Annotated in this window: 105 protein-coding genes and 3 pseudogenes (2 of these 108 running past the window's edge); 42 read left to right on the top strand and 66 right to left on the bottom strand. The window is 69.9% G+C overall.

The genetic code is table 11. The features are described from left to right. Together ACH49X_RS15095 and ACH49X_RS15090 are read left to right on the top strand one after the other, a co-directional pair. A protein-coding gene (locus tag ACH49X_RS15095; RefSeq protein ID WP_357205197.1) for an amidase crosses the window boundary here: on the top strand, nt 1–1,022 show its 3' portion. The gene continues 406 nt to the left of window position 1, outside the view; only the last 1,022 of its 1,428 coding nucleotides appear in the window; its start codon lies off the left edge, out of view; its stop codon occupies nt 1,020–1,022. Between the two features lie 87 nt (nt 1,023–1,109). After that, the gene (locus tag ACH49X_RS15090) at nt 1,110–1,652 is read left to right on the top strand and encodes an NUDIX domain-containing protein (protein WP_357205194.1); all 543 of its coding nucleotides are present in this window, start codon (nt 1,110–1,112) and stop codon (nt 1,650–1,652) included. Here ACH49X_RS15090 and ACH49X_RS15085 read toward each other — a convergent pair. The 10 genes and pseudogenes from ACH49X_RS15085 to ACH49X_RS15040 form a co-directional block, all read right to left on the bottom strand. Next, nucleotides 1,649–1,855, bottom strand: coding sequence for a hypothetical protein (locus tag ACH49X_RS15085; protein ID WP_357205191.1), 207 nt, complete (start codon nt 1,853–1,855; stop codon nt 1,649–1,651). The two genes, ACH49X_RS15090 and ACH49X_RS15085, sit on opposite strands and share 4 nt — an antisense overlap. A gap of 101 nt (nt 1,856–1,956) precedes the next feature. After that, entirely contained in the window at nt 1,957–2,973 is a 1,017-nt protein-coding gene (locus tag ACH49X_RS15080) for a B12-binding domain-containing radical SAM protein (RefSeq protein WP_357205421.1), read from the bottom strand. 62 nt (nt 2,974–3,035) lie between these two features. Then, a pseudogene (locus tag ACH49X_RS15075) lies at nt 3,036–3,446 on the bottom strand (GNAT family N-acetyltransferase); the annotation flags it as partial. A gap of 156 nt (nt 3,447–3,602) precedes the next feature. After that, nucleotides 3,603–5,159 (bottom strand): serine hydrolase domain-containing protein, encoded by a 1,557-nt coding sequence (locus ACH49X_RS15070; RefSeq protein ID WP_357205188.1) that lies wholly within the window; start codon nt 5,157–5,159, stop codon nt 3,603–3,605. Between the two features lie 98 nt (nt 5,160–5,257). Continuing rightward, nucleotides 5,258–6,175 carry a GTPase Era gene (gene era, locus ACH49X_RS15065; RefSeq protein WP_357205186.1) on the bottom strand — a complete coding sequence of 306 codons (918 nt, stop codon included), beginning with the start codon at nt 6,173–6,175 and terminating at the stop codon, nt 5,258–5,260. After that, on the bottom strand, nt 6,168–6,554 hold the full coding sequence (locus tag ACH49X_RS15060; protein WP_195043399.1) for a cytidine deaminase: 387 nt from the start codon (nt 6,552–6,554) through the stop codon (nt 6,168–6,170). The genes era and ACH49X_RS15060 overlap by 8 nt, the downstream gene beginning before the upstream one ends. Continuing rightward, nucleotides 6,551–7,915 (bottom strand): hemolysin family protein, encoded by a 1,365-nt coding sequence (locus ACH49X_RS15055; RefSeq protein ID WP_357205183.1) that lies wholly within the window; start codon nt 7,913–7,915, stop codon nt 6,551–6,553. Before ACH49X_RS15055 ends, ACH49X_RS15060 begins: the two co-directional genes overlap by 4 nt. Then, nucleotides 7,912–8,466 (bottom strand): rRNA maturation RNase YbeY, encoded by a 555-nt coding sequence (ybeY, locus tag ACH49X_RS15050; protein WP_357205180.1) that lies wholly within the window; start codon nt 8,464–8,466, stop codon nt 7,912–7,914. The genes ACH49X_RS15055 and ybeY overlap by 4 nt, the downstream gene beginning before the upstream one ends. Before the next feature lie 62 nt (nt 8,467–8,528). Then, nucleotides 8,529–9,590: a PhoH family protein gene (locus tag ACH49X_RS15045; protein WP_195077925.1), complete on the bottom strand. Its 1,062-nt coding sequence runs from the start codon at nt 9,588–9,590 to the stop codon at nt 8,529–8,531. A gap of 151 nt (nt 9,591–9,741) precedes the next feature. Further along, the gene (locus ACH49X_RS15040) at nt 9,742–10,644 is read right to left on the bottom strand and encodes a LysR family transcriptional regulator (RefSeq protein ID WP_357104622.1); all 903 of its coding nucleotides are present in this window, start codon (nt 10,642–10,644) and stop codon (nt 9,742–9,744) included. Nucleotides 10,645–10,743: 99 nt separating this feature from the next. On the opposite strand from ACH49X_RS15040, the gene ACH49X_RS15035 reads away from it, so the two are divergent. Further along, entirely contained in the window at nt 10,744–11,997 is a 1,254-nt protein-coding gene (locus tag ACH49X_RS15035) for an MFS transporter (protein ID WP_357205177.1), read from the top strand. A 36-nt stretch (nt 11,998–12,033) separates the two neighbouring features. On the opposite strand, the gene ACH49X_RS15030 is transcribed toward ACH49X_RS15035, so the two are convergent. From ACH49X_RS15030 to ACH49X_RS15010, 5 genes are all read right to left on the bottom strand, one after another. Then, complete coding sequence (locus ACH49X_RS15030; protein WP_357205174.1) at nt 12,034–12,774, bottom strand: 16S rRNA (uracil(1498)-N(3))-methyltransferase; 741 nt, start codon at nt 12,772–12,774, stop codon at nt 12,034–12,036. Further along, on the bottom strand, nt 12,775–13,926 hold the full coding sequence (gene dnaJ / locus ACH49X_RS15025; RefSeq protein WP_195077612.1) for a molecular chaperone DnaJ: 1,152 nt from the start codon (nt 13,924–13,926) through the stop codon (nt 12,775–12,777). It abuts the gene before it with no gap. Between the two features lie 139 nt (nt 13,927–14,065). Further along, entirely contained in the window at nt 14,066–15,097 is a 1,032-nt protein-coding gene (hrcA, locus tag ACH49X_RS15020; RefSeq protein WP_195077611.1) for a heat-inducible transcriptional repressor HrcA, read from the bottom strand. Nucleotides 15,098–15,266: 169 nt separating this feature from the next. Continuing rightward, nucleotides 15,267–16,070, bottom strand: coding sequence for an alpha/beta fold hydrolase (locus tag ACH49X_RS15015; RefSeq protein ID WP_195077610.1), 804 nt, complete (start codon nt 16,068–16,070; stop codon nt 15,267–15,269). Between the two features lie 14 nt (nt 16,071–16,084). Further along, on the bottom strand, nt 16,085–16,906 hold the full coding sequence (locus ACH49X_RS15010; protein ID WP_195077609.1) for an alpha/beta fold hydrolase: 822 nt from the start codon (nt 16,904–16,906) through the stop codon (nt 16,085–16,087). A gap of 197 nt (nt 16,907–17,103) precedes the next feature. On the opposite strand from ACH49X_RS15010, the gene ACH49X_RS15005 reads away from it, so the two are divergent. Further along, a complete protein-coding gene (locus tag ACH49X_RS15005) occupies nt 17,104–18,069 on the top strand; it encodes a helix-turn-helix domain-containing protein (RefSeq protein WP_357205171.1) in 966 nt (321 codons plus the stop codon). 3 nt (nt 18,070–18,072) lie between these two features. On the opposite strand, the gene ACH49X_RS15000 is transcribed toward ACH49X_RS15005, so the two are convergent. From ACH49X_RS15000 to ACH49X_RS14990, 3 genes are all read right to left on the bottom strand, one after another. Further along, on the bottom strand, nt 18,073–18,282 hold the full coding sequence (locus tag ACH49X_RS15000) for a hypothetical protein (protein ID WP_195077607.1): 210 nt from the start codon (nt 18,280–18,282) through the stop codon (nt 18,073–18,075). Between the two features lie 152 nt (nt 18,283–18,434). Beyond that, entirely contained in the window at nt 18,435–19,598 is a 1,164-nt protein-coding gene (gene hemW, locus ACH49X_RS14995) for a radical SAM family heme chaperone HemW (protein ID WP_323123956.1), read from the bottom strand. A gap of 185 nt (nt 19,599–19,783) precedes the next feature. Next, entirely contained in the window at nt 19,784–20,191 is a 408-nt protein-coding gene (locus ACH49X_RS14990) for an SgcJ/EcaC family oxidoreductase (RefSeq protein ID WP_357205168.1), read from the bottom strand. A gap of 213 nt (nt 20,192–20,404) precedes the next feature. Between ACH49X_RS14990 and ACH49X_RS14985 the strand changes: the two genes are divergently transcribed. The 7 genes from ACH49X_RS14985 to ACH49X_RS14955 all read left to right on the top strand — a co-directional run bounded on the left by ACH49X_RS14985 (nt 20,405) and on the right by ACH49X_RS14955 (nt 27,023). After that, nucleotides 20,405–20,497: an Ms4527A family Cys-rich leader peptide gene (locus ACH49X_RS14985; RefSeq protein ID WP_350356343.1), complete on the top strand. Its 93-nt coding sequence runs from the start codon at nt 20,405–20,407 to the stop codon at nt 20,495–20,497. A gap of 123 nt (nt 20,498–20,620) precedes the next feature. Beyond that, nucleotides 20,621–22,426 carry a nitrite/sulfite reductase gene (locus ACH49X_RS14980; RefSeq protein ID WP_357104612.1) on the top strand — a complete coding sequence of 602 codons (1,806 nt, stop codon included), beginning with the start codon at nt 20,621–20,623 and terminating at the stop codon, nt 22,424–22,426. After that, nucleotides 22,423–23,163, top strand: a complete 741-nt coding sequence (locus ACH49X_RS14975) for a phosphoadenylyl-sulfate reductase (RefSeq protein WP_195077604.1) — start codon at nt 22,423–22,425, stop codon at nt 23,161–23,163. The genes ACH49X_RS14980 and ACH49X_RS14975 overlap by 4 nt, the downstream gene beginning before the upstream one ends. Beyond that, nucleotides 23,160–24,092 (top strand): sulfate adenylyltransferase subunit CysD, encoded by a 933-nt coding sequence (gene cysD / locus ACH49X_RS14970; RefSeq protein WP_357205165.1) that lies wholly within the window; start codon nt 23,160–23,162, stop codon nt 24,090–24,092. Before ACH49X_RS14975 ends, cysD begins: the two co-directional genes overlap by 4 nt. 1 nt (nt 24,093) lies before the next feature. Beyond that, on the top strand, nt 24,094–25,389 hold the full coding sequence (locus ACH49X_RS14965; protein ID WP_195077602.1) for a sulfate adenylyltransferase subunit 1: 1,296 nt from the start codon (nt 24,094–24,096) through the stop codon (nt 25,387–25,389). Between the two features lies 1 nt (nt 25,390). Continuing rightward, nucleotides 25,391–26,245, top strand: coding sequence for a sirohydrochlorin chelatase (locus ACH49X_RS14960; protein WP_195077601.1), 855 nt, complete (start codon nt 25,391–25,393; stop codon nt 26,243–26,245). A 91-nt stretch (nt 26,246–26,336) separates the two neighbouring features. Then, nucleotides 26,337–27,023: a hypothetical protein gene (locus ACH49X_RS14955; protein ID WP_195077600.1), complete on the top strand. Its 687-nt coding sequence runs from the start codon at nt 26,337–26,339 to the stop codon at nt 27,021–27,023. 350 nt (nt 27,024–27,373) lie between these two features. Here ACH49X_RS14955 and ACH49X_RS14950 read toward each other — a convergent pair whose 3' ends face one another. After that, the gene (locus ACH49X_RS14950) at nt 27,374–27,997 is read right to left on the bottom strand and encodes a TetR/AcrR family transcriptional regulator (protein WP_195077599.1); all 624 of its coding nucleotides are present in this window, start codon (nt 27,995–27,997) and stop codon (nt 27,374–27,376) included. A gap of 103 nt (nt 27,998–28,100) precedes the next feature. On the opposite strand from ACH49X_RS14950, the gene ACH49X_RS14945 reads away from it, so the two are divergent. Then, on the top strand, nt 28,101–29,513 hold the full coding sequence (locus ACH49X_RS14945) for an MFS transporter (protein WP_357205162.1): 1,413 nt from the start codon (nt 28,101–28,103) through the stop codon (nt 29,511–29,513). Nucleotides 29,514–29,521: 8 nt separating this feature from the next. After that, the gene (locus ACH49X_RS14940; protein ID WP_195077597.1) at nt 29,522–30,205 is read left to right on the top strand and encodes an SGNH/GDSL hydrolase family protein; all 684 of its coding nucleotides are present in this window, start codon (nt 29,522–29,524) and stop codon (nt 30,203–30,205) included. 112 nt (nt 30,206–30,317) lie between these two features. Here ACH49X_RS14940 and ACH49X_RS14935 read toward each other — a convergent pair whose 3' ends face one another. Then, nucleotides 30,318–31,280: a YafY family protein gene (locus ACH49X_RS14935; RefSeq protein WP_357205158.1), complete on the bottom strand. Its 963-nt coding sequence runs from the start codon at nt 31,278–31,280 to the stop codon at nt 30,318–30,320. A 92-nt stretch (nt 31,281–31,372) separates the two neighbouring features. Here ACH49X_RS14935 and ACH49X_RS14930 point away from each other — a divergent pair, with 92 nt between their 5' ends. Then, nucleotides 31,373–31,777, top strand: a complete 405-nt coding sequence (locus tag ACH49X_RS14930; protein ID WP_357104597.1) for a VOC family protein — start codon at nt 31,373–31,375, stop codon at nt 31,775–31,777. Nucleotides 31,778–32,003: 226 nt separating this feature from the next. Here ACH49X_RS14930 and ACH49X_RS14925 read toward each other — a convergent pair whose 3' ends face one another. Both ACH49X_RS14925 and ACH49X_RS14920 read right to left on the bottom strand, forming a co-directional pair. Beyond that, a complete protein-coding gene (locus ACH49X_RS14925; RefSeq protein ID WP_357104594.1) occupies nt 32,004–32,798 on the bottom strand; it encodes an HAD family hydrolase in 795 nt (264 codons plus the stop codon). 97 nt (nt 32,799–32,895) lie between these two features. After that, nucleotides 32,896–35,070: an Hsp70 family protein gene (locus ACH49X_RS14920; protein WP_357205155.1), complete on the bottom strand. Its 2,175-nt coding sequence runs from the start codon at nt 35,068–35,070 to the stop codon at nt 32,896–32,898. A 505-nt stretch (nt 35,071–35,575) separates the two neighbouring features. Between ACH49X_RS14920 and ACH49X_RS14915 the strand changes: the two genes are divergently transcribed. Then, entirely contained in the window at nt 35,576–36,337 is a 762-nt protein-coding gene (locus tag ACH49X_RS14915) for a glucose 1-dehydrogenase (protein WP_357104588.1), read from the top strand. Nucleotides 36,338–36,391: 54 nt separating this feature from the next. Here ACH49X_RS14915 and ACH49X_RS14910 read toward each other — a convergent pair whose 3' ends face one another. The 8 genes from ACH49X_RS14910 to ACH49X_RS14875 all read right to left on the bottom strand — a co-directional run bounded on the left by ACH49X_RS14910 (nt 36,392) and on the right by ACH49X_RS14875 (nt 45,043). Next, nucleotides 36,392–37,978 (bottom strand): FAD-dependent oxidoreductase, encoded by a 1,587-nt coding sequence (locus ACH49X_RS14910; RefSeq protein ID WP_357205152.1) that lies wholly within the window; start codon nt 37,976–37,978, stop codon nt 36,392–36,394. Between the two features lie 5 nt (nt 37,979–37,983). Further along, on the bottom strand, nt 37,984–38,991 hold the full coding sequence (locus ACH49X_RS14905) for a diiron oxygenase (protein ID WP_357104734.1): 1,008 nt from the start codon (nt 38,989–38,991) through the stop codon (nt 37,984–37,986). Between the two features lie 163 nt (nt 38,992–39,154). Then, the gene (locus ACH49X_RS14900) at nt 39,155–40,261 is read right to left on the bottom strand and encodes an Hsp70 family protein (protein WP_357205149.1); all 1,107 of its coding nucleotides are present in this window, start codon (nt 40,259–40,261) and stop codon (nt 39,155–39,157) included. A 575-nt stretch (nt 40,262–40,836) separates the two neighbouring features. Beyond that, nucleotides 40,837–41,832: a sulfate/molybdate ABC transporter ATP-binding protein gene (locus ACH49X_RS14895; protein WP_195077589.1), complete on the bottom strand. Its 996-nt coding sequence runs from the start codon at nt 41,830–41,832 to the stop codon at nt 40,837–40,839. Beyond that, the gene (cysW, locus tag ACH49X_RS14890) at nt 41,829–42,635 is read right to left on the bottom strand and encodes a sulfate ABC transporter permease subunit CysW (protein WP_195077588.1); all 807 of its coding nucleotides are present in this window, start codon (nt 42,633–42,635) and stop codon (nt 41,829–41,831) included. The genes ACH49X_RS14895 and cysW overlap by 4 nt, the downstream gene beginning before the upstream one ends. A 67-nt stretch (nt 42,636–42,702) precedes the next feature. Next, complete coding sequence (gene cysT / locus ACH49X_RS14885; RefSeq protein WP_195077922.1) at nt 42,703–43,503, bottom strand: sulfate ABC transporter permease subunit CysT; 801 nt, start codon at nt 43,501–43,503, stop codon at nt 42,703–42,705. A 129-nt stretch (nt 43,504–43,632) separates the two neighbouring features. Next, nucleotides 43,633–44,679 (bottom strand): sulfate ABC transporter substrate-binding protein, encoded by a 1,047-nt coding sequence (locus ACH49X_RS14880; RefSeq protein WP_195077587.1) that lies wholly within the window; start codon nt 44,677–44,679, stop codon nt 43,633–43,635. 208 nt (nt 44,680–44,887) lie between these two features. Continuing rightward, the gene (locus ACH49X_RS14875) at nt 44,888–45,043 is read right to left on the bottom strand and encodes an Ms4533A family Cys-rich leader peptide (RefSeq protein ID WP_353963123.1); all 156 of its coding nucleotides are present in this window, start codon (nt 45,041–45,043) and stop codon (nt 44,888–44,890) included. Nucleotides 45,044–45,046: 3 nt separating this feature from the next. Here ACH49X_RS14875 and ACH49X_RS14870 point away from each other — a divergent pair. Continuing rightward, nucleotides 45,047–45,173, top strand: a pseudogene (locus ACH49X_RS14870) (Zn-dependent protease); the annotation flags it as partial. A gap of 378 nt (nt 45,174–45,551) precedes the next feature. Here the strand turns inward: ACH49X_RS14870 and ACH49X_RS14865 are convergent. Then, entirely contained in the window at nt 45,552–45,827 is a 276-nt protein-coding gene (locus ACH49X_RS14865) for a hypothetical protein (RefSeq protein WP_195077586.1), read from the bottom strand. A 110-nt stretch (nt 45,828–45,937) separates the two neighbouring features. Between ACH49X_RS14865 and ACH49X_RS14860 the strand changes: the two genes are divergently transcribed. After that, complete coding sequence (locus ACH49X_RS14860) at nt 45,938–47,920, top strand: glycoside hydrolase family 15 protein (protein ID WP_195077585.1); 1,983 nt, start codon at nt 45,938–45,940, stop codon at nt 47,918–47,920. Nucleotides 47,921–47,933: 13 nt separating this feature from the next. Here the strand turns inward: ACH49X_RS14860 and ACH49X_RS14855 are convergent, their stop codons facing one another. After that, nucleotides 47,934–49,739 (bottom strand): dynamin family protein, encoded by a 1,806-nt coding sequence (locus ACH49X_RS14855; protein ID WP_357205146.1) that lies wholly within the window; start codon nt 49,737–49,739, stop codon nt 47,934–47,936. 81 nt (nt 49,740–49,820) lie between these two features. Continuing rightward, the gene (locus tag ACH49X_RS14850) at nt 49,821–52,007 is read right to left on the bottom strand and encodes a hypothetical protein (RefSeq protein ID WP_357205144.1); all 2,187 of its coding nucleotides are present in this window, start codon (nt 52,005–52,007) and stop codon (nt 49,821–49,823) included. Nucleotides 52,008–52,666: 659 nt separating this feature from the next. Here ACH49X_RS14850 and ACH49X_RS14845 point away from each other — a divergent pair. Then, entirely contained in the window at nt 52,667–53,359 is a 693-nt protein-coding gene (locus ACH49X_RS14845) for a response regulator transcription factor (protein ID WP_357205141.1), read from the top strand. Then, a complete protein-coding gene (locus tag ACH49X_RS14840; protein WP_195077581.1) occupies nt 53,356–54,603 on the top strand; it encodes a HAMP domain-containing sensor histidine kinase in 1,248 nt (415 codons plus the stop codon). The genes ACH49X_RS14845 and ACH49X_RS14840 overlap by 4 nt, the downstream gene beginning before the upstream one ends. A gap of 3 nt (nt 54,604–54,606) precedes the next feature. Here ACH49X_RS14840 and lepA read toward each other — a convergent pair whose 3' ends face one another. Next, nucleotides 54,607–56,484 carry a translation elongation factor 4 gene (gene lepA, locus ACH49X_RS14835; RefSeq protein WP_067811521.1) on the bottom strand — a complete coding sequence of 626 codons (1,878 nt, stop codon included), beginning with the start codon at nt 56,482–56,484 and terminating at the stop codon, nt 54,607–54,609. Nucleotides 56,485–56,913: 429 nt separating this feature from the next. Here lepA and ACH49X_RS14830 point away from each other — a divergent pair, with 429 nt between their 5' ends. Next, complete coding sequence (locus ACH49X_RS14830; RefSeq protein ID WP_195077580.1) at nt 56,914–57,468, top strand: type II toxin-antitoxin system PemK/MazF family toxin; 555 nt, start codon at nt 56,914–56,916, stop codon at nt 57,466–57,468. Between the two features lie 6 nt (nt 57,469–57,474). Further along, nucleotides 57,475–57,879 carry a DUF5360 family protein gene (locus ACH49X_RS14825; RefSeq protein ID WP_357205137.1) on the top strand — a complete coding sequence of 135 codons (405 nt, stop codon included), beginning with the start codon at nt 57,475–57,477 and terminating at the stop codon, nt 57,877–57,879. Between the two features lie 20 nt (nt 57,880–57,899). Here ACH49X_RS14825 and ACH49X_RS14820 read toward each other — a convergent pair whose 3' ends face one another. Continuing rightward, complete coding sequence (locus tag ACH49X_RS14820; RefSeq protein ID WP_195077578.1) at nt 57,900–58,688, bottom strand: aquaporin; 789 nt, start codon at nt 58,686–58,688, stop codon at nt 57,900–57,902. 439 nt (nt 58,689–59,127) lie between these two features. Here ACH49X_RS14820 and rpsT point away from each other — a divergent pair, with 439 nt between their 5' ends. Then, entirely contained in the window at nt 59,128–59,388 is a 261-nt protein-coding gene (gene rpsT / locus ACH49X_RS14815) for a 30S ribosomal protein S20 (RefSeq protein ID WP_067810479.1), read from the top strand. A 176-nt stretch (nt 59,389–59,564) separates the two neighbouring features. Next, nucleotides 59,565–59,813 carry a hypothetical protein gene (locus ACH49X_RS14810; RefSeq protein ID WP_067810480.1) on the top strand — a complete coding sequence of 83 codons (249 nt, stop codon included), beginning with the start codon at nt 59,565–59,567 and terminating at the stop codon, nt 59,811–59,813. 7 nt (nt 59,814–59,820) lie between these two features. On the opposite strand, the gene ACH49X_RS14805 is transcribed toward ACH49X_RS14810, so the two are convergent. Then, nucleotides 59,821–60,888, bottom strand: coding sequence for a helix-turn-helix transcriptional regulator (locus ACH49X_RS14805; RefSeq protein WP_357205134.1), 1,068 nt, complete (start codon nt 60,886–60,888; stop codon nt 59,821–59,823). Between the two features lie 125 nt (nt 60,889–61,013). Here ACH49X_RS14805 and ACH49X_RS14800 point away from each other — a divergent pair, with 125 nt between their 5' ends. After that, nucleotides 61,014–62,084 carry an aldo/keto reductase gene (locus ACH49X_RS14800; RefSeq protein ID WP_195077577.1) on the top strand — a complete coding sequence of 357 codons (1,071 nt, stop codon included), beginning with the start codon at nt 61,014–61,016 and terminating at the stop codon, nt 62,082–62,084. Nucleotides 62,085–62,154: 70 nt separating this feature from the next. On the opposite strand, the gene ACH49X_RS14795 is transcribed toward ACH49X_RS14800, so the two are convergent. The 16 genes from ACH49X_RS14795 to ACH49X_RS14720 all read right to left on the bottom strand — a co-directional run bounded on the left by ACH49X_RS14795 (nt 62,155) and on the right by ACH49X_RS14720 (nt 78,990). Next, on the bottom strand, nt 62,155–62,529 hold the full coding sequence (locus tag ACH49X_RS14795) for a hypothetical protein (RefSeq protein ID WP_357205131.1): 375 nt from the start codon (nt 62,527–62,529) through the stop codon (nt 62,155–62,157). Between the two features lie 33 nt (nt 62,530–62,562). Beyond that, nucleotides 62,563–63,534, bottom strand: a complete 972-nt coding sequence (gene holA / locus ACH49X_RS14790) for a DNA polymerase III subunit delta (protein ID WP_323123910.1) — start codon at nt 63,532–63,534, stop codon at nt 62,563–62,565. A 405-nt stretch (nt 63,535–63,939) separates the two neighbouring features. Then, entirely contained in the window at nt 63,940–66,543 is a 2,604-nt protein-coding gene (locus ACH49X_RS14785; protein WP_357205128.1) for a ComEC/Rec2 family competence protein, read from the bottom strand. A gap of 149 nt (nt 66,544–66,692) precedes the next feature. Continuing rightward, complete coding sequence (locus ACH49X_RS14780) at nt 66,693–67,334, bottom strand: ComEA family DNA-binding protein (RefSeq protein WP_397069938.1); 642 nt, start codon at nt 67,332–67,334, stop codon at nt 66,693–66,695. 917 nt (nt 67,335–68,251) lie between these two features. After that, the gene (locus tag ACH49X_RS14775; RefSeq protein WP_195077574.1) at nt 68,252–68,737 is read right to left on the bottom strand and encodes a GNAT family N-acetyltransferase; all 486 of its coding nucleotides are present in this window, start codon (nt 68,735–68,737) and stop codon (nt 68,252–68,254) included. 81 nt (nt 68,738–68,818) lie between these two features. Continuing rightward, nucleotides 68,819–69,661 carry a DegV family protein gene (locus ACH49X_RS14770; protein WP_195077573.1) on the bottom strand — a complete coding sequence of 281 codons (843 nt, stop codon included), beginning with the start codon at nt 69,659–69,661 and terminating at the stop codon, nt 68,819–68,821. A gap of 3 nt (nt 69,662–69,664) precedes the next feature. Continuing rightward, nucleotides 69,665–70,360 carry a diglucosylglycerate octanoyltransferase gene (gene octT, locus ACH49X_RS14765; RefSeq protein ID WP_195077919.1) on the bottom strand — a complete coding sequence of 232 codons (696 nt, stop codon included), beginning with the start codon at nt 70,358–70,360 and terminating at the stop codon, nt 69,665–69,667. Between the two features lie 766 nt (nt 70,361–71,126). Beyond that, nucleotides 71,127–71,789, bottom strand: coding sequence for a histidine phosphatase family protein (locus ACH49X_RS14760; protein ID WP_067810516.1), 663 nt, complete (start codon nt 71,787–71,789; stop codon nt 71,127–71,129). Further along, entirely contained in the window at nt 71,783–72,196 is a 414-nt protein-coding gene (rsfS, locus tag ACH49X_RS14755; protein ID WP_195077572.1) for a ribosome silencing factor, read from the bottom strand. The genes ACH49X_RS14760 and rsfS overlap by 7 nt, the downstream gene beginning before the upstream one ends. 94 nt (nt 72,197–72,290) lie before the next feature. Further along, on the bottom strand, nt 72,291–72,932 hold the full coding sequence (gene nadD / locus ACH49X_RS14750; protein WP_084823829.1) for a nicotinate-nucleotide adenylyltransferase: 642 nt from the start codon (nt 72,930–72,932) through the stop codon (nt 72,291–72,293). A gap of 105 nt (nt 72,933–73,037) precedes the next feature. Then, nucleotides 73,038–74,792, bottom strand: coding sequence for a hypothetical protein (locus ACH49X_RS14745; protein ID WP_357205125.1), 1,755 nt, complete (start codon nt 74,790–74,792; stop codon nt 73,038–73,040). Between the two features lie 2 nt (nt 74,793–74,794). Continuing rightward, nucleotides 74,795–74,923, bottom strand: a complete 129-nt coding sequence (locus ACH49X_RS14740) for a hypothetical protein (RefSeq protein ID WP_323123913.1) — start codon at nt 74,921–74,923, stop codon at nt 74,795–74,797. Between the two features lie 50 nt (nt 74,924–74,973). Further along, nucleotides 74,974–75,315 carry an MmcQ/YjbR family DNA-binding protein gene (locus ACH49X_RS14735; protein WP_195077570.1) on the bottom strand — a complete coding sequence of 114 codons (342 nt, stop codon included), beginning with the start codon at nt 75,313–75,315 and terminating at the stop codon, nt 74,974–74,976. Between the two features lie 9 nt (nt 75,316–75,324). Next, entirely contained in the window at nt 75,325–76,752 is a 1,428-nt protein-coding gene (locus ACH49X_RS14730) for a VWA domain-containing protein (RefSeq protein WP_195077569.1), read from the bottom strand. 3 nt (nt 76,753–76,755) lie between these two features. Further along, complete coding sequence (locus tag ACH49X_RS14725) at nt 76,756–77,637, bottom strand: MoxR family ATPase (protein ID WP_157112116.1); 882 nt, start codon at nt 77,635–77,637, stop codon at nt 76,756–76,758. 87 nt (nt 77,638–77,724) lie between these two features. Further along, nucleotides 77,725–78,990, bottom strand: coding sequence for a glutamate-5-semialdehyde dehydrogenase (locus ACH49X_RS14720; RefSeq protein WP_195077568.1), 1,266 nt, complete (start codon nt 78,988–78,990; stop codon nt 77,725–77,727). 87 nt (nt 78,991–79,077) lie between these two features. Between ACH49X_RS14720 and ACH49X_RS14715 the strand changes: the two genes are divergently transcribed. The 7 genes from ACH49X_RS14715 (at nt 79,078) to ACH49X_RS14685 (ending at nt 88,764) form a co-directional block, all read left to right on the top strand. Beyond that, entirely contained in the window at nt 79,078–79,956 is an 879-nt protein-coding gene (locus ACH49X_RS14715) for a ribokinase (protein ID WP_357205122.1), read from the top strand. 45 nt (nt 79,957–80,001) lie between these two features. Beyond that, nucleotides 80,002–81,372 (top strand): glutamine synthetase family protein, encoded by a 1,371-nt coding sequence (locus ACH49X_RS14710; RefSeq protein WP_195077566.1) that lies wholly within the window; start codon nt 80,002–80,004, stop codon nt 81,370–81,372. 1 nt (nt 81,373) lies between these two features. After that, the gene (locus tag ACH49X_RS14705) at nt 81,374–82,453 is read left to right on the top strand and encodes an amidohydrolase family protein (RefSeq protein WP_357205119.1); all 1,080 of its coding nucleotides are present in this window, start codon (nt 81,374–81,376) and stop codon (nt 82,451–82,453) included. 90 nt (nt 82,454–82,543) lie between these two features. After that, nucleotides 82,544–83,767, top strand: coding sequence for an RtcB family protein (locus tag ACH49X_RS14700; RefSeq protein WP_195077918.1), 1,224 nt, complete (start codon nt 82,544–82,546; stop codon nt 83,765–83,767). Nucleotides 83,768–84,069: 302 nt separating this feature from the next. Continuing rightward, a complete protein-coding gene (locus ACH49X_RS14695) occupies nt 84,070–84,999 on the top strand; it encodes an alpha/beta hydrolase (RefSeq protein ID WP_357104729.1) in 930 nt (309 codons plus the stop codon). Nucleotides 85,000–85,118: 119 nt separating this feature from the next. Further along, the gene (locus tag ACH49X_RS14690) at nt 85,119–87,233 is read left to right on the top strand and encodes a DEAD/DEAH box helicase (protein WP_357104537.1); all 2,115 of its coding nucleotides are present in this window, start codon (nt 85,119–85,121) and stop codon (nt 87,231–87,233) included. A 307-nt stretch (nt 87,234–87,540) separates the two neighbouring features. Beyond that, nucleotides 87,541–88,764: an FAD-dependent monooxygenase gene (locus ACH49X_RS14685; RefSeq protein WP_357104534.1), complete on the top strand. Its 1,224-nt coding sequence runs from the start codon at nt 87,541–87,543 to the stop codon at nt 88,762–88,764. Nucleotides 88,765–88,898: 134 nt separating this feature from the next. Here ACH49X_RS14685 and ACH49X_RS14680 read toward each other — a convergent pair whose 3' ends face one another. Next, complete coding sequence (locus tag ACH49X_RS14680) at nt 88,899–89,207, bottom strand: hypothetical protein (protein WP_323123914.1); 309 nt, start codon at nt 89,205–89,207, stop codon at nt 88,899–88,901. Continuing rightward, nucleotides 89,204–89,446, bottom strand: coding sequence for a hypothetical protein (locus tag ACH49X_RS14675; RefSeq protein ID WP_195077561.1), 243 nt, complete (start codon nt 89,444–89,446; stop codon nt 89,204–89,206). The genes ACH49X_RS14680 and ACH49X_RS14675 overlap by 4 nt, the downstream gene beginning before the upstream one ends. Before the next feature lie 111 nt (nt 89,447–89,557). Between ACH49X_RS14675 and ligD the strand changes: the two genes are divergently transcribed. Next, nucleotides 89,558–90,526 carry a non-homologous end-joining DNA ligase gene (gene ligD, locus ACH49X_RS14670; protein WP_195077560.1) on the top strand — a complete coding sequence of 323 codons (969 nt, stop codon included), beginning with the start codon at nt 89,558–89,560 and terminating at the stop codon, nt 90,524–90,526. Between the two features lie 79 nt (nt 90,527–90,605). Beyond that, the gene (locus tag ACH49X_RS14665; RefSeq protein WP_357104529.1) at nt 90,606–91,556 is read left to right on the top strand and encodes a D-isomer specific 2-hydroxyacid dehydrogenase family protein; all 951 of its coding nucleotides are present in this window, start codon (nt 90,606–90,608) and stop codon (nt 91,554–91,556) included. Between the two features lie 35 nt (nt 91,557–91,591). Here ACH49X_RS14665 and ACH49X_RS14660 read toward each other — a convergent pair whose 3' ends face one another. Beyond that, nucleotides 91,592–91,876 (bottom strand): GrpB family protein, encoded by a 285-nt coding sequence (locus ACH49X_RS14660; protein WP_357205116.1) that lies wholly within the window; start codon nt 91,874–91,876, stop codon nt 91,592–91,594. A 37-nt stretch (nt 91,877–91,913) separates the two neighbouring features. Then, a pseudogene (locus tag ACH49X_RS14655) lies at nt 91,914–92,162 on the bottom strand (GrpB family protein); the annotation flags it as partial. Between the two features lie 84 nt (nt 92,163–92,246). Between ACH49X_RS14655 and ACH49X_RS14650 the strand changes: the two are divergent. The 6 genes from ACH49X_RS14650 (at nt 92,247) to ACH49X_RS14625 (ending at nt 98,596) form a co-directional block, all read left to right on the top strand. Continuing rightward, nucleotides 92,247–93,233: an alpha/beta hydrolase gene (locus ACH49X_RS14650; protein ID WP_195077558.1), complete on the top strand. Its 987-nt coding sequence runs from the start codon at nt 92,247–92,249 to the stop codon at nt 93,231–93,233. A 1-nt stretch (nt 93,234) separates the two neighbouring features. Further along, nucleotides 93,235–94,137, top strand: coding sequence for an SDR family NAD(P)-dependent oxidoreductase (locus ACH49X_RS14645; RefSeq protein WP_195077557.1), 903 nt, complete (start codon nt 93,235–93,237; stop codon nt 94,135–94,137). A gap of 1 nt (nt 94,138) precedes the next feature. Then, nucleotides 94,139–95,068: a ferritin-like domain-containing protein gene (locus ACH49X_RS14640; RefSeq protein ID WP_397069926.1), complete on the top strand. Its 930-nt coding sequence runs from the start codon at nt 94,139–94,141 to the stop codon at nt 95,066–95,068. A gap of 11 nt (nt 95,069–95,079) precedes the next feature. Then, complete coding sequence (locus ACH49X_RS14635) at nt 95,080–96,585, top strand: NAD(P)/FAD-dependent oxidoreductase (protein ID WP_357104519.1); 1,506 nt, start codon at nt 95,080–95,082, stop codon at nt 96,583–96,585. A 93-nt stretch (nt 96,586–96,678) separates the two neighbouring features. Beyond that, nucleotides 96,679–97,461 (top strand): MerR family transcriptional regulator, encoded by a 783-nt coding sequence (locus tag ACH49X_RS14630; RefSeq protein WP_195077555.1) that lies wholly within the window; start codon nt 96,679–96,681, stop codon nt 97,459–97,461. 40 nt (nt 97,462–97,501) lie between these two features. Then, nucleotides 97,502–98,596, top strand: a complete 1,095-nt coding sequence (locus tag ACH49X_RS14625) for a methyltransferase (RefSeq protein ID WP_323123916.1) — start codon at nt 97,502–97,504, stop codon at nt 98,594–98,596. 34 nt (nt 98,597–98,630) lie between these two features. Here the strand turns inward: ACH49X_RS14625 and ACH49X_RS14620 are convergent, their stop codons facing one another. Continuing rightward, nucleotides 98,631–98,981: a hypothetical protein gene (locus ACH49X_RS14620; RefSeq protein ID WP_195077554.1), complete on the bottom strand. Its 351-nt coding sequence runs from the start codon at nt 98,979–98,981 to the stop codon at nt 98,631–98,633. A gap of 239 nt (nt 98,982–99,220) precedes the next feature. On the opposite strand from ACH49X_RS14620, the gene ACH49X_RS14615 reads away from it, so the two are divergent. The 3 genes from ACH49X_RS14615 to ACH49X_RS14605 all read left to right on the top strand — a co-directional run bounded on the left by ACH49X_RS14615 (nt 99,221) and on the right by ACH49X_RS14605 (nt 101,709). Next, nucleotides 99,221–99,925: an ESX secretion-associated protein EspG gene (locus tag ACH49X_RS14615; RefSeq protein WP_357104513.1), complete on the top strand. Its 705-nt coding sequence runs from the start codon at nt 99,221–99,223 to the stop codon at nt 99,923–99,925. 93 nt (nt 99,926–100,018) lie between these two features. After that, nucleotides 100,019–100,393: a hypothetical protein gene (locus ACH49X_RS14610; RefSeq protein ID WP_195077552.1), complete on the top strand. Its 375-nt coding sequence runs from the start codon at nt 100,019–100,021 to the stop codon at nt 100,391–100,393. Then, nucleotides 100,390–101,709 (top strand): hypothetical protein, encoded by a 1,320-nt coding sequence (locus tag ACH49X_RS14605; protein ID WP_357205112.1) that lies wholly within the window; start codon nt 100,390–100,392, stop codon nt 101,707–101,709. Before ACH49X_RS14610 ends, ACH49X_RS14605 begins: the two co-directional genes overlap by 4 nt. An 838-nt stretch (nt 101,710–102,547) precedes the next feature. Here ACH49X_RS14605 and proB read toward each other — a convergent pair. The 9 genes from proB to ACH49X_RS14560 all read right to left on the bottom strand — a co-directional run. Further along, the gene (proB, locus tag ACH49X_RS14600; RefSeq protein WP_397069921.1) at nt 102,548–103,690 is read right to left on the bottom strand and encodes a glutamate 5-kinase; all 1,143 of its coding nucleotides are present in this window, start codon (nt 103,688–103,690) and stop codon (nt 102,548–102,550) included. 131 nt (nt 103,691–103,821) lie between these two features. Further along, a complete protein-coding gene (gene obgE, locus ACH49X_RS14595; RefSeq protein WP_195077550.1) occupies nt 103,822–105,276 on the bottom strand; it encodes a GTPase ObgE in 1,455 nt (484 codons plus the stop codon). A gap of 121 nt (nt 105,277–105,397) precedes the next feature. After that, nucleotides 105,398–105,664 (bottom strand): 50S ribosomal protein L27, encoded by a 267-nt coding sequence (rpmA, locus tag ACH49X_RS14590; RefSeq protein ID WP_195077549.1) that lies wholly within the window; start codon nt 105,662–105,664, stop codon nt 105,398–105,400. 22 nt (nt 105,665–105,686) lie between these two features. Then, nucleotides 105,687–105,998, bottom strand: coding sequence for a 50S ribosomal protein L21 (gene rplU / locus ACH49X_RS14585; RefSeq protein ID WP_039796660.1), 312 nt, complete (start codon nt 105,996–105,998; stop codon nt 105,687–105,689). Nucleotides 105,999–106,328: 330 nt separating this feature from the next. Next, nucleotides 106,329–109,589, bottom strand: a complete 3,261-nt coding sequence (locus ACH49X_RS14580; protein WP_357104505.1) for a translation initiation factor IF-2 N-terminal domain-containing protein — start codon at nt 109,587–109,589, stop codon at nt 106,329–106,331. Nucleotides 109,590–110,058: 469 nt separating this feature from the next. Continuing rightward, nucleotides 110,059–110,475 carry a nucleoside-diphosphate kinase gene (ndk, locus tag ACH49X_RS14575; protein WP_039796656.1) on the bottom strand — a complete coding sequence of 139 codons (417 nt, stop codon included), beginning with the start codon at nt 110,473–110,475 and terminating at the stop codon, nt 110,059–110,061. A gap of 86 nt (nt 110,476–110,561) precedes the next feature. Next, a complete protein-coding gene (locus ACH49X_RS14570) occupies nt 110,562–110,978 on the bottom strand; it encodes a DUF4233 domain-containing protein (protein WP_195077548.1) in 417 nt (138 codons plus the stop codon). Between the two features lie 106 nt (nt 110,979–111,084). Further along, the gene (locus tag ACH49X_RS14565; protein WP_357104724.1) at nt 111,085–112,455 is read right to left on the bottom strand and encodes a folylpolyglutamate synthase/dihydrofolate synthase family protein; all 1,371 of its coding nucleotides are present in this window, start codon (nt 112,453–112,455) and stop codon (nt 111,085–111,087) included. Nucleotides 112,456–112,547: 92 nt separating this feature from the next. Continuing rightward, nucleotides 112,548–114,609, bottom strand: the 3' portion of a protein-coding gene (locus tag ACH49X_RS14560) for a valine--tRNA ligase (RefSeq protein WP_195077547.1). The gene runs 617 nt beyond the window's last position; the window shows 2,062 of its 2,679 coding nt (coding positions 618–2,679); the start codon falls outside the window, past its right edge; its stop codon occupies nt 112,548–112,550.

The following is a 114,609-nucleotide window of genomic DNA, read 5'->3' as shown; positions in this document are numbered from 1 at the left end:
AGTGGCCGTTCACCAGCGCCGCGTGGTTCGGGCACACCCGCAACCCCTGGGACCGCACGAGGACTCCGGGCGGATCCTCCGGCGGAGCTTCGGCGGCCGTCGCCGCCGGATTGGTCCCCGCCGCCCTCGGCTCCGACGGCGCGGGCTCGGTTCGCATCCCCGCCGCGTGGACGAACCTGGTCGGCATCAAGCCGCAGCGCGGACGCATCTCCACCTGGCCGGAAGCCGAGGCGTTCTACGGGCTCACCGTGAACGGGCCGCTGGCGCGCACCGTCGCGGACGCGGCGCTGCTGCTGGACGCGGCGGCCGGTCCGCACCAAGGGGACCTGCACACCCCGGAACCGATCACGGCATCGGACGCCGTCGGCCGCGACCCGGGAAAACTGCGGATCGCGCTGTCGCTGCGAATACCCTTCACCGCGACCAGGACCGCGCTCGATCCCCAGATCGAGCAGGCGGTGCGCCGCACCGCCACCACGCTGCGGGCGCTGGGCCACACCGTGACCGTGGCCGACCTGCACTACGGCATCTTGATCGGCGCCTCGTTCCTGCCTCGTTCGCTCGCTGGTATCCGGCGGGTCTACCACCGCATGCCCGGCCTGGAAGTAGATCCGCGCACCACCGCGAACGCTCGAATCGGCCGGGTGCTCGACGGCCCCGCTCTCTACGCGGCCCGTCGACTGGAACCTCTGCTGCACAAGCGGATCGGCACCTTCTTCCGCGACTACGACGTAGTCCTCACCCCCACCACCGCCACGCCACCACCCCGCGTCGAGGAGATCGACGGCATCGGCGTCAACGCCACCAACAACCTCATCACCGCCGCCTGCCCATACACCTGGCCGTGGAACGTCCTCGGCTGGCCCAGCATCAACATTCCCGCCGGCTTCACCGACACCGGCCTCCCCATCGGCGCCCAACTGATGGGCACCGCGAACACCGAACCCATCCTGATCTCCTTGGCCGCCCAACTCGAATCCGAACTGAACTGGCAGAACCACCGGCCAACACCTTGGTGGTGAGCCCGCACCACAACGCTGTGCCCCCGTCATTCTCGGTGCGCTCAACCCGCTTCCGCCCACCAACTACTCGCGTGATCAGCCGCGTCGATGCCAAGCAAGTCCGCTGGTGTGCCGATTGCCGATGCAGTATGGTCTCGGCCGTCCGTGGAACGCGAGGAGATGCCGATGGCCGATCGTCACCTGGTAGACGTTCATATACTGCTCGTGCGCGACGACAAGCTACTGCTGACTCAGCGTCGAGGAGACATGTTCGCAGGCCAGTGGCATCTGCCATCGGGCAAATTGGACGCGGGCGAGCCGATTACGACGGCCGCCGCCCGAGAAGCCCGTGAGGAAATCGGCGTGCTCATCGACCCGGCCGACCTCGGATTCGTTCACGCGGTGCACGCCGCCGGTTCAGGCCCGGAACCACGGCTGGGTCTGTTCCTACAAGCACGGCGTTGGATCGGGGAACCGGTGAATCGAGAACCGGACAAGTGCGCGGCTGTGCGATGGTTCCCGATCGACGACCTCCCCGACAACTTGATCGAATACCCCGCCGTCGGAATCCGCGCATTCCTCGACGGGCGAGCGCCGTTCAGCGAGCATGGCTGGGATATACCGCACGCAGTCGCCGACATCGGCGTCTAACCGGCGGCAGCGCGCACGTGCTGGGCATGCGCCAAGTCGACCAGTTTGGCACGGATGTAGCTGGTGGGTGCCTCCGCGAGCTGGAGATCGACCGAAAAGTTGAACTCGTCGCGGGCGAGCATCGACTCGTCGACACCCCCGCTGGTCAGGTCCACCGGCGAATAGTTCAGAAGTTGTTCCGCCTGGTAGCGACCTGTCGCCATGAGTCGATGCCATTCCGGCGTTCCGGGATAGGGGCGAAACTCGAACACCGATGCGCGGAATCGTCCGGGCAGCTGATCGGTAGCTTCCCATAGCCGGTGGATCAGCCGCTCGGTGGCGTCGATCTCTCGGCGGGTCTCACCGGGAAATCCGAGAATGAAATATCCCTCACGCCGATGCCGCGTTCGGCCAGTCGGGTCACCACGCCGACCGCCATTTCAGGTGTAATGCGCTTGTCGATGTACTCGAGCATCCGGGTGCTGCCGGACTCGATACCGAGCGCGACTTCACGCAGACCGTTCGACGCCAATAGATCGAGCGTCGCATCGTCAGCTCGATGCAACACGTTGATCCGGCCGGTGGCATCCCAGCGCGCCCAATCGCCGACCTGTTCGGCCGCGAAGGCACGCATCATGGTGTCGATTACGCGGCGTGCCCCGAGAAACAAGTCGTCGACGAACCGGAACGCGGTGACGCTGCGCTGTTCGCGAAGCCCAACCATTTCATCGATGATGTTGTGCGGGTGGCGAGTTCGGATGGTGACATCCGGGTTGGCGCTGACCGCCGCTCCGCAAAAGGAGCAGTTGTATGGGCAGCCCCGAGCACCGACCATGTTCGCTTCCCACCACGCATGCTCGTAATGCGGGTCCTGACACAGATAGGTCCGGTCGACGAACGGCAAGGTATCAATGTCGGGTGCGAGATGATGCGTTGCGCCCGGCACTCCACCGGTGACCGGAACTCGCATGATCGGGTCCAGCCACATTACGCCTGGTAAGCGAGATCGGTTGCGGTGATCATCGAGCAGCTCGGAGACCCGGGTCTCGGCTTCGCCGAGTACCAGCGCGGCGCACCGCGTCATGCGTGGATCGGTCAGTATTCGGCGCGGCATGGCTTTGGCGTGATGTCCGCCGAGCATGACCTCGATGTCCTGGTCGAGCCCGGCGGCGATGCGGGCGCTGATCTCGTATGTGGGGGCGAGCAGGTTGAACCCCGCCCACCGTGGCTTGGTGGCATTGATGAGGTCAATCGTCTGGTCGATGCCCAAGCCATGGGCTTCGGCGTCGAGGACACCGACGTTGAATCCCTGCTGTGCGGCGTAGGTGGCGACAGGTGCCAGCCACCGATCGCCCGATAGAACGCATGTGCATCTGCTGCCTGCGGCTGGACTGCCAGCGTCGCCCGTTGCTCGGGGCGGCTATCCAGCAGGATGTCGAGCAATCGGCGGCCGAGGCCGTGTCGACGTGCCGACTCATGAACGGCCAGATCGATCACGGCGAAGGTCCTACCGGGCCATTCCTGTGTGATTTCCGGCGGTACCTGCTGCTGGAACCCTTCCCACCACCCGGTGTCGGTGGTCAGGGTGGTTCCGTACACGAATCCGACTAGGGCGTCATCGGATGTCGCGAGAGCCACGCCGAACCCCGGCCTGGTGATCATGTCGGTGAGCATCTGTCGATGGCGCTGCGACTCGGTGTCCGGCCAAACGTACGGTGCCGCCGAGAATACTTCGTCGTACAGCTCGCAGATCGCATCGAAATGCTGCCGTGCGTCATCGGTGGTTCCGAGCCGGACCGCAATAGCGTCGTTCATCTACCCGACCATAGATTCGGGATGCCACCATGAGTTGAAAACTTCGGCCGAGCATGCGAATCGAGCTATCTCCAACTCACTGAGTTCGAGATAGCCCGATTCGCGTTCCGCCCGGTACACACCGGAGTGACGCTCGAGTTGTGCGCTGACGAGTGTTCAGTCTGTCGGCTGAGCCGGATCGGACGATCCGCCGCGAAACACTTCGTCGACGAGCTTTTGGGTCGCCTGTTGGAACGGCACGGCCAAGGACAGGGCGGCGTCGTCCACGTAGTTCAGTGTGGCGGTCATGGTCTTGCTGCCGTCGGGTGTGCTGTACATCAGCGCCGCGTGGCCCGCCGCGCCGCCGTTGTGGGTGACGACGGTGCCGCCCAGGCCGGTGTCTTGCACGAAGACACCGAGGCCGTAGCCCATGTTCGGGATGGGTGTCGGGTGCGGCGTGCGCATCTCGGCCAGCAGCTGCGCGGGGAGCAGCTTGCCGCTCATCAGCGCGGAGATGAAGGTGTGCAGGTCCTGGGTGGTGGAGATCATGTCACCGCCGCTGGAGATCCAGGACGGGTTCTGGCTGGTGACATCGACGGTCTTCTCCTGCCCGTCGTCCTCGTACCGGTAGTAGGCGTGGGTGTGCGGCTCGGGCACCTCGGTCTGGGTGGTCGGCGCCACGGTGCCCGACAGCCCCAGCGGCCCCAGGATCAGCCGCTGCATCACTTGGGCGACAGAGCGGCCGGTGACCCTCTCGATCAGCAGCCTGGCCAGCACGTAATTGGTATTGGAGTAGCTCCAGTCCGTGCCGGGTTCGAACCGCGGCGGCTTGGACAGCGCGAGTCGCACCAGCTCCTCCGGCTGGTAGGTCGCGAACCGGTTGTCCACCCACTCTCTGCCCGCGGTGGTGGCGGCGATTCCCGGCACAACGGTTCCGTCTTGGTAATACTCACCGGTGAAGTTGAATACGCCGCTGGTGTGCTGCAACAGCATCCGCACCGTGATCCGCGGGTCGAGTCCGAACTCCGGCAGGTAGTCGGCCACCGCGTTGTCCAGCGCGATCCGGCCCTCGGCCACCAGTAGCAGAACCAGGGTCGCGGTGAAGGTCTTGGTGTTGCTGCCGATCCGGACGTGCCCGTCGGTCGGCGGCTTCGCGGTCTCCCCCAGCTCGCGCACGCCTGCGCTGCCGACCCACTCGCCGCGCTCGTCGTGCACGCGCAGAGTGATTCCGGCGATACCGGACGCGACGATCTCCTCGATGGCCTTCTGCAGCTCCGGCCGATCCGGCCCGGCGGCAGCCGTCGGCACCGTGGCGGCGTCGAGCGCCGCGGTGATCTTGCGGGCCATCTCGGCCGCGGCGGGGCCGGGTTCGCCGCCGCGTGGCCTGGCGGCTGCGTCGACGGCGGCGAGGACGGTGCCGCGGAAGTTGTCGGCCTCGGCCGGATCGTGCTTTCCGAGCAGGTTCATGGCCGCGGTGAGGGCGGGCAGCACTCGGTCGGCGAGTTCGGCGACGGTCCTGCCCTTCAGTTCGATGTCCTTGGACCTCGCGGCGAGCACGTGCCCGACCAGGCCGGTCGCCGACGTCAAGGCGATGGAGCCGTTCGTAGCGGCCGCGTGGGGCGTACCGGTGGCGGCCATCAGCGACAGGGCACCGTACGCGGCGGTCCGCAGTGTGCTCTTGTCCTGGTCGGAAAGGGTGACGGTGGTGGGAGTCGCGATTGCTGTGCTGTTCACACGACTACTGTCGCCGCCCCGGCTGACACCGGCCTGACGCGAATCTGACACCACCGCTGACACGGTATCCGCCCGATCACAGCCGAACTCCGATCAGGTCAGAAACCGAGTTTGCCCAGCTGTTTCGGGTCCCGCTGCCAGTCCTTGGCCACCTTCACGTGCAGATTCAGGTAGATCCGGGTGCCGAGGATGTGTTCGATCTGTTTGCGGGCGTTGGTGCCGACCTCTTTCAGCCGGGAGCCGCCCTTGCCGATGACGATGGCCTTCTGGCTGGGCCGCTCGACGTAGAGCAAGGCGTGGACGTCGAGCATGTCCTCGCGGTCCTCGTAGGGCAGGACCTCCTCGATGACCACGGCCAGCGAGTGGGGCAGCTCGTCGCGCACGCCCTCCAGCGCGGCCTCGCGGATGAGCTCGGCCATCAGCGTTTCCTCTGGCTCGTCGGTGAGCTCGCCGTCGGGGTAGAACGCCGGGCCCTCCGGCATCTTCGACGCGATGACGTCGACGAGCACCTCGACCTGCTCGCCCCGCACCGCCGACACCGGAACCACGTCGGCCTCCGGGCCGAGCAGCTGGGAGACGGCGAGCAGTTGCTCGGCGATCTGGTCCCGGCTCACCTTGTCGATCTTGGTGACCACGCCGAGCAGCGTCGTCTTCGGCGCCATCTGCTTGACCTGCTGCACGATCCAGCGGTCACCGGGGCCGATCTTCTCGTCGGCCGGGATGCACAGCGCGATCACGTCCACTTCCGAATACGTATCGCGCACAAGGTCGTTGAGGCGCTGACCGAGCAAGGTGCGCGGACGGTGCAAACCGGGGGTGTCGACGAGGATCAACTGCGTGTGCTCGCGATGCACGATGCCGCGAATCGTGTGCCTGGTGGTCTGCGGACGCGAGGAGGTGATCGCGATCTTCGCGCCGACCAGCGCGTTGGTCAGAGTCGACTTGCCGGTGTTCGGACGACCGACGAAACAGACGAAGCCGGAACGGAATTCGCCCTTCTCCCGCGCGTCAGCCACCGCGGACCTCACCGGAATCGGCGCTCACCGCGTCGGCCGCGTCGGCGGAGTCGTCGACGATCTCGAACACCGCGCCGTCGCGATCGGTGAAGATGATCCGCGCCTCCGCCGAAACCTCACGCACCGCGGTCACGCCGAAGTCCGACAGCCGCCCGCCGACCACGACGGCCGCCTCGAAACCCTCCGCGCCGCTGGACAACGCCGCGGCCACGGCGGCTTGCAGCGCCGTCAACCGCAGCGCGCTCAGCGTGACCTCGCCCGCGGCGTAGGTGCGGCCGTCGGTGTCGCGGATAGCGGCTCCGCTCGCCCCGCCGGTGCGGCCGAGCGCGCCACGGGCCAGGACGACCAGCTTGGTGTCCTCGGCGTCCAGTTCGGTCATTCGGTGTCTCCGTCCTCGTCGCGATCGGCAGCGGTCTCCCGCTCCGATCCGTTCGCCTTGCGCTTGCCATTGGCATTGTCCCCGTTGGTTTTCCCCGCGGGGACCTTCTCGCGCGCTTTGCGTACCACCACGGTGTTCACCCGCATCCGGCCCCGCGCGTCCGGACCGCCTTCGCCGCGCAGCACCAGCCCGTGCACCTCGATCTTCGAGCCGGGCAGCGGCACCCGGCCCAGTTCGTGCGCCAGCAGGCCGCCGACGGTGTCGACGTCCTCCTCCTCGATCTCCAACCCGAACAGCTCGCCGAGATCCTCCACCGGCAGCCGGGTCGAGACGCGGTAGCGGCCGTCGCCGAGATCTTCGACGGGCGGGGTCTCGTCGACGTCGTACTCGTCGGCGATCTCTCCGACGATCTCCTCCAGCACGTCCTCGATGGTCACCAGACCCGCGATGCCGCCGTACTCGTCCACCAGCAACGCCATGTGGTTGCGCCTGCGCTGCATCTCGTCGAGCAGGCTGTCGAGCGGTTTCGAGTCGGGCATGAACACCGCGGGACGCATCACCTCGCGCACCCGCACCTTACGGCTGCGCTCGGCGAAGGGCACGAGGTCTTTCAAATACACCACGCCGCGGATGTCGTCGACGTTCTCGCCGATCACCGGGATCCGCGAATGCCCGGAACGCACCGCCAGCGACATCGCCTGCGCGGCGGTCTTGTCCGCTTCGATCCAGACCATCTCCGTGCGCGGCACCATCACCGCGCGCGCCGCCGTGTCGCCGAGTTCGAAGACGGACTGGATCATTCGTCGTTCGTCGTCGGCCACCACCCCGCGCTCACCGGCCATCTCGACCACCTCGCGCAGCTCGATCTCGGAAGCGAAAGGCCCGTTGCGGAAGCCTTTACCGGGGGTGATCGCGTTGCCGATCAGAATCAGCAGTCGGCTGATCGGCCCGAGCAGCGCGCCGATGAACTGCAAAGGCAAGGCCGCGGCCAGCGAGATGGAGTAGGCGTGCTGCCTGCCCAGCGTGCGCGGGCCGACACCGATCACCACGTACGACACCAGCACCATCACCACAGCGGTGATCAGCAGCGCCCAATTCTCGCCCCAGAGCGTCATCAGACCCGCCGCCAGCAGCACCGTCGCGCCGATCTCGCACAGGATGCGCAGCAGCACCATGAGATTCACGTAACGGGCCCGGTCGTCCACGATCCGGCCCAGCCGCACCGCGCCGGGCCGGTCGGCGCGCACCAGGTCCTCGACCCGGGCGGGCGAGATCGTGTTCAGGGCGGAATCGACCCCGGCGAAGATCCCGCCCACGAGGATGAGCAGGACCGCGAGCAGAACGAGGGTCAGGGAATTCACGCGGGACCCAGCGACTCACCCGGTGTGGTGAAGCCCGCCTTACCCAGCAATCGCGCGTCGCGTTCGGCCAGTTCGGCGCGCCGCTGAGCCTCCCGCAGACTCTCGTACCACTCCTCGAGCAGCCGCGCCTGCAGGGCGAACATCTCCTTCTCCTCGTCCGGCTCGGCGTGGTCGTAGCCGAGCAGGTGCAGCACGCCGTGCACGGTGAGCAAGGCGAGTTCGTGCTCGAGGGAGTGCCCCGCCTTGCGCGCCTGTCCGGCGGCGAACTCCGGGCACAGCACGATGTCGCCGAGCATGGACGGGCCGGGCTCGGGGCTGTCGGGCCGCCCGCCGGGCTCGAGTTCGTCCATCGGGAAGGACATGACGTCGGTGGGGCCGGGCAGGTCCATCCAGCGCATGTGCAGGTCGGCCATGGTGTCGAGATCGACGAGCACCATGGACAGCTCCGCGGCGGGGTGCACGTCCATCCGGGCGATCACGAACCGTCCGACGCTGACCAGCTCTTCTTCGGGTACGTCGATACCCGACTCGTTGGCGATCTCGATGCTCACCCGAACAGCCTACGATCCCGTCGATCGCGTCGGCGGAGCGGAGCCCCGCCCGGCGAGACGAGTCAGCGCCGGTCGGCCCGGCTCGCCGCGCGGCGCTGTGCGCGGTTGCCGCCGTAATGCGGGGCGACCTGCGGACGGGACTGGGCCTCGAAGCGGTCGTAGGCGTCGACGATGTCGGAGACCAGCCGGTGGCGGACCACGTCGCTGCTGGTCAGCTCCGCGAAGTGGATGTCTTCGATCTCGGTGAGGATCTCGCTGGCCGCGCGCAGACCGGACCGGGCGCCGGTCGGCAGATCGACCTGGGTCACGTCGCCGGTCACCACGATCTTCGAGCCGAATCCGAGACGGGTGAGGAACATCTTCATCTGCTCGGCGGTGGTGTTCTGCGCCTCGTCGAGGATGATGAACGAGTCGTTCAGGGTGCGTCCGCGCATGTAGGCCAGCGGCGCGACCTCGATGACACCGGCCGCCATCAGCTTGGGAATGGCCTCCGGGTCCATCATGTCGTGCAGCGCGTCGTAGAGCGGGCGCAGGTACGGATCGATCTTCTCGTTCAGCGTGCCGGGCAGGAAGCCGAGCCGCTCCCCCGCCTCGACCGCGGGACGGGTGAGGATGATCCGGTTGACCTGCTTGGTCTGCAACGCCTGGACCGCTTTGGCCATCGCCAGATAGGTCTTGCCGGTACCGGCGGGTCCGATGCCGAACACGATGGTGTTGGCGTCGATCGCGTCGACGTAGCGTTTCTGGTTCAGCGTCTTGGGCCGGATGGTCTTGCCGCGCCGGGACAGGATGTCCAGGCTGAGCACCTCCGCGGGGGACTCGCTGGACCCCTCGGTGAGCATCGACACGGTGTGGCGCACCGCCTCGGGGGTCACCACGCGGTTGCGGCCGGTGAGCGCGACCAACTGCTCGATGACCCGCTCGGCGAGCGCGACGTCGGCCGCCTTGCCGGTGAGGGTGACGGAGTTTCCGCGGACGTGGATGTCCGCGTCGAGCAGCGTTTCCAGTTCACGAAGGTTCTGGTCGGCCGAACCGAGGAAGGGGAACACGGATTCGGGAGCGAGTTCGATACTCGAGCGCACGGTGCGCGCTGCGGGACCCGAACCGTTGTCGCCGGCGCCGATGCCTGCCGCTGGGGTGGTGGGGTCGCCGATCTCGCCTTGTGTTCTCAAAAGTGGCTATAGCCTGCTTTCCGGTCTCGACTGCGGTATGGAGCAAGTTTAACCCGCACCACCGACACCGCCCAGTGAATAAGCCGCGAGCGGAATCGGCCGCTCACGGGATTCCCCCACGTCGGCGCGCCCAATCCTCGGTGAAATCACGAAAGCGTCGCACCGCGTCGGGTGGCGTGGTCGCCGCGGGCCAGATCAGCCCGACCGCCCGAGCCGCGCCCGCGTCCGCCAGCGGCACCGTCACCGGTCCCGACAGCGGCCCGGCGGACAGCGGGTCCTCTCGGGGCAGGATCGCCACCCCCAGCCCCGCCGAGACCAGTCCCGCCACCGTGACCAGATCGCTGGATTCGAACGCGATCCGGGGCCGGATGTCCGCGGCGGCGCACAGTTCGTCGAAGATGCGCCGCATCCCGAAGCCGTGGTGCATGGTGACGAACTCCGCGTCGGCCACCTCGGCGAGGCGAACCTGCCGTCGTCCGGCCAACCGGTGTTCCTGCGGCACCGCCAGGACCAGCGGCTGACGCAGCACGGCGCGCCAGCCGACGCCCGCGACGGCGGGACGGGGCGAGACGATGCCCAGATCGGCGTCACCGGCGAGGACCCGCTCGGTCACCGCCTCGGCCGCTCCCTGCCACAGCGTGATCGTGATCCGGCCGGACACGCGCCGGAAGCCGCTGATCAGCTGCGGCACCAGCGAGCCGCCGAAGGAGTGCTGGAACGACAGCCGCACGACGCCCCTGGACGGGTTGACCCGATCGGCGAGGGCCTGTGTCGCCGCGTCCAGCTCGGATTGCGCGCGGCGGGCGTGCTCGTAGTAGATGCGGCCGTACTCGTTGAGGACGATCCGCTTTCCGTGCCGGTCGAACAGTTGGGCGCCCACCCGGCGCTCCAAGCGGGCCAGCATGCGCGACAGCGTCGGCTGCGCCAGGTGCAGTCGCTCGGCGGCGGCGCCGACCCGCTCGAGTTCGGCGAGTGTCGTGAACCACTCCAGATCCTCACCCAGCACAGTCCGACCTCGCTATATGCATTCAGGGAATCAACTTGCCTTTCATTATTCATTTCCTTCCGGAAAACGGGCTGGTGATGCTGGATGAAAGGAGGAGCCATGACCACCAGACGAATCGAAGCGGCCAGGGACATCGCCCACGAACGCAGGATCACGATCGCGTTGTTCGCCGCCGGTCTGACCACCTTCGCCTCCATGTACAGCGCCCAGGCACTGCTGCCGAGCCTGTCGGCGGCGTTCGGCGCGACGCCCGCACGCGCGGCGCTGGCGGTGTCGCTCACGACCGGCTTCCTCGCGCTGGCGATCATTCCGGTGAGCGCGCTGTCGTCGCGGATCGGCCGGACCAAGGTGATGATCGGTTCCGCCGTCACCGCGGCGGTGATCGGACTGCTGCTGCCGCTGAGTCCCTCGCTGGAGGTCCTGCTGGCCGGACGCGCGGTGCAGGGCATCGCGCTGGCCGGTGTGCCCGCGGTCGCGATGGCCTATCTGGCCGAGGAGATCGGCGGGGAAGGGTTGGGCGCCGCGATGGGCATCTACGTGGCAGGCACCACCATCGGCGGGCTGGCCGGGCGGCTGATTCCGGCGTTCACGTTGGATCTGGCGTCTTGGCGATGGGCGCAGGCGGCGGCCTCGATCGCGGCCGCGGCCTGCACCGTCTGGTTCGTCCGGTGGCTGCCGCCATCGCGGGGCTTCGTCGCGCGCCCCGCCGGAATCCGGACGGTGCTGGGCGACCTCGGCAGCCAATTGCGCCACCGCGGCTTGCTCGCGCTGTTCGGGCTGGCGTTCGTGCTGATGGGCGGGTTCGTCTCGATGTACAACTATCTCGGCTACCGGCTGACCAGCCCGCCGTTCGAGCTGCCGGAGGCACTGGCGGGACTGGTGTTCGTGCTCTATCTGGCCGGAACGGCGGCCTCGGCGGCGTCCGGCCGGTTGACGGATCGGGTGGGCAGGTCCTGGGTGCTCGGGATGTCGCTGATCGTCATGGCGATCGGTCTCGTGGTGACCATCCCCGACCAAATCGGCACCGTGATCCTCGGCGTTTTGCTCTACACCGCCGGTTTCTTCGGGGCGCACACCGCCGCGAGCGCGTGGGTGGGGGCGATGGCCGAAGGCAACCGGGGCGCGGCGTCGTCGCTGTATCTGTTCGCCTACTACCTCGGCAGCGCGCTCGTCGGCGGAACGGCGGGCATCGCCTACGCCCACTCCGGGTGGCTCGCACTGGTCGGCGGTATCGGACTGCTGATGGTCATCGCGGCATTACTGCTGGCGGTATCGCACCGGGCGCATCGCGGTGCGGTGTCGGTGAACGCCGCCGCCGGTGACTCCGGGAAAGCGGCGCCTGTCGAGGTCTGAGATCGCACGCACACTCCCGGCCGCGCCGCGAAACCCTCACCAGCGCGGCGTCAACGCACCGAGCGCGCCCAGCGCGACCGCTGCCGCCGTGGAGGTACGCAGCACGGTCGGGCCGAGCAAGGTGATCTCCGCGCCCGCCTCGGCCAAGGCCGTGAGTTCCGCGTCGTCCAGCCCGCCTTCCGGGCCCACCACCAGAACGATCTCGGTGGCGTCGGCGAACGGCAATGCGGTGAAGCGGGCGGCGCCGGATTCGTGCAGCGCCGCCACGATCGCGCCGCGCCCTTTGGCCGCGCGCACGAGCTCAAGCACATCCGCCGTCCGGTGCAGGTCGGCGACATCCGGAATGTAGGGCCGGCGGGACTGACGGGCGGCCGAGCGCGCGGCGGCGCGCCACTTCTCCACACCCTTGGCCGCTTTGCCCTCCCAATTCGCGACGCAGCGCGCGGCCTGCCAGGGAACGACCACGTCCGCGCCCGCCTCGGTCATCAGCTCGACCGCCAGTTCCGATCGATCGGACTTCGGCAGCGCCTGCACGACCGTCACCGGCGGCGTCTGGGGGTCCGCGAGCACTCGATCGCGCACCGCCAGCTCGAGCCGGTCGCGTTGCGCCGCAACGACTTCCGAGGCGGCCAGCACCCCGCGCCCGTCGGAGAGGGTGATCGGCTCCCCGACCCGGATGCGGCGCACCGTGGCGGCGTGCCTGCCCTCGGGGCCGTCGAGCACCGCGACCGCGCCCGGCTCGGGCACCTCGTCGAGGTAGAAGACCGTCGCCGCCACCTAGCGCCCGCTGAAGGACGCGCGCAGCCGCGCGAACAGGCCGCTGTTGTGCTCGGACTGCGCCGACATCACCTCGGCGCGCTCCCGCTCGCGCAATCCCTTGTACTTGCGCAACAGTTCGGTCTGCTTGCTGTCCAGCTTGGACGGGATCACGATGTCCAGATGCGCCAGCAGGTCGCCGCGGGCGCTCGAGCGCAGTCGCGGCATGCCGTGACCGCGCAGCACCGAGATCTCACCGGGCTGGGTGCCCGCCGGAATGGTCAGCTCGGTGGGGCCGTCCAGGATGGTGTCGATCACGACGGTGGTGCCCAGCGCCGCGTCCACCATCGGCACCCGGATGGTGCAGTGCAGGTCGTCGCCGTCGCGCACGAACACGTCGTGCGGCTGCTCCACGATCTCCACGTACAGATCCCCCGCGTGACCGCCGCCGGGGCCGACCTCGCCCTGCGCGGCCAGCCGCACGCGCATGCCGTTCGCGACGCCCGCGGGAATCGGGGCCGCGATCTCGCGGCGCGCCCGCACCCGCCCGTCGCCACCGCACTTGTGGCACGGGTCCGGGATGGTCTCGCCCGCGCCACGGCAGGTGGGGCACGGACGCGAGGTCAGCACCTGGCCGAGGAACGACCGCTGCACCGACTGGACCTCGCCCGCGCCGCCACAGGTTTCGCAGCGCACCGGCTTGGACTTGCCGTTGGTGCCGGAACCCTGGCAGATGTCGCACAGGATCGCGGTGTCCACGGTCAGGTGCTTGGTCACGCCCACCGCGCACTCGGCCAGGCTGAGCCTGGTGCGGATCAGCGAATCGGCGCCGGGCTGGACGCGACCGCGCGGCTTGCGCGCGCTGGCCGATCCGCTCATGCCGCCGAAGAACGCCTCGAACACGTCGCCGAGCCCGCCGAAGCCGGCGCCGTTGAATCCGGCCCCGCCACCACCGGATTCCAGCGGGTCGCCGCCCAGGTCGACGATGCGCCGCTTCTCCGGATCCGACAGCACCTCGTAGGCGGTCGACACTTCCTTGAACTTGGCCTGCGCCGCCTCGTCGGGGTTCACGTCGGGGTGGAGCTCACGCGCCAGCTTGCGGTATGCCCGCTTGATCTCCTGGTCGGTCGCGTTCTTCGCGACGCCGAGCAGTCCGTAGTAGTCCCGTGCCACTTGAGTCTCTAGTCCTTGGTCGTTCTCGACAGTGCCGCCGGTGCCCGCGCCGCGTGCGAAGCGCGCCGACAACAGCATTAGTCTTGTGCACTCAACTTTATCCGGCCGAAGGATCGAGCGTAGCAGTGGCGTCGGCGCGTCAGCGCTCGGCGAGCACCTCGCCGATGTATCGGGCGACGGCCGCCACCGATGCGATCGTGCCCGGGTAGTCCATCCGGGTGGGCCCGAGCACACCCATACCGCCGAGTACAGCGCCCGCCGCGCCGTAGCCGGTCGACACCACGGAGGTGCCGCGCATCTGCTCGACCTGCGTCTCCTCGCCGATGCGCACCGTCACCGTCCCCGGTTGCTGGGCCGCGGCGAGCAGTTTGAGCACGATCACCTGCTCCTCGAGCGCCTCCAGGACCGCGCGCAGCGAGCCGGGGAAACCGAAGTCGGCGGCGTTGCGGGTGAGGTTGGCGGTGCCGCCGAGCACCAAGCGCTCCTCCGGGTGCTCCACCAGGGTCTCCACCAGCACCGTCGACACCCGCACCAGCACGTCGCGCAGGCGCAACGGAGCGTGCTCGGGCAACTCGGCGACCGCGGCGGAGGCCGCGGCCAAGCGCTTGCCGTCCATCGCGCCGCCGAGCATGCCGCGCAGCGCGGCCAGATCCTCGTCGTCGATCACCGCGCCGAGTTCGACCAAGCGCTGATCGACCCGGCCGGTGTCGGTGATCACCACCAGCAGCAGGCGGGCCGGATTGAGCGCGACCACCTCGATGTGCCGCACCGTGGACGCCGACACCGTCGGGTACTGCACCACGGCGACCTGCCTGGTCAGCTGGGCCAGCAAGCGGACGCCACGGCGCAGCACGTCGTCGAGGTCGACGCCGGACTCGAGGAACTCGAGGATCGCCCTGCGCTCCGCCGACGACAGCGGTTTCACCTCGGAGATCCGGTCCACGAACTGCCGGTAGCCCTTGTCGGTGGGGATGCGGCCGGAACTCGTGTGCGGCTGGGTGATGTAACCCTCCGCCTCCAGCACCGCCATGTCGTTGCGCACCGTCGCGCTGGAAACACCCAGGTTGTGTCGCTCGACCAGCGTCTTCGACCCGATCGGCTCCTTGGTCGCGACATAGTCCGCGACGATGGCGCGCAGGACCTCGAAGCGCCGATCCTCGGTGCTCGACATCGGCCGCACCTCCTCGCTTTCGTCTCCCGTCCCGCCGTATCCGGCGCCGACGTCCCGCGGCCGCCATGCATCGCAGGCGAAACGCGGTTCGTCCGTTGATCCAGTCTAATTGTCGGCAACCGGATCGCTCGCCTGCAATGTAACCGCGGGAGGGCGGGACGAAACGCGCTCAGCGAGGTACGGCGGCGTCGATCACCGCGGCCACGGCGTCGGGCCTGGAGACCAGCGAGGCGTGCGAGGCGTCGATCTCGCTGGTGCGAGCCGACATGCGCTGGGCCATGAAGCGCTGTGCGGACGGCGGGATGACCCGGTCGGCGGCCGAGACCAGATACCAGCTCGGCGTCCCGGACCAGGAAGGCGATCCGGAGGGTTCGAGGTTGGCCTTCAGCGCGATGGAGTGCTGATGGGCGATCATGTCCGCCGCGGTCGCAGGACCGACGTCCTGGGCGAAGACGGCGTTGAAGCTGTCGGGCGCGACGTAGCCGTCCAGGTTCTTCCCCGCGACCCCTGTCGCATCGTCGACGACCTTCACCTGCAGCGCGGGCGGCCACAGCCGGCTGCCGGGAAAGCGGATCGGGTCAAGGGCCGCCTGCGCCACTTCCCCCTCCACCGGCGCGAACGCCGCGACGTATACCAGCGATTCGACCTTCGGGTCGTGGATGTTGCTGATCACGAAGCCGCCGTAGGAGTGCCCGGCCAGCACGACGGGACCGCTGATCGTGTCCAGCATGCGCTGCACGGCGGCCGCGTCGTAGGCCGGTCCGCGCAGCGGGTTCTCCGGCGTCAGCACGCGGTAGCCCCGCTCGCGCAGCACGGCGGCGACGCCGTCCCAGCTGGTGGTGTCGGCGAAGGCGCCGTGCACGAGCACGACGGTGGGCAGCGTTTGCGCCCGCGCGGGTCCGGCCGACACGGCGGCGGCGAGTGCGAGGGCGAGCGCGGCCACGGCGCGGCGCACACGGCGAGTGTTCGTCATCGGGTGTGTGCTCCTCAGCTGTTCAGGAAGTCCAGCAGGTCTGCTTCGAACGCCTTCTCGTAGTCCCCGCACAGGCCGTGCGGGGCGCCGGGATACACCTTCAACTGGGCCCGCGGCAGCAATTTCGCGGTCTTGACGCCCGCGGCGGCCAACGGCACGATCTGGTCGTCGTCGCCGTGCGCGACCAGCACCGGAATATCGATGTTCGGCAGCTCGGCGGTGAAATCGGTCTCGGAGAACGCCTTGACGCAGTCGAACGCGCCCGCGAGCCCCACCTGCATGCCCATCAGCCAGAAGTGGTCGCGCAGCCCTTGCGACACCTTCGCTCCCGCGCGGTTGGCGCCGTAGAACGGGACCGACAGATCCTTCCAGAACTGCGAACGATCGGCGGCCACGCCCGCGCGGATGTCGTCGAACGCCTCGATCGGCGTCCCTTCCGGATTGCTCCCGGTCTTCAGCATCAACGGAGGCACCGCGCCGAGCAGCACCGCCTTGGCGACCCGCGACGTGCCGTGCCGGGACAGGTACCTGGTCACCTCGCCGCCGCCGGTCGAGTGCCCCACCAGCGTCGCGTCCTCGACGTCCAGCTCGTTGAGCACCGCGGCGAGGTCGTCGGCGTAGTGGTCCATGTCGTGTCCGTCCCACACGTCGCTGGAGCGGCCGTGCGCGCGCCGATCGTGCGCGATGGCGCGATAGCCGTTGGCCGCCACCAACTTCATCTGGTTGTCCCAGGCATCGCCGTTGAGCGGCCAGCCGTGGCTGAACACCACCGGACGCCCGGCGCCCCAGTCCTTGTAGTAGATCTCGACGCCATCGGTGGTGGTGATCGTCGGCATGGCAGTTCCCTTCGATCTGGACGGATGATCGGCCGAACCGGGAATCGATCTCGAGCGAGCGCCGTCCGACAGCGTATGACGGGCGCCCGCCGGAAAAGCGACTGTGCGTGCACGATCTTCGGCTCAGAATGCACGGCCCCGTCGGCAGGTTCCGTGCGAGGATTGCCGAATCTGTCTCATTTGCGACGGAGGCTGTGATGACGGTCGTGTTCGATTCGGACACCATCGCGCCGCACGAGCGGGCGGCCGCGGTGGCCGCGGCGGCGCAGGAGACATCGGTCCCGTCCCATGTCGTGCTGGACGGGCCGGACGAACGTGTGCACGCCACCTTCGACGTGTGGCGGTTCGGCGCGGCGAGCGTCGTGCGCGCCAGCACCTCGGGCATCCAGCTGATCCGGACGCTGAAGCAGGTGCGGGCCTCCCCCGCGCCGGTGCTGGCGGTCGCGGTGCAGCAGGCGGGCGACGGACGGTGCGAGCAGGGCGGCGTCCTGCGCGTCCTGCGACCCGGCGATCTGCACGTCATGGACCTGAACGCGCCCTATGACTTCGGTTGGCGCGGCGACGGCGCGTCGACCTGCCTACGGGTACCGCTCGATCAACTCGGCCTGCCCGCCGATCTGATCCGTCAGGCCGCGGCCAGGGTGCAGGACAGCCCGCACTACCGGCTGGTGGCCAACCACATCGTCCAGCTGACCGCCGACGCCGACGCGCTCAGCGCCGACCCTGCGGCGGCGCTGTCGGGCTGCGCCAGCATCGAGCTGATCCGGGGACTGCTGTTGTCGGCGGGCGCGGACGACGGCAACGGTTCCGTCGTGCCGTCCGACGTCCTGCTGTCCCGGATCCGCGCTTACGTCCGGCGCAACCTGGCCGATCCCGAGCTCGGGGCGGACCGGATCGCCAAGGCGCACAACATGTCGGTCCGGCAGCTCTACAAGATCTGCGCGAACACCGACTACCGCCTCGAACAGTGGATCATCGGCCAGCGGCTGGAGCAGGTGCGCGGCGAACTCACCCGGCCGGACCACAAGCACCGGACGATCGCGATGATCGCGCGCCGCTGGGGCTTCCGCGATCCGTCGCATTTCGCCCGGCGCTTTCGCGCCGCCTATGGGCTCTCACCCCGGGAATGGCGCAGCAGCGCCCTGGGCCGGGACGAGCCGTAACGGTCAGTCGCAGGCCTTCGCCTGCTTGCCCGCGAGGGCGTCGAGACCGAGCATCGCCAGCAGCGACTCGCAGTCCGCGGCGTTCTCCGCGTAGCTGGCGACGGTGCGGGCGGCGACGGCGCACTGGCGCGCGTTCTGCGCCTTCTCCGCTGCTCGCGCCTCCGCGAACTCGCCCGGTTCATGGATGAGGGTGAAGTGTGGTGCCGAGGCCATGAGTCTCCTTGGGGGGTTGGTCGCAGACTACGCGGCCGGTGGTCGCCGTGTTACTCGAACGAGACATAAACTCCACCGCCTTGCCCGGACCGTGATCCGGCGCATGGTCGAGGGTCACTCGCGATCGGGCTCCGTCATGTGCCACTCGTGTATCAGTCGAGCAGGTCGCGGACGACACCGTCGGCGAGCAGACGGCCGCGGTCGGTGAGCACGAGCCGGTCGTCCGGGGTGCGCAGGGCGAGGCCGTCGGCGACCACGCGCTCGACGGCGGCGAGCGCGGAGGCGTCCAGCTCCGCCAGCGGCAGGCCGGTGCGCAGCCGGACGGCCAGCATGACCCGCTCGGTGTATCGCTCGTCCGCGCTCAGCGCCTCCCAGCCCGCGGCGGGCAGCCCGCCCCCGCCGACGCGATCGGCGTACCGGGCGGGGTGCTTCACGTTCCACCACCGCACGCCGCCGACGTGACTGTGGGCGCCCGGCCCCGCGCCGAGCCAGTCGCCGCCGTCCCAGTAGCCGAGGTTGTGCCTGCAGACCGCCGCGTCGCCAATGGCCCAGTTGGACACCTCGTACCAGCCGAATCCCGCCGCGCGCAGTCGCGCGTCGATGCGCTCGTAGCGGGCGGCGAGCACGTCGTCGTCGGGCGCGGGCAACTCGCCGCGGCGCACCCGCCGGGCCAGCGCGGTGCCGTCCTCCACGATCAGCGAATAGGCCGAGACGTGATCGACGCCCGCGCCGAGCACCGCGTCCAGGCTGGCGTCCAGATCGGCGTCGCGCTCGCCCGGCGTCCCGTAGATCAGATCGAGGTTGACGTGCTCGAATCCCGCCGCCCGCGCCTCCAGCGCTGCGGCCACCGCGCGGCCGGGGGTGTGCGTGCGGTCGAGCACCTTCAGCACGTGGGCCGCGGCGGACTGCATGCCGAGCGACACCCTGGTGAACCCGGCGGCGCGGATGCGCTCGAAGAATTCCGGCGAGGTGGATTCGGGATTGGACTCCGTGGTGACCTCCGCCCCGGCGGCGAGGGTGAACTCGGCGCGCACGGCGTCCAGCACGGCGGCGAGCCCGTCACCGCCGAGCAGCGAGGGCGTGCCGCCGCCGACGAAGACGGTGGACACTTCCGGTGTCGCGGTGGGCAGCGCCGCGAACTGCGTGGCCGCGGTAGCCAGTTCCCCGCGCAACGCCGTCAGCCACGACTGCGGCGAGGCCGAGCTGCCGAGTTCGCCCGCGGTGTAGGTGTTGAAGTCGCAGTAACCGCACCGGGTGGCGCAGAACGGCACGTGCACGTAGATCCCGAACGGGCCGTCGCCGAAGTCGCGTAGCACCGGGGTGGTGGTGTCGGTGCTCGCGGTGGCGGCGGCGGAAGAACTCACCTGTCCAGTGTGAACGTCGCCGCGACCGCGCCGACGCCCGGGACTCCGCTACGCACGAGACCCCCAGGCTCACCGAACGCGACGTCCATTCGGAGCGCGGCGGCCGAGCGTCGGGCACAGGCCGGCGGTGATCGGGTTCAGTCGGCCACGACCGGGGTGTTCTGGTTCGCCGTGAGCAACCACCGGCCGTCCTCCTTGGACATGACGTACATCGGGCTGCCTTCGCTGTCCAGCACGCCGTCGGCGGTGAAATAGCGCTGGCGCACCTTCACCGCCGCCACGTCCGGGCGGATGAACAGCACGTGCTCCACCTCGTAGGTCGCCGTGCCGTGCGCGGTGGCCCCCGGCAGCACGCGGGCGGTGAACTCGGCGATTGCCGCCCGTCCGTAGAGGCGGTGGCCGTGCCCGGTGGTCCAGATCGCGTCCGCGCGGAACAGCGCGACGAATTCGTCGACCAGCTCGTTGCGCTGGGCGTGTTGCACGCTCGCGACCACCGCGCGGATGGCTTCGAGTTCGGCGGTGGTGTCGGCAGCTGCGGTACTCATGGCACCGAGCGTGCAACCTCCACTTCACTCGAGGTCAAGCGCGGTGCGCAGCATCACACCCGGCGCGGTGGCCGTATCACGCGCCTGGTTCGGCCCGGGAACTATGACTGCCGTCACAAACTGGGTCGAGCGTCCAGGGGATTTCCCGCTGAATCGCGGGAAATACTGGACACGGGGTCGGAAGGCCATCGCTGACGTGGCACAATAGGCCGCATGCGCGCTTTGGAGATTCGACTGGTGGCCCGTCGCCACGTCGATTACAAGCGCGTCTGTAGCGCCTGCTGTCTGCCCGGTTCTCTCCGGTAGCTCAGCGCGCCAGATCCCGGGTCCCCGGCGATCCCGACTTCATCGGCCCGCTGACACCGCAGGCGTGAGTCAGCCCCTCGCGCCCTCAGCAGGATGTACCACCCACCCCGCAGGAGCGACCCCATGACGTCGAGCACCGACGCCGGTCCGACCGATCAGCCCACGCCCGAATCCCAGCCGGAGCGCCGCGTGCGCCCGGCCTCCGAACGCCGGGTGCGCCCGGATCGGCCGCGTCCGGAGGCGACCACGACCGGACCGCGCGCGCGCACCGGCAAGCCCGTGCGCCGCAAGGCCGAGGGTCAGTGGGCGCTGGGTTACCGCGAGCCGCTGAACCCGAACGAGCAGTCCAAGAAGGACGACAACCCGCTCAACGTCCGGGCCAGGATCGAGAACATCTACGCCAAGACCGGCTTCGACGGCATCGACAAGGGCGACCTGCGCGGCCGGTTCCGCTGGTGGGGCCTGTACACCCAGCGCGAGCAGGGCTACGACGGCAGCTGGACCGGTGACGAGAACATCGACCTGCTCGAGGCCAAGTACTTCATGATGCGCGTCCGCTGCGACGGCGGCGCGCTGAACCTCGCGCAGCTGCGCACGCTCGGCCAGATCTCCACCGAGTTCGCCAGGGACACCGCGGACCTGTCCGACCGGGAGAACGTGCAGTACCACTGGATCGAGGTGGAGAACGTCCCCGAGATCTGGAAGCGGATCGAGGCGGTCGGCCTGAAGACCACCGAGGCGTGCGGCGACTGCCCGCGCGTTGTGCTCGGGTCCCCGCTGGCGGGCGAGTCGCTGAACGAGGTCATCGACCCGACTCCCGCGATCGAGGAGATCGTGCGCCGCTACATCGGCAAGAAGGAGTACTCCAACCTGCCGCGCAAGTTCAAGACCGCCATCTCCGGCCAGCAGGACGTGGTGCACGAGATCAACGACGTGGCGTTCATCGGCGTCGTGCATCCCGAGCACGGCCCCGGCCTGGACCTGTGGGTCGGCGGCGGCCTGTCCACGAACCCGATGCTCGCCAAGCGGGTGGGCGTGTGGGTGCCGCTGGAGGAGGTGCCGGATGTGTGGGAAGCCGTCGTGTCGATCTTCCGCGACTACGGCTACCGCCGCCTGCGCACCAAGGCGCGCCTGAAGTTCCTGATCAAGGACTGGGGCATCGAGAAGTTCCGCCAGGTGCTGGAAGACGAGTACCTGAAGCGCAAGCTCATCGACGGTCCCGCGCCCGAGCAGCCGACCAAGCCGATCGACCACGTCGGCGTGCAGCGGCTGCGCAACGGGCTCAACGCCGTCGGCTTCTCCCCCATCGCGGGCCGGGTGTCGGGCACCGTCCTGACCAAGGTCGCCGACGCGGTGGAGCGGATCGGCTCCGATCGCGTCCGGTTCACCCCGTACCAGAAACTGATCGTGCTCGACGTGCCCGACGACCGGGTCGACGCGCTGATCGACGAGCTCGAACCGCTCGGGCTGCAGGCGCGGCCCTCACTGTGGCGGCGCAACCTGATGGCCTGCACCGGCATCGAGTTCTGCAAGCTGTCCTTCGCCGAGACGCGCAAGCGCTCCCAGGCGCTGGTGCCGGAGCTGGAGGAACGGCTGGCGGATATCAACGCGCAGCTGGATGTCCCGATCACGATCAACATCAACGGCTGCCCGAACTCCTGCGCGCGCTCGCAGATCGCCGACATCGGGTTCAAGGGCCAGCTGGTCGACGACGGCGCCGGGAATCAGGTGGAGGGCTTCCAGGTTCACCTCGGCGGCAGCCTCGGCTTCGACAGCGCGTTCGGGCGCAAGCTGCGCCAGCACAAGGTCACCACCGGCGAACTCGGCGACTACATCGACCGGGTGGTGCGCAACTTCGTCAAGCAGCGTACGGACGGCGAACGGTTCGCCCAGTGGGCGGTCCGCGCCGACGAGGCCGACCTGAGATGAGTGTCGACGGGAGATCAATTGTGACAACCGAACTCGCGGAAAAGCTGTCCGAGGACGAGCTCCGCGCCATCGCCGCGCGCGGCGCCGCCGAACTCGACGGCGCCTCCGCGACCGAACTCCTGCGGTGGACAGAGGACACCTTCGGCCCGAACTACATCGTGGCCTCCAACATGCAGGACGGCGTGCTGGTGCACCTGGCCGCGGGCGTGCGCCCCGGCGTCGACGTGCTGTTCCTGGACACCGGCTACCACTTCGCGGAGACCATCGGCACCAGGGACGCGGTGGAGGCGGTGTACGGGGTGAACGTGGTCAACGTCCAGCCGGAGCACACCGTGGCCGAACAGGACCGGCTGCTGGGCAAGGATCTGTTCGCCCGCGAGCCGAACGAGTGCTGCCGGTTGCGCAAGGTCGTCCCGTTGCGGAAGTCGCTCGCGGGCTACAACGCCTGGGTCACGGGCATCCGCAGGGTGGAGGCGCCGACGCGGGCGAACGCGCCGCTGATCTCGTTCGACGAGGCGTTCGGACTGGTGAAGATCAACCCGATCGCGCCGTGGTCCGACGACGAGATGCAGGACTACATCGAAAAGCACGGCATCCTCGTCAATCCCCTGGTGGAGGAAGGGTATCCGTCCATCGGCTGCGCTCCGTGCACACGGAAGCCGGAGCCGGGATCCGATCCGCGAAGCGGCCGTTGGGCCGGCCTCGCCAAGACCGAATGCGGGTTGCACCAATCATGACCGAGACCATTCGAAGCGAACGTTCGCTCGGCATCACCGATTTCGACACTCTCGCCGCGCTGGAATCCGAGGCGATCCACATCTTCCGCGAGGTGGCGGGCGAGTTCGAGCGGCCGGTGATCCTGTTCTCCGGCGGCAAGGACTCCACCGTGCTGCTGCATCTGGCGCTCAAGGCGTTCTGGCCGGCGCCGCTGCCGTTCGCGCTGCTGCACGTCGACACCGGGCACAACCTGCCCGAGGTGCTGGAGTTCCGGGACAAGGTGGTCGAGCGCTACGGCCTGCGCCTGCACGTGGCGAAGGTGGAGGACTATCTGGCCGACGGCAGGCTCAGCGAGCGCCCCGACGGCATCCGCAACCCGCTGCAGACCGTTCCGCTGCTGGACGCGATCAGCGAGCACCGGTTCGACGCCGTGTTCGGCGGCGGCCGCCGCGACGAGGAGCGCTCGCGCGCCAAGGAGCGGATCTTCTCGCTGCGCAACGCCTTCGGCCAGTGGGACCCGAAGCGGCAGCGCCCCGAGCTGTGGAATCTGTACAACGGCCGCCACGCGCCGGGCGAGCACGTGCGGGTGTTCCCGCTGAGCAACTGGACCGAGCTGGACATCTGGCGCTACATCGCCCGCGAGGACATCGACCTGGCGAGCATCTATTACGCGCACGAGCGTCCGGTGTACCTGCGCGACGGCATGTGGATGACGCCTGGCGTGTGGGGCGGCCCGCGCGAGGGCGAGGTGCTGGAGACCAGATCGGTGCGCTACCGCACCGTCGGCGACGGATCCTCCACCGGCGCCGTCCTTTCCGACGCCGCCGACAACGAGGCGATCCTCGCCGAGGTCGCCGCGTCCCGACTGACCGAACGTGGTGCGACCCGCGGCGACGACCGCGTCTCCGAAGCCGCGATGGAAGACCGCAAACGAGAGGGTTATTTCTGACATGTCCGACCTATTGAGGCTGGCCACCGCCGGTTCTGTCGACGACGGCAAGTCCACTCTGGTCGGACGCCTGCTCTACGACACGAAATCCGTTCTGGCCGACCAGATCGACGCCGTCACCCGCGCGTCGGTGGACAAAGGTCTCGCCACCCCGGATCTCTCGCTGCTCGTGGACGGGTTGCGCGCGGAACGCGAGCAGGGCATCACCATCGATGTCGCCTACCGCTACTTCGCCACTCCGCGCCGCTCTTTCGTGCTCGCGGACACCCCGGGGCACGTGCAGTACACCCGCAACACCGTGTCCGGCGCGTCCACCGCGCAGCTGGTGATCCTGCTCGTCGACGCGCGCAAGGGCGTCATCGAGCAGACCCGCAGGCACGCGGCCGTGCTCGCGCTGCTCGGGGTGCCGAAGCTGGTGCTGGCGGTGAACAAGATCGACCTGGTCGACGACGCCGCGAGCGTGTTCGCCGCCATCTCCGCGGAGTTCACCGAACTCACCAGCAGGCTGGGCTGGTCGAGTGAGGACGTGCTGGAGATCCCGGTCTCGGCGCTGCACGGCGACAACATCGCCACCCGGTCGGACAACACTCCGTACTACGACGGTCCGTCGCTGATCGAGCACCTGGAATCGGTGCCGGTCGACGCCGACAGCACCGGCAACCACGAGCTGGGCCTGCGGTTCCCCGTGCAGTACGTGATCCGGCCGCGCACCGCCGAATACCCGGACTACCGCGGCTACGCCGGACAGATCGCCGCGGGCGCGGTCGCTCCCGGCGACGAGGTCGTGGTGCTGCCTTCCGGCATCCGCACGACCGTGGAGCGGATCGACACCCCCGACGGCGAACTGGCGGTGGCGCAGGCAGGCCGCAGCGTCACGCTGATCCTGTCCGACGAGGTCGACATCTCCCGCGGCGACATCATCGCCTCGGCCACCGACGCGCCGGAACCGATCGACACCTTCGACGCCACCGTGTGCTGGCTGGGCGACAAGCCGCTGCGTCCCGGCGCGCGGCTGCTGCTCAAGCACGGCACCCGCACCACCCAGGCGATCGTCGGCACGTTGCTGGAGCGTTTCGACGAACAGCGCCTGGCGGCCGATCCGAACCCGGAGTCGCTGGAGCTCAACGACATCGGGCGCATCTCGGTGCGGGTCGCCGAGCCGATCGCGGCCGACGACTACCGGCTCAACCGGCACACCGGCAGCTTCCTGCTGATCGATCCGGCGGGCGGCAACACGCTGGCGGCCGGTCTGGTCGGCGACGTGCTGACCGCCGTCGAGGTCGGCACCGGAGCCTGACATGGCCGTGTCGCGAGTCCCGTTCGGCGCCCCGCCGGTCCTGGGCGCGATCGCCCCGGCGGGCCGTCCGGACTGCGCGACTTCCCGCGGCGGCCATCCGCCCGCGCTCGACACGAGCCCGGCCGGACCGCCCGCGCTGATCGCCGTGGCCCACGGCAGCCGCGATCCGCGATCGGCCGCGACCGTCGCGGCGGTGGTCGACGCCGTCGCCGCCGCCCGGCCGGATCTGGACGTCCGGACGGCGTTCCTCGATCTCACCGCCCCGTCGGTGGAACAGGTCGTCGATGCCGTCGCCGCCGACGGGCACACGCATGCGGTGGTGACGCCGTTGCTGCTCGGCAGCGCCTTCCATGCCAGGGTCGATCTGCCGGGCCTGCTCGCCGCTGCCCGCGCTCGCCATTTCGGTTTGCGCCTGACCCAGGCCGACGTGCTGGGCGTGGACGCCGCACTGATCGGCGCGCTGCACGACCGTGTCGTCGCCGCCGCGCACGGCCTCTCGGATCGGCGTCGCGGCGTCGCGGTCGCGGCGGTCGGATCGTCGTCGGCGGCGGCCAACGCCAGGACCGCCGAGGTGGCCGCCCGTTTGGCCGCGCGCACCGGGTGGCGCACCGAAATCTGCTTCGCGACCACCGAGCCCGCAGTCCCGGAGGCTGTTTCGCGACTGCGCGCTCACGGCGCGGACCATGTGCTGGTCGCTCCCTGGTTCCTCGCGCCAGGATTGCTGACCGATCGCCTCATCCAGGCTGCGCCGGAGGCCGTCCACGCCGACGTGCTCGGCGCGCATCCGGCCCTCACCGAGGTCATCCTCGATCGCTACCACGCAGCGATCGCGGAAACCCGCGCGCTCTCGGCCTGACCGGGCGTCCCGGCCGGCGCGACACCGCCCCGGATTCCGCGACGACGACGCGAGCGTCCCGGCGCCACCGCCGCGTGCTAGGAACGGTGGCATGGCCGAGTCCTTCCGCACCACCTCCTGCGCCAGCCACGGACATCCCGAGTTCACCGTCCTCTTCACCGAGCCGCGGCTGCCGGGAATGGAGAACTGGCTGCTGTCGTATCTGGAGTCCACCGTCGCGGCGGGCACCCGCTACCAACCCGGCGAGACGATCCGGGTGGGCTGGAATCTCGTGCGGGTACGCGGCCGCGCCGACGGCACGCTGGGGCTCGCCGAACGCACCGATGCCCAGACCTGGGCCGAGCAGGTGGACCGCACCCTGCGCGACGTGTGGTACCAGCGCGAAGTCGCGGCCGGTGTCGGTCTGGCCGATCGTCTGGATTTCCCCGGCGAGGACCAGCAGGCCGTCGTCTCGTCGTGCGGGCTCGAATCACCGGTGCTCGTACTGGCCCGCGCCGAAACCGACGACCCGGAGTTCTCCGGCTGGTCGGTGGAGTGCTTCGAAGACCACGCCCACCGCGCGTCGTACTACACCACGCTGCTCGAACTGGCCACCGCCATGCCCTTCGCGGTGCAGTTCTTCGCCCTTCCGGCCACGACGACGGTGCTGATCGAAAGCCCCGAGATCACCCCCACCGGCACCATCCGGCCCCACATCGTGGACGCCGAAGGAGTGGAAATGTGCCCGATTCCCGGCTCCTACCTCGATTACCTGGTCCACGGCTCGCCGGGTGACTGACGGTCCGGCCACGGCGCAGGAGCGAATACGCGGCCAGGCAAGAGACCCGGACCTGCGCATCCGCTGACTGTCGACGAACCGGCCGTTCGCCCCGGATATGCCAGCGCGCTCGTGCCCGGCACTTCTGCGACGAGGTCGGCATGATCCGCCACGACAGCGCGCCGGTGATCACCGTCCTCGCCATTTCGCCGGGTCGATCACGACGCCGTCGCGGCCGTCGAGAACACTGATTCCCATTGCCTGCCTGGTTCGACGGCAACGCCGTCGCGCCCATCGAGCCACTGATTTCCCACGCCGGCCGGGTGACAGCGCCCCGGGTCCCTGCGGCGGCCACGGAACGCCGTAGCGGCTCAGCGCAGCAGGTCGTCGACGATGGCTCGGGCAGTGGTCACGCCCGGCTCGTCACCCATCTGCCGTGCGGTGTGCGCGGCGGCGATCACCGCGTCCAAGTGGAAGGCGACGGCGTCGGCGGATCTGCCGTCGAAATGTCCTTGCTCCTGGGCGCGGCGAATCTCCTCGACCAGAAACGCCAGCCAGTCCCGGCGGTCTTCGGCGATGGCGTCGCGCACCGGGCCCGGCCTGCTGTCGAACTCGGCGAGCGTCGCGACGCGGAAGCACCCGCCGGGAAACGCCGGGTCGGCCACCTGCCCGAACCAGCGCTCGACCAGGGCACGCAGGCGCGGTAGCCCGGCGGGCTCGCTCAGGCTCGGCGTGATCACCTCGTCGATGAAGACCTGCCGCGCGCACCGCACCGCCGCCAGCTGCAAACTCTCCTTGCTGCCGAAGAGGGTGGCGATGCCGCTCTTGCTGACCCCGAGATCCGCGGCCAAGCGGCCGATGCTGATGCCGTTGAGGCCCTCGACGGAGGCCACGTCGGCGGCGCGCCGAGCGATCGACGCCCGGGCGCGAGCGCCCTTGGCCAGACGCTGATCGGACTCGCGCGCCCGGCTACCCGCGACAACGGACTCGGTCATGAGGTCATTCTTCCACTTCGCTGTTGCACATACGAACGTATGGTCGTACTTTAAGTGAACGAACGATCGTGCGTTTTGTTTCCCACGCTTCTAAGGACTTCCCATGACCGACGCGTCCGTGCGGCTCACCAGCCCACCGACCGCGACCGCGGCCACGCGCACCTTGCTGATCGCCTGCGGTGCGGCCTTCATCGCCTTCCTCGACCTCTCGGTCGTCAATATCGCCTTCCCCTCGATCGCGCGGGACTACCCCGGCACGGCCACCGCCACGCTGACCTGGGTCGTCAGCGGATACGCGGTCGCCTTCGCCGCATTGCTCACCCCGGCCGGACGTCTCGCCGACGCCCTCGGCCGCCGCAGGCTGTTCCTCGGCGCGCTCGCCGGTTTCGCCGTCACGTCCCTGCTGTGCGCTCTCGCGCCGACCGCAGGGTGGCTCATCGCGGGCCGGGTGCTGCAAGGCGGCACCGCGGCGCTGATGGTGCCCTCCGCACTCGGCTTGGTCCTGGCCGCCACACCGCGGGAGAAGATCGGGGCGGCCATCGGGGCCTGGTCGGCCGCGGGTGGATTCGCCGCGGTGGTCGGTCCCGCGCTCGGTGGCGCGCTGGTCGAGGGATTCGACTGGCGGGCGGTGTTCGTCATCAACGTTCCGGTGGCCCTGTTGCTCATCGTCGCTGCGGCGCGCATTCCGGCCCGGGACGACCGTCTTTCCGGCGGCGCGCTGCCGGATCCGCTCGGCACCGTGGCGGTGGCGCTCGGGCTGGGCGGGCTGGTCGCGGGCGTCACCGAAGGGCAGCGCTGGGGGTGGACCTCGGTGGGGACGCTGACCGCTCTGATCGGCGGCGGGCTGCTGGTCGTTGCCGCCCTCGTCCGTTCCGCGCGGCACCACGAGCCCGCGATCGCCGTCGACCTGTGGCGCAGCAAGCCGTACGCGCTGGCCAACGCCACGTCGTTCGTCTTCGGCGCGGCCATGTTCGCCTGGCTGCTGTCGGGACCGCTGTTCCTGGACGCGATCTGGGACTACTCGGTGCTCGGCTCCGCGGGCGCGATGACCATCGGAGCGGTCGCGTCGATGGTGACGGCGACCGTCGCGGGCCGGGTCGGCTCCCCCACGGCCAGGCGGTGGCTCGGCGTGCTCGGTGCGCTCATGTTCGCGGCATGCACCGTGTGGATGAGCACGGACGCCTTCGGCGCCACCCCCGCCTTGTGGTCGGCGTGGATTCCGGCCGGTGTGCTCGGCGGTGGCGGCATCGGGTTCGTCGTCACGGTATTGGGCACCGCGGCGGCGGGCGCCCTCCCGCCGCAGCAGTTCGCCGCGGGCACCGGCATGAATCTCACAGCTCGGCAGGTGGGTGGCGCGCTCGGCGTGGCCGTGCTCGCCGCCGTGTTCGCGGCACGTCCCGACGATCCGCTCGGCGCGTTCCACACCGTCTTCGCCGTGTGCGCCGGCATCGCCGCCGTGGCCGCCTGCCTCGCCGCACTACCGGCCCGCACGCCGTCCCCTTCACCGGACAACTAGGAAAACACGTGAGCGACAACCACATTCGCACCGAAGTGAACGATCCTCTACTGCTGCCCCCTGCGGAACAGCGACGTCTGCTCGCCGACGCCCCGTGGCGGCGCTACGCGGTGCTCGGCGATTCCATCGCGCAGGGCGTCGGCGATCCGAGCCCGGGGTACGAACCCGTCGGCTGGGCCGACCGGGTCGCGGCCGTGCTCACTTCGGTCCGCCCGGACCTGGCCTACCTGAACACCGGCCGGATCGGCGCGACATCCGCCCAGGTCATCGCCGAACAGTTGCCGTCGGTGCTCGAATTCCAGCCCGACCTGGTTCATCTCACCTGCGGCGGCAACGACCTGTTCCTGCCGGGCGGCGACCTCGACGGGTTGCGGACCAACCTCGACACACTGTTCGGGACGCTGGCCCGCACCGGAGCGCAGATCGTGACCTTCACCCTCGCCGACGTCTGGGAAGTCGAACGCATGGCCCCGATGCGTCCGATGCGCGACCGGATGGCCGCGCTCAACGACCTGGTCCGCGAATTGGCCGCCCGCTACGACGCGCTGCTGCTGGAACTCTGGGACCACCCCCTGCGCCTGCGGCCCGACCTGATGAGCGCCGACCTCATCCACTTCAGCATGAGCGGTCACGCCGTCCTCGCCTCCGACATGGTGCGCACCCTGGCCGGTCACGCGCTCGTGTCACGCTGACCGAGCCGGATGTGGCGGAGGCCGCCGCCGACGGTTGCCTCCACCACGTTCGAACGGTGACTCGAAACAGCTGCCGCGCTCCGGGATGCCGGTATCCACTACGCGGGACACGTCACGGGGTGGGCGAATGGTCCGGTCCGTATCGTTCGAGCAGTTCGGAGCCGAGGCGGGCCAGTTCGGCGCGTACCTCGGGCGGGTCGGTGACCTCGATCGCGCCGCCCCAGCCTGCCAGCTGCTGGGCCAGCATCCAGGCGGTGGGAGCGGTGACGCGGACCTGGACGCGGCCGTCGGGAACCGGTCCGTCCACGAGGCAGTTGCGGCCCTGCTGGTCGCGCAGGATCGGCAACAGGCGCTCGGCGATCAACACGGTGGCGGCGGTGGTCGCGCGCCGCTGCTCCATCTCCTCCACCACCCGGCCCCAAGCGTCGGCCAGATCGAAATCCATTGGGCGCTGGGCTGCTTCACCGGTGAGCGACGCCTCGGAGATCCGATCGACGCGGAAGGTCCGCTGCCCCCGTTCGGTTCCGGCGATCAGATACCAGACACCGTCCTTGTCGGCCAGGCCCCACGGATCGACCAGACGCTCGGATCGTTCCCCGGTCCGGTTCGCATAACGCAGGCGTACCTTCTCGCGCTGCACCACAGCGCGTTGCAGCCGCGAAACCAGGGGCGGGAGTTCGCGATCGGTCGCACCCCAGCGCGCCGGGTCGATCACCACGGCGTCGGCCGCCGCCTCCGCCTCGCCGCGGAAGGTGTGCGGCAGCGCACGCACCAGCTTGCGCAGCGCCGACTTGGCCTCCGGCACCGCGCCCGCCGAGGGGCCGGCCAGGAGGAACAATGCCCGCGCCTCGCCCGCCGTCAGGCCGCTCAGATCGGTGCGCGCTCCACCCACCAGCGACCAGCCGCCGCCGCGACCCGGCTGCGGGTACACCGGCACCCCGGCGGCCGACAGGGCCTCGAGATCACGGCGGGCGGTCGCGACCGATGTCTCCAGCTCCGACGCGACCTGCGCGGCCGTCACCCGCCCTCGGGTCTGCATCATCAGCAGGATCGCCACCAACCTGTCCGCTCGCATGGGCACGATTCTGCCGCTGAAAGTGCTCATTCGGTGCGCACTTTGCCTCGGATGATGGGTGCACGACCACAACCGAACGAAGGAGAACCACCATGCTGCGCGGAATGGCGACGAGCACGTTCTACGCCGACGACCTCGAGGCCGCCAAGGACTGGTACGCTCGGTTCTTCGGCGTCGAGCCCTACTACCACGTGCCGAACGGTTACTACGAGTTCCGCATCGGCGACTATCAGCACGAATTCGGCATCGTGAACCGCGCCTACGCCCCCGCGGGAGCGCGCAACGCCCCCGGCGGCGCGATCGTCAACTGGCATGTCGACGACGTACGGGCCGCGTTCGACCGGTTGCTGGAACTCGGCGCGACCGTCTACGAGCCCATCACCCCGCGCGGGGACGGATTCGTCACCGCCGCCGTGGTCGACCCGTTCGGCAACGTTCTCGGCATCATGTCCAACCCGCACTACCTCGAGGTGCTCGCCGAGACCGGACCCGCCTGATCGGCAGGGCCGCACAACACGGCCCGACCCTCCGGCCGCACAGCCCGCCGCGCGCTACGGCCGGAGCCCCGATGGCCCGCGCGTACCAGGGGCGGTATCCGTCCGTGCCGTCCTCGTTGCCGCCCACCGCGACCGCCCCGGGCCGGTCCCTGGCATCGCCGAATCGGCAGCGGGCCACTTCCCTGGCGGAAACGTGCGGCGGCTACTGCATCGCGCGGTAGAGATATCAGGGACGAAACCAGCGTTCCAGGACGGTGGCGACGCCGTCGTCCAAGACGTGGCCGGTGACTTCGTCCGCGAGTTCGCGCACGTCCGTCGGCGCGTTCGCCATCGCGACCGAATGCGCTGCCCAGCGCAGCATTTCCCGATCGTTGTAGCCGTCGCCGATGGCCAGCGTCGCTTCGTCCGGGATACCGAGGGCGACGCGGAGCTGTTCCAGCGCCCAGCCCTTCGACACGCCTCGACGGGCGACGGTGAGCCACGGCCCGAACTCGCCGTGCACCCAGCTCGCCCCCGGCACGTGCAAGGAGCGCAGCGCGAGCAGCATCTCCTCCAGCGAGCCGTCCGGCAGCCAGCCGTTCAGTCGCGGGGTCGGTTCGCTGCTCAACGCGTGGTGATCGACGAGCAGGTATTCGCCGAGCGAGTATTCGCCCGGACTCGCGCCGGTGGCCCAGGTGCCGATGCCGACCTTCTCCACGGCGAAGATCATCGCCGGGAACAGCGCGCGTAAGGCGGTGATCGCGGGCGCGGGGTCGAACGACTGGATCGCCACCGGTTCGCCCCTGGCGACGTCGATGTGCACGGCGCCGTTCGAGCACAGGGCATGTCCCCCGCGCAGACCGAGTTCGGTGAGCACGGGGCGTGTGGTCAGCAGCGTGCGGCCCGTGGTCACCACGACATGCGCCCCCGCGGCCACGGCCGCGCGCACCGCCGCGACCACTCGCGCACTGATCGGTGTTCCCGTATCCAGCAGCGTGCCGTCCACATCCAGCGCGATCAGCTGGGGACCCCCGGATGCCATGCATCCATTGTGCATCCGGGCCGCCGCGTCCGCCGTCGATTCCATCGCGGCCGGATGCACACCCGCGCCGGACAATTCACCGCCCGCAGCGCAGGCGCTATCGACCGCGGCCTCCGCCTCCGGCGCCTCCCGCGCCGCCCCTGGACGACCCGCTCGCCGACGCCCCGCCGACCGAACCGGACCGGCCCGGTGAGCCGCTGGACGAAGCGCCCGAAGAGTTCCCGCCCGCGTGGCCGCCCGCCGACGACGCGCCCGGACGCCCATTGGATGCCGAGCCGCCGGTCGCCGAAGTGCCTGCCGACGCACCCGGCGACGAACCATGGGACGGCGAATCGCCCGCCGCCCCAGCCGAAGACGAACCGTGCGCGGAGGAACCACTCTCCGACGACGAGTTACCCACCGACTCGCCCGAGGACGACCCGTGCGTGGTGGAGTTCCCGGGCGCGCCCCCCGGCGATCCACCGGCCGGTCCGCCCGGCGATCCACCGGCCGATCCGCCCGGCGATCCACCGGACGGTCCGTGCGCGCTGGAATCGTTCGCCGAACCACCGCTCGATGCGCTGCCCTCGGAAGACGTTCCGCCGGTGGACGTTCCTTCGCCGTCTCCGGACGACGAGCCCCCGGTGTTCGCCGCGCCGGACGAACTCGAAGCATTGTGCTCGCCCGACGCCGCGCCGCCGCCCGGCGAGCTGGACGTTCCGGTCGACGGACCGCCCGGCGCGGTCCCACCCGGCTCCGCGGGCTTCGAACCGTTCTGCGGTGCGGGGACGGCCGCCTCCGGCGTCCCCACCGGCGGCGCGCCCGAGCCGGGAGCGAGTATCTGTCCCGGCGCGGGCGGCTGGGGCAGACCCGGCCCGGGACCAGGATTCGGAGGCTGCCCGGGAACGGGCGGCTGCGCCACCTCTCCGGGGGCGGGAAGAACGACCGGCCCGAACGGCAGCGGATTCACGAAGTAGGCGGGATCGCCATAACCCCGGTAGCGCAATCCCCCCGGGGCGCAGCAGTTTCGCGGGTCGCGGTGGGTGCCGATCCGGGACTCGGCCACCGATGGACCATAACCGGCGCTGCGCGGAGCCGGCGTGATGAATCGGGTATACGCGGAGGTCGGTTGGGATAGAAGCGCGGGCAGCGCCCGGCCGGAGGCCCACGTCGCGGGCGCCGATATTCGCGACCAGGCCTCGGCGAGCTGTTCGCTGCCGACGTCGACCAGCAGGTTATCGGCCGGCGCGCCCAGTTCCGGAAGACGCTCGAGCATCGGCGCCAGTTCGGGCACAGTGGGGCTGCCGAAGACCGTCACCGCCGACATGGCCACCGCGGAGACCACCGCCGCACTGGAGAACACCGCTACCCGCGGCACGGCGGAGTGGCGGTGCGACGCGCCGAGCGCCATGGTGCGCGCCGCCATCAGGGCCGCGCCCGCGGCGATCGTCTGGCCCGGATCGGCCGAGATCAGCACGGGGCGACCGAGTTCGGCCAGCGTGCGCGCCACCTCCGCAGGCCGGGACGCGCCACCCACCAGCAGCACCCGGCCGATATCGGACAGGGTGATGCCCGCCTCCCGCACGCAGTCGCGGACCAGGTGAAGGGAGTCCTGCACATGCGCGGCGCGCAGCCCGTCGATGTCGACGATCGACGTCATCGGCAGTCCTGCGGACGACACGTCCGGGGCGTACCTGGCGATCATCGACCCCAGCGGACGGCCACCGAAATCGTGCGAGCGCACGGGCTTTCCGATCATCGGATGGTTGTCCCAGTCCGGCCCGACGCGCACGATGCTCACGTCGAGGCTGGTGCCGCCGAGGTCGTAGATCAGGACGAAATCGGTCTCCAGCGGGCCGTGCTCGTGCTCGAGCCACTCCGCCGCCGCGACGGGCTCCGGCACCAGCAGCACGTCCCCCGCCCCGGATAGGTCGAGCGCTTGGCGCAGCAAAGCCACCTGTTTGTCGGAATACACCGCCGGATAGGTGGTCACGACCCCCGCCTCGGACGCGCCCGGCTCGGCCGCCCTGAGCTCCTTGACCACTGCGGCGACGAGATTGGCCGGCGACCAGATGCGACCGCCGACGATCACCGCTTCCGGATCCTTGCTCAAATCGGCGAAATCCGTGACCGCCATGTCGAATCGGGCGATCCCGCCCAGCCGCAGCCCACCCGCGCTGTCGAAGGTCACCGCGGTGCGGCGAGACCGCACGGACGGTCGTGGTCGATCCGCGCTGACCGAAGCCGTCACGGAATTCACCGCACCGATGCTGAAACCCAGACCTGTAGTCATTCGCTATCCCGTCAACGCACCGTGACCACGTCCATCACATGGCGTTCCCCTGTGGCCGCGGTCGTCTTCCAAACAGCCACCACAGGTTAGCTGTTTCGCGTTCGCGTGGATGCGCAATTGATATGGATTGTTGGACCGACGGCAATAATCGTCCGAAATGCCAGGTAGATACGAGTCAGTTGACACGTCCATACCACTCGACATCGCGAATCCGACTGCAGAACCAGCATTTCCGCAATCACACAGCGATCTCGGATTCCAGGCGGAAATCCGACCGGCCGCCGGTTTGCGCCCGCGAGATCACACCGCGCGACAGGCACCTACCGGTAGGTAACCAGACCCTTGCCGCACCTGGCCATCTGGGCCCAGCAGCACCGCGCGACATTCAATTGACACATCAACTAGACGTCCGATTCTCGCCAGCATCGTCGTTCCCCTCCGGCTTGACTCGACAGCGGGTCGCACCACGGAGGCGCGATCGCGAGAGCGGAGAGGAAATCGAACGATGGCAACACGGTTCGCGGAGCAGGTCGTCTTGGTCACCGGCGCGACCTCGGGCGTGGGCAAGGCGGTCGCGCTGCGGGTCGCGAGCGAAGGCGCCGCCGTAGTGCTCGGCGCGCGCGGGAAAGACGCGGGTGAGCAGGTGGCCGCCGACATCCGCGCGGCGGGCGGCCGCGCGCTGTTCGTGCCGACCGATGTCACGGTGGAGCAGGATGTGGCCCGGCTGACCGACGCCGCGCTGTCCGAGTTCGGCCGTCTGGACGCCGCGTTCAACAACGCGGGCGCGGTGCACGCCTTCGGCCCGGTCGAGCAGATCGACGAGGCGGGCTGGCGCGCCGATCTGGAACTCAACCTCACCAGCGTGTTCTACGGTCTACGGCACCAGGTTCCCGCGCTGGCGGCCTCCGGCGGCGGCGCGATCCTGAACAACGCGTCGAATCTCGGTGTGGTCGGGATGGGTTCGGTCGCGCCGTACGTGGCCGCCAAGCACGGAGTGGTCGGCTTGACCCGGGCGGTGGCGCTGGAAGCCGCCGACCAGGGGGTGCGGGTCAACGCACTGGTGTCGGGCGCAGTCGACACCCCGGCGTTCCGCAACTCGATGGGCGCGACGCCCGAAGGAGTGGCCGCCATCGCGGCGCTGCACCCGCTGGGCCGCATCGCCGCACCGGAGGAGATCGCTTCCTTCTGCGCCTATCTGCTCAGCAAGGAAGCGAGTTTCGTCACCGGCGCCGCGCTGGCCGTCGACGGCGGCTTCACCGCACGCTGACCCCGGACATGGGACCGCCTCGGGATACCGGCGTGGTATCCCGAGGCGGGTCGGTCACGCGCGTGCCAGCAAGCGGCGAACCCTGCCTGGACGGGCTTGCACCGCTCCCCCGGCATGGACCGCGGGCTGGCGCAGCCGCACCAGGCGATCGAATTCCGCTGCGCTGCCGGTTGGTTCGGGTAGCAGGCCCGCGTTGAAGTCCGCGGCCAGCTGCCGCACCGTCTCCTGCGCACAGGACTTGTTGGTCCCGATGAAGCCGGTGGGGCCGCGCTTGATCCAGCCGGTCACGTAGGTGCCGGTGACCACAGCGCCGCCGGGGCGCTCGAGCACCCGGCCGTCCTCGTTCGGGATCACCGCGGCCTGCTCGTCGAACGGCAGACCCGGCACCGCGACGCCGCGGTAGCCGACCGAGGTGAGCACCAGGCCCGCGTCGAGCCGATCGGTCTGCCCGGTGGCGACGGCGCGAACGCGGCCGTCCGGATCGGTGACCAGCTCGGTGCGATCGATTTCCAGTCCGGTCACCCGGTCGGTGCCGAGGATCTCGGTGGGCGCGGCCAGATAGCGGAACACGATGCGTTTGCGCTCCCCCACCGGCCGGGTGCGCGCGCTGTGCAGCAGCCGCAGCTTCTGTTCGACATGGAACGGCAGTTCCGCACCGAGTTCGGGCAGCTCGCCCTCGATCACGATGTCCACGTCGCACCCGAGCAGGCCGACGAATTCCGGCACGGTGAAGGCGGATTCGAGCGGACCGCGCCGGCCGAGCACGACCACCTCCTCCACCTTGCTCTCGCGCAGCGCCCGCAACGCGTACGGCGCGATGTCGGTGCCGGTGAGCGTCGCGGGGTCGCTGGTGAGCACGCGCGCGACGTCGAGCGCGACATTGCCGTTGCCGACGATCACCGCACGCCTACCGGACAGATCGAAGGTGTGGTCGGCGTAGTCGGGATGGCCGTTGTACCAGGCGACGAAGTCGGTGGCCGACACGTTGCCCGCCAAGCCCTCACCCGGGATGCCGAGCTTGCGATCCGACGACGCTCCGACCGCGTAGATCACGGCGTGGAAGTGGTCGAGCAGCTCGGCGTGCGAAACGTGCGCGCCCACCTCGACGTTCAAGTACGTGCCGAATCCCGGCTGCGCCGAGATGACGTCGAACAGCTCGCCGACCTTGCGGGTCTTGTCGTGGTCCGGCGCGACGCCGTGCCTGGCCAGCCCGTAGGGCACCGGCAGCCGGTCGAACACCGTCACCGACACCTCCGGCTGGGTCAGCAGTTCGTCGGCGGCGTACATCGCCGACGGACCCGATCCGACGATCGCCACCCGCAGCGGCGAGCGCTCGGTGTGGATCCGCGCCGCGAGCACCGGTCGCGCCAGCAGGGGTCGCGGCCGCGCCTGCCGGTAGAAATCGGCGTTGATCTCGATGAACGGCTTCTGCTCAGCGGTCAGCTTCTTCGCTGACACGATGGCGTCGACCGGGCACGCGGTGGCGCAGGCGCCGCAGTCCACGCACGCCTGTGGGTCGACGTACAACATCTCGGCGGTCCGGAAGTCCGGTTCGTCGGGCGTGGGATGGATGCAGTTGACCGGGCAGGCGTAGACGCAGGACGCGTCGCTGCAACAGGATTGGGTGACGACGTACGGCATGCGACTCAGGCGACCTTGTTCGCGGCGCGCAGCGGTTCGGACCGGTACCGGGTGCTCGGACCGTCGATGCCGAGCGCCTTCCACACCGCCTTCGCGACCGGGTTCATCAGCCCGATGTCCTTGGCCAGCGCGCGCACGTCGCAGAAGTAGTCGCTGAAGACCTGCTTGGCCTCCTTCGAGCCGTAGAACAGCTCCTTGCGGACCTTCTCCGGAATGTCGAACTCGGCGAAGAACGAGCGCGGCGGGGTGACGATCGCGCGGCCGAGGATCCACATCACGATCGGCATGGCCAGCGAGAGGATGAACTTCTGCGCGGGCTTCGCCTCCGGCACATGGTTCTTCAGGAACTCGTGCGCGAAGGAGATGTGCCGCGCCTCTTCGGCGACGTGGATGGCCATCACGCCGCGCATGATCGGGTGCACCTCTTCACCCGAGCGCAGGATCTGCTTCTGGATGTGGTCGATCGGCTCCTCACCGGCCAGCACGGCCATGAAGAACAGGTTCGGGAACCAGGCCGCCACGGGCGCGCCCAGGTACTTGAACTTGCTGACCAGCGGGCCCATGCCCGGCACGTCCAGCCCGATCCGGTTGACCATCTCCTGGAACATCAGGGTGTGGTTGTGCTCCTCGATCATCTCGTGGGAGCAGTACCGGAACTCCGGCGAACCGTTGGGCAGGCCGAAGTTGTGGATGACCATGCCGCTGATCAGGATCGACTCGAATTGCAGCCCGACCTTGGCGATGTTCGCCTGCCGGTATTTGCCGACCGCGATCTTCTGCTCGGTCGACAGCGCCTGATACCAGGGGTGGCGGGCCACGGTGTCGGCGGACACGGGCAGGATCCAGCGCTCCTCACCGGCGTCGGCGGCGAAGTCGGGATTGTCCCAGTCGATGTCCTCGAAGGGATCGAAGTGCTTGTTGACCGATCCCTCGGAGAGCAGCAGCAGCTTCGCGGCGTACTCCTGTGCCTTCTCCAGATCGGGATCGACGGCTGGTGTCACGGCTGCGGACATCGTCGTCACTGCCTCTCCTCGATGGAACCGTTTAACTGTATCCCATAGTTACACCAACGGAGAGTCACGTCAACCCAGCAATTGCTAGGGCCGTCCGGCGATGCGCGCCCTCATCACGCGCACCGCCGGACGGCCCCTGTTCATATCGCAGGCCGTGCCGGGGCTAACTCACCAGCACCCCGTCACCGACCGCCAGGATCGAGGTCCCGAAACCGAAGACCGCCGACATACTGGTGACGACGACCACCCGGCCCAGCCTGCGCCTGGTCCGGCGCGACAGCATCAGCGCCCGCGTAGCCGCACGACGACGGACGCGGCGACGCCTGACCCGGCGCAGTTCGGCCGTCGCCTCCGCCGCGGCTGCCGCTCTGCGTCCCAGGATCGCGGCGCCGTCCGCGGTGGTCCGCTCGGGATCGGCGGCGACGATCACCGGCCTGGCCAGCTCCGCGGCCAGGACCTCGGCCACCTCCGCCGGTCGCGCCGCACCGCCGACCACCAGGACGCGGTCGACATCGGCCATGGTGACGTCGGCCACCCGCAAGCAGCGGTAGACGAGTTCGAGCGACTCCCGGACATGCCGCACGCGCAGTTCGCCCGCGATCGTGTCGGCCACCGACTCGGCGACCGAGGACGCGGACAGCCCCGGCCCGGCGTGCTCGGCGATCAGCGCGCCGAACGCGCGTCCACCGAATTCGGTGGAACGCAGCGAGACGCCGACGATCGGATTGCGCGGACAACCCGCCCCCACCCGGACCAACGTGACGTCGAGCCCGGCGCCGCCGAGGTCGTAGACGAGGGCGAGGCCGGGCGTGAGCGGACCGCGGTCGGCCTCCAGCCAGGCCGCCGCTGCCACGGGCTCGGCCACCAGCGCGGCCTGCGTGAGGTCGGCGCCGTCCAGCGCGGCACGCAACGCGTCCACCTGCTCGTCGGCGTAGCGAGCCGGATACGTGACCGCGATGCCGAGACCGCTTCCCCCGCCGGGACGGTCCTGCCGCACCTCGTCGATCATGCACTTCGCCACCGTGGCGACGAGATCCGCCGGCGCGAGCGCGCGGTTGCCCACCCGCGCCCACGTACTGGAACGCTGCGTGAGGTCGGCGAATTCGGTGACCGCGCGGCCGTGCCGTGGAATCATGCCGACCCTGGCCACGCCGGTGCTGTCGAAGGTCAGCGTGGTGCGGCGCGTGATCGTCTGCGCCCGCTGCGTTTTGCGTCGCCCCGGCGGAGCCTTGGCCGAACCTTCCTCCGCGAGAACCGAAACCGTGTTCACCGTACCGATGCTCAACCCGAGACCAACCGCCATCGCAATCCACCCGATCGCCGTGCCGATTTGCTTCGAACGCCGTTTAGGCAACCACTCCGCGATCTTCGTGCCAAGCCCGGACAACCGATTGTCCGCAAGCCGCCTGTGCCGCGCCGCACCCGTTCCCGCGATCTTCGACGCCCTCACCTGGCCGACCAGCGTTACACATGCCGTCCAGTCGGATTTCCTTGCGACACGCGGGGATCGATCGTGCCCGGTGGAAGTTTGCCGGATTCCGGCCGCCGGCCCGCATTGCGCCCAGCGTTAGCGCTCCACATGGGGAGACTCCCCTTGACAGCTCCGCCCGGCGCGATGCCGCTGATTAGCCGAGCGGGTGGGTCTGCGGACAGGAGACGACCGTGGACATCCACACCGCCTCCCGAGTCCGTCCTGGCGCCGTGATGACGGGCGCATCAGCGCACACCCGCCGGAACCCTTCCAGAGCGCGGCGGGATGGCAGCGGCCACGGCAACGTCAGGGAGTGCAGCAATCTTTCAGCGCCACACTCCTTCGCCGGCCGGGTCGATCAGCTCCCGAAACTCCTACTGCGCGGGCAGTTCCGGGATCCGAGTGGCGCGCACGTAGACCGTCTCGCCGTCCGACAGCCGCAGCGCTTCGGCGTCGCCGCGGGTGACCTGCGCGGCGAACAGGTCGCCGGTCGCGGCGTTGCGCAGTTCCACGCGGACCTCGAAGCCGAGATGCACCACGCGCTCGACCGTCGCCCTGGTGACGCCCGCGGAGTCGGCGGTGCCCTCGTGCTCGGCGAGCGCCATGCTGGGGTCACGGCCGACGCGAATGTCGTGCGGCCGCACCAGATGCCCGTTGAGCCGGGCCACCGCGCCGAGGAACGACATGACGAATTCGTTGGCAGGCCGGTCGTACACGTCCTCCGGAGTGCCGATCTGCTCGATGCGGCCGGAGTTCATCACCGCGATCCGGTCGGCGACGTCGAGCGCCTCCTCCTGGTCGTGGGTGACCAGCACGGTGGTCACGTGAACCTCTTCGTGCAGCCTGCGCAGCCAGGTCCGCAGATCGGCGCGGACCTTGGCGTCCAGCGCGCCGAACGGCTCGTCCAGCAGCAACACCTGCGGATCGACGGCCAAGGCGCGGGCCAGCGCCATGCGCTGGCGCTGACCACCCGACAGCTGGGCCGGGTAGCGGTGCTGGAAGCCGTCCAAGCCGACGATGCCGAGCAATTCGTCGACGCGCTTGTTGATCTCGTTCTTCGGGCGCTTGCGGATCTTCAGGCCGAACGCCACATTGTCGCGCACGGTCATGTGCTTGAAGGCCGCGTAATGCTGGAAGACGAACCCGATGTCGCGCTTCTGCGGCGGCACGCGGGTGACATCGCGGCCCGCGATGGTGACCACGCCGGAGTCGAGCGACTCGAGTCCGGCGATCGAGCGCAGCAGCGTCGACTTGCCCGAACCCGACGGGCCGAGCAACGCGGTGAGTTCGCCGGAGGGAATCTCCAGGCTGACGTCGTCGAGGGCCGCGAACGTGCCGTAGTTCTTGTTCGCGTTGGTCACGGTGATCACTTTGCGCCCCGCTTACGTTCGAGGAGGGTCATCAGCAGAAGGGTGACGAGGGCGATGCCCATCAGCAAGGTCGCGGCGGAATACGCGCCGAAGGTGTTGTGGTCGTTGATGTACCGGCCGTGCACGAGCAACGTCAGCGTCTGCGACTTGCCCGGCAGCGCGGAGGACACCATGATCACCGCGCCGAACTCGCCGAGCGCGCGAGCCACGGTGAGCACCACACCGTAGGTCAGGCCCCACCGGATCGCGGGAAGCGTGATCCGCCAGAAGGTCTGCCACTTGGACGCGCCCAGGGTGGCCGCGGCCTGTTCCTGGTCGTCGCCGATCTCGTGCAGCACCGGCTCGACCTCGCGCACCACGAACGGCAGCGTGACGAAAATGGTGGCGATCACCATGCCGGGTAGGTTGAAGATGACCTTGAAGCCCAGGTCTTCCAGGCCGCCGAACCAGCCGCCCGCGCCCCAGAGCAGGATCAGCGAGACGCCGACCACCACGGGCGAGACCGCGAACGGCAGGTCGACGATGCCCTGAACCAGGTTGCGTCCGGGGAACTTTCCGCGCACCAGCGCGAGCGCCGTCACGATGCCGAAGATCACGTTCACCGGGACGGTGATCGCGACGATCAGGATGGACAGCTGGAACGCCGAGATCGCCGCGGGCGTGGTGATCGAGTCGACGAACGCACCGATCCCCCGCTCGAACGTGCGCCACAGGATGATGATCAGCGGCAGGACCAGCAGCACGAACAAGTAGCCCAGCGCCACTGTCCGCAACGAGATGCGGGTCAGCGGATGCAGTTTCATCTGCCCTGCTCCGTCCCGGGGGAAAGCCCGCGCCCCGGCGACCCGGGGAGCGCTGCGCGATTGTTTCTCATCGGGTCGCCTGCTCCTTGCGCGCGCTGCGTTCGGCGAGCAACCGCAGCGCCAGCAGCGTCGCGAACGAGATGGCCAGCAGCGCGACCGAAACGGCCGCCGCGTTCACCGGCCGATCGATCTCGATCTGCTTCTGAATGTACTGGGAGGCCATCTCGGTCTTGCGCGGGATCGCGCCCCCGATCAGCACCACCGAACCGTATTCGCCGATCGCGCGGGCGAAGGCCAGACCGCCGCCGCTGATGATCGCGGGTGTCAGGGCGGGCAGCACGATCCTGCGGAAAGTGGTCCAGTTGTTCGCGCCCAGCGAGAGCGCGGCCTGCTCCACCTCGCGGTCGGCCTCGATCAGCACCGGCTGCACCGAACGCACCACGAACGGCAGCGTGACGAACGCCAGCGCCACCACCAGGCCCGGCTGGGTGGCGTTGAGGTGCACGTCGATCGGGCTCTGCGGACCGTACAGCGACAGCAGCACGATGCTGGCGACGATGGTCGGCAGCGCGAACGGCAGGTCGATCAGCGCGTTGACCACGCCTTTGCCGGGAAACCGGTCGCGGACCAGCACCCAGGCGATCAGCGTGCCCATCACCACGTTGACCACCGCGACCACCACCGAGACCAGCACGGTGATGCGCAGCGAGTCCAGCGCGGCGGGCGCGGTGACGGCGTCCCAGAAACCGGACCATCCGTCCTCGAAGCTGGTGACGGTGAGCGCCGCCAGCGGCAGCAGCACGATGATGCTCAGCCACAGCACCGCGGTGGCGATGCCGAGCGGACCCACCGAGCCGGTCACGCGCAGCCACGACCAGTTCCTGCGGCGTTCCTTGCGCGCGGGTTCGGAGACGCCGGGAGCCGCCGCCTGCGCGGTCCCGGCGTTACTGCTCGTAGTCACAGTCGTCCAGTATCCCGTGTAACGGGGGTCACCCGGTCACTTGGTCGCTTGGTCATAGATCACCGCTACCGAGCCGGTGTTCGGGGTGAACAGTTCCTTGTCCACGGTCTTCCAGCCGCCGAGGTCGGCGATGGTCCACAGCTTCTGCGGAGTCGGGAAGTCCGTGGCGTGATCGGCGGCGACCTTCGGATCGACCGGGCGGAAACCGGCGGCGGCCCATGCCTTCTGCCCCTCCGCGGTGAACAGGAAGTCGCGGAAGGCGACGGCCTTCTGCGCGTTCTTGCTGTTCTTCAGCACCGCGACCGGGTTCTCGATCTTGAACGTGACCGGCGGGACGAAGTGCTCGATCGGATCGCCGTTGCGCTCGGAGAAGATCGCCTCGTTCTCGTAGCTCAGCAGAACGTCGCCGGTGCCCTGCAGGAAGGTCTCGGTCGCCTCGCGGCCGGACTTCGGCTGCACCTTCACGTGCTCCTTGGACACCAGCTTGCTCAGGTAGTCCAGGCCCGCCTGCGGGTTCTTGCCGCCGTCGCTCTTGGCCGCGTACGGCGCGAGCAGGTTCCACTTGGCCGAACCGGAGCTGAACGGATTCGGGGTGACCACCTCGACGCCCGGCTTCAGCAGGTCGTCCCAGTCCTTGATGCCCTTGGGATTGCCCTTGCGCACGACGATCGCGACCACCGAACCGAACGGCACGCCCTTGGTGGCGTCGGCGTTCCAGCTCGCGTCGACCAGCCCGGCGTCGACCAGGCGGGTGATGTCCGGCTCGACCGAGAAGTTCACGACGTCGGCCTCGGCGCCGTCCTTCACCTTGCGGGACTGGTCACCGGAGGCGCCGTAGGACTGCTGGATCTGGACGCCCTTGCCCTGCTCGGTCTTGTTGAACTCGGGGATCACCTTGTCGAAACCGGGCTTCGGTACGGCGTAGGCGTAGAGGTTCAGGGTGCCGCCGCTGCCGTCGGAAGCGTTTCCCCCGACCGTGTCGCTGGCTCCGCCGCCGCACGCGGTCAGCGCGACCGCCGCTAGGGCGGCTAGGGCAACGGCGCTGTAGCGTCGGCGCGGCGAAAGCCAGGATTTGCGAGCCATCGGGGTGGACCTTTCTTGCGGACCGCCATTTCTCCGGTAACACATCGGTGGCGGCGACCATCTTTTCGAAGCAGCAGACCCGCCGATCGACTGATACGGCAGCGGCGCGACTAGCGGCCACAACGGGCCGTCGGGGAAGCGAAAAGCACATCTGCGAGAAGCGCGCCAGTCTGCGGACAAACGAGACGCGGACGTGCCCGGTCGCCGATCAGCGACAGTAGACGTCCGCGACCGCGAGGTCACCGACAGCAATCAACGCCAATTCATGGCGGACCTGCGGGACTGCGCTCGAAGACACGGGCAGACTGTAGCAGAGCACAAGGCGGAGTTCGAATCGAAGAGCCCAGGAAGAGGGCGGTTTCATCCGATGACCAGCAGTCCGGATCGCGTCCGAACGGCCTTTCCCGGCATCAGCACGCGCACGTGGGAGCACCCCGCCGGCCGCACCGCTCTGGTTACCTCGCGGTCACTGGCGGGGTTCGACGTGGTGCTGCACACACTCCGTTCTCCGTTGCTGCGCGCGGCCGCACTGCGCCGCCGGATCCAGAGCGGCGACTACGACCGCGCGCTCGTGGGCGACTACCCGCGCGTGACCAGGATCGCGCCACCCGGATCACCGACGAAATGCACCTACCGCACGAACGTCGACCAGTCCGAGGACCCGTTCATCCGCACCGTGCGCACGCTGGGCCGGGATGTCGGCGCGGCGGCGAAACCGCCGCCCACGAGGTCGATGACTCCGTCGCCGAACTCGGCAAGCGGTCCGGCGACTGGCGCGGCGGCGGCAACCGACCGTCAGCGGGTGAGCAACCAGGCGACGACGATCAGCACGAGCAGGGCGATGAGGGCGAGCTGCACCCGGGAACGAGGCATCAGCGCGCCCCGCTCTGCACGGGGGTGCGCACCTCGGCGATCGGCTCGGGTTCCAGCACCGGCGCGCCTGCCGGAGCGGGCCGCACCGGCGCGGGACGGGCGCCGTAGCGGCGATCCAGGATGCGCAGCACCGCACGCAGCACGCGATCGAGCCCGTAGGCGATGGCGAAACTGATCGGGACCATGCCCACGAGCACGACGAGGAACTGCGGGATGAACGGGAGTCCCGCCACCCACAGCTCGAAGCCGTCCCACCACCCTGCGATGCGATGCACGGCTCCAGCCTAGTCGGTACGCCGGCCGGCTCCACGAGACCGTCGGTCACATCGGCCGACCGGGGAAGCGGGCGGTGGACGACGGACGCCCATCGGCCCGAAGATGGGGTATGGCGTCCACCGATGACCTCACCCTCAACGACTCCGACGGCCTGCCGACCAACCTGGCCGAAACACATCGCCGCGGCGCCTACCCGCCGATCGATGACTACGCGTTCCTGTCCGACTGCGAGACCAGCTGCCTGGTCGCCAGCAACGGCGCGGTGGAATGGATGTGCGTGCCGCGACCGGATTCGCCGAGCATCTTCGGGGCGCTGCTCGACCGCAGCGCGGGGCACTTCCGGGTCGGGCCGTACGGCGTCAACGTGCCCGCCGCCCGCCGCTACCTGCCCGGCGGGATGATCCTGGAGACCACCTGGCAGACCGGCACCGGCTGGCTGGTCGTGCGCGACGCGCTGGTGCTCGGCCGCTGGCACAACAACGATCAGCGCAGCAAGACCCACCGGCGCACCCCGATGGACTGGGATGCCGAGCACTTGCTGCTGCGCACGGTGAAATGCGTGAACGGCACCGTGGAGCTGGAGGTGAGCTGCGAGCCCGCGTTCGACTACCACCGGGCCAGCGCCCGCTGGGAGTACACCGGCAAGGTGTACGAGGAGGCGACCGCGGTGCGCGGCGACGATCCCAGCGCCGGGCCCACCCTGGTGCTCACCACCGATCTGCGTCTGGGGCTCGAGGGCCGCGAGGCGCGCGCCCGTACCAGGATGAAGGAGGGCGACGAGGTCTTCGTCGCGCTCACCTGGTCGGAACTGCCCGCGCCGCGCACCTTCGACGAGGCCGCCGAGAAGATGTGGCAGACCACCGAATGCTGGCGCCAGTGGATCACGCTCGGCAAGTTCCCCGATCACCCGTGGCGCAACTATCTGCAGCGCAGCGCGCTCACCCTCAAGGGCCTCACCTACGCGCCGACCGGCGCGCTGATGGCCGCCGCCACCACCTCTCTCCCGGAAAGTCCTGGCGGAGAACGCAATTGGGATTACCGCTACACCTGGGTGCGAGACGCCAGCTTCGCGCTGTGGGGTCTGTACACACTCGGCCTGGACCGGGAGGCCGACGACTTCTTCGCCTTCCTCAACGACGCGACGACCGGTGAGGACGGCGAGCCCGTTCCCCTGCAAGTGCTCTACGGCATCGGGGGCGAGCGGCAGCTCGACGAGATCATCCTCGATCACTTCGGCGGCTACGACCAGTCCCGTCCGGTGCGCATCGGCAACAACGCCTACAACCAGGACCAGCACGACATCTGGGGCACCATGCTCGACGCGGTGTACCTGCACGTGAAGTCGCGCCAGCAGGTGCCGGAGACGCTGTGGCCGCTGCTGGTCCGCCAGGTGCGCGCCGCCATCGAGCACTGGAAGGAGCCCGACCGCGGCATCTGGGAGGTGCGCGGCGAGCCGCAGCACTTCACCTCATCCAAGGTGATGTGCTGGGTGGCGCTGGACCGCGGCGCGAAACTCGCCGAACTGCACGGTCAGTACGAGCACGCAGAAGAGTGGTACGCGATCGCGGAGGAGATCAAGGCCGACGTCCTGGCCAACGGCGTCACCTCCGAAGGCGTGTTCACGCAGGTCTACGGCGGCGACACGCTGGACGCCTCACTGCTGCTGGTGGTGCTCACCCGCTTCCTGCCGCCCGAGGACGACCGGGTGCGCGCCACGGTGCTGGCCATCGCCGACCGGCTCACCGAGAACGGCTTGGTGCTGCGCTACCGGACCGAGACCACCGACGACGGCTTGAGCGGTACCGAGGGCGCCTTCACCATCTGCTCGTTCTGGCTGGTCTCCGCGCTGGTGGAGATCGGGGAGATCCAGCGGGCGCGGCATTTGTGCGAGCGCCTGCTCGGCTTCGCCAGCCCGCTGCGGTTGTACGCCGAGGAGATCGATCCGCGCAGTGGACGCCACCTCGGCAACTTCCCCCAGGCGTTCACCCATCTGGCGCTGATCAACGCCGTGACCCACGTGATCCGTGCCGAGAATTCCCAGCACGCGGGCCGCTTCCAGCCCGCGCACACGCCGCAGGGTCATCCGGTCTGACCGGGGGACCCGCCTACGCGGGAACGAGGCCGTCGGCCTCCTCGCGCAGCACGCGCACTTTGCCGAGCTGCGCCTCGAGGTCGGCGATCCGCTCCGGCCTGCGGTCGCCGTATTTCCCGTAGTTCTCCTCGGCCGAGCGCAGCGCCTCGTCCGCGGCGCGCGAGACCTCGGTCGCGATGTCGGTGAAGTGGTCGCGCAGCACCCGCTGCACGGCGCGCAAGCGGTTGCGCGACTCCTTGCCGACCTGGAAGATCACGTCGTCCATCAGGCGGGCCACCGCCACCTTGGCCTCGGCCCTGCGGCGCAGCTTGCGGTTCTTGCGGTCGTCCCACAGCGCGTTCACGCCCAGCAGCACGCCCGCACCCGCCGAATACCAGTTCACCAGCGACATGCCGAGCAGGCTCGTGGCCAGACCGACCATCAGGATGCCGCCGTAGGAACCGCGCAGACCGGTCAGGAACTGCTGGGTCACCCCGGCCTGCGCGCTTTCCAGCGGCTCCAGCGGCTGCACCGCTTCGAGCACCTCACCGGGGTCGGCCAAGCGCAGGTCCGGCAGGGGCGGCGTGCGGTTGTCGGCCGGGAACTTGGCGGCCACCTGCTCGCACAGCTCCATCGAGCGGTAGTGCGCCACGGCGAAGTTCTCCTCGACCGCCTCGCAGATGCGCGCGTCCAGATCGGCGCCGAATTCCTTCCAGCGGCGCGCGGGATCGGTCTGGGCGATCTCGGCCTCGGCGTCGCGGATCAGGCTGCGCAGCCGGTGGCGCAGGTCGTGCTCGATGTCGGCCATCAGCTCCGTCGCGCCGTCGACCAGCGTGACCTGCCAGTTCGCGGTGCGCTGGCGCAGCTGGTCGGCTTCGTCGCGCGCGCGGGCGAGCTGGTCGGTGATCTCGGCGCGGCGGCGGGGGTCGCGCAGCGCCTCGACCTCGGTGCGCAGGGTCAGCGCGAGGTGATCGCAGACCAGGCGGATGTCACCGACCGCGGCTTCCAGCGCCACCGCGTCCGCGCGAGCCACCACGTAGTCGCGCAGATGGTCGATCAGCTGCGGCACGCCGGATTCGATGTCGCGCTGGTAGTCGCCGGTCGATCCGGCCTGCCGGTGCAGTTCCGCGGAGACCGGGGCCACCGCGAAGCCGAGGCCCGCCGAGTCGAGCAGTTCCCGGTTGCGCTGCTGAGTGCGCGACCAGTGCGGAAACAGGTCGATCTTGTTCAGCACGCAGATCACGGTCGGGCAGATCTGCTGGATGCGCTGCAACTCGGCGATCTGCTCCACGGTCAGCTCGGCGCCCGCGTCGCCGACGTAGAGCACGGCGTCGGCCGCCGCGATCATCGACCAGGTGGTGCGATTGTCGCCCAGCGCACCGGGCGCGTCCATGACCACGACACCGTCGGCGAGCAGCGGGCTCGGCTGGGTGAACTCGGCGCGGACCACACCCTGGGCAGCCAGCGCCGGGCCGGGATCCAGCGGGTCGACCGACTGACGTTCGGTACGGCCGTACTCGGTCTGCCGCACCAGCGTCGCGGTCGGCTCCGGCCCGTACTCGACGATCACCGGGACGCTCAGATCGCTGTTCGTCGCGCTGACCGAGGCGCCGACCAGGCTGTTGACCAGCGTGCTCATGCCATTCTTCGGAGGACCGACGACCACGAGCCGCACCCGGGGATCGCTCACCCTGGCACGGACCATGCCCAGCCTGCTGCCCAGGTCGTCGCGTCCGGCGGATCGGGCCGTCTCCCGCAGCTCGTCGAGGATCCGAATGAGCGGGGCCATCGCGTCCGGGTGTTTCACGGTCGCGGCCTTCAGCCCGGCAGCGGCAGACAACCCTCCTCCTTACTTCTCGGTGACTTTCGTTCCGGTACCCCCTGCGGCCACTCCGCGGTCGTCGGAACCTCCGCGGCCCTGCTAGAGCAGGGAGATGTCCGAGACATCGGACGCATAGTGGTGCGTATCCACTATGCCCGACTCCGGTAACAGGGCGCCCGAGAGGCTGCCCCCGGAGGACAACGCCAGTGTGGAGTGGTCGTAGGTGTAGTCGGCGACCGGGTAAGCGGAATCGGCGGGGTGGTCGAGCGCCAGCGGCGCCGAGATGCCGTGCGGCTTGGGGTCGATCACCTGCGGCTTGATCGGCGCCTGGGTGGGCACGGGGGCGGTGTACGTCGGCGCGGACGGGGCGTGCGGCTCGATGGTGGGCGCCTGCGCGGGGGCGCTGTAGGTGGGGTCCGGCGCGTCGTATGTCGGCTGCGACGGCCTGCTCACCGTCGGCACGTCACCGGTGGGCAATTCGTGGGTCGGTACGTCGTTGGTGGGATGCGTGCTGTTCGACGTGCCACCGGTGCTCGGCCGTCCGGTGACGCCACCCGGCGTGGTCACGTCGTCGTCCGGGGTGGTCGGCGCGTGCGTGGGCGCCGGGGTCTGGGTGACCGTCGGGACCTTGGTGGTGGGCACGTCCGGCGCGGTGGTGACGCCGCCGTGCGGCACCGTGGTGGCGCCGGGGAGCTTCGTGACGTCCTGATCCGGCGTCTTCGGCACGGACGGGGTGGTGACGTCGCCGGGAACGGTCGGCGTCGGCGTGGTCTTGACGATCGTGGTGGGCGCGGTGACGCTCGACGCGGGCGACTGCGTCGGGTGCGACGGCTGCGGGTCGGTGACCGGGGCGGGTTTCACCGCGGGCGTCGGCCGAATCGCGTCGAACAACGCGGGGACGGTCGCGGCGGGAGCGGTCAGCACGGACGGGCCCTCCGGCGCGGCGATCACATTCGCGATCGGAGTGGAGGCGGCGTCGGGCTGGATCGTGGTCTGCAACGGGGTGGCCGCGACCACCGGCGCCGCCGCGACCGCGGCAGGCGCGGGCGCGGGCACCGCGGCGGCAGGGGCCACCGGCGCGACCGGCGCGACCGCTGCCGCGGGAGCGACCGGCGCCGAGGCGGCCAGCGGCTGCGCGACGCTCGTTGCCGCGGGCGCGCCCGCGGCAGGCGCGGACTGCGCCACGCCGGACGCCGCCGACGATTGCGTGGCGGACGCTCCCGACGACGTGAGCCCGCCGAGCAGCCCGGAGGGGCCGTTGCTCAACGCGTTCGGCTGCGCGGCCGCGCTGTCGGTGCCGTCCGGCACATGGATGCCGTCGGCCAGCCAGTCGGTGTACTCGTCGAGCTGGTCGCCGACGTGCCCGACCCCGACGTCCACCTTCATCTCGGAGGTGAAGTAGATCCCGTTCGGGCCGAGCCCGAAATCGACCGACCACTGGGTGCCGACGAACATCCCGAGATCGCCGCCCTGACCGACACCGTCGAACGGATCGCCCGCCGCGTGCGCCGCACTCGCGCCGCCGCTGCCGGGCAGGTCGAAGACGGTGGAGCCGGGCGCGACAAAGCCGTTCGCGCCGGGCAGGCCGAAGCCGTGCCCGGCCTGGCCGAGCCCGTGGCCGGGCAGTCCGAACCCGTGCCCGCCGGGTGCGTCGGATTCACTCACGGCGTCGGACCGGACGCCGGGCAGCGAGAAACCGTGGGATCCGTGGCCCTCGGTCCCCGGAATGGACAGTCCGCTGCCGGCCTCCTCGTCCACGCCGGGAATGCCGCCGAGCCCCGGGACGCCGCCGCCGGAGTGTCCGGGCAGTTGCATCCCATGCGCCCCGGACTCGCCGGGCAGCGTCGGCAACGGCATGCCCGCGTCGGTTCCGCTGTACTCCCCGCCGAGCGTGGGCAGCGATGGCGCGGAGCCCGCGCCCGGCAGGGCGAACCCGGGCGCGGGGCCGACCGGATTGGGAGCCGGATTGCCGTGCGCCACCGGAACGTTGGAGCCGTGCGAGGAGAACGGCGCCGGCTCGACGACCGGGTCGGGGAAGGTGATCACCGGGCTCGGCTGGTCCGGATCGGGATCGGTGCTGTGCGCCCAGCCGGTGTGCCAGCTGTCGAGACGGGATTCGCCGGGCTGTGCGGGAACGCCGCCGCCGTTGGCGGCCACCAGCGCCCCGCCGGTGACATAGGCGCCCGCCCGCGCGACCCGCGCGACGCCGGTGGCCACACGGTAGGCGGTGTCGCCCGCGCGCTCGGCGCCTTCGGTGTCGTCGTCGAAGGGCAGATCCCGCGTCATAGAAGCTCCACTCTCGGTTCGTCCAGCATCCTCACCGCGCCGGTCCGAGCAAGTGAAGATCACCCAACAGTATTTCGGGAATACCAACCTGTCACATTCTCCAGGTCTGGAGACAACGCGACTGTGGTGGGCAACACAACCCTGCCATCCGGATTACCGGATCGGAAGCCCTATTTCCGGCGGCTGTCCGGACCGCACGCAGTCTCGAATAGGCACCGCCACCTGGCCTGATCGAGCACGTGCCGAGCACACGGCAGCGGAACTGATGGAGCTGTAAAGGTTGCCGGCGGAGTGCCGAAGTCACGCTTTCCACCGTCGGACTCGACAAACCAGCCGTTCGGCGATACGGACGTGCGGGGAGCGGACGCATTAACCGGACGGCTGCCGAACCCGGTCGACTCCCGCTGCGCCACTTTTCGGCTACGCCAGGGCCCGTCGGCGGGTGCACGTCCGTTACATGATTTCGCCGTGGTCAATGCCTCACTTTTCGGTCCGGCGCATCGCGTCACTGCCCAGCCGGGCGGTGGCCTGCCGGGCGCCGCCTGCCCGCGAATCTTCCGCCGCCGCGTTGCTCGGGTTCACCGCCCGGTATCGGGCCATTTCGCGCCTACACCCGCAGCCACCGTCGCGATCTCAGACTGTGGGATTAGATTGACCCCATGGCCGGACACCGAATCCTGGTCGTGGACGACGAGGTTCGCGTGCTCGCGTCGCTGCGGCGGGGACTGGAACTCTCCGATTTCGAGGTCGTCACCGCGGCCGACGGCGCCGCGGCGCTGAGCATGGTCCGCACCGCCACGCCCGACGCGATGGTGCTCGACGTCAACCTGCCCGAGCTCGACGGCGTCGGCGTGGTCACCGCGCTGCGGGCGATGGGCAACGACATCCCGATCTGTGTGCTCAGCGCCCGCACCGCGGTCAGCGACCGGATCGCCTGCCTGGAACGCGGAGCCGACGACTACCTCACCAAGCCGTTCGATCTGGGCGAGCTGGTCGCCCGGTTGAACGCGCTGCTGCGGCGCAGGCGCCGACCGGTGGACCGCCCCGACCGGGCGCGCACGGTCGGGCAGGTGCGGATCGACCCCGCCGGACGCCGGGTGCTGGTCGCGGGCAGGCCGGTGGAGCTGACCAAACGGGAATTCGATGTGCTCGCCCTGCTCGCCGAGCACATCGGGGTCGTGCTCGACCGCGAGCAGATCCTGTCCGCCGTGTGGGGCTACGACTTTCCCACCGACACCAATGTCGTCGACGTGTTCGTCAGCTACCTGCGACGCAAGCTGGAAGCGGACGGCGTACCCCGGGTGATCCACACCGTGCGCGGCGTCGGCTTCGTCCTCCGGGAGGAACCATGAGCGGATCGCCGTCGCTGCGCACGCGGGTAGCGGTCGTGTCGGGGGTGGTCGCGGCACTGGTCGCGCTCACCTTGACGATCACCTTCGCCGCCCTGCTCGGCGCCACCGGTGAGCGTCAGCTGGACGAGACCGTGTCGTCGATGGCGGTGCGGGTCGCCGGGCCGCGCGAAGCCGCTCCCGCGCAACCGGTTCCGCCGTCCGCGGCCACGTTGTCCCCCGAGCAGGCGCCCGTGGACGCCGGCAGGCCTGCCGACGCGGCGATCGCCCGGGTCGACGGGCTGCCCGGCGTGCTGGTCGCGCTCGATCCCGACCGCGACGTGGTGGAGGCGGCCATTCATCGCAGCCAGCGCGTCGGACTCGGCATCGGCGTGGCGGGCGCGTTGCTGGCCGCCCTGCTCGGCTGGTTCCTCGCCGGCTTCGCCGCACGCCCGCTACGTCGTCTGGCCGACGCCACCCACCGTATCGACACCCTGGAGGAACTGCCGCCGCTGTCCGGGCGCGGCGCGCGGGAAGCCGAGGAACTCTCCGACGCGATCACCCGCATGCTCGCCCGGCTGGAAGCCGCCCACCGTGCCACCCAGCGGGCGCTGACCGGCGCGCGCGACTTCGCCGCGGTCTGCGCGCACGAGTTGCGCACGCCGCTCACCGCGCTGCGCACCGACCTGCAAGTATTGGCCACCAAGGAGATTCCCGAACAGCAGCGCGGCGCGATCCTGTCCGAGATCCTCCTGGCCGAACGGCAGATCGAGAACACGCTGACCGACCTGGAACGTCTCGCGGTCGGCGAACTCACCGAACCGGACGTCTTCGAGCCGTTCGACCTCTGCGACACCCTGGACCGGGCGGTGCACGACGCGCGGCGCAGGCATCCGGGGGTACGGGTGGAACTCGCCGAATGCGCGCCGATCACGATGACCGGACTGCCGGGCGGGGTCATGCTCGTCGTCACCAATGCCGTCGCCAACGCCGTGCAGCACGGCGAAGCCGCGACCGTCACCGTCAGCGCACGCTCCGGCCCGCGGGACACGGTGGAGATCACCGTGGACGACGACGGTCGCGGCATTCCACAGGCGCTGCGCGGCGACGCCTTCGACCGGTTCGTCAAAGGCCCCGGCTCCCCCGGTTCCGGCCTCGGCCTCGCCCTGGTCCGCCAGCAGGCCGAACTCCATTCCGGCACAGCCGAACTCGACAGAAGTCCGCTGGGCGGCGCCCGCCTGCGCGTGCGGCTGCGCGCGGCGGGCTGACCCCTACTTCTTGTCCTTCGGCTTGTCCGACGCGGCGTCCGAGGACAGCGCGGCCACGAAGGCTTCCTGCGGGACGTCGACGCGGCCGATCGTCTTCATCCGCTTCTTGCCTTCCTTCTGCTTCTCCAGCAGCTTGCGCTTGCGGCTGATGTCACCGCCGTAGCACTTGGCCAGCACGTCCTTGCGGATGGCGCGGATGTTCTCGCGGGCGATGATCTTCGACCCGATCGCGGCCTGGATGGGCACCTCGAACTGCTGACGCGGGATCAGCTCGCGCAGCTTGGTGGTCATCTTGTGGCCGTAGGCTTGGGCGGCGTCGCGGTGCACGATCGCGCTGAACGCGTCCACCGCCTCGCCCTGCAACAGGATGTCCACCTTCACCAGCTGCGACTCCTGCTCGCCCGCCTCCTCGTAGTCCAGGCTCGCGTAACCGCGGGTGCGCGATTTCAACGAGTCGAAGAAGTCGAAGATGATCTCCGCCATCGGCATGGTGTAGCGCAGCTCGACGCGGGTCTCCGACAGGTAGTCCATGCCGCCGAGCTCGCCGCGGCGGGACTGGCACAGCTCCATGATCGAGCCGATGAACTCGCTCGGCGCGATGATGGTGCACTTCACCACCGGCTCGTAGACCTTGCGGACCTTGCCCTCCGGCCAGTACGAGGGATTGGTGACGACGTGCTCGGCGCCGTCCTCCATCTCCACCCGGTACACCACGTTCGGGGCGGTGGAGATCAGGTCGAGGTCGAACTCGCGCTGCAGGCGTTCGCGCGTGATCTCCATGTGCAGCAGGCCGAGGAAGCCGCAGCGGAAGCCGAACCCGAGCGCGACCGACGTCTCCGGCGTGTAGGTCAGGGCGGCATCGTTGAGCTGCAACTTCTCCAACGCGTCGCGCAGGTCGGGATAGTCGGAGCCGTCCACCGGGTACAGGCCGGAGTACACCATCGGGCGCGGCTCGCGATATCCGGTGAGCGGTTCGCTCGCGCCGCCGCGCGCACCGGTCACCGTGTCGCCGACCTTGGACTGGCGCACGTCCTTCACGCCGGTGATCAGGTAGCCGACCTCGCCGACGCCGAGCCCCTGGGTCGGTTTCGGCTCGGGCGAGACGATGCCGATCTCCAGCAGCTCATGGGTGGCGCCGGTGGACATCATCTTGATCTTCTCGCGCGGGGTCAGCTTGCCGTCCACCACACGGACATAGGTGACCACGCCGCGGTAGGTGTCGTAGACCGAGTCGAAGATCATCGCGCGGGCCGGCGCGTCCGCCTCACCGACCGGCGGCGGCACCTGGGCGATCACCTGGTCCAGCAGATCGGCCACACCTTCGCCGGTCTTGCCGGAGACGCGCAGCACGTCCGACGGGTCGCAGCCGACGATGTGCGCCAGTTCGGCGGCGTAGCGCTCCGGGTCGGCGGCGGGCAGGTCGATCTTGTTCAGCACCGGGATGACCGTCAGATCCTTGTCCAGCGCCAGGTACAGGTTGGCAAGCGTCTGCGCCTCGATACCCTGCGCGGCGTCGACCAGCAGGATCGCGCCCTCGCACGCCTCCAGTGCCCGCGACACCTCGTAGGTGAAGTCGACGTGGCCGGGCGTGTCGATGAGGTGCAGCACGAAATCGGTGCCCGCGTGGTCGCCCGTCCGAGGCGTCCAGGGCAGCCGCACGTTCTGGGCCTTGATGGTGATCCCGCGCTCACGCTCGATGTCCATCCGGTCCAGATACTGCGCACGCATCTGCCGCTCCTCGACCACACCGGTCAGTTGCAGCATCCGGTCGGCCAGCGTCGACTTGCCGTGGTCGATGTGCGCGATGATGCAGAAGTTCCGGATCCGGGCAGGATCGGTGAACGTCGTGTCGGCGAAGCTGGCGGGCACTCCACTCCTCATGGGTATCGGCAAACTGCCGTCTATCGTCCCATGGTGCTGTGTTGGTTTTTGCAGCGCCTTCGACGCTGCGTGTTCGCGGCCCCGGGAAGTCTCGCGTCCGAGAGACCGAGACTCGCGACTGCGTCGCATGCGCTTCGGTCACTCGGACGCGAGACGGGCCGCGAACGGTGCTCGTAAGACTCGCACCCTGGCGGGTCGAGAGTGTGGTCGAGCTGCGGATGCTTCGGGCGCGCTGCGCCGTCCTCCGCTGCGATCATCACGCTCGGCCTCGGCGCACCTTGCCGGCGGGCAGGAAGCCGGACATGTCCGATCGGTCCCGGATCGGCGGGCACATCCGCTTCCATAGCTCGCTCGCGGACGAATGGGCCCCCGCGACACAACGCATCCCACGCGGGTGATAAGCGGCAGGTGCGCCGTTATCCTCCTGAGATGGCCCGAAGTTGGAACTCTCTCGGCAAGCAGATCGGTCTCATCGCTAAGCAACAGGGGCCCAAGATCGTCAAGCAGCAGGGTCCCCGGTTGGTCGACCGGCTGGTGGGGTCGCTGGCCCAGCGGCGCACCGCCACCGGTGTCGCGGTGCGGCCCGCCGCGTCCACGCCGGTGCCGACCGCCGAGCGGGCGCGGCAGATCGTCTACTCGCCGCAACTGGACGGGCGGGCCGACCCCGGGGAGATCGTCTGGACCTGGGTGCCGTTCGAAGAGGACCCGAGCAACGGCAAGGACCGGCCGGTGCTGGTGGTGGGCCGGGACCGGCGCACGCTGCTGGGCCTGATGCTGTCGTCGAATCCCGAACGGGCGTACGACCGCAACTGGATCGGGATCGGCAGCGGGTCCTGGGACCACGACAACCGGCCCAGCTGGGTACGGCTCGACCGGGTGCTCGACGTACCGGAGGCGGGCATCCGCCGCGAGGGCGCGATCCTGCCCCGCAAAACCTTCGATCTGGTCGCCCACCGGCTCTGCGCCGAATACTCCTGGCACTGACCGCCGATGTCGCGCGTGCTCGGGCCGACCATGATCGCCATGCTGATCACCGACGTCGGTTTCCTGCTCTACTGGGCGATCGCGTTCGCCCACGTGATCCCGCCAGAATGGGCGTACAAGGATTACACCGACCCGATCATCAGCGACTGGAACTATTCGTTCGTCGTGCTCGACCTGGCCGCGAGCGCCACCGGCTTGGCCTGCCTGTGCCGCTCGCCCGGTCGACGCACCCTGATGACCGTGTCGCTGACCCTGACCAGCGTGGCGGGGTTGCAAGCCATCGCGTTCTGGACGCTGCGCGGTGATTTCAGCCCTGTGTGGTGGGTGCCCAACCTCTTCCTGCTGCTGTTCCCCATCCCGGCGCTGGTCACCTTGGTGTGCACCGCACCGCAGGAGCGCGCCGCGAGCTGACCGCCGCGGGACGCGTTCGTTCAGGAGATCATGTCCCGGGAACGGCCGAACAGCAGTCCGTACAGCAGCGCGCCGAGCGCGCCGCCGATCAGCGGGAAGACGATGAACGCCCAGACCTGCCCCATCGCGCCGTGCTGATAGGGCGCCACGGCGAGGCTGCGGGCCGGGTTGACCGAGGTGTTGTCCACCGGGATCGACACCAGGTGGATCACCGCCAGCGTCACGCCGATGGACAGACCGGCCAGCGGCACGTCGGAGAGCTGGTCGGTGGACGACAGCACCACGAAGACCAGCAGCGCCGTGAGCATGACCTCGACGATGATCATGGCGGCGATGCCGAAACCGTTCTGCACCACCACCTCCCCCAGCGGCCCGCGGATCGCCGACGGACTGTGCTTGCCCCATCCGTTCGCCCCGAGGCCGTCGACGGACCGGTCGTACGACGGCAGGTTCTTGGCCAGCGCGAACAACACCAGGCCGGCCAGGAGCCCGCCGATGAGCTGGGAGATCACATACCCCGCCGCGGACACGCCGCTGAGCCGGCCGAGCAACAGATGTCCCACGGTGACCGCCGGATTGACGTGGCAGCCCGAGATCGGCCCGATCGAGTACACGAGAAACATCAGCGACAGACCGAAGCCCAGCGCGATGCCGAGCGGACCGACCTTCTCCCCCGCCAGCACCGCGGTGCCGACGCCGCCGATCACCAGGACGAAGGTGCCGAGCGCCTCCGCGCCCCACTTCTTGCTCTCGGGCACCGGCTTGTTCTCGACAGCCTCTTCGACTACTTCCTGGGCCGTTGGAGACATCTGTCCACCTTCCGCGTTCCAGACATGTACTCGGACGAGTCGTGGTACCGCTTCGACAGCCAGCCGCATGAAAGCAGCGGTTGCTAGGAGGACGCTACGCGAGTCGGATGATCTCTACAACGACTTCGATGCCGGTCGAGTCACACCTCCGGCCTGCTTAAACGGTCACGTGAGACAGGGAGCTGGCAGATTGCCGGGTGCCGCGACCGCATACCGTGGTGGCGTAGGTGGCGTTCCGAAGCACGGCGGTGCGCCGTGCGCCCGCCGACTCGGACGTCGCCAGGAGACGCCGCGGCCGGTCGGGTGTCGATTTCGCGAGCCGAAGGGTGACTGGTACCCTCGACCTTCGGCGCTGCGTTACCCGTTCTCCTCGGGTATGTCGCGCGCCCGACGAACTTTTCCAGGACAGACCAACCAGACAGGAACACGAGGAACCGGCGTGGCCAACATCAAGTCCCAGCTGAAGCGGATCCGCACCAACGAGGAAGCGCGCAAGCGCAACCAGTCGGTCAAGTCCGCGCTGCGCACCGCCATCCGCAGCTTCCGCGAGGCCGCGGCCGCCGGTGACAAGGAAGCCGCCGCCGCGCGCCTGCAGTTCGCCAGCCGGAAGCTGGACAAGGCCGCCTCGAAGGGCGTCATCCACGCCAACCAGGCCGCCAACAAGAAGTCGGCCCTGGCGCTGGCCTACAACAAGCTCTGATTCACCCGGTACCGCGCGCCGGTACCGAGTTCGTGGTGTGACGCAGCCGTCGTGGCCTCGATGACCACGGCGGCTTTTGTCGTGCCCGGACGGCAACCGAGGCGCCGAAGCCGTTCCAGCTGGTGTTTCGACGTTCGGCCCGCGCCGCGTCGGAGGTTCCAGCTACCATTCCGCGCATGGTAACCGTGTATGCCAATCAGACGGTCGTTCGCGCCGAGGATCTGCCCGACGTGATCCGCGCGGCCGAGGTGCTCGGCTTCGGACTCAAGATCGAGAATGTGCTGGTTCCTGACGACGACGGCGGTTACTCGTTGGAGTGGATCGTCACCAGGGACGAGGATGTGCCCGCCTACGAGGAGTGGGAAGGCCGCTACGAGGACGCGGACGACGACGGCGAACTGGTATTGAGTTCCACCACGGAATAGCCCCAGGTCACGGCGCGGCGAGCGCGGCGGTGAGCCGGTCGAGCGCCGCCTGGGAGTCCGCGTCCGCGGCGCGGTAGATGATGATCCGCTGGTCGGGATCCTGTACGGGCATGAGTACCTCGTAGCTGACGACCAGCGGACCCACCACCGGGTGCCGCAGCGGCTTGTTCCCCCGTCCCTGCACCCGCACGTCGTGGCGCGCCCAGGCCTGTTCGAACTCCGCGCTGTAGGCGGTGAACTCGGCGATCAGGTCGGCCAGTGCCCGGTCGTCCGGATGCGCAGCCCATGCCGCCCGCAGATCGGCGATGCCCTCGCGGATGATGCGTTCCCGCTCGACATAGAAATCCCGCATGCCTGGGTCGAGCAGGCACAGCCACATGGAGTTGCGCTGCCGTTCCGGCAGCGCGCCGAAATCGGTGATCAACGCCGCCATCTCCCGATTCCAGGCCAGGATGTCGTAGCGGTGGTTGACCAGCATCGCGGGCAGCGGGGACAGATCGCGCACCAGCATGGCCAGTGCGGGCGCGGGCGCCGTGCTCGGCTTGCCGCTGTCGGGCTGCCGTTGTCGCGCCAGGTCGAACAGGTAGGCGCGCTCGTCGTCGTTCAGGCACAGGGCCCGTGCCAGCGCGTTCAGCACCTCCACCGACGGCCGCAGGCCCCGCCCCTGCTCCAACCGCACGATGTAGTCGGTGCTCACGCCGGCCAGTTCGGCCACCTCTTCGCGCCGCAGCCCCGGCGTCCGGCGCGCCTGCCTGCGCTGCGGCAGGCCGAGATCGTCCGGCGTCAGCCGCTCCCGGCGGGCCCGCAGGAAGGCGGCCATCTCCTGCACTCGATCCGCGCCGTTACCGGACACCGCTCGACTGCGCGGGTTCCGACCTCCGGGTCCGAGGTCGCGGGGCTTGCTCGAATCCGCGCTGCTACCGGCTCCGCTGTGGTTGCGCGGGCTGCCGCCACCGGAGCTGAGGTCGCGCCGCTGGGCCGACTCCGCGCCGCTCCCCGGCCCGGCCTGGTCACGCGGGCTGCCGCCGCCGGACCTGGTGTCGCGGCGCTGTGTGGGGTTCACCGTGCCAGTCATCACCGTCGATCCTACGGCTGCCTAGGACTGGCCTTCCCAGGATGAGACTTCCCTTACTGACCTGCGCACGACGCTGAAGACTGGCTTCCGGCAACAAGGCATCGCGAAAACACAAGGAGCTGGACATGTCCGGAGCTCGCACCCTCGACACCTACCGGCTGCTCGGCCGATCGGGCCTTCGGGTGTCGCCCCTGTCCCTGGGAACCATGACCTTCGGCGCCGATTGGGGCTGGGGCGCGGACCGGGACGAGGCCCGCAAGATCTTCGACACCTATGTCGATCGAGGCGGCAACTTCATCGATACGGCCAATCAGTACACCAACGGCACCTCTGAGCAACTGCTCGGCGAATTCACTGCGGACAACCGCGAAAGTCTGGTGCTGGCCACGAAATACACCATGCTGCGCCGTCAGGGCGACCCGAATTCCGGTGGCAATCACCGCAAGAGCATGGTCGGCTCGGTGGAGGCCAGCTTGCGCAGGCTGAACACCGACTACATCGACCTGCTCTACTTGCACGCCTGGGATTTCCTGACTCCCGTCGAGGAGATCCTGCGCGGCATGGACGATCTGGTCCGCTCGGGCAAAGTGCTCTACGTCGGCATCTCCGACGCGCCCGCCTGGCAGATCGCGCGGATGCAGACCATCGCCGATCTGCGCGGCTGGTCGCCGCTGATCGCGCTGCAGATCGAATACAGCCTGATCGAGCGGACCGTCGAGCGCGACCTCATCCCGATGGCGCGGGAGCTGGGCCTCGGCGTGATCCCGTGGTCACCGCTGGCCAGCGGTGTGCTCACCGGCAAGTACAGCCGCGCCGACCTCGACCACCAGGCGGACGGCTCACCCGAAGGCAGCCGCAAGAACGTGGCCGCCGCCAACGGCTCGCTCACCGAACGCGGCCTCGCCATCGCCGACGTCGTCAAACAGGTCGCGGCCGAGATCGGCAAGACGCCCTCGCAGGTAGCGCTGGCCTGGACGCTGCGCGAGCCCGGAGTCACCTCGCCGATCATCGGCGCGCGCACGGCGGCGCAGTTGGAGGACAACCTCGGCGCGCTCGAGGTGGAGTTCGACGCCGCCCAGCTCGCCAGGCTGGAACAGGCCAGCGCCGTGGACCTCGGCTTCCCGCACGAGTTCCTGAACCGCCCGATGACCCAGAGCGTCACCTTCGGTGATCTGAAGATCGAAGGGCGCGCCTGAGCGACGCGCGCTATGCGGCGGTGCGAAGAAAAAATCGCACCGCCGCATCGGTCTGCGCAGGCACGGGCGTCTACGTGGATCCAGCCGAGGTGCACCACATCGCGGATCGCCACAGGCACTGCAGGTGCCGGGCATTCACGCTGCCGGAGCCGTCGCCACGGCGCACGCCGGTGATCTGCCCGCCGGGAGCATCACCGCGGAGCCCAAAAATGCTCGAGCCGATCTCATCCGCGATCCATTGAAGCGCGTTCTCGCGCAGACTGCCCGTCTTCGGTGAGCTGACGCGCGGACGGCTCAGTGATCCGTCCGTTCCACTGCGGACCGAACGGATCGACGGCACGCGGTGGAACGCCGCTCCGGCCGAACGATCCGAACCGACCCCGCTCGACATGCGCCGCGCACTCCAGCCGAACGATGCCAACCAGCCCCGCTCGACATGCGCCATGCGCTCCGGCCGAGCGATCGGAACGGGCGTGGCTCAATCCGCGCCGTGCAGGTCGAGGATTCGGGTGAGGGCGTGTTCCAAGGCGTAGCCGGCGTCGGCGGCGCCGCCTTTCACGTCGGCGTTGAGGGTCGCGACCACCTGGAGAGCGGAGCCGATGGTCGCGGGGGTCCAGTTGCGGGCCTGCGCTTGCGCCTTCTTCACCTTCCACGGCGGCATACCGAGCTGCTGGGCCAGCTTGAACGGGTCGCCGCGCCCGACCGAACCGACGCGCGCGATGGTGTGCACCGAGTCGGCGAGCGCGTCGGCGAGCAGCACGTGCGGCACGCCGCGGTCGTTCGCCCAGCGCAGCGCCTCCATCGCACCGGGACGGTCCCCCGCCACCGCGAGTTCGGCCACGTCGAAGCCGGAGACCTCGGCCTTGCCCGAGTAGTAGCGGCGCACGGCCGCCACGTCGATCTTCCCTCCGGTGTCCGCGGCAAGCTGCCCGCACGCCGCCGCCAGCTCACGCAGGTCCGAGCCGACCGCCTCCAGCACCACTTGGACGACCTCGCCGGACACCCGCACTCCGGCGTTGCGGAACTCGCCACGCACGAACTCGACGCGCTCGGCGGCCTTGGTCAGCTTGGCGCAGTCGTGGGTGACGGCCCCGGCCTTCTGCAACGCGGGCGCGAGTGCCTTGGCCCGGCCGCCGCCGGAGTGCACGACGGCGAGCACCACGCCATCGGGCGGGCTCTGCGCAGCCTCGGTGATCACCGCGACCGCGTCTTTACCCGCTTCGGCCGCCGACTCGAGGATGATCACCCGGTCCTCGGCGAACAACGACGGGCTCAGTAGTTCGGCCAGCTCCGCGGTACTCGCGTCCCCCGCGCGCAAACGATCGACCGGCACCGCGTCCGGGTCCGCAGCCAGCGCCCTGACCTGCGCGGTGAGCGCGGCCAGCGCCCGCTCGATCAGCAACTCTTCTTCCCCGAGCACCAAGTGCACCGGCGCGGGCCGCTCGCTCACGACAGCGCCTCCCCGTTGCCGGAGGGCGTCGTGCTCGCGGGCTCTGCCGCCTTGCTCCATTCGCCGTGCTGGTTCACAGCCCGATCCTACGATCCATGACCGACACCTCACCCCGCCACGGGTAGTCGCGGCACGCGAGACGAATCGGCGATCGTGGCTGTCCTAGCATCCTGATGAGGGCGAACCTCGGCGGGTGCCAGCTCATCTGCTCGACCCGGCACCGAAGAGATCCCGCGCTGCTACACCCCGGCGCCGGGCGAGCGCACCCCATCGCGGAGTACTGCGAGGTGACGCGGGCCTCCTTCACGGTGGCCGATCGCGGGGCTGCCGCCATCGCGCCAGTGGCGAGCCGTTCCGGTGCGGTGCACGTGAGCGAATCACGCCTGCGATCCGGGCGTCCGCCGCTCATCGAGAACTCGTCATGCGCAGCTGCCCTCCGCCGCCCGAGACCACGATGTCGCCTTCCTGGTCGGTTCGGACCACCGTCGCGCCGAGGGCGGACAGGTCGGCGAGGACAGCGGGGGCCGGATGCCCGAAGGCGTTGCCCGCGCCGACGCTGACCAGCACCAGCCGCGGGCGCACCGCGTCGAGGAATTCCCTTGTGGTGGTGCGTGATCCATGGTGCGGAAGTTTGAGGATCTCCGCCTGGATGGGAATCCCGGCATGCATCAGAGCCCGCTGCGCGGAGGCTTCGATATCCCCGGTGAGCAGGATCCTGCCCGCGGGTGTGCGGGCGGTGACGACCACCGACCGGTTGTTGGCGTCCTCGGTTTCGGCGCCGGGGACCGGTCGCGGACCGTTCCGGCCTGGCGCGAGCACCTGGAGTTCGATCGACCCGAAACTCAGAACGTGTCCGGCCGACAATTCCAGCAGCGGCACTCCCGCGCTCCTGGCGATGGTCGCGACCTGCGCGAGACCCGAGCCAGGGGCGCGCGCGTCACCCGAACGCTCTTGCCTTCCGATCCCGTCTTCGCCGGGACGACAGCCGGGCGCATGTCGCGGTACCCGGCCAGGATGATCGGCACCACCCGCCGAACGGCCATTCGCGCCTCGCCACTCCGGTAGAGAAGCTGGGTCGCTGCTCGCATGGCCTTTGGCGGCACCGGTGAAGCCGTCGGGATGCGCGGCCGGGGCGGCTGTCGGCACGGGAACGCACCCCAGCGCGGCTTCGGGAGCACCGCCTCCGGATGGAGCCCGCGGTGCGAGTGCCTCGAGTTCGTGGATGCCGACGGCGATCGCGTCGACCGCGCGGTCGTGCAGCGCGCCGCTGAGCCCGTCGATGTGGTCGGCGTGCGGATGGGTGAGGATCAGCAGGGGGATTCGCGAAACGCGCAACCGATCCAGGCAGGTGCGGATCGGACGTGGATTCGGCCCGACATCGATGACCACGGCGGCGCCGGGACCGACCGACAGCGCGAGACCATCACCCTGCCCCACATCGCACGCCGCGAGGACCCAGCCGGTGGGCGGCCAGCCTGGATGCCAGAGCCGTACCGGAACCAGGACCACCGCCACCCCGACCACGACCGCGGCGGCGATTCGCCGCGCGGCACGCGCACGCAATGCCACGATCACGCCGACCACGACGGCACCCGCGACCAGCCCGCCCGCCGGTCCGCCCGGGACCGCGAGGGACGCGCCGGGCAGGGCGGCCGCGTGACGGGCCACCCACAGCAACCACCACAGTGGCGGAACCGCGCAGCGCAGCACCGAGTCGGCCGGCGGCGACCACAGGATCGACAGCACCGCCCCACCGGCCCCCGCGACGGTGATCGGTGCGATGACCGGGGCGACCAGCACGTTCGCGAGCACCGCGACCAAGCTGAGCCGCCCGGTGAGCGCGATCATGATCGGCGTCGTGACCACGAAGGCCCCCGCGGACACGGCCACCGTCTCGGCGGGCACCCGCCACCATCCCCTGGCCCGCAGCCAATCGGCCCAGCTCGGCGCCAGCAGGATCAGACCACCCGTCGCGACGACCGACAGCGCGAACCCGGCGTCGACGGCGAGTCCCGGCCACAGGGCCAGCAGCGCGATGATCGCGGCGCACAGCGCGGGCAGCGCCTGCTTGCGGCGGCCGGTGAGCACGGCCAGCAAGGTGATCGCGCCCATCGCACCGGCGCGCAGCACGCTCGGGTCCGGCCGGGCGACGACGACGAACATGAGCAGCGCCGCGGCGGCGACGGCCGTCGCGCCCCGCGGCCCGAGCGTCAGCAGGCGTACGGCGAACAACACGACCGAGAGCAAAATGGTGAAATTCGCGCCGCTGACCACGGTCAGGTGTTGCAGCCCGGCGACCTTGAAATCGTCACGCAACTGATCCGGCAGCATCGAGGTGTCACCGACGACGAGCGCCGGTAGCAGTCCAGCGGCGTCGGGCGGCAGCGCCCGCTCAGCCGATGCCGCGAAGTCGGCGCGCACCGAATCGGCGGCGCGCTGCCACCACGGCAGCGGCCCGGCGGAGGTGGGCGCGCCCTGCGCATGCAGCGTGACGACCGTGAGGTCGGATCGGCGCGGCTTTTCCACCCGAGCACGGAACTCGATCGGCCCTCCCGGCGACAAGCCGCCCCATTCCGAGCCGGACGCAAGGACGACCACCGCGCCACCGGCGCGCACCGTCACCCCACCGCGCCGGTACTCGCGCAGATCTGCCCGGACCATCCACTGACGATCCGCACCGGACACTGTGGTGCGCAACGGTTTCGGGTCGCTTGCCGGAATGACCACCACACGCAGGGACTGCCCTGTCACCGTCCGCAGCGGATGCGTCGCCACGCGATGTTCCCGCCATGCGGCCGCGGCCGCGAATCCCGCTCCGAGCACCACGGCGGCGAGCGCCACCATCGCCACCGCGCGCCTGCGTTCGCCGCGGGGCGCGATCGCCCACAGCAGCAGCATCCACAATCCGATGGCCATCGCCGTCAACGCGACCGCCAGCGCGATCCCCGCCCGCCACCCCGCCGCCACCGCCACGATGGTCGCGCCCCAACAGCACAAGGCGGCGGGCAACAGGCGAGCGTCCAGTGCCGCACCTGCGCCGGGCTCCTCCGGCGCCGCGCCGTCCCCACGACCTCGAGCGGCTCCGACGCCTGTACCGGCCTTCGATCGCGTATCGGCGCCCGACTTCCGTCGGAGCAGTTCGAGCAACGCCGCGGCACTCATACCCGCACCAGATCACGCAGCCGGGCCAGGCGGGCGGGGCCGATGCCGTCGACCTCGCCGAGCTGCTCGACGGAGGTGAAACGTCCGTTGGTCGTACGCCAGCTGACGATGGCCCGCGCGGTGACCGGGCCGACACCGGGAAGAGCATCGAGTTCGGCCTCGGAGGCCGTGTTGAGATCGATCCGGCCCGCCGGGCTCGAGGGACGGCTCGGCGCGGCGGCGGACCCGGTGGACGGACGCCCGCCCGCGCCGATCGTGCCACTGCCGTGCTGCGGCGCGCCCGAACTCGGCACGACCGGCCCGACCAGCACTTGGTCGCCATCCGACAACCGCTGCGCCAAATTCAGGCCGGTGGTGTCCGCGCCCTCGCTCGGGCCGCCTGCGGCGGCGAGCGCGTCGGCGACACGCGCACCTTCGGGGAGCCGAACCAAACCGGTGCGGTGGACCAAGCCGACCACACTGACGACCAGCTCGGCCGTCGGCGGAGCGGGATCGACTCGCCCCGGTTGCGCCCCGGCCGCAGTCGTCGGGGCGGCAGCGCCGGTGGTCGCCAAGGTGACGCTCTGCCCGACCGGCAACGGCGGCACCGGATGCGTGACCGGGCGCTCGCGGAACACGACCACACCGGCGACAACCATCGCGGCGATGCCAGCGAACGCGAGCGTACGGACCCCGCGACGACCCGGATCGAGCCGGGCACCCCGGAATCGTTCCGGCACGAGGCGGTGCAGCCGATTCGCTGCGGGCGCCGAATCCTCCAGCCAGCCGGGCGACCGGACGCGACCGACATCGTCCTCGGCTTGCGGGCCCGGCGCCGGATGACTGGGCAACCGCACGAGATCCCATTTCCCCGCCGTGCTCGAACGTGGTCCGGGCGGTGCTTGACCCGCCGCCACAGCAGTATCGGAGGCGTGACCAATCGTCCCCGACCGGCGGTCATCGTCCTCGAATGCGGTTGTGCGGGAATCCACCACCGTTCCGACATCGGGTGCGAGCTGCGTCTCGCCAGCCGCGCGAGCGAAACGAACGTCAGGCGGAGTTGGGCTGGCCTGCCACCCGATTCCCCCTGGAGACGAGACCTTTTCATCGCGTGAGGTGTCCGCCGCCTGGACTGGGGCCGCGAGGCTGGGGCTATCGCGCTGTCCGGTCGCTCCCACGGGGACGCCACGCGGAGACGGTGTGGTCTCCCGCCCAGACGGTCCGTGCTCCGTTTCCGGCCCGCCCGCCCCGGCCGTCATGCTCGCGCCGACCCGGGCGGTCAGCTCACCCAATCGCCTTCGTACCCGCTCGCGTTCGTCCTGTCGTGACATGGCCGCGACGGTAGTGCGGGACCGCACCGGAAAGATCGGCCCGACCAGCGCGTTCGACGAATCTGTTGACAACCGCCGCCCTGTGCACAATTCGCACCGGAGCGTGGCGCCCTGCCAGGGACACGCCGTTACTCTTCACAGAAGAGCCTCGCCGAAGCGGAAACCGGGCAGTCGACAGCTATGCGCACAGCAGCATTCGGCGGTTCACCCCGATGATGTCGCGGCGGAGCGTCCGGCGACGCGCCTCAGCCCAGATCCTTGGCGAAGCAGTTCGACAACGGCAGTACCTCGTACGGCGCGAAGATCGGGATTCGGTGGTAACCGCTGCGTTCGTAGAAGCGGACGGCCTCCGGTTGCAGGTGACCGGTTTGCAGGATCAGGCGGGGGCGTCCGGCCGCGCGGGCGGCGTCCTCGGCGGCGGTGAGCAGCAGGACCGCTGCGCCCGAACCGCGGTGCGCGGGACGGACGAACATGCGCTTGACCTCGAGTTCCTCCCCGTTCCACCGCAGCGCGGCATGGCCGACCGGGCCGTCCGAATACGCTACGAAAGTGCTGTGCACAGTGGCCGGATCCACCGCGTTGGGATTCGTGGGCAGCTGCCTGGCCAGATGCGCGTAACGCGGCCCGACCTCGGCGGCCATCTCCGCGCGCAACGTCACCGCGTCGGGATGGTCCCAGTCCACCGAGGTGACGGTGAGCGGCGTGCGGACCGGTGGCTGCGCGGAACTCATGCTCCGACGCTAGCCGTACGCCGGGCGACACACCCGCATTCGGATCACCGAGATCATTGGCGGCCTGGAACTCTCGCCTGATCAGTGACACCCGCCGGGGACGACGAGCACGCCGAGCGCCCCCAACCCCAGGTGCACCGCCAGCGCGGGCCCGAACTCGGCGACGACCAGTTCTTCCAGGCCGGGAACGAGTTCGCGTAACTGACCCGCGATGGTCTGTGCCGCGTCCTCGGCGCCAAGATGCTGCACGGCCACCGCGGCGCCGTCCTCGCCGGCCGCGTCGACCGCCGCGGCGACGAGTTTCGCGTACGCCTTGGAACGCGTCCTGACTTTCTCCCGCAACTCCAACCGGCCCTCGACGATGTGCAGCAGCGGCTTGGTGACCAGCTCGCTGCCGAAGAACGACGCCGCCGAGGACAACCTGCCGCCGCGGCGCAACTGTTCGGTGCGATTGACCAGGATGAACGTGCGGGCGCGCGCGGCGGCGGCGACGGCCGCGTCGTAGACCACGTCCAGTGGCGCCCCGGTCTTGGCTCGCCGCGCGGCGGCCAGCGCGGGCAGCCCGGTGGCCAGCCCGGCCCCGAGCGAGTCGACCAGCCGGACGCGGTGGGCGGCGTCCATGTCGCGCACGGCCTGCCGACCGGCCTCCCAGGTGCCCGACAGCTGGCGGGAAATGTGCACCGCGACAACGCCGTCCCCGCCGCTTCGCTCCCAGGCCCGCTCGTACACCTCCCGCAGCTCGCCGGGTGATGCGGCCGAAGTGGTCACGGTGTCGGAGGCATAGTCGATCTCGACCGGGTCGACGCCTTCCCGCATCGCCCGGTCACCGACCAGGACGTGCAGCGGGACGACGGCGATATCCAGCTCGTCGAGGTGTTCGGCAGGGAGGCTGGCGGACGAATCGGTGACGACCACGACTGCCACGGACTACCGGACCTCCTGCAGGGTCTTGACCATCGCGTTGGCCACCGCCGTGTGACCGTCCCAGCCCCAGTGGATGCCGTCGGGGTTCGCCTCGCCGGAAAAGATGTTGTCGCGCACCGCCTCGCCCAGGTCGACCAGCGGCACCGAGGTCCGGCCGGACCAAGCGCGCAGCGCCTCGACCGCCCGAGGCCGGCCGGAGTGCACGCGACCGTAGGCCGCGCAGTCGTGCACCGATGGCAGCACCGCCACGACGGGCAGGTCGGGCCGCAATTGCGCCAGCGCCGTACGGCACTGCTCCAGATAGTCGACGCTCACCTTGGGCGGAAGCGCCACGGGCCTGCCGAGTTTCGAAAGCTTGGGTTGCAGCCAGTTGTAGGTGGCGCGGACGACGCGGCGCAGAGCGGGCGGGCGCACATAGCGGATCAGTTCGCGCAGTGCGGTGGGCAGCGGGGAGGGCAGCGTGTCCATGCCGCCGACGGCGAAGACCACCGCACCCGCGCGCGGCACCGCGGCCCATACCCGGGGATCGCCGATCAGCGCCCAATAGGCGTCGCGACAGGTCCAGCCGATCCGGGCGACCAATTCGACATCCCAGTCCAGCTCGGCCCCAACGAGATTGGGCCAGATGCGCGGATGGTCGGCGGGCAGCCCGCCCTTGGGCCCGAAATAGGCCAGGGAATCGGCGATCACCAGCAGCACCGGGCGCGCGGCTTCCCGCGTTTCGACGGGCTGGTCCGCGGCAGCGGAAGCAGGCTCGCCCGAACCGAGTCCCGCTTCCCCGGTCACAGCGGACCGAGTCGTCGTGGCGGACTCGAACACAAGGTCGGCCGGCGCTGGCGATGCGGGGATCGCGTCTGCCACCGACCGGTCCGCCACCGAGGCGACCGATTCCTCGGACACCGCGAGGAACCGATCCGCCACTGTGGCAGCCGATTCGGCGATCGCGTCGGCCGCCCAAATGACCGATTCCCCCGGCGCTGCCACGGAACCATCCGCCGCCGGAGCAACCGATTCGCCGGGCGCTACCGCAGACCGATCCGCCACCGGAGCAACCGGTTCCGCCAGCTCTGCCACAGAACCATCCGCCGCCGGAGCAACCGATTCGCCGAGCGCTACCGCAGACCGATCCGCCCCTGTAGCAACGATTTCCCCCACCGCTGCCACGGAACCATCCGCCACCGAAACGTCGTTCGTAATGCCGACAGGCGAGGGAGCGCCGCCGACGTGCACCTGGGGCGGTACCTCGGTGACGATATCGCCGGAACCGTCGTCCTCCGCGTCGGATTCCTCTCCGGACGCCGACCCGCCGCCGGATTCGCCTGCCGCGCCGGAAGCTTCGCCGGAGGTGGCCTCGGGTTCGCGGGAAGCCGGTGGCGGACCGCCGAACAACGCGTCGGGCAACTGCCGTTCCGGCCGCGCCGACACCTTACGGAACAGTTCGTCCGGGACCGATCTGATCGGCTCTTCAGAGGACATCCGGTGCTACCTTCGCCGCTGCGTTCCACACATCCAGACGCCAGCCGGGCTGTTCGATGCTCGGGCCGTGGCTGCTGAGCTGCACCCAGCTGGTGTTGGCCAGTCCTCCGAGGATCGGCCAGTTCTGCGGCGGCAGATCGAGCAGCGCGGCCGTGAGGGCGGCGATCAGCCCGCCGTGCGCCACCAGGATGATAGTCCGGCCCGGCCAGTCCTGTCGCTCGGCCAGCAACTCCTGCACCACCGGCAGCGACCGCGCTCCGACCTCGAGTTTGCTCTCGCCGTTGGGCGGGGTGTAGCGCGCGTCCAGCCGCCACGCCATGCGCGCGCCCGGATAGTCGGCGTCGACTTCCAGGTGGGTCAGCCCCTCCCAGTCACCGAGGTTGGTCTCCCGCAATCTGACGTCCGGCACGACGGTGAGCCCGGTGTGTTCGGCCAGAGCCGTCGCGGTGTCGAAGGCGCGGCGCAGATCCGAGGAGTGGATCGCGATGGCGTTGCGCGAAACGAGTTCGCGCGCCGCCTCTTTGGCCTGCCTGCGGCCGAGTTCGGTGAGATCGGTGTCGATCTGGCCTTGCATGCGGTCGGTGGCGTTCCACTCGGTTTGCCCGTGGCGCAACAGGATGAGGGTGCGCACGCCGGCATGTCTGCTCACGATCGCGCCTCGTCCTCCGTCGCCGTGGCGCGCGAATCCGGCGCGGCACCGGTGATGCCTTCGACCGGCACCACGGGGCAGTCCTTCCACAGACGTTCCAGCGCATAGAAATTGCGCTCGTCGTTGTGCTGGATGTGCACGACGACGTCGACGTAGTCCAGCAGCGCCCAGCGGCCCTCTCGGGTGCCCTCGCGCCGGACCGGCTTGTGCCCGGCCGCGCGGAGCTTCTCCTCCACGTTGTCGACGATGGCGTTGACCTGACGCTCGTTGGGCGCGGACGCGATCACGAAGCAGTCGGTGATCACCAGTTGCTCCGACACGTCGAGCACCACCACGTCGGACGCCAGCTTCTCGTCCGCGGCCAGCGCGGCGACCTGCGCGATCTCCACCGACTCGGTCGACGCGGTCATGCCAGCACCTCCCGGGCGCTCGGCGCGGCCGCACGCGCGGCTTCGTCGATCGTCGGCTCGCTCATGCCCGCACCTTCGCTGCGCTCGCTCACGCTCAGCTACCTTCCGCTGCTCCGGGCACATACAGGTGCCGCTTCGATATGTACTGCACCACGCCGTCGGGGACGAGGTACCACACCGGCCGGTTCTCGGCGGCGCGGCGACGGCATTCGCTCGACGAGATCGCCAGCGCGGGGACCTCGACCATGGTCACCGCATCCGGCGGGAGATCCCGCAGATGCTCCTCGAGATGATCGATGTTCAGCTCGTACCCCGGACGGCTCACCCCGACGAACTTCGCCAGTTCGAACAGTTCTGCCCAATCCTGCCATGTCAGGATGCTGGCCAGCGCGTCAGCACCGGTGATGAAGTACAGCTCGGCGCCGGGATGGGCCGATCGCATCTCCCGCAGGGTGTCCACGGTGTAGGTGACCTTGCCGCGGTCGATGTCCGCGCGGCTCACCGAGAACCGAGGGTTGGACGCGGTCGCGATGACGGTCATCAGGTACCGGTCCTCGGCCGGGCTGACCTGCTTGTGCGATTTCTGCCACGGTTGTCCGGTCGGGACGAAGATCACTTCATCCAGGTCGAACCGGTGCGCGACCTCGCTGGCGGCGACCAGATGCCCGTGGTGGATGGGGTCGAACGTGCCGCCCATCACCCCGAGCTTGCGGCCGCGCCGACCTCTCTCGTGCATGACTGCCGAGCTTAACGGGTGGCGCGGGGCCGGTGAGCGGGGGCGGGAACCGACTGGAGACACCCGCCCGCACTACGCTCGCCGCGAGGGTCCGGCGGCGACGCCTCAGACGGTGGTTTCGGCGCCGCCCCCCAGCCGCGCGGCGCGGTGGTAGGCCGCCACCGCCTCGGCGTCCTGCCCGCAGCGCTCCAGCGCGGTGGCGGCCGCCCACGCCAGCTCGGCGTGCAACTTCGTCCGCTCCGGGTCGCGCTCGACCAGTCGCGCCCCGGCGAGGAACTGCCGCGCGGCCTCGCGATGACGGTCGAGTGCGTCCAGCGATCGGCCGAACTGCGCGCGCACCACCGCCAGTTCACCGGACGGATACGGAATCGCATCGCTGCGCAGCGCCTGTTCGAACAGGGCCGCGGCCTCGCCGTGCCGCCCGGCGCGATGGAACGCGCGTGCGGCGACCAGGGTGTGATGCAGCGCGTCCGGTTCCGACAGCCCCTCCCAGCGCGCCGCGGCGCGCACCGCGGCGTCGGCGAGATCGAGTTCCCGGTCGGGCTGGCTCGCGATGGCGATGACCAGCTGGGCGCCCAACCGGGCGGCCTCCTCCGCCGCCAGCACCGGTGCGCCGAGCGCCAGCGCTTCGCGCAGGTGCGCTTCGGCCTCGTCGGGCGTATCGGCGAGCCGGGCGGCGCCGAGTTCGCCCAGCCTGCGCACCTCCGCGGCCCGGTCACCGGAGAAGTCGTCGGCCACCGAAACGCTGTCCGGCCGGCTCCCCGCGCGCGGCAGTGTGCTGCGTAAACCGAGCGGCAACCGATCCACCAGCGGTTCGGCGGCGAGCCGGGCCGCGGTGCGCAGGCTGACCGCGCTGGTGCCGTTGCGGGCGTCGTAGCGGGCGCACAGCGCGCCGATCTGCACCTCCAGCCGGGCGCGCACCGATTCCACCGTCCCTTCCGCCAGCGGAAGATCACCCAGCCGCAGCGTCACCAGCCTGCGCAGCAGCACGCACACCCCGGTGGCGAACGCCAGGCGCGCACCCACGACCGCGCCGGGATCGGCCAGCGCGCTCGCGTGCTCGGTGAGGATTTCCAGCCCCCGTGCCTCGTTGCCGGTCAGCGCACAGAATTCCAGGTGCAGCGCCACCGACGGACGTAGCTCGGCGGTGTGGCGGACCAGCGGATATCCGGATAGGTGCGCGCCGCGGGCCGCCGCGACGCGGCCGGTGCGCACCAGCGGGAGCAATGCGCGCGCCAGCACGCGGTGCGGCTCGTCGGCACAGGTTCGCTCGCCGTCCAGCACGGGTTTCCACTGTGCGAGCCCGCCCTCGTCGTCGCCGCGCGACACGCTCGTCACGCCCCATTCGCCGCGCTCACACACTTCGCAGTCGGACATGTTGTCGCGCGGAGCGGTCATCGCCCGGTCCAGCCACGCGGCGGCGGCCGCGCCGTCCCCGATCGCGCGGCTGAGTTCGGAGCGCAGCGCCAGCACCGGACGCGGGCTGTAGCCGCGCTGCCGATAGCGGCTGTCCAGTTCACCGAACCAGCGATCGATCGTGGACAGCGGTATCGCGGGGTTGTCGATCATGCCCCGAGTCACCCGTTTCAGGTACCAGTGCACCGAATGTGTCATCGAGCCCAGCTCGGCGGGGTGATCGTCGTAGATCCGAAGCAACCTGCCATAGGCGCCGGGCACCAGGTCGGATTCGCCCGCAGAGATGTAGGACTGCGCCAGTTCCAGCAACACCCTGCCTTCCAGCGCGCGATTCGTTCCGATTCGCGCGGCCGCGGCGAGGGTCTCCAGTCGCTCGGTCCGCGTCCGGCCGTGCGGCAGCGCGCCGATCTGTGCCAGTGCCGCGCCGATCTCGGCGGAGTCCATGCTCACTCCGTCTCTACGCCGCGGGCGGCGGCGCGTTGGCCGAGGAAGCCGCCGCAGGCACGATCGCCCGCGCTCAGCGGGCGGTGGATCATCAGCGGGGCGCGCGAATCGACTGGGAACGAATAGTTCATGGCCGCCGATCTTTTCGGCGTACGCCAAAGATCCGCTTAACGAACGCTTTTCAAGCGGTCGGGCGCTTGCTCTTCGGCAGCTTGCTCACGACCGCCTCGTAGGAGATATCCACCAGCTCGTACAGTTCGTTATCCGAGACCGCGCCGCCGAACCGGATGACGTTCCAGCCGTAGCGCCCGATGTAGGCCGACGCCGACACGTCCTCGGGATACACCCGGACCAGTTCGTCGGCCTCCTCGCGGGTCCGCCCGCATTTGAGTCCGACCGACGTCGCGCCGAGAAACGCGAAGATCTTGTCGCCGACCTTGGCGACGACGTCGCCCTCCCACGGTTCGTCCTGCCAGGCGCCCGGCTTGGCCAGGCAGTAGCTCAGCAGCGCGGCATCGTCCATGCCGCCTTCCTACACCGGCAGCAGCCGCGAGACCACCGCGGTGAGCTGTTTGGCCGAACGACATTCGTGCATCTCGATCACGTCGCGGTACTTGTCCGCCGCGGAATCGCCGGAACCCCACTGGTTGCGCGGTTCCGGATTCAGCCAGTGCGCGTGTTTGGCCACCTCGACCAGCGACCGCAAGGTGTCCAGCTCGGGGTCACGGTAGTTCGTGCGTGCGTCGCCGAGGATGAGCAGCGAGCTGCGGCTGGTGACGGCGTCCGGGAAGTCCCTGGCGAACCCGGCCAGCGCGTTGCCGTAGTCGGAGTGCCCGTCCAGGCCGACGACGTTCGCCTCACCGAAGATCCGGGCCATCGCCCGGTCCAGCTGGGTGTGCGGGTCGAAGAACCGGGTCACCTCGTCGATCTGGTCGACGAACGCGAAGATGCGCACCCGGGAGAACTGCTCGCGCAGCGCGCTCACCAGCAACAGCGTGAAGTTGCTGAAACCGGCGACCGAGCCGGAGACGTCGCACAGCAGCACCAGCTCGGGACGGCCCGGCCGCGGCTTGCGGTTCACCAGATCGATGGGCACGCCACCCGTCGACATCGACGCGCGCAGCGTGCGGCGCAGGTCGATGGCACCGCGGCGGGCATGCCTGCGGCGGGCGGCAAGCCGCGCGGCCAGGATCCGGGCCAACCGCTGGGTACTGCGTTTGAGTTCGCCGAGTTCGGCTTCGGAGGCGCGCAGGAAGTCGACCTCCTCGGCCTGCCGGGCGACGCCGTAGCTCGCCACGCGCTCGCGGCCGATCCGTTCGGCGACCCGCCGCCTGGTCTCGGCCTCCACGGTCGCACGGAAACCGGCGATGCGCTGCCGGGCGGCGCGGCGGGCGATCTCGGCGTCGAACTCGCTCGCGTCCGGCCCGAGTGCCATGCCGGCGAGAATCTTCGCCAGCAAGGTCTGCGGCTGCACCTCTTTCAGCGCCTGATACGACGAGAAGGACGGACCGCGGGCGGATTGATACTGGCCGAGCTGTTCGACCAGCTGCGCGGCCAGCGCCTCGAGCTGCGGGGTGGCCGACTCCTGCGCCAGCAGTTCCGCGAGCAGTTCGCGCAGCGCCGGGATGTCCACGTCCCCCGAGGGCGTCTGCGGGATCTCGAGCTCGTCCTGGTCCGCGGCGCGTTGCCCGACGGCGACGGGGAACCACAGGTCGAACAGCCCGTCGAAGGTCGCGCGGTGGGTGGTGCGCCGCAGCAACGCGCACGCCAATCCCTCGCGCAGGACCTCACGGTCCATCAGGTCGAGCACGGTCACCACACGGCCCGCGTCCACCGTCTCCGAAGGTCCGACCGGTATCCCGCGCGCCCGCAGCGCCTCCACGAATCCGACCAGATGCCCCGGAATGCCGTGCGGCGCGCTCAGCGCCGCGACATCGGCGGGGACCGGACCGGTCGCCATGACTCAGGCCAGCTTCAGTTCGGCCAGCGCGCGCTGATGGTCGCTCTGGTGTTTGAGGACCACGCCGAGCGTGGCCCGGACGGTGGTGTCGTCCAGGTCGCGCAGGCCGAGCGCCAGCAGCGTGCGGCCCCAGTCGATCGACTCCGCGACCGAGGGCAGCTTCTTCAACTGCATGCCGCGCAGCACGTGCACGATCCGCACCAGCTGCGCCGCGACCGCCGCCGACAGTTCGGGCACCCGGCTGGCCAGGATGCGCCGCTCCAGCTCCTCGTCCGGGAAATCCAGGTGCAGGTACAGGCAGCGGCGCTTGAGCGCCTCGGACAGCTCGCGGGTGGCGTTCGAGGTGAGCACGACGAACGGTTTACGGCTCGCGGTGATCGTGCCCAGTTCCGGCACCGTCACCGCGAAGTCGCTGAGCACCTCGAGCAGCAGGCCCTCGATCTCGACGTCGGCCTTGTCGGTCTCGTCGATCAGCAGCACCGTGGGATCGGAACGCCGGATCGCGGTCAGCAGCGGGCGCGACAGCAGGAACTCCTCGGTGAAGACGTCGGCCTTCGTCTCTTCCCAGTCGTTCTCGCTGGATGCCTGGATGCGCAGGATCTGCTTGGCGTGGTTCCACTCGTACAGCGCGCGGGCCTCGTCGACGCCCTCGTAGCACTGCAGCCGCACCAGCTCGGCGCCCGAGGTCTGCGCGACCGCGCGCGCCAGCTCGGTCTTGCCCACACCCGCCGGCCCTTCGATCAGCAACGGCTTGCCCAGGCGATCGGCGAGGAACACCGAGGTGGCGGTGGCCTTGTCCGCCAGGTAGCCCGTGCTCGCCAACCGTTCGATCACATCGTCCACCGACGTGAAGATCGGCTCCTGTACTGCGCTCTCCGACACCACCCGGCACCTTCCTTCCGAACCATCCCCCACGCTACGGCAGCGCGCCGCCGACGCCGACTCGGCATCGGCCGCGGCCACGCACGCGGGTCAGACGGGCCGGATCTGCCCTTCGCCCCAGACGATCCACTTCGTGGAGGTCAGCTCCGGCAGGGCCATCGGCCCGCGAGCGTGCAGCTTCTGGGTGGAGATCCCGATCTCGGCGCCGAAGCCGAACTGCTCGCCGTCGGTGAACGCGGTGGAGGCGTTCACCATCACCGCGGCGGCGTCCACCCGGCTGGTGAATTCGCGGGCCGCGGCGAGGTCGCCGGTGACGATGGCCTCGGTGTGGCCGGTGCCCCAGGTGTTGATGTGCTCCACCGCCGCGTCCAGGCCGTCGACCACTTTCAGCGCGATGTCCAGGGTGAGGTACTCCTCGCCCCAGTCGGCGTCGGTGGCAGGAACCTGGCCGGGCAGGTCACCGTGGATGGTGACGCCGGAACGTTCCAGCGCCGCGGTGAGCCGGGGCAGCGCCGTGTCCGCGATGCCCGCGTCGATCAGCACGGTCTCGGCCGCGTTGCACACGCTGGGACGGCGGGTCTTGGCGTTGATCAGGATCCGCTCGGCCATGTCCAGGTCCGCGGCGGCGTGCACGTAGACGTGGCAGTTGCCGGTGCCGGTCTCGATGGTGGGCACCTGCGCGTCGCGTACCACCGCGTTGATCAACCCGGCGCCGCCGCGCGGAATGACCACGTCGACCAGGCCGCGCGCCTGGATCAGATGGGTGACGCTGGAACGGTCCTCACTCGGCAGCAGCTGCACTGCGTCGGCCGGGATGCCCTGCGCCGCAAGCGATTCACGCAGCACCGCGACGAGCGCGGCATTGGACCGGGCCGCCGAGGACGAGCCGCGCAGCAGGGCGGCGTTACCGGATTTGAGCGCGAGCCCGAACGCGTCGACGGTGACGTTCGGCCTCGCCTCGTACACCATGCCCACCACGCCGAGCGGCACGCGCACCTGACGGATCTCCAGACCGTTCGGCAAGGTCGAGCCGCGCACCACCACACCGACCGGATCGGGCAGCCCCGCGACCTGACGCAGACCGGAGGCGATGCCGTCGATGCGCGGCTTGGTCAGCCGCAGCCGGTCCAGCAGCGATTCCTCGGTGCCCGCGGCCTGCGCCGCGGCGATGTCCTCGGCGTTGGCGGCCAGCACCCGGTCGGCGGCGGCCAGCAGTGCGTCGGCGGCGGCGTGCAGGGCCTCGTTCTTCTGCGCGGTCGTCAGCTGGGCGAGCGCCCGCGACGCGACCCTGGCCTTGCGCGCGGCCTCGTGCACCACCTCGCGGACATCGGGCTGGGTGGTCGTTCCTACCGTCATGGGTACAGCCTACGCACCGGGTACACCGCCGATCCCACCCGCTGCTACGCGTGCGCGACGCGGCCACGGCGACTACCGTCCGGCGATATGACGGCCGAATCGGACGCTCCCGCGATCGTGGTGCTCGGCAGCATCAACATGGATCTGATCACCACGACCGCACGCAGACCGGTCCCCGGCGAGACCGTCCTCGGCGGCGGCTTCGCCATGGTGCCCGGCGGGAAAGGCGCCAATCAGGCCATCGCGGCCCAGCGCGCGGGCGGCGAGGTCCGCTTCCTCGGAGCGGTCGGCGACGACGTCTTCGCCGGTGAACTGCGCGGCGCGCTCACGGACGCCGCGGTGCGCACCGATCTGCTGCGCACCGTCGCCGGGCCGAGCGGCATCGCCACGATCGTCGTGGACGACGACGGCGAGAACAGCATCATCGTCGTCGGAGGCGCCAACGCGCGGATGACCGAGCTGACCGAGGACGACATGGCCGCTATAGCGGACGCCGATATCCTGTTGTGCCAGTTGGAGATTCCGATCGAGACGGTGACCACCGCCGCCGGCCACGCCCGCGCGAACGACACCACCGTGCTGGTGAACCCCTCGCCTGCCCGTCCGCTGCCCGCCGAACTGTGGGCGAATATCGATGTGGCCGTGGTGAATTCGGGCGAGGCCGAGCGGCTGGGCGCGGACCTGGACGCCGTCGCGCACCTGGTGGTGACCCGGGGGGCGGCGGGCGCGGACTATCGCGGGCCCGGCGGCGTCCGCCTGTCCCGGCCCAGTCCGCGGGTGGATGTCGTCGACACCACCGGCGCGGGCGACGCCTTCACCGGCGCGCTGGCCACGGCCTGGCATCGGGGTCCGGAATGGGCTTTGACCTGGGCTTGCGCCGCCGGAGCGCTGGCGACTACCCGGTTGGGCGCGAGCAGTTCGATCCCGGCCTGCGAGGAGATCACCGCCGCGTTGGTCGCGCAGTAGCGCCGCGGCGGCTCCCGGTGCGCCAGGGCCGATATCGTGATGGGCATGGCCACCACGCCGGATCGCATCCCCGCCGAGGGCGACCCCGCGCCGATCGAGCGGCTGGACGCGTCCATGGTCGCGCTGAGCTTCGTGGACAACGCGGGCATCACGCGCGTCAAAGCCGTCCCCAGGCAGCGGCTCGATCCGGCGTCCCGGTACGGCGTCGGGGTGTCGCCGTGCTTCGAGACCTTCGCCTTCGACGACCTGATGGCGATCGGGCGCTATCTCGGCGGGCCCGACGGCGATCTGCGGCTCGTCCCCGATCTGAGCATGCTCACCGAACTGGCCTGCCAACCCGGCTGGGCGTGGGCGCCCACGGACAAGTACAACCAGGACGGCACCCGATTCGCCGCCTGCCAGCGCCACTTCGCGGCCCGGCAGACGGCGGCGGCGCGGGCGGCAGGGCTGCGGTTGTCCATGGCGTTCGAGACCGAATGGGCGGTGGGCCGCGCCGACGACGCCGACGGTTTCACACCCGCGATCGACGGCCCCGCCTACGGCCTGGTGCGGCTCGGACAGGTGGCCGACTACGCCGCCGACCTGGTCGCGGCGCTCGAGCGGCAGGGCGTCACCGTGGCGCAGTTCCATCCGGAATACGCGCTCGCGCAATTGGAGTTGTCCGTCGAACCGTCCGAACCGGTCACGGCCGCCGACCAGGCGGTGCTGGTGCGGCACACGATCCGGCAGGTGAGCGCGCGGCACGGCTGGCGTGCGCTGCTGGCCCCGTGCATCGAACCGGGAGGAGCCGGTTCCGGAGCGCATCTGCACCTGTCGGTGGCCGACGCGGAGGGACCGTTGTTCGCCGGCGGCGACGGTCCGCACGGCATGCGGCCGTCCGGCGAGGCGTTCCTGGCCGGGGTGCTGCGGGAACTGCCCGCGCTGGTCGCGGTCGGAGCGGGCAATCCGGCCAGCTTCCTGCGGTCCGAGCCGTCGCGCTGGGCGGGGGTCTGGCAGTGCTGGGGCCACGAGACCAGGGAGGCCGCGCTGCGCTTCGTCACCGGGGTGCGCGGCACCGAGTCGTGGGCGGCCAACGCCGAGATCAAGTGTCTCGACGCGACCGGCAATCCGTACCTGATCGTCGGGGCGGTGCTCGCCGCCGGGCTCGCCGGTGTCGCCGAACAGTTGCGTCTTCCGCCCGAGATCGTCGGCGACCCCGCGACTTTCGACGCCGAAGCCCACAGGATGTCGGAGGTGCGCCGCCTGCCGACCACCCCGTCCGAAGCCGCCGGCCATCTCGCCGCCTCGAAGGTGCTCGCCGACGCCATGGGCGTCGAGCTGCACGACGCGCTGCTCACCGTGCGCCACGCGGAGGCCGAGCGGTACGCCGCCGCGAGCGCCGAAGAGCTGGTCGCCCTCACCCGCTGGCGGTTCTGACATGCTCACCGACGATGTCCGGCTCACCGACCACCACTGTCACGGGGTGGACACCGGCGATCTGGATCGGCCCGGCTTCGAGCGCTTGCTCGGGGAAGGCGCGCGCGGCAGTTTCGACTCCGCGATCGGGCTCGCCGTGCGCCGCTGGTGCGCCCCCGCGCTCGATCTGCCCGCCCATGTCGGCCCGGATGTCTACCTCCGTCATCGCGCCCGGCTCGGTGGCCGCGAGGTGGCCGCCCGGCTGCTGCGCGCATCCGGGGTGAACCGATGGTTCCTGGATACCGGAATCGGCGGGGGCATCGCTGATTTCGCGGCTCTCGTGGACGGAGAGGTGCGCGAGGTGATCCGGCTCGAGGAGGTGGCCGAGCAAGTCGTCGCGCAGGTCGGCGCGGTGTCGGGGGTGTACGAGCGGATCGAAGCGGAACTGCGTGCGCGGGCGGCGGGCGCCGTCGGGTTGAAGACGATCGTGGCCTACCGATACGGTCTCGACTTCCCGCTGCGGGATCACCCGCCGACCAGTTTCGCGCCCGAACACCGGCTCACCGACCCGGACGTCCTCGGCTGGCTGGTCGGCCTCGGCGCGCGCATCGGCGCCGAACTCGGTCTTCCGCTGCAATTCCACACCGGCTTCGGTGACCCCGACCTGCGCCTGCGGCACGGCGACCCGCTGCTGCTCACCGACTTCCTGCGCCGGACCGCGGGCACCGGCCTGTCGGTGATGCTGCTGCACTGCTGGCCCTTCCACCGCCATGCCGCCTACCTCGCGCACGTCTTCGAGCACGTCCATCTGGATCTCGGCCTGACCATCCCCTACGTGGGACAGCGGGCCGGTGCCGTGCTGGCCGAGACGCTGGAGCTGGCCCCGTTCCGGGCGCTGTGCTATTCCTCCGACGGTTACGGCCTGCCGGAGCTGCACTACCTCGGCGCGCTGCTCTGGCGGCGTGGCCTCGGAAAGCTCGTCGACGAATGGCTCGCCGACGACGCGATCACCACCGCCGACGCGGAAGCCTTGGTCGGCGCCTTCGGCCACGGGAATGCCGAGCGCGTCTATCCCGCGCGGTTCTCGCGGACGGTCGGCTGACCGGCACGACCGGGCGGTCGGATAATCGGGTGCGCCGGGTGTCCTCGATACCTACCGTTGATGGCGTACCCCAACGGAAGGACCGAGACCATGTTTCCCGTCGAGCTGCGCGGCACCAAGGCGCAGACGCTGATGTGGGCCGATGAGCACGATGTCGAGCAGGCCGCGCTCCAGCAGCTGCGCAACATCGCCGCGCTGAAATGGGTCCACGGCGTCCGCGTGATGCCGGACGTGCACCTCGGCAAGGGAGCCACGGTCGGCTCGGTGATCGCGATGAAGGACGCGGTGTCACCCGCCGCGGTCGGCGTGGACATCGGCTGCGGCATGGAGAGCGTGCGCACCGATCTCACCGCGGCCGACCTGCCCGACAGCCTGCGTTCGCTGCGGTCGCGCATCGAGGCGGCGGTGCCGGTCGGCTTCCAGGCGCATCGCGACGCCGTGGACGTCACCCGGCTCGGTCACCAGGTCGCCGGGCTCGGTGCGAGCACCGCGACGCTGCGCGCGGGCTGGGACCGGTTCTGGGGTTCGTTCGCCGCGCTCGACCACGGGGTGCGGGCGCGCGAGTCCAAGGCGCACAAGCAGATGGGCACGCTCGGCGGCGGCAACCACTTCATCGAGATCTGCCTGGATACCGAAGACCGGGTCTGGATTCTGCTGCACTCGGGCAGCCGCAACATCGGCAAGGAACTCGCCGAGCGCCACATGGCGATCGCGCGCACGCTGCCGCACAACGCCGATCTGCCCGACCGCGACCTGGCGGTCTTCGTCTCCGGCACGCCGGAGATGGAGGCCTACCGGCGCGACCTCACCTGGGCGCAGGAGTACGCGGCGCGCAACCGCGCGGTGATGCTCGCCCTGGTCTGCCGCGCGGTCGCGGCCGAATTCGCCGAGCGCGGTGTGCGTTTCGAGCAGCCCATCAGCTGCCACCACAACTATGTGGCGGAGGAGATCATCGACGGCGTGCCCATGCTGGTCACCCGCAAGGGGGCCGTACGCGCGGGCGAGGGCGACCTCGCGCTGATCCCCGGCTCGATGGGCACCCGCTCGTATGTCGTTCGCGGCAAAGGGAATCCGGCTTCGTTCCAGTCGGCCTCGCACGGCGCGGGACGGCGGATGAGCCGCAACGCGGCCAAGAGGCAGTTCTCGGTCGCCGATCTGATCGCCCAGACCGAGGGCGTCGAGTCGCGCAAGGACGCGGGCGTGGTGGACGAGATCCCGGCCGCGTACAAGGACATCGATGAGGTCATCGCGGCACAGCGGGACCTGGTCGACGTGGTCGCGACGCTGCGCCAGGTGCTCTGCGTCAAAGGCTGATCGTCGCGTGAGCCGACTGCCGCCGGGCGATTCGCTTGGTCCGGCGGTCGGCATCGCCGCAAGGGCCGCGGCGAACCGGCTCCGACGACAGCGGGCCGAGCCCCGCCCATCCCGATTTCCGCGACAGCGGCCTCTGCTCTCCAGGCGTTCGAGTTCCGGCGCTCCCGGCCGCTCCACCGTGGATCACCGCTACCGGGCGCTCGACGCCTATCCCGATCGGTGGCGCCGACAAGCCGACGAGCGCGTCAGCCGAGATTCGTGTCGGTCTCGATGTCCTGGTGACCCGCTCGATACCATCGGATATGCGCTGGCGGCCTTCGTTCTTCTCGCCCCCTCCTGAGTCGGACCCCGCGGCCGGTCCGCCGGAGATTCCCGGCGTGCGGCGCTCCTACGTCACCGCCCGTGGTGTGCGTTTCCACGTGACCGAGGCGGGTCCGCCCGACGGACGCCCGGTGCTGGCATTGCACGGCTGGCCCGAGCATCACTACGCCTACCGTCATCTGCTCGCCGATCCGCCGGACGGGCTGCGGATCATCGCGCCGGACCTGCCCGGCTACGGCTGGTCCGGTCCCCCGCCGCACCGATGGGCCAAGGACGACGTCGCTTCCGACCTGCTCGCGTTGCTGGACGAGCTCGGCTGCGAGCGGGCCCTGCTGGCCGGCCACGATTGGGGCGGCTATATCGCCCACCTGCTCGTGTTGCGCGAACCGGAGCGATTCGACGCGCTGCTCGCACTCAACATCGCGCACCCGTGGCAGACGGCGCGTACCTTCCTCCCGCACGCGTGGCGGTTTCTGCTCTACCAGCCCGCCGTCGCGGCGTTCGGCGACTACTTGCACCGGCGAACCCGCTTCCTGGAGCTCGTCTTCGCCGGCTCGGTACGCGATCGCGCGACGTTCGGGCCCGAGGCGGTCCGCGTCTACTCGGACCGTTTCCGCGATCCCGTCTGCGCCCGCACCGCGACCGACACCTACCGCACTTTCCTGCTGCGCGAAGTCCCCCGTTCGGCCGGCCGCGGCGAACGACGCCGGGCGACGATCCCGATCCGCACGCTGTTCGGGGTCGAAGACGCGGCGATCCATCCAGCGCTCGCCGCCGAGGAAACCGCGCGTGCCGACGACTACCGCCTGGAATTGGTGCGTAGCTGCGGCCACTTCATCCTCGAGGAACGTCCGGAGCTGGTCCGGGCCCGGCTGGCCGAGCTGGCGGCCGCTACCACGCGGCCCGCCTGATCACGGCGCACGTCGAGGCCACCCGGGGTGGCGAGTATGTGGCCGGAAGGCGCCGCGCGCGGCTGACCGACCGGCGGCGCCCCGGCCGCCTGTCGGTGGCGTCGGGCACGATGGAGCCCATGACCACGGCCACCGACGCGTCTCCGCTCGACCTCACGGCCCCCGGCCTGCGCGAGCACGCCGAACAGCTGCTGCGTGAGCTGGCCGGGGCAGGCGCCGGGCTGCGGGAGGATCAGTGGACCGCGATCGAGGCGCTCGTCGTCCGGCGGCGCAGGGCCCTGGTCGTGCAGCGCACCGGCTGGGGCAAGTCGGCGGTGTACTTCATCGCCGCCAAGCTGCTGCGCAGGGCCGGGAGGGGGCCGACGGTGATCGTCTCGCCACTGCTCGCGCTGATGCGCAACCAGGTCGCCGCGGCGCACCGTGCGGGCGTGGTCGCCGCCACCATCAACTCCGGCAATGTCACCGAGTGGGACGATATCCACGCACAGGTCGCCGCGGGTTCGGTCGACGTGCTGCTGGTCAGCCCGGAACGGCTGAACAACCCGGATTTCCGCGATCAGGTGCTGCCCCGGCTGGCGGCCGACGCCGGGCTGGTGGTGATCGATGAAGCACACTGCGTGTCGGATTGGGGCCACGATTTCCGGCCGGACTACCGGCGCATCCGCACGCTGATCGCCGACCTGGGCTCGGACGTCCCGGTGCTCGCCACCACCGCCACCGCCAACGACCGGGTGGTCACCGACGTCGCCACCCAGATCGGCACCGAGACCCTGGTGCTGCGCGGCACGCTGGATCGCGAGTCGCTGCACCTGTCGGTGGTCCGCTTCGACGACGCCGTGGAACGCACCGCCTGGCTCAGCGGGCACCTCGACCGGCTGCCCGGCTCCGGCATCGTCTACACGCTCACCGTCGCCGCCGCGCACGATCTCGCCGACGTGCTGGCCTCGCACGGCCACACCGTGGCCGCCTACACGGGGCAGACCGACCCGGCCGAACGCGAGGCGCTCGAAGCGGCGTTGCTGAACAACGAGGTGAAGGCGCTCATCGCCACGTCCGCGCTCGGCATGGGCTTCGACAAGCCCGACCTCGGTTTCGTCGTGCACGTCGGCGCGCCCTCCTCGCCCATCGCCTACTACCAGCAGGTGGGACGGGCCGGGCGCGGCACCGACCGGGCCGAGGTGATCCTGCTGCCCGGCCCCGAGGACGCGCGGATCTGGAGCTACTTCGCCTCCGTCGCCTTTCCCCGCGAGCACATCGTGCGCGCGGTGCTCGACGCGCTGGACTCCGAGCGGGCGCTGTCCACCGCGGCGTTGGAGCCGCTGGTGGAGTTGAACCGCTCCCGGCTGGAGATGGTGTTGAAGGTGCTCGACGTGGACGGCGCGGTGCGCCGCGTGCGCGGCGGCTGGATCGCCACCGGCCGGCCGTGGACCTACGACACCGAACGTTACGAGCGCCTGTCCATCGCCCGCGAGGCCGAGCAGCAGGCCATGATCGACTACCAATCGACGGCCGAGTGCCGCATGCAATTCCTGCGCCGCCAGCTCGACGACCCGGGGCTGTCGGCGGATTCGCCCGGCTGCGGCCGCTGCGACAACTGCACCGGCCACCGCCCCGACCGCACCGTCGCCGCCGACGCGTTGGCCGCGACCAAGGCCAGGCTCGACCGTCCCGGCCTCGACCTCGCGCCACGCAAACAGTGGCCCACCGGTATGGCCAAGCTGGGAATCCCCTTGTCGGGCAAGATCACCGGTGGCGCGGAGACCGGTCGCGTGCTCGGCAGGCTGACCGACCTCGGCTGGGGGCAGCGACTGCGCGCGCTGCTCGACGGCCCCGACGCCCCGGTTCCCGACGCGGTCTTCGAAGCCTGCGTCGCCGTTCTGCGCGAATGGGATTGGACAACCCGCCCCACCTCGGTGCTAGCCCTGGAATCGCCGCGCCACCCCGTGCTCACCGCCACCCTCGCCGCCCGCCTCGCCGAGGTCGGCCGCCTGCGCGATCTCGGCACGCTGCGCACCCGCCCGGACCGCCCGCCCGTCTCGGCGGCCAACTCCGCGCACCGGGTCGCCGGCCTGTTCGACTCGTGGGAGGTTCCCGACCTGACCCAGGTATCGGGTCCGATCCTGCTGGTGGACGCCGTCACCGACACCGGCTGGACCTTCACCGTCGCCGCCCACGCCCTCCGAGCGGCGGGCGCCGACGCCGTCCTGCCCTTCGCCCTGGCCACACCGACATAACGACAACTGGGCGTGCCGCTGCTCCGCGTGCAGAGTTCGTCCCGCCCGCTGACCGGCATGATCGGCTTCGCCCATGACGCGCACCTGAGAATGCGCCTCCGCATGTACCGCACCGATGAATTCTGTGTGGATCCGCCGTCGGTACCTCTGGACGCACCGACAGCGGTGGCCGGTGCTGGAACCGTTCCAGCGCGGGAGGAAGCACAGGGAGGCACTGGATGCGGGAGTTGATTCTCGGCGTCGACGTCTCGCTCGACGGCGAAAGCGTCGACGAGCAGACGATCCGGACGGGTGAGCAGGTGGAGCGGTGAGTGGTATCAGGGTTTTGGTAGCGGGGGCGAGCATCGCGGGGCCCGCGCTGGCGCACTGGCTGCACCGGCGGGGCGCGGAGGTGACCGTGGTGGAGCGGGCCCCCGAGCTGCGTCCGGGTGGCCAAGCGGTGGACGCGCGCGGGGTTACCAAAGAGGTCATCGGGCGGATGGGGCTGGACGCGGCGGTGCGTGCGGCACGCACCAAGACCGCAGGCGCCAACATCGTGGACGCCGACGGGAAGGTGCTGGAGACCTATCGCGCGGACGACGACGGCGGCGACGGGTTCATCTCCGAGATCGAGATCCTGCGCGGGGACCTGTCGCGGGTGCTCTACGACGACACCCGCGACGAGGTCGAGTACGTCTTCGGCGACCGGATCGCCGAACTCACCCAGGACGCGGACGGGGTCGACGTGGTCTTCGAGGGCGGTGACCGGCGGCGTTTCGAACTGGTGGTCGGGGCCGACGGGCTGCACTCTTCGTTGCGGACGATGGTCTTCGGGCCGCGTGAGCGGTTCGTCCGCCATCTCGGGCACGTGCTGGCCTTCTACAGTGTGCCCAACGAGTTCGGGCTGGACGGTTGGCTGATCGACTACCAGGAGTCCGGGCGCTCCGCGGGCTTGCGGCCCATCCAGGACGCCACCCGGGCGATGGCCATGTTCTCCTTCCCCTCCGGGGACTTCGAGGTCGACTACCGCGACGTCGCGGCCCAGAAGCGCCTGCTGCGCGAACGGATGACCGGCATGGGCTGGTTGACCCCGCGCATCCTCGCGCACCTGGACGACACCCCGGACTTCTACCTCGACCAGGTCGCCCAAGTGGTGATGGACCGCTGGTCGCACGGACGGGTGGCGCTGCTGGGAGACGCGGCGTTCAGCTCGTCACCGATGTCCGGGCAGGGCACCGGGCTGGCCCTGGTCGGCGCCTACCTGCTGGCCGGAGAGCTGGCTGCCGCCGAGTGGGACCCGCAGACCGGGTTCACCCACTACGAGGCGCGGATGCGCTCGTTCGTCGAGGCCAACCAGGAGATCGGCCGGTTGCACGCCCGCAGCCGCGAGGTCCCCGGACCGGACACCGAACCGAGCCCCGATTTCACCGGCGAATGGTTCACCGAGCTGATCGAACGCGCGATCCATGGCGTCGAGCTGCCGGACTATGCAGGAGTACCGGACTCCAAAACCCCGGCCGATCCACCGATCACCACGTCGGCCAAACAGTAGGCGGCCAGAATCCACCACTTCGGACCTCCCACACCGAAGATCGACACCCGACGCGCCCAGCGCACCACAACCACAGGTTTCGAGCGAAGCGAGACCGAGCCTGTTCCTCGTTCGCGCCGAAGGCGCGGCCGAAGTCACAGACTGAGCGTGGCCCGTAGGCGCGCGTCCAGGGATTCCGTTTCCTCCTGGGTGAGCACGCCGAGGTGTTCGGTGAGCCAGGGCCGGTAGGCGCGGTGCAGTTTCAGGGTGTCGGCCCAGCCGTGCTCGGTATGGGTGGCCAGTACGTGGCCGGGGTCGGCGGCGCGCAGCGGAACCACTTGCAACCAGCGATAGCGCGAAGTGATCACCGCGGAGTCGGACACCAGCACCACTGTCATGCGCCGCGGGAAGGGGGTGCCGTCACTGAGGGTCGGGGCGTAGCGCCAGACCTCACCGCGTCTCATGCGGCGCCGTCGGCGTCGTCGTCGGCGGCGGCCTGGGTGAGCGTCACGTCGTCGTAGGCGGCGGCCAGCTCGGCGTCCTCATCGATGGTCAGCGCGGTCAGGCTGTCGTGCACGAGCGTGGTGCGCAGCGCGGCGTTGATCACCGCCGAAAGACTGCGGTTCTGGCGATCGGCCGCCTCTCTGGCCCATTCGGCCACCTGCGGGTCCAGCGTGACGGTCACGCGCGTCGCCTTGCTCATACCGGTATGCATACCAGAGCGGTGCGGCGGCGGTGAGCGGTACGGCACATCCGTCGCGGCGGCTCGCGCTCGTGCACGGATATCCTTCGGTTCGGCCACTAGAGTCGACGCGTGGCAAGCAAATCCACCGGGTCGGCGATCGAGCTGGAGGTCGGTGACCACACGCTCCGCGTCTCCAACCCGGACCGCGTGTACTTCCCCGAGTCCGGCGCGACCAAGCTCGACTTGGTGCAGTACTACCTGAGCGTCGGTGACGGCATCGTCAACGCGCTGCGCGACCGGCCCTGCATGCTGCACCGGTTTCCCAAAGGACTGGCGGGCGACAAGGTGCATCAGAAGCGGCTACCTTCGGGCGCGCCGGAGTGGATTCCGACTGTGCGGGTGTACTTCCCGCGCTACGGACGGCACGCCGACGAGTTGTGCGTCGAGAAGCTCGCCGACGTCATCTGGGCGGTGCAGATGTCGACCGTCGAGTTCCATCCGTGGAATTCCCGCGCCGCCGACACCGAGCGTCCGGACGAGTGGCGCATCGACCTCGACCCGATGCCGGACTGCCCGTGGCCGCGGGTGCAGCGCGTCGCCGGGGTGGTGCGGGAGGTCCTCGAGGAGATCGGCGCTGTCGGTTGGCCGAAGACCTCCGGCGGCAAGGGCCTGCACGTGTACGTCCGGATCGCGCCGCACTGGGGATTCCAGGAGGTGCGCCGGGCGGCGCTCGCGTTCGCCCGAGAGGTCGAGCGCCGCGCCCCCGATGACGTGACCACCACGTGGTGGCGGCGCGACCGCGACCCGAAGATGCTGTTCGTCGACTACAACCAGAACGCGCGCGATCACACCATCGCCGCCGCCTACTCGGTGCGCGGCGTCCCCGCCGCCACGGTCTCCACGCCGGTACGCTGGGACGAGATTCCCGACATCGATCCGCGCGACTTCACCATGTCCACCGTTCCCGCTCGCTTCGCCGAACTCGGCGATCTGCACGCGGGCATGGACGACGCGGTGTTCCAGCTGGATCCTCTCCTGGAGTGGGCCGAGCGGGACAAAGTGGACGTGGAGCTCGACGACGAGCAGAGCGGGGCCTAGTGCCGCGCCGACGCGGTGCTACGGTCGCAACGTCCACCCGCTCGCGACCACGTCCTACTGCTCCGAAGGAGGTCCAGCCATGCACCGGCAGGCAGTGACGATCGCGATCAGCCCCATCGATCCTCCTCCCACGTTGCTGGAGAAGGCCGTGATCGAGGCGGGCGCCGCCATCTCCGATCCGGACGAGGCGCGGGGACTGATCTGGGTCGGCGGTCCGGGCGAGTTCCCGGAGCAGCTGCCCGCCGGTGTGGAGTGGGTGCAGCTGCCGGCCGCCGGTATCGAGGAATGGTTCGCCGCGGGCGTCATCGCCAGACATCCCGGCGTCCGGTTCACCTCCGCGGCAGGCGCTTTCGCGGCGAGCGTGGCCGAGCACGCGCTGATGCTGCTGCTCGCGGGCGTCCGCTACCTGCCCGAGCACCTGCGCGCGGCGGACTGGCGGCAACAGGACTTCTTCCCGCACGTCGACACCCTGCGCGGCAAGACGGTGACGATCGTCGGCGCGGGCGGCATCGGCCGGGCGCTGATCCCGATGCTGACGCCGCTCGGCGCGCACATCATCGCGGTGAACCGTAGCGGACGGCCGGTCACCGGCCCCGGCATTCCGCCGTCGGTCGAGACGATCTCCACCGAGCATCTCGGCCGGGTCTGGCCGCACACCGATCACGTGGTGGTCGCCGCGCCCGCCACGCCCGAGACCAGGCACCTCATCGGCGCGGACGAACTCGCGCGGCTCAAGCCGTCCTCCTGGATCGTCAACGTCGCCCGCGGCAGCCTCATCGACACCGACGCGCTGGTGGCCGCGCTGCGCTCGGGCGCGATCGGCGGCGCCGGGCTGGACGTCACCGACCCCGAGCCGCTCCCGACGGGCCATCCACTCTGGTCGCTGCCGAATGCCATTGTCACTCCGCATGATTCGAATCCGCCGCAGCTGCGCTTGGCGGCCTTCGCCGACCACGTCCAAGCGAACGTCGAGCGTTTCATCGAGGGCCGCCCGTTCCTCGCGCCGGTCGATCCCGCGCTCGGGTACTGACGCAATCCGTTCGGGCGGCGCGGCATCCGAATGTCTCAGCCGGACAGTGCCCGCCCCAGGATTTCCTCGATGACCTCACTCTTGGCGTTGGCATAGTGCTGCACGAACTTCCATCGACGCTGCGCCAGTCGCCGTTTGGCGTGCTCGTAAAACGCTCGATCGTCATCGTGTGTGCGCAGCCGGTCGCGGAAAGCAAGGATCCGCTCGATCTCGTGCGCGCCCGATTCCGGCGAGAGCACGTGCAGGTTCACGCTCCATGGCGCACCGCTTTCCACACGGCGCACGAGACAGCGAGTCCGGTTGCCGGATACGCAACGCATATCCGGCAGCCTCGAGCGCGGGTAGATAGGCGGCCTCGTCGGCGGCATCCGGAACCAGGAGCAGGATGTCGATCAACGCCTTGGCCGCGAGTCCCGGAACCGACGTGGACCCGGTGTGCTCGATCCGCACGGCGACATCGCCGAGCGCCGCCCGTATCGCGGCTTCTTCTTCCGCGTACCAGACCGGCCACGCCGGGTTGTACTCCTCGAGCACCACCGTGACCGCATAGGGCTGCAGTGCGCCGACCGTCGCGGCCGCGATGCCGGCGTCGTCCAACGTGGCCATACCTCCACGGTAAATCGGGAGACAAATCAGCCTCCTATAAATGTGCCATTGACAACTGGCACATTCATCACTGATTCTTAGCGCATGACAAGGTCGACGAGGACCTCGGTCCCCGGTGTTCCCACCGCGCCCTCGGCACGCGCCACTCTGACCGCGGCGGCCACCAGGCTCACCCTGCGTCCGCTGAACTGCGCGGTTCCGATGAACGCGCCGGGCGTGTGGTTCGCACGCAAACTCATCGCCACTCTGATGGCCGTCGGTGGTCCCGTTCCGGCAGGCACTTCCGTCACCCAGATCCGGTCGGGCGCGGTGCGCGGCGAATGGGTCCGGGCGGCGGGCGTGCCGTTCGGAACGCGGGCCGTCTACTACATCCACGGCAGCGGATACGTGATCTGCTCGGCGCGCACCCATCGCGGGCTCGCCGCCCGGCTGTCGGCCAAGACCGGGCTCCCCGTCTTCCTCACCGACTACCGCCTCGCGCCCGAACACCGGTTCCCGGCCGCGGCCGACGACGTCGAGGCGGGCTACCGCTGGCTGCTCGGTCGTGGCATCGCCGCGGACGACCTGGTGATCGCCTGCGACTCCGCGGGCGGTCATCTCGCACTGGACCTGCTGGTCGAGAACGGACGGCACCGACGACCGCAACCCGCGGCCGTGGCGATGTTCTCCCCGCTGCTCGACCTCACCCTCGGCCTCGCGGCCGAACGGGAACGCGTCCGGACCGATCCGCTGATCTCCGCCGCCGCCGCGAGCAGACTGCCCGCGGCCTACACCAGCGGCCACCCGGCCGACGCGGCGCGCCTGCGACTGACCATCCCGGACGGTCTCGCGCTGCCGCCGATCCTGGTGCAGGTCGGCGGCACCGAGATGCTCGGCGCCGACGCGCAGGCGCTGTGCGAGATGGTCCGGCGCGCGGGCGGCAGCTGCGAACTCGAGATCTGGCCCGGACAACTGCACGTCTTCCAGGCCCTTCCCATGGTGGTGCCCGAGGCCGACCAGGCCCTCGCCCGCGCCGCCGACTTCCTGCGCGCGGCGCTGGTCGCTACCTCCGGCACGAAAAAGGTGAGCTGAGATGTTCGGATTGGACAAGTTGGCGGCCCTGGGCCGCACCCGGCGCACGCACGGCGCGCGAGCCGTCGTCACCGGCGCGGGCAGCGGCATCGGCCGCGCGTTCGCCCTGGAGATCGCCGCCCGCGGCGGCCGGGTGATCTGCGCCGACATCGACGAGGCACGCGCCGACGAGACGGTCGCCCTGATCGAACGCGATCACCCCGGCGCCGCGCACGCCTTCCGCTGCGACGTCGCGCAACGGGAAGACGTGGAGTTGCTCGCCCGCTTCGCCGAAACCCTCTTCGAGAGCCCGGTCAGCTTGGTGATCAACAACGCGGGCGTCGGCATCGGCGGAAAACCGGTGGGGAACATCGGTTTCGACGATTGGCAGTGGGCCCTCGGCATCAATCTGTGGGGCGTGGTGCACGGCTGCGAAGTCTTCGCCCCGCTTCTGCGCGCCGCCGGGCGCGGCGGCATCATCAACGTCGCCTCGGCCGCCGGATTCGCCGCGGCCCCCTCGATGGCCGCCTACAACGTGTCCAAGGCGGGCGTGCTGTCGCTGTCGGAGACCATGGCGGCCGAACTGAGCGGCTCCGGCGTCGCGGTCACGGTTCTGTGCCCGACGTTCGTCCGCACCAACGTCGCCCGTGACGGCCGGATCACCGAGGCGTCGGCGCAGCTGGCCGACTTCCTCATGCGCTGGACCGGTTTCTCCCCCGAGCGCGTCGCGCGCACCGCGCTGGACGCGCACGACCGCGGGCAACTCTACGTGCTCCCCCAGGTGGACGCGCACGTCGTCTGGCTGCTCAAGCGGTACTTCCCCGCGCAGTACACCTTCGCCCTCGGGCTCCTGGAGCGGCTGCTGCCCCAGGACGACTCGAGCCCCGCCGACCGCACGTCGGTCACCGACAAGACAGGAGTCTGACATGGCCGCCATCGCGATGGACTTCGAGGACATGCTCCGCAAGATCAAGGACCGCCAGTGGGCGCTGGCCGACATCGACTGGGACGCTCCCGGCGCCGAGACGATCACGCCGGAACTGCACGCCAAGCTCAAGCCGTTCATGGCCGATCTGATGTGGATCGAGAACGTGGGCGCGCGCGGCTTCGCGGCGATGGCCAAGAAGGCGCCGAACGAGACGCTGCGCGAGATCTACCGCTATTTCCATGCCGAGGAGCAGAAGCACGCGAACGCCGAGCTGGCGCTGATGCGCCGGTGGGGCATGCTGGAGGGTGACGAGATCCCGCAGCCGAACGTCAACGTCAAGCTGGTGATCGACTTCCTGGACAAGTACTCCGACGACATGTCGCTGTCGTTCCTCGGCACGGTCATCCCGATGCTCGAGGTCGCGCTCGACGGCGCGCTGATCAAGTTCATCATGGACGAGATCGAGGACCCGGTCTGCCAGGAGGCGTTCAAGAAGATCAACTCCGACGAATCCCGCCACCTCGCCGTCGACTTCGCCGTGATGGACCTGCTCGGCCACGCGGAAATGCGCAAGCTGCTCATCGACCTGGTCGGCGGCTGGGCCAAGCCGTCGCTGATCATCGGCGTGCTGAGTTACGTCCCGCTGCTGAACAAGATGCGCGACAACATCGTCGCGATGGGCGTGGACGAGGAGAAGCTCTACGGGGCGCTCAAGCGGTACGCGAACGTGGGCGAGCGCAGCGAATTCGCCCGCAGGCTGCCGATGTACCAGATCGTGAAGATGCACGGCAGCTGGGTGATCGACCGCGGACACCCGTATCACCTGGTGGCCGACGCGCTGGTGAAGATCACCGGGTTGGTGCCGAAGACGCTGCTGCGCAACAACCCCACGTGGTCGAAGGAACTGACCTACGAGCCCGCCGCATGACAGGGAATCCGATGAGCACGCACACCCTCGACGTCGCCGTCATCGGCGGCGGGTTCGCCGGAATCGGCACGGCCATCCGGCTGAAGCAACGCGGGATCCGCGATTTCGCGATCCTCGAACGCGGCGCCGCGATCGGCGGCACCTGGCGCGACAACACCTATCCCGGTGCGGCATGCGACATTCCGTCGCGGCTGTACTCCTACAGTTTCGCGCCGAACCCGAACTGGTCGCGCACCTACTCCGGCAGCAACGAGATCCTCGGCTACATCGAGACGATGGCAGCGCAGTTCCGGCTCGGTCCGCACATCCGGCTCGGACACAACGTTTCCGGCATGGTGTTCGACGAGCGGGCGGGAGTCTGGGAGATCGCGGTCGACGGCCACGCGGAGCCGATCCTCGCCCGCACCGTCGTGCTGGCGTCCGGCCCGCTGGCCAACGCCAGTTTCCCGGACATCCGCGGGATCGAGACCTACAAAGGCCACAAGATCCACAGTGCCCGCTGGGATCACGACTACGACTTCACCGGCAAACGCGTCGCCGTCGTCGGCACCGGGGCCAGCGCGGTCCAGATCATCCCGGAGCTGGTGGAGAAGGCCGCCTCGGTGAAGGTTTTCCAGCGCACGCCCGGCTGGGTGCTGCCACGGGTCGACCGGCAGACCAACGGCTTGACCAAGGAGCTCTACCGCCGGGTGCCCGCGGCCGAGCAGCTGGCGCGGCGGGCATGGTTCTACGGCCACGAGTCGGTTGCGCTGGGCGTGGTCTGGAACACGCCGCTGACCAGGGTGGTCGAACTGGTCGGCAAAGCCCAGTTGCGCAGGCAGGTCAAGGATCCATGGCTGCGCCGCCAGCTCACCCCTGACTTCCGCGCGGGCTGCAAACGCCTGCTGATGACCGACGACTACTACCCCGCCCTGCAACGGGACAACTGCAAGCTGATCACGTGGCCGATCGCCCGGATCTCCGAGCACGGCATCCGCACCGCGGAAGGCATCGAGCACCAGGCGGATTGCATCGTCTTCGCGACCGGTTTCGACGTCTCGAAAACCGGGACGCCCGTTCCGGTGGTCGGACGCGACGGCCGGGTTCTCGCGGACGAATGGTCGCGCGGGGCCTACGCCTACAAGAGCGTCGCCGTCTCCGGTTATCCCAACCTCTATCTCACGTTCGGACCCAACTCCGGCCCGGGACACAACTCGGCGCTGGTGTACATGGAAGCCCAGATCGACTACCTCGTCGGCGCGATCGGCATCATCCTGGACCGGAACCTGCGCATGCTGGACGTGCGGCGCGACCGGCAGGACCGCTACAACGCCGCCATCCAGCGCAAGTTGTCGGCCACCACCTGGAACTCGGGATGCCGCAGCTGGTATCTCACCGAGGACGGCTTCAACGCGACCATGTACCCGGGCTTCGCCACCCAGTACGTCCATCAGCTGCGCAAGGTCGATCTCGACGACTACCTGGTGGTCGAATCGACCGCCGACCAGCGGCGACAACGAGTGGCGCCGGTTTCCTAGGTGCCGGAACACCGGCGGCGCGGACGATAGACTCGGTCCGCAGGGAGTTCTACGGCGCGCCGCCGGTCATCGGCGCCGTGGTCAGCGAGGGAGGTGAGGTCGACGCCGGAGTACCGGATCGATGACCTCGCGCGCGCCGCGGGCACCACCACCCGCAACGTGCGCGCCTACCAGGAGCGCGGGCTGCTGCCGCCGCCGGTCGGCAAGGACGGCAGGGCCAGCATCTACGACGACGCCCACCTCGAGCGGCTGCGCTTGATCGACGCGCTGCTGCAGCGCGGCTTCACCACCGCGCACATCGCCGACTTCATCACCAGCTGGGAGACCGGCAAGGACCTGACCGAGGTGCTGGGCCTGCAACACGCCGTGACGGCGTCCTGGGCCAAGGACGAGACCTTCGAGGTGCCGCGCGAGCTGATCGGCACCATCCTCGGCGCCGAGGCCGACGAGCTGGTGGACCGGCTGCGCGAGATGCGGCTGGTCCGGCTGGAGGGCGACACGGTCGTGTTCACCGAGACCCAGTTGCTCACCTCGTTCGCCGAACTGCACGAGTACGGCCTCGAGCTGCGCACGCTCATCGAGATCTATGCCAAGGTGGCCGACCGGATCGATGACATCACGCACATCATGATCACCGCCGCCAAACAGCACATCATCGACGAGCACGGCCCCGGCTGGATGCCCGACACCAGCAGCGAGATCGCCGAGACCACAACGATGCTCAACAAGATGCGCGAGCTGGCGGTGGCCTCGGTGCACGCCACGCTCGCCCGCTCGCTGGACGTCACGCTGCGCCGCGAACTCGGCGACTATCTCGCCACCGCCGCCGAGCGCGACAAACAGCGCAGCGAATCCGGCCGCGACGTACCCTCCTAGACGAAGCGCAGAGTGCCTACCTTCGACGGATGGAGTCGCCGTGGCGTCCGATCGACCGAGAATTCCGCCACTGCCGCTGGTACGGGCCGTCGAATCGGTGCGCGCCGCCATGGCCGTCGCGTTCCGCAAGCTGGTGCCGGGGCACCTCGCGCTGATGGAGCTGATCGCCGCCGGCTGGATCACGCAGGCCATCCACGCCGCCGCGGCGCTCGGCGTGGCCGACGCGCTCGCGGCTGGGCCGCGGCGGGGTGCGGACCTCGCGGCGGCGGTCGGCGCCGACGAAGACGCGCTGCGACGGTTGCTGCGGCTGCTGATCAGCCACGGCATCTTCACCCAGCGGCGCGACGGGCGGTACGCGCTGACGCCGATGGCGCGCGCCCTGTGCCGCGACTCGGACGTGTCGTTGCGCGACGCGGTGCTGTTCTTCGGTTCGCCCGGCCACCGCAACCATTGGACGCACCTGGTCGACGCCGTGCGCACCGGTGAACCGGTCGGCGTGAAACTCGACGGGATGCCGTTCTTCGAATACGTCCAGCACGACCGGGAACTCGGCGAACTGTTCGACCGGGCGATGAGCAGCATCGGTACCCTGTCGATGGAATCGCTGCTGGCCGCCTACGATTTCGGCCGCTACGAGACCCTGGTCGACGTCGGCGGCGGCGAGGGTTCGCTGCTCACCGAAATCCTGCGCCGCGCTCCCCGGTCGCGCGGCATCCTGTTCGACCTGCCCGAAGTGGTGGCCGCGGCCCCGGCCCGGCTCGCCGCCCTCGGCCTGGCCGATCGCTGCGCGGTGGAAGCCGGCTCCTTCTTCGACCGCGTTCCGAAGGGAGCGGACGCCTACATCCTCAAGCACATCCTGCACGACTGGGCCGAGCCGGACGCCGGGCGCATCCTGCGTACCGTGCGCGCGGCCATGCCACCGCACGCGCGGTTGCTGCTCGTGGAATTGGTCGTCCCCGAACACACCGCACCGCATCCGAGCAAGTACATCGACTTGGAGATGCTGGTCAACGCGGGCGGACGGGAACGCACCGAGGCCGAGTACCGCGACTTCCTCGCCGGGCACGGATTCACGCTGATCCGGCGCGTGCCGACGGCTTCCCCCGACAACGTGCTCGAGGCCAGGCCGAGCTGACCGCCGCGATCCCGGTCGGCGCCGATTCGCGGTGTTACGACGTCGCGGGGACGATGAACGCGAGCGTGGCGATCCCCACGGCGCCCTCGGAGACACAGGTGACGCGCATCGGCTTGCCGACCGGCGTCTGTCGCGACTCGAAGCCGCTGTAGTAGCCGAACACCGGCGTGGACCGCTCCGACGGCAGGAAGAAGCCGAGGCATTCGGCCTCGAGCACCGACGCCCCTTCACCGCTGTGGCACAACGCGGCCGCATCGGTGACGCCACGGTCGACATAGCAGCCGCCGGGTTCCGCTGCGGCGGGCCCGGCTCCAGCGCAGACGAGGCCACCGGCCAGGAAAGACAGAACGGCTCCCGCGCCCAGCTGCCGCTTCATGGTGTGCACCGCAATTCCTCCTCGGCAGATCGCATTCCTACCCGGTCGTTGCCGTGCCTTTCTCTTATTTCAGCAGAACAGAAGGGGAGGGTCGAGCACGACACCGTCGCGAACCAGGGTTTTTCAGGCCGGATGCCGGACGCGTCCGGCGAGGCGCCGGGGTCCCCGCGCGGGACTTCCCCCGTCCGGCGTCGGAAACGCTAGGCTACGAGCAGCATTGGCGGGTTCGGTGAGGATGTGATTCGGCCGTGGAATGGACCTTCACTCCGGACGAGTTCGCCCACATATGGCGCGAGACCGACTTGGACCGCCACCCCTTCCCGCTGCGCATCCTGGAAACGCCCAGAACCGAGGACGACGCCGAGAAGCTGCGCATCACTCTGGCCGAGCGGCTGCCGCTCGGCTCCGATCCCGACTTGTCGGCCTGCCTGCGCATTCTGGCCAGGCCGCACACCAGGATCGTGGCGATCGGCGGCACCCACCAGCCGGGGGGCGAACTGCGGCTGCTGGCCGCCGCCATCTACGACCGCGCCGTGCTCGCGGTGCAGGAACCCGGAACGAGCCCCGATTTCGGTGGACGCGTGCGTATTTCGATCGGACACAGCGCCAAACTGGGCCGGCGGATCGCGGCGCTGCTGCCGAAGACCCCCGCGGGCCGCGAACCCGCTCGTGTCGCGTCCGGAGCCGCGGTGCGCGATCAGGAGACCGTGCCCGCACGACAGCAGGCGGCGCCACGGATCCGCAAGTTGCTGCTGGAGCCGCATACCGCCGAGGGCCACATCAGGATCGAACCGCGGCTGGATCGCCCGACCCCGCCCCCACCGATCCACTACACCTGGATCGATGTGCGTGACGACGGAAGATACCTGATCAAGGCGGGCGACGAAGTGCGCATCGCGCCCGCGTCGGCCGAGCAGATCGCCACCCAATTGCAAAAGCGCATACCGATATAGCTCACTTTCGTGACCGCGGCCGGTGCCTATTGCTGACCCCGCACAGGGCTTCCGGTTAGTCTGGGGCGGACCGACCGATCTCAGGGGTGAGCGATGACGATCGAGAACAGCCGAGCCGATATCGCCCGATTCAAGGAGGCCGCGCAGGCCGGGACCGTCCAGTTCGATCCGGCGGCGGCTCGGCAGTGCGCCGAGATGTACGAACGGCAGGCCGATCGGCTGATCCACCTACAGCAGAGCCTCGAATCCGCCGCGGAACTCGGCGGTTTCGGCGGGTTCGTCTCCGCCCAGCAGTTGCAGGCGGGTTTCAGCCATAAAGCGCGGGACGCGGCGGCGCTGCTCGATCACTACATCGAGGCGGCCTACCGCATGAAGGAAGCGTTCCTGATCAGCGGAGGACTGTTCGAAGAGGCCGACGCGGCCAGTGCCGCCGCTCTGCGCGCGGTCCGGACGAGGTTGCCCCGATGACCGGTTCCGATCCCACCTACATCAACTCGATGGAACATTTCGAGTCGCTGCGGCACGAGGAGATCTACGCGAAGGCGCAGCAGATCGACGCCGCGCAGGTGCTGCGCGCCTCGACGATCTGGCTCGACGCGGCCGGCGCGCTCGCCACGTCGTTCCCGCTCACCCACGGCGGCGTCGACCGCGTGATGAACACGGCCGAGTGGCGGGGCGCCGCCGCCGACGCCGCCCAGGCCTGCGCTCGCAGTTTCGCGGCGTCGGCCGACGAGCTGGCCGCGGTGCTCGGTCAAGTAGGCGCACGGCTCGGCGGGGTCGCCGCGGCCGCCGAGGCGGTGAAACTCGCGGTGGTTCCGCCGGGCGCTTCCGGACCGGTCGGCGCGATAGCGCAACTGCTGGAGGCGGCGCACGTCATCGACGCGCAGATGGCGCAGGAGGCGCTGCGCCAAGAGGCCGTGCTCACGATGAACATGGTCTACAAACCAGCCTATTCCGCGGCGGGATCCGCCGTGCCCGCGCTGCCCGCACCGCCCGCGGCCACGGCGCCGCAGTCCGCCTCGCCCGGCACGCCGCGATACTCGGCGCCCGAGCAGACATCACCGAACGACGAATGGTCGCCGCGCGCAACGCAGCCCGAGCCTTCCGGTCCGGAAACGCCGGGGCCATCACACAATTCGTCGCCACCCACACAGCCGAAGCCGGAATCGCAGCAGACTCCTTCCGCACCGCCTGCCCAGCAGGCTCCGACGCAGCAAGCGCCGTCCACCGAACAGCCCACTCCGTCACCGGAGTCGACACAGCAGGCGCCGTCCACAACCGCGCCGCCGAGCCCCACTCCGGCGCCACAGTCCCCGGCGCCCACGCAACCGCCGAGTTCGTCGGCCCCTCCCCCGCCGCCGACCACCGAGCCGACGCAACCACCCAGTTCATCCGCCCCGGCAGCGCCTGCGACCCCGGAACCGACGCAGCCGCCGAGCTCGTCCGCGCCACCACCCCCGCCTCCGGCCCCGGAACCACCGAGCTCATCCGCGCCACCTGCGCCACCGAGCCCACCGCCGGCCCCCGAACCACCGAGCTCATCCGCGCCACCTGCGCCACCGAGCCCACCGCCGGCCCCCGAACCACCGAGCTCATCCGCGCCGCCAGCGCCCCAGGCCCCCCAACCGCCTCAGGCACCGCCGCCGAGCCCGCAGCCCGCGCCGCCTCCCGCACCCTCCGTGCCGATGCCCGACCCGAACGGCCAACCCGGAGTCACCGGACCGGTGGACGGCAGCCAACAGCAGATCCCGACCACCAACCAACCCGGCGTCGTCCCATCCTGACGCCCCGCACCGGATCTTCCGCCGCAACGCGAGGCGCGTCCTGGCGACCTCGGACCCGTCAGCAGCACTCGTGGCGGTCGGACCACTCCGATCGCCACGACAGCGCCGCACCTCTCGGCTGCATACGCCTGATCATGTTGCGCCGGACACCGTGAGGGGTCGAACGGCCTAGTGGTCGTGTGCTGGGCGACTCGTGGCGAGTTGGGTTCTGCATGCGTTCTGTATCTCGTAAGCGAGTTGCTGTTCCGATCGACCCCAGCCCGCTCCCCACTCGTCTTCGAGATCGAATATCCGGCCGAGTGGAAGTGCGAGGACGCTGTCGGCATAGCCGGACCGGGCGACGATCTCGTAAACCTTGCCCAGGACCCATCTCTCGGTGGCTCGGTTGTCGGCGTGCATGCGTGCGAGTTTGGTGAACGCCACCTGGGCCGCGGCTGCGTCCGAGTCCGGGATGGCTGCGCCGCAGTCGGCCAGCGCCGCGGGCAGTATGTCGTGGACCTCATGAGGATCCCTGCCACTCAACCCAGCCAATTCTCTGAGCGTTTCACCGTCGTACCCCTGAATCAGCCACTGCGCTGCCCAGAGTGGGATTCGTTCGGACGGGAAGGTGTCGAGCGCTACCCACGCTGCGACCAATTCCGGGGTCGGGACCTCTCCGGAGTCGGGTGCGGGCCAATCGTGCATGCCGGCCGTGATGCCCGACCACGTCGTACTGCGTTCGGCTGGCAGCGGTCGGTGCGACTGCCCCCCGAGATACGGAGGGCTTCAGCAGCCATGCCTCGCGGTGATCGGAGCTCCGGGACGTAGCGCATCGGGCGCCGACTCGAACGGCGCGTGCTCAGACCTTCACGAGGTCGTCGGCGTGGATGACGGGACGTTGCATCGTGTCGGGGAGTTCGGCGGTGGAGCGGCCGAGCATGCCCGCCAGTTCGGTGCTGTCGTACTCGACGACGCCCCTGGCGACGACGCGGCCGTCCGGGGCAACCAGGTCCACCACGTCACCGCCGTAGAAGCGGCCGCGGACGCCGACGATCCCGGCCGCGAGCAGCGACCGGCGCCGGTGCGCCACCGCCTGGACCGCGCCGTCATCGATGAGCAGCGTGCCACGGCTGTCGGCGGCGTGCCGGACCCAGAATTTCCGGGCGGACAACCGTACCGGGCGGGCGGCGAACGCGGTCCCGACGGTGCCGGTGCTCAGCGCGGTGGCGGCCGACGACGCGGCGGCGAGCAGGACCGGCACGCCCGCGTCCGCGGCCAGGCGCGCCGCCGACAGCTTGGACGCCATGCCGCCGGTGCCGAGCGCGCCACCGCTGCCCGCGATGACGCCGTCCAGATCGGCGCTGCTGCGCACCTCGGGGATCAGCGTGGCCGCGCCCTTGCGGGGGTCGCCGTCGTAGAGGCCATCCACATCCGACAGCAGCACCAGCGCGTCGGCGCCGATGAGGTGGGCGACCAGCGCGGCGAGCCGGTCGTTGTCGCCGAAGCGAATCTCCTCCGTCGCGACCGTGTCGTTCTCGTTCACCACCGCGATCGCGCCGAGCGAGCGCAGGCGATCGAGGGTGCGCTGCGCGTTGCGGTGGTGCTCGCGCCGGGCGAAGTCGTCGGCGCTCAGCAGCACCTGCCCCACCGTGCGGTCGTAGCGGGCGAACGACGTGCCCCAGGCGTGCGCGAGGGCCAGCTGCCCGACGCTCGCCGCCGCCTGCTTGGTCGCCAGGTCACGCGGACGGCTGGTCAAGCCCAGCGGCGCGATGCCTGCGCCGATGGCGCCCGAGGAGACCACCACCACATCGGATCCGGCGCGCATCCGCGCCTCCACCGCGTCGGCCAGCCGATCCAGCCGCGCGGTGTCCAGTCCGCCCTTCAGGCTGGTCAGCGCGGACGAGCCGATCTTCACCACGACCCGTCGCGCCGCCGCGATCGCCTGCCGCGCCTCGCTCAGGCCCGAGGAATCCGCCTCGGCGCTGATAGACCTCACCTGCATCGCCACCGAACTCCCTGCACCACCATCGAATCCACGTCGGCCGGGGCGGTTGTCCCGACCTGGACCGGACCGCGCACGATCGAGTCCGGCGCCCACCGGGGGCGCACGGCGGCTCGACCGTGGTCCACGTCCTACTCCTCGTCTTCGCGTACCAGGCCGCGGCGCACCCGGGACGCGTGCTTGCGCTCGGCCGCGCTGACCCGGTCGGTCTGCTCGAGCCGGATGTCGGTGCCGCGCCCGGTGGGCACCATGTCGATGCCCGCCGAGATCTGCGGCTCCCAGTCGAACGTCACGTCGCCGATGGTCACCGGCGCTCCCGGCTCCGCGCCCTGCCGCACCAGCTCGTCTTCCACGCCCAAGCGCGCGAGACGGTCGGCCAGGTAACCCACGGCCTCGTCGTTGTCGAACTGGGTCTGCCGCACCCACCGCTCCGGCCGGGTGCCGCGCACGATGAAGCCGCCCGGCTCCTCCGGGTCGGCGATCACGCTGAATCCGGTGTCGTCCACCGCGATCGGGCGAATGACCGGGCGCTTCGGCGCGGCCTTCGGATGCTCTTCACGGTAGCGGCGCACCAGGTCCGCGAGAGCGAAGGTCAACGGGCGCAAGCCCGCCCGGCTCACGGCGGAGATCTCGAACACCGGCCAACCGCGTGCGGTGAACTCCGGGGTCACCATCTCGGCCAGTTCGGCCGCGTCGGGCACATCGATCTTGTTCAAGATCACCACGCGGGGGCGGTCGGCCAGGTCGCCGAGCCCGGCGTCCGCGCTGAGCGCGGGCTGGTAGGCGGCGAGTTCGGCCTCGAGCGCGTCGACGTCGGACACGGGATCGCGGCCCGGCTCCAGCGTCGCGCAGTCCACCACATGGGCGAGCACCGCGCAGCGCTCCAAGTGCCGCAGGAAGTCCAGCCCGAGGCCGCGGCCCTCGCTGGCGCCCGGGATCAGTCCCGGCACATCGGCGATCGTGAAGGTGGTCTCACCGCTGGCGACGACGCCGAGATTGGGCACCAGCGTGGTGAACGGGTAGTCCGCGATCTTCGGCTTGGCCGCCGAGAGCACCGAGACCAGCGAGGACTTGCCCGCCGAAGGGAAGCCGACGAGCCCGACGTCGGCGACCGATTTCAGTTCGAGCACCAAGTCGAGTTCTTCGCCGTCCTCGCCGAGCAGCGCGAAGCCCGGCGCCTTGCGGGCCTTCGAGGCCAGCGCGGCGTTGCCGAGCCCGCCGCGGCCGCCGCGGGCGACGATGAAGCGGTTGCCGGTGCCGACCAGGTCGACGAGCACTTTGCCGTCGTCGTCGAGCACCACGGTGCCGTCGGGCACCTTCAGCACCAGGTCGGCGCCCTGTTTGCCGTCGCGGTTGCCGCCTTCACCCGGCTTGCCGTTGCCGGCCTTCGCATGGGGGTGGAAGTGGAAGTCCAGCAGCGTGTGCACGTTGGAGTCGACCTCGAGGATGACGTCTCCACCGTTGCCGCCGTTGCCGCCGTCCGGGCCGCCGAGCGGCTTGAACTTCTCGCGGTGCACCGAAGCGCAGCCGTGGCCGCCTTTGCCCGCACGCACATGTAGCACGACACGGTCGATGAACTTGGACATACGCCGAATCATCCTCCTTCGGGACTGGTCGTACTGAGAGCGGTCGTTCGCGAACACGAAAAACGGGCCAGGGTTCCGAGACCCTGACCCGCTCGCTGTCTATCCGGATGTGGTTCGGCGGTCAGGCCTGAACCGGCTCCGGGGTGACGATGTTGACGGTCTTGCGTCCGCGCTTGGTGCCGAACTCCACCGCGCCCGCCGCCAGGGCGAACAGGGTGTCGTCACCGCCACGGCCGACGTTCACGCCGGGGTGGAAGTGGGTGCCGCGCTGACGCACCAGGATCTCGCCCGCCTTGACCGTCTGGCCGCCGAAGCGCTTGACGCCGAGTCGCTGGGCGTTGGAATCGCGTCCGTTCCGGGAACTGGACGCACCCTTCTTGTGTGCCATGGCTGGTTCTCCTCGGGATGTCTTACTTGATGCCGGTGACCTTCAGGACCGTCAGCGGCTGACGGTGACCCTGGCGCTTGTGGTAGCCGGTCTTGTTCTTGAACTTGTGGATGCGGATCTTCGGGCCCTTGGTCTGCTCGACCACCTCGGCGGCCACGGAGACCTTGGCCAGCTTGTCGGCATCGGTGGTCAGCTCGGCGCCATCGACGACGAGAACCGGATCCAGCGCCACGGCGGTACCCGGCGCACCCTCGATCTTCTCGACCTTCACCAGGTCACCGACCGCGACCTTGTACTGCTTTCCGCCGGTCTTGACGATCGCGTACGTTGCCATCGGTCGGCTGCCCTTCTTCCTATAGTGCTCGGCACTTGCTCACGCGGCGACTCCTCCGGTCTGATGCCACCGGAAACCGCCACACGACTGGTCTGGTAATCGCCACCGCCTCGGCATCTGGTGGCTCTCGGTATCGCACTGTCGAGAACCGGGCCACGAAGACAAAACATGTTGTCACCGGGCAGCGACTGTCCAAGATTACAGGACGGCCACCGTGACGACCAAACCGGCGTCCGCCCGAGCACCGCGGTCGTGCCGCGGATTCGCTGCACGGACGCCCGTGGCCCCCGCCGGAAGGACCGGCGAGGGCCACGGGACGGCGGCCAGACCTCAGTTCGAGGCGTCCGGCGCGCCTGCCGGGCGACCGACCGACCGCCTGCGCGGCCTGCTGCGCTGCGGCAATTCGACCGGCTCCGGCTGGGAGTAGTCGATCGCCGGCGCGGGCGCCTGCTCTCCGGTGGGCAGCACGAACACCGCGCCGGAGCTGTCCGCGGCGGGCGCGGCGGCCGAACGGGCAACCCTCCGGCGACGAGCCGGACGGCTCGGCTCGGCGGCACCGTTGGCGGTGGCACCGTTCTCGGTCGTCGCGACGGGCTCGGCGGCCGCCGCGGTTTCGGCGACCGGCTCGGGTTCGGCGACCGCAGCGGACACCGCTACGGGCTCGGCGGCCGGGACAACCGCACCGGCGGGTTCCGCGTCGGCCTCGCCCGCGGAGACGGGCTCTTCCGCCGGCACCGCCTCGGTCTTCTCGACTTCCTCGACGACCTCGACCACTTCGGCGGGCTCGGTCTCCGGTTCCTCGGCGGGCACCGCCACCGCGGCCTCCACGGTCTCCGTGACGACTCGCTCCTCGGTGGCCGCGTCGGCGACGGCGGCCTCGCCCGCCCCCGCGACCTGCGGCTCGGCGAAGGTATCGCCGGCCGTCCCCGGCGCCTGCTCGATGTCGTCGGGCTGGTGCGCCGCCATCGCCAGCGCCACCGGGTGCGCCCGCTTGACGGCCGCGTCGTCCTCGGTGTGCTCGGCGGCGGGACCGGACCCGTTGGCGGGCTGCGGCGCCGCGGCCGCACCCTTGTCCCGGCCACGACGCCTGCGCGAACCGCTCTCGCGGGTGCGCCCTGCGGGCTCTTCGCCGGAACCGGTCTCCACCGGGTAGCTGTGCACGAGGATGCCGCGTCCGTGGCAGTGCTCGCAGGTGGTGGAGAACGCCTCGACCAGGCCGGTGCCCAGCTTCTTGCGGGTCATCTGGACCAGGCCGAGCGAGGTGACCTCGGAGACCTGGTGGCGGGTGCGGTCCCGGCCGAGCGCCTCGGTCAGGCGGCGCAGCACCAGGTCGCGGTTGGACTCGAGCACCATGTCGATGAAGTCGACGACGATCATGCCGCCGATGTCGCGCAGCCGCATCTGGCGCACGATCTCCTCGGCCGCCTCCAGGTTGTTCCTGGTGACCGTCTCCTCCAGATTGCTGCCGCCCGCGCCGGTGAACTTGCCGGTGTTCACGTCGATCACCGTCATGGCCTCGGTGCGGTCGATCACCAGGGTGCCGCCGGAAGGCAGCCACACCTTGCGATCGAGCGCCTTGGCCAGCTGCTCGTCGATCCGATAGGTCTCGAACACGTCGACGCCGTTGTTCTCGTGCCGCGAGACCCTGGCCAGCAGGTCCGGCGCCACGGTGCCGATGTACTTCTCCACCGTGCTCCAGGCCCGGTCTCCCTCGATGACCAGCTTGGAGAAGTCCTCGTTGAACAGGTCGCGGATGACCTTGACCAGCAGATCGGGCTCTTCGTAGAGCGTCTTGGGCGCGTTGTTGTCCTTGCCGGTCTGCTCCTGGATTTTGCGCCAGGTCGCCTGCAGCCGCTCCACGTCGCGGGCCAGTTCGGTCTCGCTGACGCCTTCGGAGGCGGTGCGGATGATCACGCCCGCGTCGGCGGGCACGATGTCGCGCAGGATCTCCTTGAGGCGCTTGCGCTCGGTGTCCGGCAGCTTGCGGCTGATCCCGGTGGAGGTGCCGCCGGGCACGTACACCAGGAAACGTCCGGCCAGGCTGATCTGCGTGGTCAGCCGGGCGCCTTTGTGGCCGACCGGGTCCTTGCTCACCTGGACCAGCACTTGGTCGCCCGGCTTGAGCGCCTGCTCGATCTTGCGCTCCTTGCCGCCGAGCCCGGCGGCCTCCCAGTTGACCTCGCCCGCGTACAGCACGCCGTTGCGGCCGCGGCCGATGTCGACGAACGCGGCCTCCATGCTGGGCAGCACGTTCTGCACCTTGCCCAGGTAGACGTTGCCCACCATGGACGCGGAGCCGGTGCTCGTCACGAAATGCTCGACCAGGACGTTGTCCTCGAGCACGGCCACCTGCGTCGCGGTGGGGTGGTCCGGGAAGGACTTCTCGCGTACCACCATCACGCGATCCACCGCTTCGCGCCGGGCCAGGAACTCCGACTCGGTCAGGATCGGCGGACGGCGACGGCCCGCCTCGCGTCCGTCACGTCTGCGCTGCCGCTTCGCCTCCAGCCGGGTGGAGCCGGTGATGCCCTGGACCTCGTCGACCGCGGCCCGGCTGCGGCTCTTGTTGCGCGGCTCGCGCTCGTGCACGACCGTGTTCGGCGGGTCGTCGTCGGCGGACTCGTTCTCGCCCGATTCACCGGCCACCTTGCGGCGACGACGGCGACGGCGACGACGGCTGGAACCTTCCGGCACGCCGTCCTCGTCCTCGCCATCGCCCTCGGCGGCCTCCGTGGACTCCGCCGCCGCGGACTCGGCCTGCTCCGCGGGCGCGGGAGCCGACTCCTCGTCGGTCTCGGACTCGGTGTCCTCGCCATCGCCGTCGGTCTCGGACTGCTGCTCGCCCCGGCCGCGGCCACGCCCCCGGCGGCCGCGGCGCCTGCGCCTCGGCTGGCCCTCGGCATCATCCTGCTGATCGGCCGACTCGCGTTCGTCCTCGGCGACCTCGGTCTCGTCCTCGACGGGCTCGGGCGCCTGCTCCTCGGTGCGGCGCGCCTCCCGCTCGGCGCGGCGCTGCTTGCGCGCCTGCTCGGCGGCCGCGGCATCCGGTGACAGGAACAGCGGCGCCTGCACGACGGCGGCGGACTCGAACACCGCGGGGGCCGCCGGCTCCGGTTCCGGCCGCACCGAGTGCGTGAACAGCTGCGTGTGGCTGGGGGTGGCGCCGAGCGGCGGCTGCGTGGTGGACGGCGTGTCCGGTGCGGAGAAGATGACGCCCGCACCGGAGAAGGGACCGTCACGGCCCGGTTCGGGCTCTTCGGCCCGAGGCGCCGGTTGTTCGGCGGCGGGCGCCGTCCGCGTGGGCGCGTCCTCCTGGGGTTGCGCGGGCGCGGCGGCGTCTTGCGGCCCTGCGGCGGGCTGCTCGGTCGCGGCGTCGGCCTCGACCGTCACCAAGGCGTCGCGCACCGACTCCGCGACGGCCCGGTCGACGTTCGACTGGGCGCTGCGCGCGTCCGCCCCCATCTCGGTCAGCTTGGCCAGGATGCGCTTGCTCGTTACCCCCAGCAGCTTGGCGAGTGCGTGAACTCGGATTCGCTCCGGCAATTGTTCGGCATCCTGTGATGTTGTTTCCAGCGGCTCTTGATCGGCCACGAAGTCTCCTCGGGCCCCCGGGCGCGTCCCTCCCGGCGGGAGTGACGCGGCCGACGCGGGGGCGCTGTCCGTTCGACTCACACCCGGTGGGCGCGAGATCAGTGGTCTCGCCCCGCGTGCCCGGTTATCTCCTCGGTTGTGCGTCGGTCGGGCTAACTGGTCACGCGGCGCCTGGCTGTATGGCTGAACTCCGCGGCGCGAGCGCTCATCCAGCGTGCCTACACGAACAGCGAGCCCGTTGACCAGGCCGTTTGTCCATGGCAGCGATGATCGGCATCGAACCGTGGTGTCATCCGGCTGCCCTCGTCACGTTTCGTTCGCGCACCTGCACGAACAGTCGGCGTCGAAAGCAGCCGATGCCAGTATCCCATACCGCGCGCCGGGCGTTCGCCATCGGCGCTCGACTCGGCCCGGCCCGCGACGCGAACGCAGGTGTCGCGGCGGCGCGGGCCCGGCGATCGAGACCCGGTCAGGCGGGCAGTTCGGGGAACCAGAGGGCGATCTCCCGCTTGGCCGATTCGGGCGAATCGGACCCGTGGACCAGGTTCTCCTGGGTCTCCAGAGCGAAGTCCCCGCGAATGCTGCCCGGCACGGCCTTCTCGACCGGATCGGTGCCGCCCGCGATCTGGCGGAACGCGGCGATGGCGCGCGGGCCCTCCAGGATGGCCGCGACGACCGGGCCCGAGGTGATGAACTCGATCAGCGACCCGAAGAACGGCTTCTCGGCGTGCTCGGCGTAGTGGCCCTTGGCCAGTTCCTCCGATACGTGCTTCAGCTCCAGGGCGGCGATCTTCAGGCCCTTGCGCTCGATCCGTGCCAGCACCTCGCCGACAAGGCCACGGGCCACACCGTCCGGCTTGATGAGTACCAACGTCTGCTCAGTCACGGCGCCCAGCCTATCGGGCATCCTTCCGGCCCCCGCACGAGCGGTCGGCTGATCGTTTCCGGCACTCCCGCGCCGTGCGCCCGCGGCTAGGACCGCTGGATGCGCTGGCTCGGCAGCAGCCCCTTCTCCATCCGGCCGCGCACGTCGGCGCGCAGCACCAGGATGAAGCCCCAGACCACGGCGAACACCACGCCGATGACGCCGATGGACACGTGGATGAACGCGCCGAGCAGCACCAGCGCCTGCAAGGCGAGATTGAACGGCAGCGCCCAGGGCCGCCGCTGCACTCCGGCCCCGAGGAACATCACCACCGCGAGCGCCACGAGGTAGGTGCCGGACAACCAGGTCACCCCGCCGCCCACGTCGGCGACCACCGGTAACGCGAGCAGCACCACGATCGCCTCCAGCACCAGCGTCCCCGCCATCACCCCGCGCAAGCCTTTCCACGGGTCGGTCGCGGGCGCGGGCACCGGCTGTTCGTCTCGTTCGGCCGGTTCGCTCATGCTGTGCCCTCCTCGGTATCCACCGGACGCACCGGGCGACCGGCGCTCGTGCGGTGGCTCTCGGTCCCGTCATGGTCGAGCGGGCCGCCGTACGCACACCCGGCGCTCACGCCGGGTCCTTTCCGAACAGTGCGCGGGCCGCGCCCGCCGTGACCACCGACCCGGTGATGATCACCCCGGCGCCGGACACCATCTCGCCCGCGTCGCCCACCTCCTCGGCGATCGCGATCGCGGTCTCCAGCGCGTCGGGCAGCGTGGCGGCGGAAACCACGCGCTCGTCGCCGAAGCGCTGCACCGCGAGGTCGGCGAGGGTGTCCACGTCCAGCGCGCGGGGCGAACCGTTGCTGGTGACGACGATCTCGTCGAACACCGGCTCCAGCGCGGTGAGGATGCCGTCGGCGTCCTTGTCACCGAGCACCGCGACCACGCCGACCAGCTTGCGGAAGTCGAATTCGTCGGTCAGCGTCGCGGCAAGCGCTCGCGCGCCCGCCGGGTTGTGCGCGGCGTCGATGAAGATGGTCGGCGCGTTGCGCATCCGCTCCATCCGCCCCGGACTGGTGACGCTCGCGAAACCCGCGCGCACGGCGTCGATGTCGAGCCTGCGCTGCGCGCCCGCGCCGAAGAATGCCTCCACCGCCGCGAGCGCGAGCACCGCGTTGCGCGCTTGATGCTCGCCGTGCAACGGCAGGAAGATCTCGTCGTACACCCCGCCGAGGCCCTGCAACTCGAGTTGCTGCCCGCCCACCGCGATCTGCCGGGCGAGCACGCGGAACTCCGAGCCCTCGCGGGCGACCGCCGCGTCCACCTCGACGGCGCGGCGCAGCAGCACCTCCATCGCCTCCGGCTCCTGCTGCGCGATCACCGCGACGTTGTCGCGGGGCACCAGGCTCTCCGGGGCGCGCTTGATGATCCCGGCCTTCTCCCCCGCGATCGAAGCGAGGTCCGGACCGAGGTAGTCGGTGTGGTCCAAGCCGATCGGCGTGATCACCGCCACCTGGCCGTCGATGACGTTCGTGGCGTCCCAGGTGCCGCCCAATCCCGTCTCGACGACCGCGACATCGACCGGCGCCTCGGCGAAGGCAGCGTAGGCCATGCCGGTGAGCACTTCGAACTTGCTCATGGCGGGCCCGCCCGCGGCCGCCGACTGCCTGTCGATCATCTCGACGTACGGCAGCAGCTCACGGTAGATCTCCACGTATTTCGCCGGGCTGATCGGCGCGTTGTCGATGCTGATCCGCTCGGTGGCCAGTTGCAGATGCGGACTGGTGATCCGGCCGGTGCGCCGATGCAGCGCGGTGAGCAGCGCGTCGATCATCCTGGTCACCGAGGTCTTGCCGTTGGTGCCCGCGATGTGGATGGCCGGGTAGCTCTGCTGCGGCGAGCCGAGCAGGTCCATCAGCGTGGCGATCCTGGTGAGCGACGGCTCGATCTTGGTCTCCGGCCAGCGCCGGTCGAGTTCCGCCTCGACCAGCGCCATCTCGGCCAGTTCCACCGGCGAGGGGCCGGAGCCGAGCCGCGCGCCGCCGCCACGGCGCTCGTCGTCGCCAGATTGCGGTTCCGGCTCGTGGTTCACTTGCCGCTCAACTCCGCCAGTCGCGCCCCGATCCGGGCCACCTCGTCGGCGGCCACCTGCTGCCTGCCGCGGATCTTCTCGACCACGTGCTCGGGCGCCTTGGCCAGGAACGCCTCGTTGCCGAGCTTGGCGGTGGTGGTCTCGAGTTCCTTCTGCGCGGCGGCCAGGTCCTTCTCCAGCCTGCGGCGTTCGGCGTCCAGATCGACCGCGCCGGAGGTGTCCAGCTCCACGGTGACCGTCCCGGTGCTCAGGCGGACCTCCACCGACGCGGTCGCGGCGAAGCCCGCGCCGGGCTCGGTCAGCCGCGCCAGGTTCGCCACCGACGCCGCCTGCTCGCCGAGCCCGGCCGCGTCGACCCCGATCAGCTTGGCCGCGACCTTCTGCTTGTCGGCCAGGCCCTGGTCGCTGCGGAACCGCCGGATCTCCGTGATCAACCGCTGGGTGTCCGAGATGCGCTGCGCCGCTTCCCGGTCCGCGGGCACGCCGGAGGCCTGCGGCCACGGCGCGATCACGATCGACTCGCCGCCGGTCAGCGCCTGCCACAACGCCTCGGTGACGAACGGGACGACCGGGTGCAGCAGGCGCAGCACCGCGTCGAGCACGGCGCCGAGCACCAGCCTGGTCGCTTCCGCGCGCGCGCCGTCGGCGGCGAACTGCACCTTGGCCAGCTCCAGGTACCAGTCGCACAGCTCGTCCCACGCGAAGTGGTAGAGCGCCTCGCACGCCTTGCCGAACTCGTAGGCGTCGAACGCGGCGTCGGCTTCGGCGCGCACCGCGTCCAGCCGGTCCAGGATCCAGCGATCGGCGTCGGTGAGCTGGGCGCGGTCGGGCAGTTCCCCCACCCGCGCGCCGTTCATCAGCGCGAACTTGGTCGCGTTGAACACCTTGGTCACGAAGCTGCGCGAGGCGAGCACGTGCGGCTCGCCGACCGAGAGGTCGCCGCCCGGCTGCGCGCCGCGCGCGAGGGTGAAGCGCGTCGCGTCGGCGCCGAAGGCGTTGATCCAGTCCAGCGGGTCGATGCCGTTGCCGCGCGATTTGGACATCTTCTTGCCGAACTGGTCGCGGATCAGGCCGTGCAGGAACACGTCCTTGAACGGCACCTGCCGCTGGCCGCCCTTGCCGGTGGTCAGCACGGCGTCCTCGGCGACGTAGGTGCCGAACATCATCATCCGCGCCACCCAGAAGAACAGGATGTCGTAGCCGGTGACCAGCACGCTGGTGGGATAGAACTTCTCGAGTTCGGCGGTGGCGTGTGGCCAGCCCATCGTGGAGAACGGCCACAGGCCGGAGGAGAACCAGGTGTCGAGCACGTCCGGGTCCTGCACCCAGCCCTCCGGCGCCTGCTCGTCGGGTCCGACGCACACCACTTCGCCCTCGGGGCCGTACCAGATCGGGATGCGGTGGCCCCACCACAGCTGGCGCGAGATGCACCAGTCGTGCATGTCGTCGACCCAGCCGAACCAGCGCGGCTCCTGGCTCTTGGGGTGGATCACGGTGTCACCGTTGCGCACGGCATCGCCGGCGGCCTTGGCCAGCGATTCGACCTTCACCCACCACTGCATGGACAGGCGCGGCTCGATCGGCTCGCCGGTGCGCTCGGAATGCCCGACGGAGTGCAGGTACGGCCGCTTCTCCGCGACCACCCTGCCCTCCCGCGCGAGCCGCTCGCGCACCTTGACGCGCGCCTCGAAACGGTCCATGCCGTCGAATTCGGTTCCGGTGCCGGTGATCCGGCCGCGCTCGTCCATGATGGTCGGCATCGGCAGCCCGTGCCGCAGACCCAGCTCGAAGTCGTTGGGGTCGTGCGCCGGTGTGATCTTCACCGCGCCGGAGCCGAACTCGGGATCGACGTAGTCGTCGGCGACGATCGGGATCTGCCGTCCGGTGATCGGATGCTCCAGAGTGGTGCCGATCAGCTGTCGGTAGCGCGGGTCATCCGGGTGCACGGCCACCGCCGTGTCGCCGAGCATGGTCTCCACCCGGGTGGTGGCCACGACGACGTGCGGTTCGTCGTCGCTGAGCGAGCCGTAGCGCAGCGAGACCAGCTCGCCTTCCACG

Origin of the sequence: Nocardia sp. NPDC019323 (genome assembly GCF_044389845.1) — a bacterium.
Lineage (GTDB): Bacteria > Actinomycetota > Actinomycetes > Mycobacteriales > Mycobacteriaceae > Nocardia > Nocardia implantans.
This window is presented reverse-complemented; position numbering and strand designations above follow the sequence as displayed.

Excerpts from the sequence above, each read along its gene's own strand:
- ACH49X_RS15090 (WP_357205194.1), top strand. The coding sequence starts at position 1,110 with ATGCCAAGCAAGTCCGCTGGTGTGCCGATTGCCGATGCAGTATGGTCT.
- ACH49X_RS15085 (WP_357205191.1), bottom strand. The coding sequence starts at position 1,855 with ATGGCGACAGGTCGCTACCAGGCGGAACAACTTCTGAACTATTCGCCG.
- ACH49X_RS15060 (WP_195043399.1), bottom strand. The coding sequence starts at position 6,554 with ATGACCGAACTGGACGCCGAGGACACCAAGCTGGTCGTCCTGGCCCGT.
- ACH49X_RS15035 (WP_357205177.1), top strand. The coding sequence starts at position 10,744 with ATGACCACCAGACGAATCGAAGCGGCCAGGGACATCGCCCACGAACGC.
- hrcA (WP_195077611.1), bottom strand. The coding sequence starts at position 15,097 with ATGTCGAGCACCGAGGATCGGCGCTTCGAGGTCCTGCGCGCCATCGTC.
- ACH49X_RS15015 (WP_195077610.1), bottom strand. The coding sequence starts at position 16,070 with ATGACGAACACTCGCCGTGTGCGCCGCGCCGTGGCCGCGCTCGCCCTC.
- ACH49X_RS15010 (WP_195077609.1), bottom strand. The coding sequence starts at position 16,906 with ATGCCGACGATCACCACCACCGATGGCGTCGAGATCTACTACAAGGAC.
- ACH49X_RS15005 (WP_357205171.1), top strand. The coding sequence starts at position 17,104 with ATGACGGTCGTGTTCGATTCGGACACCATCGCGCCGCACGAGCGGGCG.
- ACH49X_RS15000 (WP_195077607.1), bottom strand. The coding sequence starts at position 18,282 with ATGGCCTCGGCACCACACTTCACCCTCATCCATGAACCGGGCGAGTTC.
- ACH49X_RS14990 (WP_357205168.1), bottom strand. The coding sequence starts at position 20,191 with ATGAGTACCGCAGCTGCCGACACCACCGCCGAACTCGAAGCCATCCGC.
- ACH49X_RS14985 (WP_350356343.1), top strand. The coding sequence starts at position 20,405 with ATGCGCGCTTTGGAGATTCGACTGGTGGCCCGTCGCCACGTCGATTAC.
- ACH49X_RS14980 (WP_357104612.1), top strand. The coding sequence starts at position 20,621 with ATGACGTCGAGCACCGACGCCGGTCCGACCGATCAGCCCACGCCCGAA.
- ACH49X_RS14975 (WP_195077604.1), top strand. The coding sequence starts at position 22,423 with ATGAGTGTCGACGGGAGATCAATTGTGACAACCGAACTCGCGGAAAAG.
- cysD (WP_357205165.1), top strand. The coding sequence starts at position 23,160 with ATGACCGAGACCATTCGAAGCGAACGTTCGCTCGGCATCACCGATTTC.
- ACH49X_RS14965 (WP_195077602.1), top strand. The coding sequence starts at position 24,094 with ATGTCCGACCTATTGAGGCTGGCCACCGCCGGTTCTGTCGACGACGGC.
- ACH49X_RS14960 (WP_195077601.1), top strand. The coding sequence starts at position 25,391 with ATGGCCGTGTCGCGAGTCCCGTTCGGCGCCCCGCCGGTCCTGGGCGCG.
- ACH49X_RS14955 (WP_195077600.1), top strand. The coding sequence starts at position 26,337 with ATGGCCGAGTCCTTCCGCACCACCTCCTGCGCCAGCCACGGACATCCC.
- ACH49X_RS14950 (WP_195077599.1), bottom strand. The coding sequence starts at position 27,997 with ATGACCGAGTCCGTTGTCGCGGGTAGCCGGGCGCGCGAGTCCGATCAG.
- ACH49X_RS14945 (WP_357205162.1), top strand. The coding sequence starts at position 28,101 with ATGACCGACGCGTCCGTGCGGCTCACCAGCCCACCGACCGCGACCGCG.
- ACH49X_RS14935 (WP_357205158.1), bottom strand. The coding sequence starts at position 31,280 with ATGCGAGCGGACAGGTTGGTGGCGATCCTGCTGATGATGCAGACCCGA.
- ACH49X_RS14930 (WP_357104597.1), top strand. The coding sequence starts at position 31,373 with ATGCTGCGCGGAATGGCGACGAGCACGTTCTACGCCGACGACCTCGAG.
- ACH49X_RS14925 (WP_357104594.1), bottom strand. The coding sequence starts at position 32,798 with ATGGCATCCGGGGGTCCCCAGCTGATCGCGCTGGATGTGGACGGCACG.
- ACH49X_RS14920 (WP_357205155.1), bottom strand. The coding sequence starts at position 35,070 with ATGACTACAGGTCTGGGTTTCAGCATCGGTGCGGTGAATTCCGTGACG.
- ACH49X_RS14915 (WP_357104588.1), top strand. The coding sequence starts at position 35,576 with ATGGCAACACGGTTCGCGGAGCAGGTCGTCTTGGTCACCGGCGCGACC.
- ACH49X_RS14910 (WP_357205152.1), bottom strand. The coding sequence starts at position 37,978 with ATGCCGTACGTCGTCACCCAATCCTGTTGCAGCGACGCGTCCTGCGTC.
- ACH49X_RS14905 (WP_357104734.1), bottom strand. The coding sequence starts at position 38,991 with ATGTCCGCAGCCGTGACACCAGCCGTCGATCCCGATCTGGAGAAGGCA.
- cysW (WP_195077588.1), bottom strand. The coding sequence starts at position 42,635 with ATGAAACTGCATCCGCTGACCCGCATCTCGTTGCGGACAGTGGCGCTG.
- ACH49X_RS14880 (WP_195077587.1), bottom strand. The coding sequence starts at position 44,679 with ATGGCTCGCAAATCCTGGCTTTCGCCGCGCCGACGCTACAGCGCCGTT.
- ACH49X_RS14875 (WP_353963123.1), bottom strand. The coding sequence starts at position 45,043 with ATGAAACCGCCCTCTTCCTGGGCTCTTCGATTCGAACTCCGCCTTGTG.
- ACH49X_RS14860 (WP_195077585.1), top strand. The coding sequence starts at position 45,938 with ATGGCGTCCACCGATGACCTCACCCTCAACGACTCCGACGGCCTGCCG.
- ACH49X_RS14850 (WP_357205144.1), bottom strand. The coding sequence starts at position 52,007 with ATGACGCGGGATCTGCCCTTCGACGACGACACCGAAGGCGCCGAGCGC.
- ACH49X_RS14845 (WP_357205141.1), top strand. The coding sequence starts at position 52,667 with ATGGCCGGACACCGAATCCTGGTCGTGGACGACGAGGTTCGCGTGCTC.
- ACH49X_RS14840 (WP_195077581.1), top strand. The coding sequence starts at position 53,356 with ATGAGCGGATCGCCGTCGCTGCGCACGCGGGTAGCGGTCGTGTCGGGG.
- lepA (WP_067811521.1), bottom strand. The coding sequence starts at position 56,484 with ATGAGGAGTGGAGTGCCCGCCAGCTTCGCCGACACGACGTTCACCGAT.
- ACH49X_RS14830 (WP_195077580.1), top strand. The coding sequence starts at position 56,914 with ATGGCCCGAAGTTGGAACTCTCTCGGCAAGCAGATCGGTCTCATCGCT.
- ACH49X_RS14825 (WP_357205137.1), top strand. The coding sequence starts at position 57,475 with ATGTCGCGCGTGCTCGGGCCGACCATGATCGCCATGCTGATCACCGAC.
- ACH49X_RS14820 (WP_195077578.1), bottom strand. The coding sequence starts at position 58,688 with ATGTCTCCAACGGCCCAGGAAGTAGTCGAAGAGGCTGTCGAGAACAAG.
- ACH49X_RS14810 (WP_067810480.1), top strand. The coding sequence starts at position 59,565 with ATGGTAACCGTGTATGCCAATCAGACGGTCGTTCGCGCCGAGGATCTG.
- ACH49X_RS14805 (WP_357205134.1), bottom strand. The coding sequence starts at position 60,888 with ATGACTGGCACGGTGAACCCCACACAGCGCCGCGACACCAGGTCCGGC.
- ACH49X_RS14800 (WP_195077577.1), top strand. The coding sequence starts at position 61,014 with ATGTCCGGAGCTCGCACCCTCGACACCTACCGGCTGCTCGGCCGATCG.
- ACH49X_RS14795 (WP_357205131.1), bottom strand. The coding sequence starts at position 62,529 with ATGGCGCATGTCGAGCGGGGCTGGTTGGCATCGTTCGGCTGGAGTGCG.
- ACH49X_RS14780 (WP_397069938.1), bottom strand. The coding sequence starts at position 67,334 with ATGGTTGTCGCCGGTGTGGTCGTGTTCCGCGAGCGCCCGGTCACGCAT.
- ACH49X_RS14775 (WP_195077574.1), bottom strand. The coding sequence starts at position 68,737 with ATGAGTTCCGCGCAGCCACCGGTCCGCACGCCGCTCACCGTCACCTCG.
- rsfS (WP_195077572.1), bottom strand. The coding sequence starts at position 72,196 with ATGACCGCGTCGACCGAGTCGGTGGAGATCGCGCAGGTCGCCGCGCTG.
- nadD (WP_084823829.1), bottom strand. The coding sequence starts at position 72,932 with ATGCACGAGAGAGGTCGGCGCGGCCGCAAGCTCGGGGTGATGGGCGGC.
- ACH49X_RS14745 (WP_357205125.1), bottom strand. The coding sequence starts at position 74,792 with ATGGACTCCGCCGAGATCGGCGCGGCACTGGCACAGATCGGCGCGCTG.
- ACH49X_RS14740 (WP_323123913.1), bottom strand. The coding sequence starts at position 74,923 with ATGAACTATTCGTTCCCAGTCGATTCGCGCGCCCCGCTGATGATCCAC.
- ACH49X_RS14735 (WP_195077570.1), bottom strand. The coding sequence starts at position 75,315 with ATGGACGATGCCGCGCTGCTGAGCTACTGCCTGGCCAAGCCGGGCGCC.
- ACH49X_RS14730 (WP_195077569.1), bottom strand. The coding sequence starts at position 76,752 with ATGGCGACCGGTCCGGTCCCCGCCGATGTCGCGGCGCTGAGCGCGCCG.
- ACH49X_RS14720 (WP_195077568.1), bottom strand. The coding sequence starts at position 78,990 with ATGACGGTAGGAACGACCACCCAGCCCGATGTCCGCGAGGTGGTGCAC.
- ACH49X_RS14715 (WP_357205122.1), top strand. The coding sequence starts at position 79,078 with ATGACGGCCGAATCGGACGCTCCCGCGATCGTGGTGCTCGGCAGCATC.
- ACH49X_RS14710 (WP_195077566.1), top strand. The coding sequence starts at position 80,002 with ATGGCCACCACGCCGGATCGCATCCCCGCCGAGGGCGACCCCGCGCCG.
- ACH49X_RS14705 (WP_357205119.1), top strand. The coding sequence starts at position 81,374 with ATGCTCACCGACGATGTCCGGCTCACCGACCACCACTGTCACGGGGTG.
- ACH49X_RS14700 (WP_195077918.1), top strand. The coding sequence starts at position 82,544 with ATGTTTCCCGTCGAGCTGCGCGGCACCAAGGCGCAGACGCTGATGTGG.
- ACH49X_RS14695 (WP_357104729.1), top strand. The coding sequence starts at position 84,070 with ATGCGCTGGCGGCCTTCGTTCTTCTCGCCCCCTCCTGAGTCGGACCCC.
- ACH49X_RS14690 (WP_357104537.1), top strand. The coding sequence starts at position 85,119 with ATGACCACGGCCACCGACGCGTCTCCGCTCGACCTCACGGCCCCCGGC.
- ACH49X_RS14680 (WP_323123914.1), bottom strand. The coding sequence starts at position 89,207 with ATGAGACGCGGTGAGGTCTGGCGCTACGCCCCGACCCTCAGTGACGGC.
- ACH49X_RS14675 (WP_195077561.1), bottom strand. The coding sequence starts at position 89,446 with ATGAGCAAGGCGACGCGCGTGACCGTCACGCTGGACCCGCAGGTGGCC.
- ACH49X_RS14665 (WP_357104529.1), top strand. The coding sequence starts at position 90,606 with ATGCACCGGCAGGCAGTGACGATCGCGATCAGCCCCATCGATCCTCCT.
- ACH49X_RS14660 (WP_357205116.1), bottom strand. The coding sequence starts at position 91,876 with ATGCGTTGCGTATCCGGCAACCGGACTCGCTGTCTCGTGCGCCGTGTG.
- ACH49X_RS14650 (WP_195077558.1), top strand. The coding sequence starts at position 92,247 with ATGACAAGGTCGACGAGGACCTCGGTCCCCGGTGTTCCCACCGCGCCC.
- ACH49X_RS14645 (WP_195077557.1), top strand. The coding sequence starts at position 93,235 with ATGTTCGGATTGGACAAGTTGGCGGCCCTGGGCCGCACCCGGCGCACG.
- ACH49X_RS14640 (WP_397069926.1), top strand. The coding sequence starts at position 94,139 with ATGGCCGCCATCGCGATGGACTTCGAGGACATGCTCCGCAAGATCAAG.
- ACH49X_RS14635 (WP_357104519.1), top strand. The coding sequence starts at position 95,080 with ATGAGCACGCACACCCTCGACGTCGCCGTCATCGGCGGCGGGTTCGCC.
- ACH49X_RS14610 (WP_195077552.1), top strand. The coding sequence starts at position 100,019 with ATGACGATCGAGAACAGCCGAGCCGATATCGCCCGATTCAAGGAGGCC.
- ACH49X_RS14605 (WP_357205112.1), top strand. The coding sequence starts at position 100,390 with ATGACCGGTTCCGATCCCACCTACATCAACTCGATGGAACATTTCGAG.
- proB (WP_397069921.1), bottom strand. The coding sequence starts at position 103,690 with ATGCAGGTGAGGTCTATCAGCGCCGAGGCGGATTCCTCGGGCCTGAGC.
- obgE (WP_195077550.1), bottom strand. The coding sequence starts at position 105,276 with ATGTCCAAGTTCATCGACCGTGTCGTGCTACATGTGCGTGCGGGCAAA.
- rpmA (WP_195077549.1), bottom strand. The coding sequence starts at position 105,664 with ATGGCACACAAGAAGGGTGCGTCCAGTTCCCGGAACGGACGCGATTCC.
- rplU (WP_039796660.1), bottom strand. The coding sequence starts at position 105,998 with ATGGCAACGTACGCGATCGTCAAGACCGGCGGAAAGCAGTACAAGGTC.
- ACH49X_RS14570 (WP_195077548.1), bottom strand. The coding sequence starts at position 110,978 with ATGAGCGAACCGGCCGAACGAGACGAACAGCCGGTGCCCGCGCCCGCG.
- ACH49X_RS14565 (WP_357104724.1), bottom strand. The coding sequence starts at position 112,455 with ATGGCGCTGGTCGAGGCGGAACTCGACCGGCGCTGGCCGGAGACCAAG.